Source organism: Pseudomonas sp. ML96, assembly GCF_000761545.1.
In the GTDB taxonomy this organism is placed as follows: domain Bacteria; phylum Pseudomonadota; class Gammaproteobacteria; order Pseudomonadales; family Pseudomonadaceae; genus Aquipseudomonas.
In genome coordinates, this window is the sequence record NZ_JPMY01000006.1 from 220660 (window position 1) to 307434 (window position 86775).

Annotated in this window: 81 protein-coding genes, 1 tRNA gene and 1 pseudogene (1 of these 83 only partly in view); 48 read left to right on the forward strand and 35 right to left on the reverse strand. The window is 65.9% G+C overall.

Annotation, left to right across the window (positions count from 1 at the left end; genetic code table 11):
* Positions 1 to 792, reverse strand: partial view of an ATP-dependent RNA helicase DbpA gene (gene dbpA / locus IP89_RS05060; protein WP_043308094.1) — the 5' portion only. It extends 582 nt beyond the left edge of the window; the window shows 792 of its 1374 coding nt (coding positions 1–792); it begins with the start codon at positions 790 to 792; its stop codon lies beyond the left edge, outside the window.
* A 130-nt stretch (positions 793 to 922) separates the two neighbouring features.
* Here dbpA and IP89_RS23630 point away from each other — a divergent pair.
* Together IP89_RS23630 and IP89_RS23635 are read left to right on the forward strand one after the other, a co-directional pair.
* Positions 923 to 1372: pseudogene (locus IP89_RS23630) on the forward strand (TMAO reductase system protein TorT); the annotation flags it as partial.
* Positions 1373 to 1472: 100 nt separating this feature from the next.
* Positions 1473 to 1949 (forward strand): hypothetical protein, encoded by a 477-nt coding sequence (locus IP89_RS23635; RefSeq protein WP_256203106.1) that lies wholly within the window; start codon positions 1473 to 1475, stop codon positions 1947 to 1949.
* A 6-nt stretch (positions 1950 to 1955) separates the two neighbouring features.
* Here IP89_RS23635 and IP89_RS05070 read toward each other — a convergent pair whose 3' ends face one another.
* Positions 1956 to 2843, reverse strand: coding sequence for an acyltransferase (locus tag IP89_RS05070; protein WP_043308095.1), 888 nt, complete (start codon positions 2841 to 2843; stop codon positions 1956 to 1958).
* A 149-nt stretch (positions 2844 to 2992) separates the two neighbouring features.
* Between IP89_RS05070 and IP89_RS05075 the strand changes: the two genes are divergently transcribed.
* The 5 genes from IP89_RS05075 (at position 2993) to creB (ending at position 7645) form a co-directional block, all read left to right on the forward strand.
* Complete coding sequence (locus IP89_RS05075) at positions 2993 to 4240, forward strand: HD-GYP domain-containing protein (RefSeq protein WP_043308096.1); 1248 nt, start codon at positions 2993 to 2995, stop codon at positions 4238 to 4240.
* A 217-nt stretch (positions 4241 to 4457) separates the two neighbouring features.
* Entirely contained in the window at positions 4458 to 4661 is a 204-nt protein-coding gene (locus tag IP89_RS05080; protein ID WP_043308097.1) for a hypothetical protein, read from the forward strand.
* Positions 4662 to 4672: 11 nt separating this feature from the next.
* Entirely contained in the window at positions 4673 to 5500 is an 828-nt protein-coding gene (locus tag IP89_RS05085; protein WP_156114987.1) for a hypothetical protein, read from the forward strand.
* A 120-nt stretch (positions 5501 to 5620) separates the two neighbouring features.
* A complete protein-coding gene (locus tag IP89_RS05090) occupies positions 5621 to 6727 on the forward strand; it encodes a hypothetical protein (RefSeq protein WP_052080959.1) in 1107 nt (368 codons plus the stop codon).
* Between the two features lie 225 nt (positions 6728 to 6952).
* Complete coding sequence (gene creB / locus IP89_RS05095) at positions 6953 to 7645, forward strand: two-component system response regulator CreB (RefSeq protein ID WP_043308099.1); 693 nt, start codon at positions 6953 to 6955, stop codon at positions 7643 to 7645.
* Here the strand turns inward: creB and IP89_RS05100 are convergent.
* Complete coding sequence (locus IP89_RS05100; protein WP_043308101.1) at positions 7642 to 11457, reverse strand: AAA family ATPase; 3816 nt, start codon at positions 11455 to 11457, stop codon at positions 7642 to 7644. The genes creB and IP89_RS05100 overlap by 4 nt on opposite strands.
* A 240-nt stretch (positions 11458 to 11697) precedes the next feature.
* Between IP89_RS05100 and creC the strand changes: the two genes are divergently transcribed.
* The 8 genes from creC (at position 11698) to IP89_RS05140 (ending at position 17893) form a co-directional block, all read left to right on the forward strand.
* On the forward strand, positions 11698 to 13119 hold the full coding sequence (gene creC / locus IP89_RS05105) for a two-component system sensor histidine kinase CreC (RefSeq protein ID WP_043308102.1): 1422 nt from the start codon (positions 11698 to 11700) through the stop codon (positions 13117 to 13119).
* A gap of 82 nt (positions 13120 to 13201) precedes the next feature.
* On the forward strand, positions 13202 to 13477 hold the full coding sequence (locus IP89_RS05110; RefSeq protein ID WP_043308103.1) for a hypothetical protein: 276 nt from the start codon (positions 13202 to 13204) through the stop codon (positions 13475 to 13477).
* Complete coding sequence (locus tag IP89_RS05115) at positions 13477 to 14472, forward strand: hypothetical protein (protein ID WP_043308105.1); 996 nt, start codon at positions 13477 to 13479, stop codon at positions 14470 to 14472. Before IP89_RS05110 ends, IP89_RS05115 begins: the two co-directional genes overlap by 1 nt.
* 92 nt (positions 14473 to 14564) lie before the next feature.
* Complete coding sequence (locus IP89_RS05120) at positions 14565 to 14999, forward strand: CBS domain-containing protein (RefSeq protein ID WP_043308106.1); 435 nt, start codon at positions 14565 to 14567, stop codon at positions 14997 to 14999.
* Positions 15000 to 15274: 275 nt separating this feature from the next.
* A complete protein-coding gene (gene creD / locus IP89_RS05125) occupies positions 15275 to 16627 on the forward strand; it encodes a cell envelope integrity protein CreD (protein ID WP_043308107.1) in 1353 nt (450 codons plus the stop codon).
* Between the two features lie 48 nt (positions 16628 to 16675).
* Positions 16676 to 16978: a hypothetical protein gene (locus tag IP89_RS05130; RefSeq protein ID WP_043308230.1), complete on the forward strand. Its 303-nt coding sequence runs from the start codon at positions 16676 to 16678 to the stop codon at positions 16976 to 16978.
* A 118-nt stretch (positions 16979 to 17096) separates the two neighbouring features.
* Complete coding sequence (locus IP89_RS05135) at positions 17097 to 17363, forward strand: hypothetical protein (RefSeq protein ID WP_043308108.1); 267 nt, start codon at positions 17097 to 17099, stop codon at positions 17361 to 17363.
* A complete protein-coding gene (locus IP89_RS05140; protein ID WP_043308109.1) occupies positions 17360 to 17893 on the forward strand; it encodes a hypothetical protein in 534 nt (177 codons plus the stop codon). Before IP89_RS05135 ends, IP89_RS05140 begins: the two co-directional genes overlap by 4 nt.
* Here IP89_RS05140 and IP89_RS05145 read toward each other — a convergent pair.
* Both IP89_RS05145 and IP89_RS23850 read right to left on the reverse strand, forming a co-directional pair.
* A complete protein-coding gene (locus IP89_RS05145) occupies positions 17881 to 18498 on the reverse strand; it encodes a glutathione S-transferase (RefSeq protein ID WP_043308111.1) in 618 nt (205 codons plus the stop codon). The genes IP89_RS05140 and IP89_RS05145 overlap by 13 nt on opposite strands.
* 58 nt (positions 18499 to 18556) lie before the next feature.
* Positions 18557 to 19486: an ion channel gene (locus IP89_RS23850; RefSeq protein ID WP_043308112.1), complete on the reverse strand. Its 930-nt coding sequence runs from the start codon at positions 19484 to 19486 to the stop codon at positions 18557 to 18559.
* 156 nt (positions 19487 to 19642) lie between these two features.
* Between IP89_RS23850 and IP89_RS05155 the strand changes: the two genes are divergently transcribed.
* A complete protein-coding gene (locus IP89_RS05155; RefSeq protein ID WP_043308113.1) occupies positions 19643 to 21127 on the forward strand; it encodes a flagellin in 1485 nt (494 codons plus the stop codon).
* Here the strand turns inward: IP89_RS05155 and IP89_RS05160 are convergent.
* Complete coding sequence (locus tag IP89_RS05160; RefSeq protein WP_043308114.1) at positions 21124 to 21684, reverse strand: NADPH-dependent FMN reductase; 561 nt, start codon at positions 21682 to 21684, stop codon at positions 21124 to 21126. The two genes, IP89_RS05155 and IP89_RS05160, sit on opposite strands and share 4 nt — an antisense overlap.
* Positions 21685 to 21740: 56 nt before the next feature.
* Here IP89_RS05160 and IP89_RS23255 point away from each other — a divergent pair, with 56 nt between their 5' ends.
* Together IP89_RS23255 and IP89_RS05165 are read left to right on the forward strand one after the other, a co-directional pair.
* Positions 21741 to 21878 (forward strand): hypothetical protein, encoded by a 138-nt coding sequence (locus IP89_RS23255; RefSeq protein ID WP_156114988.1) that lies wholly within the window; start codon positions 21741 to 21743, stop codon positions 21876 to 21878.
* A gap of 120 nt (positions 21879 to 21998) precedes the next feature.
* Positions 21999 to 22184, forward strand: coding sequence for a hypothetical protein (locus IP89_RS05165; protein ID WP_043308115.1), 186 nt, complete (start codon positions 21999 to 22001; stop codon positions 22182 to 22184).
* A 3-nt stretch (positions 22185 to 22187) separates the two neighbouring features.
* On the opposite strand, the gene IP89_RS05170 is transcribed toward IP89_RS05165, so the two are convergent.
* Positions 22188 to 23084, reverse strand: a complete 897-nt coding sequence (locus IP89_RS05170; RefSeq protein ID WP_043308117.1) for a LysR family transcriptional regulator — start codon at positions 23082 to 23084, stop codon at positions 22188 to 22190.
* A 142-nt stretch (positions 23085 to 23226) separates the two neighbouring features.
* Here IP89_RS05170 and IP89_RS05175 point away from each other — a divergent pair, with 142 nt between their 5' ends.
* Both IP89_RS05175 and speB read left to right on the forward strand, forming a co-directional pair.
* The gene (locus IP89_RS05175; protein ID WP_043308119.1) at positions 23227 to 24300 is read left to right on the forward strand and encodes a polyamine ABC transporter substrate-binding protein; all 1074 of its coding nucleotides are present in this window, start codon (positions 23227 to 23229) and stop codon (positions 24298 to 24300) included.
* A 59-nt stretch (positions 24301 to 24359) separates the two neighbouring features.
* Entirely contained in the window at positions 24360 to 25313 is a 954-nt protein-coding gene (gene speB / locus IP89_RS05180) for an agmatinase (protein WP_043308121.1), read from the forward strand.
* Between the two features lie 12 nt (positions 25314 to 25325).
* Here the strand turns inward: speB and IP89_RS05185 are convergent, their stop codons facing one another.
* Positions 25326 to 26243, reverse strand: coding sequence for a LysR family transcriptional regulator (locus tag IP89_RS05185; RefSeq protein WP_043308122.1), 918 nt, complete (start codon positions 26241 to 26243; stop codon positions 25326 to 25328).
* Positions 26244 to 26344: 101 nt separating this feature from the next.
* On the opposite strand from IP89_RS05185, the gene IP89_RS05190 reads away from it, so the two are divergent.
* The 5 genes from IP89_RS05190 (at position 26345) to IP89_RS22915 (ending at position 31751) form a co-directional block, all read left to right on the forward strand.
* Complete coding sequence (locus IP89_RS05190; RefSeq protein WP_043308124.1) at positions 26345 to 28132, forward strand: alkyl/aryl-sulfatase; 1788 nt, start codon at positions 26345 to 26347, stop codon at positions 28130 to 28132.
* Between the two features lie 11 nt (positions 28133 to 28143).
* Positions 28144 to 29547, forward strand: a complete 1404-nt coding sequence (locus IP89_RS05195; RefSeq protein ID WP_052080960.1) for a DUF1254 domain-containing protein — start codon at positions 28144 to 28146, stop codon at positions 29545 to 29547.
* A 3-nt stretch (positions 29548 to 29550) separates the two neighbouring features.
* Positions 29551 to 31263, forward strand: a complete 1713-nt coding sequence (locus IP89_RS05200) for a sulfatase-like hydrolase/transferase (RefSeq protein ID WP_043308126.1) — start codon at positions 29551 to 29553, stop codon at positions 31261 to 31263.
* An 11-nt stretch (positions 31264 to 31274) separates the two neighbouring features.
* Positions 31275 to 31508 (forward strand): DUF1145 domain-containing protein, encoded by a 234-nt coding sequence (locus tag IP89_RS05205; protein ID WP_043308127.1) that lies wholly within the window; start codon positions 31275 to 31277, stop codon positions 31506 to 31508.
* 84 nt (positions 31509 to 31592) lie between these two features.
* A complete protein-coding gene (locus IP89_RS22915; RefSeq protein ID WP_003084988.1) occupies positions 31593 to 31751 on the forward strand; it encodes a YqaE/Pmp3 family membrane protein in 159 nt (52 codons plus the stop codon).
* 52 nt (positions 31752 to 31803) lie between these two features.
* On the opposite strand, the gene IP89_RS05215 is transcribed toward IP89_RS22915, so the two are convergent.
* From IP89_RS05215 to rpsU, 5 genes are all read right to left on the reverse strand, one after another.
* Positions 31804 to 31880 (reverse strand) — tRNA-Ile (locus tag IP89_RS05215).
* A 17-nt stretch (positions 31881 to 31897) separates the two neighbouring features.
* Positions 31898 to 35632, reverse strand: a complete 3735-nt coding sequence (locus IP89_RS05220; RefSeq protein WP_043308128.1) for a bifunctional diguanylate cyclase/phosphodiesterase — start codon at positions 35630 to 35632, stop codon at positions 31898 to 31900.
* Positions 35633 to 35717: 85 nt separating this feature from the next.
* Complete coding sequence (gene rpoD, locus IP89_RS05225) at positions 35718 to 37562, reverse strand: RNA polymerase sigma factor RpoD (RefSeq protein ID WP_043308129.1); 1845 nt, start codon at positions 37560 to 37562, stop codon at positions 35718 to 35720.
* A gap of 67 nt (positions 37563 to 37629) precedes the next feature.
* Positions 37630 to 39630 (reverse strand): DNA primase, encoded by a 2001-nt coding sequence (dnaG, locus tag IP89_RS05230; RefSeq protein WP_043308130.1) that lies wholly within the window; start codon positions 39628 to 39630, stop codon positions 37630 to 37632.
* A 140-nt stretch (positions 39631 to 39770) separates the two neighbouring features.
* Positions 39771 to 39986: a 30S ribosomal protein S21 gene (rpsU, locus tag IP89_RS05235; protein ID WP_043308131.1), complete on the reverse strand. Its 216-nt coding sequence runs from the start codon at positions 39984 to 39986 to the stop codon at positions 39771 to 39773.
* Between the two features lie 203 nt (positions 39987 to 40189).
* On the opposite strand from rpsU, the gene tsaD reads away from it, so the two are divergent.
* Complete coding sequence (gene tsaD, locus IP89_RS05240) at positions 40190 to 41215, forward strand: tRNA (adenosine(37)-N6)-threonylcarbamoyltransferase complex transferase subunit TsaD (protein WP_043308133.1); 1026 nt, start codon at positions 40190 to 40192, stop codon at positions 41213 to 41215.
* Between the two features lie 19 nt (positions 41216 to 41234).
* Here tsaD and plsY read toward each other — a convergent pair whose 3' ends face one another.
* Positions 41235 to 41804 (reverse strand): glycerol-3-phosphate 1-O-acyltransferase PlsY, encoded by a 570-nt coding sequence (gene plsY, locus IP89_RS05245; protein ID WP_043308134.1) that lies wholly within the window; start codon positions 41802 to 41804, stop codon positions 41235 to 41237.
* A gap of 75 nt (positions 41805 to 41879) precedes the next feature.
* Between plsY and folB the strand changes: the two genes are divergently transcribed.
* Together folB and folK are read left to right on the forward strand one after the other, a co-directional pair.
* Positions 41880 to 42233 carry a dihydroneopterin aldolase gene (gene folB / locus IP89_RS05250; RefSeq protein ID WP_043308135.1) on the forward strand — a complete coding sequence of 118 codons (354 nt, stop codon included), beginning with the start codon at positions 41880 to 41882 and terminating at the stop codon, positions 42231 to 42233.
* Positions 42230 to 42763, forward strand: coding sequence for a 2-amino-4-hydroxy-6-hydroxymethyldihydropteridine diphosphokinase (gene folK / locus IP89_RS05255; protein WP_043308137.1), 534 nt, complete (start codon positions 42230 to 42232; stop codon positions 42761 to 42763). Before folB ends, folK begins: the two co-directional genes overlap by 4 nt.
* Here folK and IP89_RS05260 read toward each other — a convergent pair.
* The 11 genes from IP89_RS05260 to IP89_RS05310 form a co-directional block, all read right to left on the reverse strand.
* The gene (locus tag IP89_RS05260; RefSeq protein ID WP_043308139.1) at positions 42760 to 43989 is read right to left on the reverse strand and encodes a multifunctional CCA addition/repair protein; all 1230 of its coding nucleotides are present in this window, start codon (positions 43987 to 43989) and stop codon (positions 42760 to 42762) included. The two genes, folK and IP89_RS05260, sit on opposite strands and share 4 nt — an antisense overlap.
* Positions 43990 to 44069: 80 nt before the next feature.
* A complete protein-coding gene (locus IP89_RS05265; protein WP_043308140.1) occupies positions 44070 to 45635 on the reverse strand; it encodes a SpoVR family protein in 1566 nt (521 codons plus the stop codon).
* A 10-nt stretch (positions 45636 to 45645) separates the two neighbouring features.
* Positions 45646 to 46917, reverse strand: a complete 1272-nt coding sequence (locus IP89_RS05270; protein WP_043308141.1) for a YeaH/YhbH family protein — start codon at positions 46915 to 46917, stop codon at positions 45646 to 45648.
* 74 nt (positions 46918 to 46991) lie between these two features.
* Entirely contained in the window at positions 46992 to 48914 is a 1923-nt protein-coding gene (locus IP89_RS05275; protein ID WP_043308143.1) for a PrkA family serine protein kinase, read from the reverse strand.
* 278 nt (positions 48915 to 49192) lie between these two features.
* Entirely contained in the window at positions 49193 to 49522 is a 330-nt protein-coding gene (gene glpE / locus IP89_RS05280) for a thiosulfate sulfurtransferase GlpE (RefSeq protein ID WP_043308144.1), read from the reverse strand.
* Positions 49519 to 50343 (reverse strand): symmetrical bis(5'-nucleosyl)-tetraphosphatase, encoded by an 825-nt coding sequence (locus IP89_RS05285; RefSeq protein WP_043308145.1) that lies wholly within the window; start codon positions 50341 to 50343, stop codon positions 49519 to 49521. Before IP89_RS05285 ends, glpE begins: the two co-directional genes overlap by 4 nt.
* Complete coding sequence (gene apaG / locus IP89_RS05290; RefSeq protein WP_043308146.1) at positions 50343 to 50723, reverse strand: Co2+/Mg2+ efflux protein ApaG; 381 nt, start codon at positions 50721 to 50723, stop codon at positions 50343 to 50345. The genes IP89_RS05285 and apaG overlap by 1 nt, the downstream gene beginning before the upstream one ends.
* A gap of 31 nt (positions 50724 to 50754) precedes the next feature.
* Positions 50755 to 51567, reverse strand: a complete 813-nt coding sequence (gene rsmA, locus IP89_RS05295; protein ID WP_043308147.1) for a 16S rRNA (adenine(1518)-N(6)/adenine(1519)-N(6))-dimethyltransferase RsmA — start codon at positions 51565 to 51567, stop codon at positions 50755 to 50757.
* A gap of 79 nt (positions 51568 to 51646) precedes the next feature.
* Positions 51647 to 52642 (reverse strand): 4-hydroxythreonine-4-phosphate dehydrogenase PdxA, encoded by a 996-nt coding sequence (gene pdxA, locus IP89_RS05300; RefSeq protein WP_043308148.1) that lies wholly within the window; start codon positions 52640 to 52642, stop codon positions 51647 to 51649.
* Between the two features lie 86 nt (positions 52643 to 52728).
* Positions 52729 to 54027 carry a peptidylprolyl isomerase gene (locus tag IP89_RS05305; protein ID WP_043308149.1) on the reverse strand — a complete coding sequence of 433 codons (1299 nt, stop codon included), beginning with the start codon at positions 54025 to 54027 and terminating at the stop codon, positions 52729 to 52731.
* A complete protein-coding gene (locus tag IP89_RS05310; protein ID WP_043308152.1) occupies positions 54002 to 56761 on the reverse strand; it encodes an LPS-assembly protein LptD in 2760 nt (919 codons plus the stop codon). The genes IP89_RS05305 and IP89_RS05310 overlap by 26 nt, the downstream gene beginning before the upstream one ends.
* A gap of 127 nt (positions 56762 to 56888) precedes the next feature.
* On the opposite strand from IP89_RS05310, the gene IP89_RS05315 reads away from it, so the two are divergent.
* From IP89_RS05315 to IP89_RS05325, 3 genes are read left to right on the forward strand one after another with little or no spacing between them, the layout of a single operon-like run.
* On the forward strand, positions 56889 to 57914 hold the full coding sequence (locus tag IP89_RS05315) for an aminoglycoside phosphotransferase family protein (protein WP_043308153.1): 1026 nt from the start codon (positions 56889 to 56891) through the stop codon (positions 57912 to 57914).
* Complete coding sequence (murU, locus tag IP89_RS05320) at positions 57911 to 58582, forward strand: N-acetylmuramate alpha-1-phosphate uridylyltransferase MurU (RefSeq protein WP_043308154.1); 672 nt, start codon at positions 57911 to 57913, stop codon at positions 58580 to 58582. The genes IP89_RS05315 and murU overlap by 4 nt, the downstream gene beginning before the upstream one ends.
* A 1-nt stretch (position 58583) precedes the next feature.
* Positions 58584 to 59357 (forward strand): TerB family tellurite resistance protein, encoded by a 774-nt coding sequence (locus IP89_RS05325; protein ID WP_043308156.1) that lies wholly within the window; start codon positions 58584 to 58586, stop codon positions 59355 to 59357.
* Between the two features lie 6 nt (positions 59358 to 59363).
* Here IP89_RS05325 and IP89_RS05330 read toward each other — a convergent pair whose 3' ends face one another.
* Positions 59364 to 60344: an alpha/beta hydrolase family protein gene (locus tag IP89_RS05330; RefSeq protein WP_043308158.1), complete on the reverse strand. Its 981-nt coding sequence runs from the start codon at positions 60342 to 60344 to the stop codon at positions 59364 to 59366.
* Positions 60345 to 60442: 98 nt separating this feature from the next.
* Here IP89_RS05330 and IP89_RS05335 point away from each other — a divergent pair, with 98 nt between their 5' ends.
* From IP89_RS05335 to trpC, 12 genes are all read left to right on the forward strand, one after another.
* Positions 60443 to 62821, forward strand: coding sequence for a PAS domain S-box protein (locus IP89_RS05335; RefSeq protein ID WP_371261933.1), 2379 nt, complete (start codon positions 60443 to 60445; stop codon positions 62819 to 62821).
* Positions 62818 to 63447, forward strand: a complete 630-nt coding sequence (locus tag IP89_RS05340) for a response regulator transcription factor (RefSeq protein ID WP_043308159.1) — start codon at positions 62818 to 62820, stop codon at positions 63445 to 63447. Before IP89_RS05335 ends, IP89_RS05340 begins: the two co-directional genes overlap by 4 nt.
* A gap of 191 nt (positions 63448 to 63638) precedes the next feature.
* The gene (locus IP89_RS05345) at positions 63639 to 64748 is read left to right on the forward strand and encodes an ABC transporter ATP-binding protein (RefSeq protein ID WP_043308236.1); all 1110 of its coding nucleotides are present in this window, start codon (positions 63639 to 63641) and stop codon (positions 64746 to 64748) included.
* Between the two features lie 44 nt (positions 64749 to 64792).
* Positions 64793 to 65833 carry an ABC transporter substrate-binding protein gene (locus IP89_RS05350; protein ID WP_156114989.1) on the forward strand — a complete coding sequence of 347 codons (1041 nt, stop codon included), beginning with the start codon at positions 64793 to 64795 and terminating at the stop codon, positions 65831 to 65833.
* Between the two features lie 123 nt (positions 65834 to 65956).
* Positions 65957 to 67204, forward strand: a complete 1248-nt coding sequence (locus IP89_RS05355; RefSeq protein ID WP_043308160.1) for an ABC transporter permease — start codon at positions 65957 to 65959, stop codon at positions 67202 to 67204.
* 16 nt (positions 67205 to 67220) lie between these two features.
* Positions 67221 to 68048 carry an ABC transporter permease gene (locus tag IP89_RS05360; RefSeq protein ID WP_043308162.1) on the forward strand — a complete coding sequence of 276 codons (828 nt, stop codon included), beginning with the start codon at positions 67221 to 67223 and terminating at the stop codon, positions 68046 to 68048.
* A 101-nt stretch (positions 68049 to 68149) separates the two neighbouring features.
* Positions 68150 to 68824 carry a ribulose-phosphate 3-epimerase gene (gene rpe / locus IP89_RS05365; protein WP_043308163.1) on the forward strand — a complete coding sequence of 225 codons (675 nt, stop codon included), beginning with the start codon at positions 68150 to 68152 and terminating at the stop codon, positions 68822 to 68824.
* Positions 68821 to 69636, forward strand: a complete 816-nt coding sequence (locus IP89_RS05370; protein WP_043308164.1) for a phosphoglycolate phosphatase — start codon at positions 68821 to 68823, stop codon at positions 69634 to 69636. Before rpe ends, IP89_RS05370 begins: the two co-directional genes overlap by 4 nt.
* A gap of 73 nt (positions 69637 to 69709) precedes the next feature.
* Entirely contained in the window at positions 69710 to 71188 is a 1479-nt protein-coding gene (gene trpE, locus IP89_RS05375; RefSeq protein WP_043308165.1) for an anthranilate synthase component I, read from the forward strand.
* Between the two features lie 11 nt (positions 71189 to 71199).
* Positions 71200 to 71793 (forward strand): aminodeoxychorismate/anthranilate synthase component II, encoded by a 594-nt coding sequence (locus tag IP89_RS05380; protein ID WP_043308167.1) that lies wholly within the window; start codon positions 71200 to 71202, stop codon positions 71791 to 71793.
* Positions 71793 to 72839, forward strand: a complete 1047-nt coding sequence (gene trpD, locus IP89_RS05385; RefSeq protein ID WP_043308168.1) for an anthranilate phosphoribosyltransferase — start codon at positions 71793 to 71795, stop codon at positions 72837 to 72839. The genes IP89_RS05380 and trpD overlap by 1 nt, the downstream gene beginning before the upstream one ends.
* Entirely contained in the window at positions 72836 to 73672 is an 837-nt protein-coding gene (trpC, locus tag IP89_RS05390; protein ID WP_043308169.1) for an indole-3-glycerol phosphate synthase TrpC, read from the forward strand. The genes trpD and trpC overlap by 4 nt, the downstream gene beginning before the upstream one ends.
* A gap of 58 nt (positions 73673 to 73730) precedes the next feature.
* On the opposite strand, the gene crp is transcribed toward trpC, so the two are convergent.
* Positions 73731 to 74375 carry a cAMP-activated global transcriptional regulator CRP gene (gene crp, locus IP89_RS05395; RefSeq protein WP_043308170.1) on the reverse strand — a complete coding sequence of 215 codons (645 nt, stop codon included), beginning with the start codon at positions 74373 to 74375 and terminating at the stop codon, positions 73731 to 73733.
* A gap of 237 nt (positions 74376 to 74612) precedes the next feature.
* On the opposite strand from crp, the gene IP89_RS05400 reads away from it, so the two are divergent.
* Entirely contained in the window at positions 74613 to 75035 is a 423-nt protein-coding gene (locus tag IP89_RS05400) for an OsmC family protein (protein ID WP_021702473.1), read from the forward strand.
* A 60-nt stretch (positions 75036 to 75095) separates the two neighbouring features.
* Here IP89_RS05400 and coq7 read toward each other — a convergent pair whose 3' ends face one another.
* Together coq7 and IP89_RS05410 are read right to left on the reverse strand one after the other, a co-directional pair.
* Complete coding sequence (coq7, locus tag IP89_RS05405) at positions 75096 to 75743, reverse strand: 2-polyprenyl-3-methyl-6-methoxy-1,4-benzoquinone monooxygenase (RefSeq protein ID WP_043308172.1); 648 nt, start codon at positions 75741 to 75743, stop codon at positions 75096 to 75098.
* A gap of 83 nt (positions 75744 to 75826) precedes the next feature.
* Positions 75827 to 76165 (reverse strand): histidine triad nucleotide-binding protein, encoded by a 339-nt coding sequence (locus IP89_RS05410; protein WP_043308173.1) that lies wholly within the window; start codon positions 76163 to 76165, stop codon positions 75827 to 75829.
* A 59-nt stretch (positions 76166 to 76224) separates the two neighbouring features.
* Between IP89_RS05410 and IP89_RS05415 the strand changes: the two genes are divergently transcribed.
* Entirely contained in the window at positions 76225 to 77706 is a 1482-nt protein-coding gene (locus IP89_RS05415) for an AAA family ATPase (RefSeq protein WP_043308174.1), read from the forward strand.
* Here the strand turns inward: IP89_RS05415 and IP89_RS05420 are convergent.
* The 4 genes from IP89_RS05420 to hemJ all read right to left on the reverse strand — a co-directional run bounded on the left by IP89_RS05420 (position 77703) and on the right by hemJ (position 80997).
* Positions 77703 to 78509: an SDR family oxidoreductase gene (locus tag IP89_RS05420; RefSeq protein ID WP_043308176.1), complete on the reverse strand. Its 807-nt coding sequence runs from the start codon at positions 78507 to 78509 to the stop codon at positions 77703 to 77705. The genes IP89_RS05415 and IP89_RS05420 overlap by 4 nt on opposite strands.
* Positions 78510 to 78513: 4 nt before the next feature.
* The gene (locus tag IP89_RS05425; protein WP_043308177.1) at positions 78514 to 79500 is read right to left on the reverse strand and encodes a DUF805 domain-containing protein; all 987 of its coding nucleotides are present in this window, start codon (positions 79498 to 79500) and stop codon (positions 78514 to 78516) included.
* An 88-nt stretch (positions 79501 to 79588) separates the two neighbouring features.
* Positions 79589 to 80551 carry a nitronate monooxygenase family protein gene (locus IP89_RS05430; RefSeq protein ID WP_043308178.1) on the reverse strand — a complete coding sequence of 321 codons (963 nt, stop codon included), beginning with the start codon at positions 80549 to 80551 and terminating at the stop codon, positions 79589 to 79591.
* A gap of 20 nt (positions 80552 to 80571) precedes the next feature.
* On the reverse strand, positions 80572 to 80997 hold the full coding sequence (hemJ, locus tag IP89_RS05435; RefSeq protein WP_043308180.1) for a protoporphyrinogen oxidase HemJ: 426 nt from the start codon (positions 80995 to 80997) through the stop codon (positions 80572 to 80574).
* A 136-nt stretch (positions 80998 to 81133) separates the two neighbouring features.
* Here hemJ and argC point away from each other — a divergent pair, with 136 nt between their 5' ends.
* On the forward strand, positions 81134 to 82168 hold the full coding sequence (gene argC, locus IP89_RS05440; RefSeq protein ID WP_043308182.1) for an N-acetyl-gamma-glutamyl-phosphate reductase: 1035 nt from the start codon (positions 81134 to 81136) through the stop codon (positions 82166 to 82168).
* Positions 82169 to 82337: 169 nt separating this feature from the next.
* Positions 82338 to 82688, forward strand: a complete 351-nt coding sequence (gene erpA / locus IP89_RS05445) for an iron-sulfur cluster insertion protein ErpA (RefSeq protein ID WP_043308183.1) — start codon at positions 82338 to 82340, stop codon at positions 82686 to 82688.
* Positions 82689 to 82760: 72 nt separating this feature from the next.
* Here the strand turns inward: erpA and IP89_RS05450 are convergent, their stop codons facing one another.
* Positions 82761 to 83852 carry an anhydro-N-acetylmuramic acid kinase gene (locus tag IP89_RS05450; RefSeq protein ID WP_043308186.1) on the reverse strand — a complete coding sequence of 364 codons (1092 nt, stop codon included), beginning with the start codon at positions 83850 to 83852 and terminating at the stop codon, positions 82761 to 82763.
* Between the two features lies 1 nt (position 83853).
* Entirely contained in the window at positions 83854 to 85272 is a 1419-nt protein-coding gene (locus IP89_RS05455; RefSeq protein WP_043308187.1) for a peptidoglycan DD-metalloendopeptidase family protein, read from the reverse strand.
* Positions 85273 to 85454: 182 nt separating this feature from the next.
* Here IP89_RS05455 and tyrS point away from each other — a divergent pair, with 182 nt between their 5' ends.
* Entirely contained in the window at positions 85455 to 86654 is a 1200-nt protein-coding gene (gene tyrS, locus IP89_RS05460; RefSeq protein WP_043308188.1) for a tyrosine--tRNA ligase, read from the forward strand.
* Positions 86655 to 86775: the final 121 nt, after the last annotated feature.

Genomic DNA, 86775 nt, shown 5'->3' on the forward strand with positions numbered 1-86775 from the left:
CTCCGATTCGAGCAGGGCGGCCAGTTCGTCGCACTGCTGGCGTGTGGCGCAGAAGGCCACCGCCGGCTGCTTGCGGAAGTGTCGCAGTAGACGGATCACCGCCTCCATGCGCTGCTTGGGATCGATCTCGTAGAAGCGCTGCTCGATCTGCCCGTCGTCGTGCAGCGCCTCCACCTGCACTCGCTCGGGGCTGCGCAGGAAGCGTGCGGCCAGCTGCTCGATGCCCGCCGGGTAGGTGGCGGAGAACAGCAGGGTCTGGCGCTTGGCCGGGGTCTGCTCGATGACCTCGGCGATGCTGTCGAAGAAGCCCATGTCGAGCATGCGGTCGGCTTCGTCCAGCACCAGGGTATTGAGCCCGTCCAGCTTCAGGGTGCCTTTGCGCAGGTGTTCCTGGATGCGCCCTGGGGTGCCGACGATGATGTGCGCGCCATGCTCCAGCGAGCCGATCTGCGGGCCCAGCGGCACACCGCCGCAGAGGGTGAGGATCTTGATGTTGTCCGCCGCGCGGGCCAGGCGGCGCAGCTCCTTGGCCACCTGGTCGGCCAGCTCGCGGGTCGGGCACAGCACCAGTGCCTGGCAGCCGAAGAAGCGCGGATTCAGCGGGTGCAGCAGGCCGATGCCGAAGGCCGCGGTCTTGCCGCTACCGGTCTTGGCCTGGGCGATCAGGTCGCGGCCCTTGAGGATCAGCGGCAGGCTGGCGGCCTGGATCGGCGTCATTTCGGCGTAGCCGAGGGCGGCGAGGTTGTCGCGCATGGCGGCGGACAGCGGCAGTGAGGCGAAGGCGGTGGTCACGGGGCGAACCTGGTGGAGGCGTGGCCGCGAATTGTAGCAGGGGTGACCGGCGCGGCCCGCGTGAAAATCGGCCATCAGCGCCTAAGCTGGAAGCAGACTAACTCGCCGCCCAAGGCTAAGGCCGCCATCGATGCGCACGCTCAAGGGGCTGTTGTTGTGCCTGTCACTGGCCAGCCTGCCGGCCGCGGCCGAGTGGTACCCGGTGGCGGTCGAGGCCGATGGCCGGGCCGAAGAGTACCGGCCGCTGCCGCGCGCGGCGCAGCCCTGGCGCATCTGCGCGCTTTTGCCGCACGGCAAGGACCGCTACTGGTGGGGCGTGGCCTGGGGGCTGGACCAGGAGGCCGCGCGCCAGGGCGTGCAGCTGGGCATCTATGAGGCCGGTGGCTACGAGAACCCTGCCGTGCAGCAACGACAACTGCAGGAGTGCCGCGCGGCCGAAGCGGATGCCTATGTCATCGCCGCCATCAATACCGATGGCCTGTGCCCCGAGGTCGCCCGGCTGCTGGCGGCCAAGCGTCCGGTCATCGACCTGTCCAACGGCCTGGAGTGCGCCGGGGTGACCGGCCACGCGCGAGTCGATTTCGCGGCCATGGCGCGCGCGGCCATCGCCTATATCGAGCAGCGCAGGGCGCTCCTACAGCCTCGGCTGGCTGCCAGGGCCGCAGGGCGCCGGCTGGGTGATGAGCTCCGAGCGCGGTTTACACCAGGTGCTACAGGGCAAGCCGGTGACGCTCTACCACGGTGGTTACGCGCCGGTGGACCGCGCCAGCCAGGCGCAGCTGGTGCGCGACCTGCTTGGCTCCCACGAGCATCTCGACTACCTGCTGGGCAATGCCGAGGCGGCGGGTTTCGCCGCCCAGCTTGTGCAGACGGGCAACGGCAGCCGCCGCACCGAGGTGCTGGCGACCTACGCCACCGAGCGCATCATCGAGCAGATCCGCGATGGCTTTATCCTGGCCGCGCCCACCGACTCACCGGTGCTGCAGGCGCGCATCGCCATCGACCTGGCGGTGCGCGCCCTGGAGGGCAAGCCGCACCCCGTGGAGGTCAGCTCGCGGATCGAGATGCTCGACAAGACCAGCCTGCAGCACTTCGACATCAGCCGGCTGATGCCGCCCGAGGGGCACTGGATGATCCGCCGCGAGCTGCCGCAGTAGTGGCGCCTAGAGTTCTTGCTTGAGCTCGGCGATGCGTGCGTCCTTGTCCTGCCACAGCTGGCTGACCCAGTGCTGCACGTACTGGCGGAATTCCGGATCGTTCTCGTAGTCGCCGGCCCACAGCGCCGGGTCCAGCTCGCGGGTGCGGATGTCCATGATCACTTTCGGCACCTGGCCGCTGATCAACGCCCAGAAGCCCGGTGGGCGCTGGCCGGGATAGACCAGGGTGACGTCGAGCAGGGCGTCCAGCTGCGGGCCGAGGGCGGCCAGGGCGAAGGCCACGCCGCCGGCCTTGGGCTTGAGCAGGTACTGGTAGGGCGAGCCTTGCTGGGCCTGCTTGGCCGGAGTGCAGCGGGTGCCTTCCAGGTAGTTGACCAGCGTGACGTTGAGCTCCTTGAAGCGCTCACAGGCGCGCTTGGTGATCTCCAGGTCCTTGCCGGCCATCTCCGGGTGCTTGGCCAGGTAGGCCTTGGAGTAGCGCTTCATGAAGGGGTAGTCGAGGGCCCAGAAGGCCAGGCCGAGGAACGGCACCCAGATCAGCTCCTGCTTGAGGAAGAACTTGAAGTAGGGCGTCTTGCGGTTGAAGGCCTGGACCAGCGCCGGGATATCGACCCAGGATTGGTGGTTGCTCACCACCAGGTAGGAGCGGTCGCCGCGCAGGCCTTCGCCGCCACGGATGTCCCACACGGTGGGGGTGAGGGTGGCGAAGATCAGCTTGTCGATCTCCGCCCAGGTCTCAGCGACCCACATCACCCCGCGTGAGCAGGCGTTGCGCAGCGCCTTGCCCGGCAGCACCAGCTTGAGCAGGGCGATCAGCAGCATCGGGCCGATCAGGACCAGGGTATTGAGCAGCAGTAGCAGAACCACACTGCAGGCAGTGAGCAGTCGTCGCATGGGCACTCCTTGTCGCGAATTGGCGCCATGATAACGGCGCTGCCGGGCAGCTGAAATCTGCAGCTATCTCTCCTTACTGATGGCAGTATGCCTTGTCGCAATCTGGCTTATGCTCCATCTATTCCTACTAGGAACCCTCGGTACTGATCGTGCTCAAGCGCATTCCCGTTTCCGATCTGTTGGTCGGCATGTACATCCACGAGTTCTGCGGTTCATGGATGGACCATCCCTTCTGGAAGGGGCGCTTTCTACTCGACAACGAGCGTGACCTGCAGCGCGTGCGCGAGAGCGACGTGACCGAGGTCTGGGTCGACGTGAGCAAGGGCCTCGATATTCCGGCCGGGCAGGTCAGCCAGAGCGTCGCCGAAGTCGAGGCAGAGGCCGAGCAGCGTCTGCAGGCCGCGGCCGAGAGCGAGCTGCCGCCGGCGCGCGCCAGCCTCGAGGATGAAGTTCAACGCGCGGTCAAGCTGTGCGCCCAGTCCAAAGAAGCCGTGGTGCAGATGTTCAGCGACGCGCGCATGGGCCAGGCCGTTTCGCTGGACGGCGTCGGCGAGCTGGTCAAGGAAATCTCCGACTCGGTGCTGCGCCACCCCAACGCGCTGATCAGCCTGGCGCGGCTGAAGACCAGCGACGAATACACCTACATGCACTCGGTGGCGGTCTGCGCCCTGATGATCGCCATGGCGCGCCAGCTCGGCCTGTCCGAGCTGCAGGTGCGCGAGGCCGGCGAGGCCGGCCTGCTGCACGACATCGGCAAGATGGCGATCCCCGACAGCATCCTCAACAAGCCGGGCAAGCTCACCGACGCCGAGTTCGGCACCATGCGCAGCCACCCCGAGGCTGGCGCGCGCATGCTGCTCGACTGCCGGCAGATCAGCGCGCTGGTGCTCGACGTGTGCCTGCACCACCACGAGAAGTTCGACGGCTCCGGCTACCCGCACCGCCTGGCCGGCGAGCAGATCAGCCTGTTCGCACGGATGGGCGCGATCTGCGACGTGTACGATGCGATCACCTCGGATCGCCCGTACAAGAAGGGCTGGGACCCGGCCGAGTCGATCCGCAAGATGGCCGAATGGAAGGGCCACTTCGATCCACAGCTGTTCCAGGCCTTCGTCAAATCCTTGGGCATTTACCCGATCGGCTCGCTGGTGCGCCTGGAAAGCGGGCGCCTCGGCGTGGTCATGGAGCAGCACGAGAAGTCGCTGCTCACGCCCAAGGTCAAGGTGTTCTTCTCCGCCCGCTCGAAGATGCCGATTCCCCAGGAAGTGCTCGACCTGGCCAAGCTGGTTGGCCGCGACAAGATCATCGGTCGCGAGTCGGCCGAGGAGTGGGGCTTCAAGAACATCGAGGAACTCTGGTCGGGCATCCCGGTCGGCAGGGGCTCGCTGTTCGATTGACCCGCGTGGCGGCGTCCGCCGCCAGGCTCTCTCCTGTTTCCGCATACAGACGCGACCGCCCGTCGGCCTGCGTCTGGCTGCGCCGTGGGCGAACGAATCGTGAACGCTATGCGCGCAGCCTGAGGGCATGTTCCATCACTGCTGCGCGCTGATGGGACATGGCTGGCCACCAGCTGGGAAGTCGGTGGCGTACTCCTTCAGGAAAGAGGAAAGCATTATGTCTCAGCAACTGGTTTCAACCCTTCTGGCCCTGTCCTTCAGCATGACCTGCCTGGCCGGCGAAACGCCCGGTGGCGCGGCGAGCCGCAGCTTCTCGCCAAGTGCCGCCGAGAGCGCCGCTAACTCCAGCCGCGCAGGGGACAGTGGCGAGCGCGAACGCCACCGGCCGACCTCACCCCGCGCGCCCAAGCCGCAGCCGTAGGAGTGCCGATGGTGAGCCGATCTCTGCACTGGCTGGCGCTGTTGCCGTGCCTGGTCTGGGCCATGCAGGCCCAGGCCGGCGGCGCCCGCATGTTCCATGCCGATGAACCCTTCTATGCCCAGTACATCGTCGATTACTGGCGCGCCGGGCCGAGTCCGGCTTCCGGCAACCCGTCGCGCTTGGCGCCCGGCTGGTATCCGGAGAAGCCCTTCGGCGGTGGCGGGCCCACTAGCGGCCCCGGCGTGGCGGAGATCCGCGGCAAGCTGCTGCGCTTGCAGGGTGAGTTGCTGCGCCATCCGCTGCTGCGTGCGCCGCACGGCTTCAGCACCACGGTCGGCGGCGCCATGGGCCCGGTACGCGGCGGTCCGATGCCCGTGCCGGCTACCGGGGGCGTGATCATCGGCGCCTATCCGCTCAACCTCGACGACAAGCATACCCAGCGCCTGGCCGACGGCCGTTACCGCACGCCGGGCGAGGCGACCATGCTCGAGCTGCGCGCCAACGAGCTGGGCGACCTGCGCAACCGCAAACCGGTGGGGCGCTGGAACGACATCGCCCTGGTCGAGCGCCGTGGCGGCTACATGCTGGTGCTGAACAACAGCGGGCGGCCGCTGTACCTGAGTGATCCGAGCTACGGCTACCGGCTCAACCCGCAGCTGCTCGACCCCGGCCGCCCGGCCGGCGAAATCCAGTTCCTCACGGTGCGCGTCTCTGGCGAATGGCGTGGCATGCCGCAACGCCAACTGGACCCGGCAGGCACTCTCGGGCGGATGATCGGCGTGCTGTTTCTGACCGACTGGAAGGCGCTGCTGCGCCAGGTGGAGCCCACGCTGCGTTGAGCGAACGCTGGGCGAACGGTGCTGTGGAAAATGATCGAGGCAGGCGGCGCTTCCGTGTCGGGAGCGCGGGAATGAGGGGAGCGCCGCCTGCGCCTAACAAGCAACCCAATGGTGACAAGGATGAGAGATTTACTGGCCTGGCCGAGCAGCTCCGCGCTGACCGCCCGGCTGCTCGCGGCGGAGCCCGAGTTCATCGGCCTGGAACGTATCGCCGGCGCGGCGGGCGATGGCTATCTGCGCGTAACCGCGGTCAGCGCCGACGGCCAGCATGTGGTCGGCATGTTCGCCGACCCGGCCGATGCCCTGAGCCTGAGCGCATTCGTCTGGACCCGCGCCGGTGGCCTGCAGCGCCTGGCCGGGCTGAACGGTGGGCGCTACTGCGCGGCCGAGGGCATCAGCGCCTATGGCCGGGTGGTGGTCGGTACCGCAGAGGATGGCGCGGCCGAGGGTGCCGACCGCGCTTTCCGCTGGACCCGCCAGGGCGGCCTGCACACCCTGGGCGCCCTCAACTTTGGCCGCTACTCGCATGCCTATGCCTGCAGCGCGGACGGTCTGGTGGTGGTCGGTGATGCCGCCGACGGTGCCATCGGCCACGCCTGCCGCGGCTTCTACTGGACCTTCGCCAGCGGCATGCGCAGCCTCGGCGTGCTCAATGGCGGCCTTACCAGCCATGCCTGTGCGATCAGCGCCAACGGCCGAGTGATTGCTGGCTACGCCGACGACGGCGCCCGTGACAATGCCCGGCGAGCGGTGCGCTGGACCGAGCAGGAAGGGCTGCGCAGCCTGGGCACCCTGAACGGTGGCCACTACTCCAGCGCCACGGCGATCAGCGCCGACGGCAGCACCATTGTCGGTGTGGCCAGCGACGGCCATGCCGGCGAGGCCTTGCGTGCTTTCGTCTGGCGCGAGGAGACCGGTATGCGCAGCCTGGGTGGCCTGAACGGCGGCCTGGTATCGCGGGCCAATGCGGTCAGCGCCGATGGTGCGGTGGTGGTCGGCGTGGCCAGCGACGGCGATGCCGACGAAGGCGAGCGTGGCTTCGTCTGGAGTGCCGCCGACGGTATGCGCTGCGTCGAGTCCTGGCTCTACGAGCATTCCCTGGCTGCGGCCGCAGTGCCGGTGACGCAGGTCAACGGCATCAGCGCCGACGGCCAGCTGCTGGTCGGCCAATTGGAGGGCGAGCGCGCTTTCATCGCCAGCGTGCGCCCGCGCTGGCCATTTTCCTGAGTTCGGGCGCCAGGGACGGTGCCCATCCATTGCAAGCGTTGTCACGGGAGGACAGGGATGTCGCCCACCTATTTCAGCGAGGAGAAAGTGCCATGGAGCAATGGCTGATCGCCCTGGTGTGGCTGCTGGTGTACCTCAGTGGCCTGTACGTTGCGGGGCGCGATTGACGTTACCGGTGGCATGCGGCAAGTTGCCGGCAAGTGAACGCCTGCCCGCACGGACGCCATGCCACACATTCTGATAGTCGAAGACGAAGCCGCGATTGCCGACACCCTGGTGTTCGCCCTGCAGGGCGAGGGCTTCACCACCACCTGGCTGAACCTCGCCGAGGCGGCGCTGGAGTACCAGCAGCGCACGCCGGCCGACCTGCTGATCCTCGATGTCGGCCTGCCCGATATCAGTGGCTTCGAGGCCTGCAAGCGCCTGCGGCGTTTCTCCGAGGTGCCGGTGATCTTCCTCACTGCACGCGATGCCGAGATCGACCGCGTGGTGGGCCTGGAGATCGGCGCCGACGACTACGTGGTCAAGCCCTTCAGCCCGCGCGAGGTGGCTGCGCGGGTGCGCGCCATCCTCAAGCGCATGGCGCCGCGGGCGGCCGAACCGATCCCGGTGGCGGACCCGGGCGGGCCGTTCCGGGTGGATGCCGAGCGGGTGCAGATCCACTATCGCGAACAACTACTGGTGCTGACTCGCCACGAGTTCCGCCTGCTGCAGGCGTTGCTGGCGCAGCCGGAGCGGGTGTTCGCCCGCGAGCAGTTGCTCGACGCCCTCGGCGTGCCGGCCGATGCCGGCTACGAGCGCAATATCGACAGCCACATCAAGAGCCTGCGCGCCAAGCTGCGCCAGGTGGCGGCCGACGCCGAGCCGATCCAGACCCACCGCGGCCTGGGCTACAGCTACAGCCCGAAGAGCGCTTAACGGCCGAGCAGTGCCTCGGCATCGGCCAGGTCCCGCGGGTCGGCACTTGCCGCCAGCTCCGCCACGCGCCGGCTCAACGCCTCACGGTTTTCCTCCGTCGGCTGCCAGCGCTGGCGGGTCATGGCCAGGCGCAGGTGCCAGGCGCCGGCGCCGAGGTAACCGGCCAGCTCTTCGGCGTGTTGCAGTAGCGGCTCCATTTCACCTTCGCGGCCCAGGGCCAGCAGGGCCTCGGCGCGCAGGCGCAGCACTTCCGGCATCAGGTAGCGATCAGCGCGGCGCTCGGCGATCTCGCCCAGACGCTCGGCCTCCTGCACTAGCTCGGCATACCGACCGAGGCGCAGCAAGGCGTCGAGCTGCAGGGTGCCGAGGGTGACCTCGATGCTCGACATGGACTGGCGATTGCCGGCCACGCCGCGCTCGATATCGGCCATGCCGCTGGCATCACCGCCGGCCACGCGGGCCCAGCCAGCCATGACGTCGGCGATGTCGTGCCACACCTGCAGGCCGTGGCGCTGGCACAGCTCGATGGTTTCCGCCGCCATGGCCAGCACCTGCTGCGGCTCGCGCCGCAGGAAGTGCAGCATCGAGGTGAACACCAGCGAGTAGCACACGGCATTGGCGAAGCCGCCGACGCGCACGTCGGACAGCAGCTCATCGCAGACTGCCTGTGCACGCTCGGCCTGGCCGGCGACCCACAGACCGAGCAGCAGGTAGTTGCGCGCGTTGACCAGCGGGTCCTCGCCATAGTCACGCAGGCATTCCAGGCGGGCCTGCGGCTCGCAGCAGGCGATCATCGCCTCGGCCAGGGAGCGCGACTCGCGTAGCGGCGCGCCCCAGAAGGAGCCGACCAGGCAGCAGTTCTGGCCGATCAGCAGGTGCACCGGGCGGCCGGTGTGCTGCGCCGCCTCCAGCACCTGACGGCCCAGCTCGCGCACATGGTCATGGGTCTGCTCGGAGCCGGCGCCGCCCCAGATGCCGAACAGGGTGCGGAAGCGCACTTCCGGGTCGTCGACCTGCGCACCGAGCGCGTGGGCCCGGGCGAAGGCGGCCAGGGTGGTGGCCGCGCCGTAGCCGTCGGCCGAGTTGAGCACCGTGCCGAGGGCCAGCTGCAGCTCCAGTTCCTGGCGGTCGCGGCTGCTGTCGGCCGGCAGTTCGGCCAGGTACTCGAGCGCGCGCTGCAGGCATTCGGCAGCCTCGCGGTTGGCCGAGATGCGCCGGGCATTATTGCTTGCCTGCTGCCAGTGGCTGATGGCCTCGGCATGCAGGCCGGCTTCGCCGAGGTGGTGGGCAACCTGGCCCGGCGCATGCTGGGCGCGGGCCGGGAAGCGCTGGCGCAGGATCTCGGCGATGCGTGCGTGGTTGCGCCGACGCTGGGCGCGGGTCTGCGACAGGTAGGCCGCCTGGTGGATCAGCGCGTGCTTGAACTGGTACAGGGTGGACTGCATGCCCGGATTGACCAGGCCGCTGTGCAGCAGATCCTTGAGGTGTTGGTGCAGCTGCGCCGGCTCGCCCTCGTGCAGCGCTTCGAGTAGCTCGATATGGAACTCGCGGCCGATGCTGGCAGCCAGTTGCGCGGTGGCGCGGGCGCCGCCGAGCAGGTCGATGCGCGCCATCAGCAGGTCGTTGAGGGTCAGCGGGATGTCCTGCCCGGTGCCCTCGCTGGCGGCCCATTGCACCAGCTCCTCGATGAACAGCGGCACGCCGTCGGCCAGCGCCAGGATGCGTTGCAGCTCGTGGCGTTCGAGGCCCTCGGCCAGGCCGCTGACCATGCCGCGGGCCAGCTCGGGGCTGAGGTGCGGCAGCTCCAGCTGGTGCGCGCCGGCGGCGATCCAGGGCTGCGCGGCGAACTCCGGACGGGCGGTGATCAGCAGCAGCAACGGGCGCTGCCAGGGCGCACGCAGCAGGCGCTCGAACAGCTGCAGGGTCGAGGAGTCGGCCCAGTGCGCATCCTCCAGTACCAGGAGCAGCGGCTGCTGGCGGTTGGCGAAGACGATGCTCAGCAGCGTCTCGAGCATGCGCTCGCGCCACAGGTCGCCCGGTAGCGCACGTACCGGCGAATCCGCCGGCAGCGGCAGGCCGAGCAGGTCGGCGACCAGGTCGCGGCTCTCAGCGTCCAGAGCAAATACTTGCAACACCTCGCATAGACGCTGGTAGCGCTGCTCCGGGCTGCTGCCCGGGGCGAAACCGGCCAGGCTGCGGATCAGCTCGGCGCAGGGGTATAGCGGGTCGCTACGGTGTGGCTGCAGGCAGCGCAGTTCCACCTGGTGGCCGGGCAGGGTGCTCGGCAGCTGGCGGCCCAGCTCGTGGACCAGGCGCGACTTGCCGACGCCGGGGTCACCGCACAGCAACAGGGCGCGCCCACGTTGCTGTTCATGTACCTGCTGCCAGTGTTCGAGGAGCTGGCGCAGCTCGTCATCGCGGCCGACCAGCGGGGTCAGTTGCGGCTGTGCGGCCAGGCGATGGCGCGCCGAGCTGGCGGCCTCGGCGCGGTAGATGGTGCCGGCGCTGGCGCCGCTGCCGAGCAGGCACAGCTGCAGCGGCATGCAGCGGAAGTAGCCCTGCACCAGGCGGAAGGTGGCGCTGCTCAGGGTCACTTCCTGGTAGCCAGCGAGCTGGCGCACCTGGATCGCCAGGTCGGAGGTGAAGCCGGTGGCGTCGGGCATCTGCTGGCCCGGGGCGGTGACGATCTGCCCGGTGTGCAGGCCGCAGCGCACCTGCGCCGGCTCGCAGGCAGCGGCCAGCGACAGGGCGGCGAGCACGGCGATGCGTGCGGCGTCCTCACGTGCCTGGGGGTAGCCGAAGTAGGCCAGCAGGCCGCCGCCGTGGGCTTGCACCAGGTAGCCGCCGTGAGCGCGAATGACCTGGGCGCACTGCGCCTGGGGCCCGGCCAGCAGGGCCAGGGCCTCTTCCGGGTCGGCACTGGCGGCGGTGGAAATCTCGCAATACAGCACGGTGACCTGGCGTAGCTCGGCGGGAGGCGGCGGCAGGGCCACTGGGCGGGGCTCCGGCGCCTGTGGCACGGGGCGCAGCTCGCCCTGGCGAATGCGTTGCTGCAGGGCCTGGCATTCCTTGCTCGGGTGCACGCCGAGCTCTTTCCACAGCTGGTTGCGGAAGCTCTCGTACTGCGACAGGGCGGCGGCGCTCTGCCCGTTGAGCGCCAGCAGGCGCATCAGGCGTTGCTGGCCGCCTTCCTGCCAGGGATCGATTTCCACCAGGCGGCGGGCGTGGGGCAGGGCGCGCTGCAGCTCGCCGCGCTGCTCGAAGTGGTTGCTCAAGTGTTCCAGCAGGGCCAGGGCATGGCAGCGTAGAGACTCGCGCTGCAGCAGCAGCCAGTCCTCGAAGTCCGGGCAGTCGGCCAGGTCGAGGCCGGCGAGGAAGTCGCCGCGGTACAGCGCCGCAGCTTCCTCCAGTTCGTCGATGCAGCTCGGACAGAGCTGGCAGGCCGGGCTCTCGGCGCAGTGCTGCGGTGCCTGCAGGAAGCGCAGGGCATCGATGCGCCCTTGGGGCAGGAAGCGCAGGCTGTTCTTGCCGGCGTCGAACAACTCCAGGCCGGTCGGAGTCTCCAGCACGCGGCGCAGGTCGGACAGGGTACGGCGCAGGTTGCCACGCCAGGTGCTGGCCGGGCTGGATTCCCAGAGCAGGGCGGCGAGGGTTTCGCGGCTGTGTTCGCGCTGATGTTCCAGGCTCAGGTAGGCGAGCAGGGCGCGCATCTTGTCGTAGTTGAAACCGTCCAGCGGCTGGTCGCGCCAGGCGACGGAGAAACGCCCGAGCAGGTTCAGGCACAGCGGCGCGGTAGAAGTGACAGCATCCATGTCGAAGCTTCCCGGCCTGGTGGCGCGGGCTCTGGCGAGTGGGGCAGATCCGGTTCGGTTGTGCGGTATGCTGGCCTTGTCGTTCGCGTTCTATCGCCCTGTGGGCGTTCCGGCCATGACCGCGCGGCCATTTTGCCACCGAAGCACGGCGCCCGCGACTCTCCGGTCGTCCGCTCGCTGCCCACCGTACAAGGAAGTCCCGATGCCCCGTCCCCGTTCGTTGCTCGTCGGAGTACCGTCATGCCGTTAGGCGTCCGCATCTTCCTGGTGTATTTCCTCTTCGTCGGCCTGGCTGGCTGGTTCGTACTGAGCACGGTGATGGACGAGATCCGCCCCGGCGTGCGCCAGTCCACCGAGGAGACCCTGGTCGACACCGCCAACCTGCTGGCCGAGATCCTGCGCGATGACGTGAAGCACACGCGCCTGCAGCAGAGCCGCTGGCCCGAGCTGCTCAAGGCCTATGGCCTGCGCCAGCCGCAGGCGCAGATCTGGGGCGTGGAGAAGAGCGCGGTGAGCCACCGCATCTATGTCACCGACGCCCGCGGCGTGGTCCTGCTCGACTCCAGCGGTGTCGCCGTCGGCCAGGACTATTCGCGCTGGAACGATGTACTGCTGACCCTGCGCGGTCAGTACGGCGCGCGTTCCACCCGCGAGGATCCGGCCGACGAAAACAGCTCGGTGATGTACGTGGCGGCGCCGATCAAGGACGACGGCCAGATCATCGGCGTGGTCTCGGTGGCCAAGCCGAACAGCTCGCTGCAGCCCTATATCGAGCGCTCGCAGCGCCGCCTGGGTTGGCTCGGCGCGGGGTTGATCGCCCTCGGCCTGCTGATCGGCGGCGTGCTGTCCTGGTGGCTCAGCGGCTCGCTGCGCAAGCTGACCCGCTATGCCGGCGCGGTCAGCCGAGGCGAGCGCGCGGCGCTGCCGGAGCTGCGTGGCGGCGAACTGAAACAACTGGCCGAAGCGGTGCAGAAGATGCGCACCGAGCTGGAGGGCAAGGCCTACGTCGAGCAGTACGTGCACACCCTGACCCATGAGCTGAAGAGCCCGCTGGCGGCGATCCGTGGCGCTGCCGAACTGCTGGAAAGCGAGATGCCGGCCGAGCAGCGCCAGCGTTTCGTGGCCAACATCGCCAGCGAGGGCGCGCGGCTGCAGCAACTGATCGAGCGCCTGCTCAACCTGGCGCTGGTGGAACAGCGCCAGGGCCTGGAGGAGCGCGTGCCGGTCGATCTGCACGATCTGGTCGAGGAACTGCGCCGGGGCCAGGCGGCGCGCATCGAGGCCGCCGCACTGCAGGTGGAGAACGCCATCCCGGCGGGCCTGATCGTGCAGGGCGAGCGCTTCCTGCTGCGCCAGGCGCTGGCCAACCTGCTCGACAACGCCCTCGACTTCACCCCGGCCGGAGGCCTGCTGCGCTTCAGCGCTGAGTCGCGCGAGGGCATGGTGGCGCTAGCGCTGTTCAATCAGGGCGAGGCGATTCCCGAGTACGCCCTGCCGCGTCTGACCGAGCGCTTCTACTCGCTGCCGCGCCCCGCGAGTGGGCGCAAGAGCACCGGTCTGGGGCTCAACTTCGTGCAGGAGGTGGCGCTGCTGCATGGCGGCGAACTGGCCCTGGGCAATGTTGAGGGTGGCGTGCGCGCCAGCCTGTATATACCGACCTGAACGATCCGCGAACGCTGACCGCAGAGACTGTGGCTCCCGACCAGGCCGGCGCATGCCGGCCGCCACGTTCCAGGAGCCCAGCATGATCCGTTCGCTTTCCCTCGTTGTTCTTTCCTCCCTGCTCGGCGGCTGCTCCGGTTCCGGGCAGAACGCCCTGCTCGGCGACGTGCTCAGCCGCGCCATGCAGGAAACCTCGCTCAGCAGCACCGACCAGGGCCTGGCGGTTCGCGCCGTACAGGGCGTGGCCCAGGGCACCGCGCAGCGTCGCGATACGGGCTACACCGGCGATACGACTGACGCGCCCAGCCAGCCGTCGACCAGTGCCGAGCCGGCTGCCGAAGACGCCGAGGTCTGGTGATGCGTGGCGTAGGAATTTTCGGCCTGCTGCTGGGGCTGAGCCTCGTATTTCCAGCCCAGGCCGCCAGCAGCCTGAACGACGCGCGTGGTGCGGTTGGCCCACTGGGTTTCGATATCCAGGGCACGCCACTGCCCAGGGAGCAGGCGCCGCAACTGCGTGGGCGCCTGGAGCAACTGCTTGGCCAGTTGCGCGGCACGCCTGCGCTGGCGCCGCTGCGCGGCTTCGCCATCGATCAGAGCGCGCGCCTGTTCGAGCAACCGGCGGCATTGCCCAGCGCGCCCGCCGGCGGCTGGGCGCATTTGTTGGTGCGTCGGGTCGATCCGGCGCGCAGCGAGCGCGATTCGAGCGGTGCGCTGCGCGGTATTGGCGAGGGCCCGGCGGTCGAGATGCGGGTCAACGACCAGGCCGCGCTGTTCGGCTACGCGGTGGGCAAGGATGCGCGCGGCGACTACTACCAGCTGACAGTCAAGCCGCGGCGCCTGCAGGGCATGCCGGTGCTGCAGATCGGCAGCAAGGATGTGGTGGTGTTGCACAAGCCCGGGCGCAAACCGTTCGCCCATGTCAGCCGGCAGCGCTACCTGGAGGGTTTGCTGGCCAGCGAGCGCGAGCACATCGTCAGTCTGCAACAGCAGCTGGCCGACGCCACGGACGCCGAGAGCCGCCACCAGCTGCAGCAGTTCATCCAGCAGTGGCAGGGCACGGCGGCGCTCAAGCAGCAGGCGCTCGACGCCATGAGTGAGGCCGAGCGGCGCTCGCCGACCTGCCATAGCAGCTCCGCGCGCGGCCTGTTCGCCGCTTGTAGCGACCCCGATGCGGTCTACTACGTGACTTTCGAACCGGCTTACTTCCAGCCCGACCTACCGCCGAGCAGCGTGCAGTTGCTGACCATCAGCGTGGTCAACAAGGGCTTTCTCAACGACAGCGAACTGGGCCTGAAGCTGCGCCAGGCGGTGGCGCAACTCGACCTTGCGGCCTTGCAGCGGAGTCTCGACTGAGCTGGTCTATTCTTCGTTTCAGGCCGGCCGGATGAGGGCTGGCAGAAATCCTGCTTGGTGCAGAACAACAACACAGCCTGGAGAGGCGTTGCATGAAGACCGTTGCCGAACTGCTCAGAAGCAAGCCAAGTGCCTACGTCCATCACGTCGCCCCGGATGTCTCGGTGCTCGATACGGTCAAGCTGTTGGCGGAGAAGAAGATCGGTGCGCTGCTGGTGATGGCCGGCGGGCGCGTGGTGGGGATCGTCAGCGAGCGTGACTACGTGCGCAAGCTGGCCGAGCTGGAGCGCGCGGCCTTCGATGCCAAGGTCAGCGACATCATGACCGCCGATGTGATCAGCGTCGGTCCGCGTGACAGCGTGCAGCACTGCCTGCAGCTGATGAGCGATCGCCGCCTGCGCCACCTGCCGGTGCTGGCCGACGGCGAGCTGATCGGCATGCTGTCGATCGGTGACCTGGTCAAGCAGACCATCGACGACCAGGCCAGTCTTATCCAGCAGCTGGAGCAATACATCCGCGGCGAGTGACCACGCGCCGCGCGTCGGCCATGCGTCGTTGAAGGCAGCCTCAGGATGCTCATTTACTCACGGTAAACTCCGCTCCTTCGGCTTCCTGACTCGCGGCGCTCGCCCTTCGGGCCAGCCTTCGGCTGTTACTCCCGTTGGTCGTTGCGCCTAGCCTGGCTCTAGCACGCCTGGTGGGCGACTCCACACAAACTCCACACAGGCTCCACAGTCCTCGCACGGCGCCGCCACGGGCGCCGTCGAGACTCTCCCCACGGTCCAACCCAAGGAGAGTCCCAATGAACCGCAATCTATTGATCAAGCTCGGCGCCATCGCCGTACTGATCCTGCTGCTGATGGTCCCGATCATCATGATCGACGGCATGGTCGAGGAGCGTCAGGAGCTGCGCGATGGCGTGCTGGAAGACATCGCCCGCAGCTCCAGCTACAGCCAGAAAATCATCGGCCCGTTGCTGGTCGCGCCCTATCGCAAGACCGTGCGCGAGTGGAAAACCCACGAGAAGACCGGCCAGCGCTACCTCGAAGAGAGCGAGGTGAGCGGCCGCGTGTACTTCCTGCCGGAGCGTCTGGCCATCGGCGGCGAGATCAGCACCGAGCTGCGTGCCCGCGGCATCTACCAGGCGCGCCTGTTCCACAGCAACAGCCGGCTCTCCGGGCATTTCCAGATCCCCGCCAACTTCGGCGTCACCGAGGACATCGGTGACTACACCTTCAGCGAGCCCTTCGTCAGCGTCGGCATCAGCGATATCCGCGGCATCAAGAACAACCTGGTGCTGGAGCAGGGCGGGCGCAAGCTGCCGTTCCAGCCGGGTAGCGCCGACTCGATGCTCGGCGCCGGCGTGCATGCGCCGCTGCCGATGGCGGTGGCCGACATCCACCAGGGCCAGCGTCTGGACTTCGCCTTCGACCTGCTGCTGCAGGGCACCGGCGAGCTGAGCATCGCCCCGGTCGGCCGTGAGACCCAGGTCGACCTGAGCGCCGACTGGCCGCACCCGAGCTTCATCGGCGAGTACCTGCCGAGCGAGCGCGAGATCACCGCCAACGGCTTCAGCGCGCGCTGGCAGACCAGTTTCTTCGCCACCAACATGGAGGAGGCCCTGGGCGATTGCGCCAGCGCCGGCGAGTGCAACGCCTTCCTCGGCCGCCAGTTCGGCGTCAGCTTCGTCGACCCGGTGGACCAGTACCTGAAGAGCGACCGCGCGTTGAAGTACGCGCTGCTGTTCATCGCCCTGACCTTCGCCGGCTTCTTCCTCTTCGAGGTGCTCAAGCGCCTGGCCGTGCACCCGGTGCAGTACGGCCTGGTCGGCCTGTCTCTAGCGATGTTCTACCTGCTGCTGCTGTCGCTGGCCGAGCACATGGCCTTCGCCCAGGCCTATGCCCTGGCAGCTTCCGCCTGCGTGCTGCTGATCGGTTTCTACGTCAGTCACGTGCTGCACAGCTGGCTGCGCGGCGCCGGCTTCACCGCTGCCCTGGCCGGGCTCTACGCGATGCTCTACGCCCTGCTGTCGGCCGAGGACTACGCGTTGCTGATGGGCTCGCTGCTGGTGTTCGGCCTGCTCGCCGCGGTGATGGTGCTGACCCGCAAACTCGACTGGTACGGCCTGGCCAAGCCGACCGCGACCGCCGCCTGATTCCCTACCGGCGCGGCCTTGGTCGCGCCTCGCGAGGTATTCGCCATGATTCGCCTGCTGATGCAGTTTTCTGCCTGTTTCGCCCTCGGCCTGGTGGTTGCCGGGGTGCTGCTGATCGGCTTGATGTTCTTCGGTCAGTTCGACCTGATCCACGGCCTCAACCTCAGCGGCCGGCCGCTGGCCAGTGTCGCCCTGGCGCTGCTGCCGGGCGGCTTCTGGGACGGCCTGACCGGTATCCCCGATGCCGCCGGCAACGCCAGCGTGCGGTCCTTCCTGCAACTGTGCGTGGCCCTGGCGCAGATCGCCCTGCTGCTGGCCGCCGGCTTCTTCCGCCTGTGGTACCGCGCATGAGCGGGCATGTCGGTTTGCGCGAGGAGGCGCGCCTGGGCCACCAGCTGGCGCAGCGCATCGCTCGGCTGTTTCCCCAGCCCGGAAAGCCTGTGCGTGTCCTGCGGCGGGAGAGCCCGCCATGCCGTTGATACCGGGCCCCGCCTGGCTCTGCACGGCGGGGCTGATGGCTGGCAGCACTCTGGTTTACCTGCTTACCGTGATGCTCGGCCAGCTGCTGCCGTCCTGGCCGCTCAACGGCTTCTTCACGCCGCTGGCGGTGGTCAGCCTGGTGCTGCAGGCGCCCTACGTGCGGCGCCCGGCTGGGCCCTACACCTTGGGGGCTGTATTGGGAGGCGCAGCGTTGCTGCTGTACTGGTTGTTCTATTGCTACGGATGGCCGACATGAATCAGATGAAGATGTTGTTCTGGGTGCTCGGCAAGCTGCTGTATCGCGGTGTGATGCTGTGGTTCTGGCTGCTCCTGCTGCTTTACGTGGGCTACAAGATGCTCGAGCGCAACTCCGCGGTCGACGCGCTGCCGGCCCAGCTGGAGGTGGATGGGGTAGTGCTGGTCGGCGGCGAGAGCGGGATTCGCGAGGGCTGCGGAATAGCGGTGCTGAAGATGGCACCGGGCCTGCGCGGCCGCCTGCGCCGCGAGGGCCTGGCAGTGCTGCAGGAGGCCCGGCAGGCGCGCGGCTACCCGGACCGCGACTACTACCACTACCAGCCCTGGCAGGCCACACCGGTCCCGGTAGATGAGGGCGGGGACCTGAGCCCGATCTGGCTCGGCCTGCAATGCGCCGATGCCGACGATGAGCTAAGCGAACGCATCAGCCGTGCCAGCCAGGAAGAGGGCAACTACTACAGCGAGAAAGAGGAGGGCGCGCTGCTGCTGTTGCCGCGGGAGGGGCTGATCGTCTTCGGTTACTTCGGTTGAGTCGCTTGCATCGACGGCCGCTGGCTGACATCCGCATACCAGTTGGCCAGGCCGGGGAAGCGCTCGCGCCAGCCCAGCTGCGGCTGGCGCAGGTCGAGGTAGCCTAGGGCGCAGGCCAGTCCGATGGCGGCGATGTCGAAGCGGCTGTCGATCTCCGCCAGGCAGTCGCGTTCGAAGTAGGCCAGGGCTCGTTCGATCTTGTCCTGCTGCGCCGCCTGCCACTGGTCCCAGCGCTTGTCCTCGGGGCGCAGGAAGATCTCGTAGCGCAGCAGCACGGCGGCATCGAGGATGGCGTCGGCCAACGAGGCCAGGGTCAGGCGCCGCCAGCGCGCGCTGCCGGCAGGTATCAGCGGCTCGCCGACGTGCTGGCTGTCGAGGTAGTCGAGGATCACCCGGCTGTCGTGCAGCACGCTGCCATCGGCCAGGCGCAGCGCCGGAATCTTACCGGCCGGGTTATCAGCTACCACCGCCTCGCTGGGCGTCACCGGCGTCAGTTGCACCTCATGCAGGGCCACGCGCGCGGTCTGCCCGGTTTCGTGAAGCAGCACCATCACCTTGCGCACGAAGGGCGAGGCGGGGGAGTGGAACAGGGTCATGGTGCTCATGGGTTTCTCCGGGTATAGGCAGGACGTCAGACTCGCAGCGGTGCTGCATACAGGCAAGCTAGCGCGTCATCTTCTTCACAAATACCACCACGAACAGGGCCATGGTGAAGCTGCCAGCAAATGCCTCGAAGGCGGCGATGGGGCGTGCCAGGCCGTGGGGTGTGATATCGCCGTAGCCGAGGGTGGTGAAGGTCACCACGCTGTAATAGATGCAGTCGAGCAGGTCCTTGAGGTTGGCCGCCAGGCCGCGCTCCAGGGCCAGGCCCAGCGGCAGGTCGCCGTGGCGCACGCCAACCAGGAAGTAGAGCAGGCCGCAGACCAGGATCAGCCCGATGGAGAACAGTACGACGTTGAGCGGCTTCTCGCCGTAGCCACTGAACAGGTCGACCAGCCAGGACAGCATGCGCGCGCCGGACAGGCGTGGCATCTGCAGGCGGCGCATGACCATCTCGCGGTGGAAGAAGTAGCCGGCCTGCTCGAACAGCCCGGCCTTCTCCAGGCGCAGGCGCAGGTTGCGATAGGTCTCCTCGGCCTCCTCGAAGTGCTGCCGTGCGCCATTCGCGTCACCGCCACGCTGGCACTCGCGGCCACGGCGCTCCTGGATCAGCTGGCGGTCCCACAACACGTTGTCCAGCCGCGCGCCTTCCAGGCGTACGCCGAGCAGGTTGCAGTCGCGCAGGTCTGCGCAGTGCAGGTTGGCACCGCGCAGGTCGGCCTTCATCAGCGAGGTGCCGCGCAGGTCGAGGGCAAACAGGTGGGCATTCTGCAGGTCGGCGCGATACAGGTCGGCCTCGCGCAGGTCGTAACCGGCACGGCTGCCGTGGTGGACCAGGTCGATGCCGGCCAGGTTGGCGTACTTGAGGCGGAAGCCGCGCATCGAGGCGCCACTGCGCGCGCGCTGCTGCAACGCCGGCGCCAGGTCGTCGGCCTGGCGCCGGTCCTGGTCGGGGTCTAGCCAGTGGCTGTCATCGGACTGCGTGGTGTCCATGGAGATCTCCTGCGGATCACACAAGCCTAGTTGCGGCAGAGCCTATGGACGAACGGCCTAAAGGATTTCTGGTGGTAGCCGATGGTCTGGCGACAGGCCGTATTGGGTCTGGTCTTTGGCAACTATGGATCGGCTGTTATCCCAGGGATTGTTGGCATGGCGCTAACGCTTACCAATGTGTCGTCACTCGGCGTTCAGCGGGCGCTGAGCGAGACGGCGCGTGCCCTGGAAACCTCGATGCAGCGCCTGTCCACCGGTTACCGCATCAATAGCGCCAAGGATGATGCGGCCGGCCTGATCATCGCCGACCGGCTGAAGGGTCAGATCAGTGGCCTGAATGTGGCGATCCGCAATGCCAACGATGGCATCTCGCTGGCGCAGACCGCCGAGGGCGCCCTGCAGCAGTCGACCAATATCCTGCAGCGCATGCGTGACCTGGCCCTGCAGTCGGCCAATGGTTCTAACGGCGGCAGCGAGCGCGATGCCATGCAGCAGGAGGTGGAGCAGCTGCAGCAGGAGCTGACGCGCATTGCCGACACCACCAGCTTCGCTGGCCGCAAACTGCTAGATGGTAGCTTTGGCTCCACCGGTATCCAGGTGGGCGTGGGTGCCTTCGAGACCATTCCTCTCAGCCTCGGTAACTTCAGCGCCACGCGCCTGGGCAGCAACGTCCGCGATCTGACCAATGGCACCGCCGGCAACGCGACCGGAGATCAGTTGGGCGGCTTGCTTGCCCAGACCGGAACCACGCCTGACAACGGCGTGACGGGTGAGCTGACCATTGCCGGGCGCAAGAGCCAGACTTTTGCCGTCGCCGGCTCTGCCTGGGAAGTGGCCAAGGCCGTCAACAAGCGCTCCGACCAGACTGGCGTGACGGCTGATGCGCGCACCGTGCTGCGGCTGGAGTTCAGCGAGGATGACCGCTACTCCTTCGAGTTGCAGGACCTCAAGGGCGAGGGGCGCAGTATCAGTGCCAAGGTAGACGGTGGCGATCTGTCGCAATTGGCCGATGCGATCAATGCCGAAACCATACGCACCGGTATCAGTGCCCGGATCGAAGGCAATCAGCTGTGGATGCTTAGCGAACGCGGCGACGACATCGTGCTGGAAAACTTTCTGTCCGAGGGTTCCGGTACGGCCCTGGCGCAGAACTTCGACTATGAAGGCGAGGAGGAACTGACCGCATCTGCGGCCACCCTGAGCGATGACTCTGCATTGCGCGCCATCGGTGTGGTGCGCCTGAGCAGTTCGGAGGCTTTTTCGACCAAGGTGGACGTGGCCACGCTGGATGGCAGCACGGCAACCAGCTACAGCGCTTTCGCGCAGATCAACAAGGTGGACCTGCTCAGCAATACCGGAGCGCAGACGGCGATCGGCGTGATCGACGGCGCGCTGAGCATGATCGACAGCGCGCGAGCCGATCTCGGTGCGGTGCAGAACCGCCTCGAGTACACCATCGCCAACCTGCAGAACATGTTGGAGAACCTCTCGGCCGCGCATAGTCGGATCAGGGATACCGACTATGCGGCGGAGGTTGCCAACCTGGTCAAGAACCAGATATTGCAGCAGGCCGCCACCGCCATCCTGGCTCAGGCCAACCAGCGACCGCAGGCCATCCTCAGCCTGCTACAGGGCATCTAGCCCTTCAGGTTCTTCTCCACCCAGGCCGCATAGGCCTCGATGAACTTCTGCAGGAAGCCCTTGATGCCGTCGTTCGGCTTGCCGCTGTCGTCGAAGAAGCTGCCGGCGCCGCCCAGGTAGGCCTCGGGTTGCTGTAGCACGGGTACGTCGAGGAACACCAGGCACTGGCGCAGGTGGTGGTTGGCGCCGAAGCCGCCGACCGCGCCCGGTGAGGCGCTGAGCACGGCACCGGGTTTGCCGCTGAACACGCTCTGCCCATAAGGGCGCGAGCCGACGTCGATGGCGTTCTTCATCGGCGCGGGGATCGAGCGGTTGTATTCCGGGGTGACGAACAACAGCGCGTCGGCGCTCTTCACCTCATCGCGGAAACGGGTGTAGGCCGCTGGCGCAGGACTGACGTCGATGTCTTCGCTGTACAGCGGCAGTTCGCCGATCTCGACGATCTGCAGTTGCAGCGATGGCGGTGCCAGTTCGGCCAGCGCCAGGGCGAGCTTGCGGTTGATCGAGGCCTTGCGCAGGCTGCCGACGATGACCGCGACCTTGTAAACCTTGCTCATGGTGACTCCTGTAAGTCTGTGGATGAACGGATGGAAGACCTGAGCAGGAAACTATAGTGCGCCTCGCCGATTACGCCGCCGCTCTGGCGCGCGGCTTGGCCGGGCTGCGACATTTCGCCGGCTTGCTCGCGAAGGCATTTGCGCAGAAATTGATCAAAGGCGGCGAAACCGCCGGCACGTCAGCTGGGTCATAGCCTGCAGGCGTGTCATCCACCGGCGGCACGCTGGCCGAACAAGAACAATCCCCCGATGCCCGTCACTGCCTTATTGCGCCCGCGCACACCGCGCCGGCCATGACTCGTGAGGAATTGGTTATGGATAGGTTCAACCTCTTCGACCCGCGTTATCAGCTCGAAGCCGAAGACTTCGCCGCTGCATCCACGGCGGCAGTCGCGCCGCGTTCGCTCCACCAGGGCATTCACCAGGCCCTGCATGCGCTCGACGCCCTCGCCGAGCGACTGCGTCAGCGCGGCCATACGGGACGCCCGCCACGCCACTGAGTCCTAACCTACGAAGCTCGCCAGCAGGTCCGCATTGAGGGCCTGCTGCGCCTCGCTGGGTTGGCGCCCGCGGTGGCGGGTGAGGCGGAACTGCACGCTGAAACCGACCTCGTTCGGCAGCAGCTCGCGCAGCTGTCCGCTGGCGATCCAGGGCGCCGCCACGTGCTGTGGTAGATAGCCGATATGCGCGCCGGAGAGGATGAACGCCAGGCTGCCTTCGACCTGCTCGCAGCGCGCGCTGCTGGTGCCGGCCTGCCATGGTTCGTCGGCGGCGATGAAGCGGTAGGGGTGCAGCACCCGGTCGCAGGCGTCGAGGTCGGCATGGCTGATCCTGGCCTGGCCAAACAGCGGGTGACCCTGGGCGCAATACAGTGACTGCTGTTCCTCGAACAGTGGCTGGTAGTCCAGCGCGCTCTGGTTGCCGGAGAAGTAGCCGATGGCCAGATGCAGCTGGCCCTGCAGCAGGCGCCGCTCCAGCTCGGCCGGGGTGGCGCTGATCAGCTCAATCTGCACCGCCTGGTTGCGCCGGCGAAAGCGCCCGATGGCGCCCGCCACGCGCTGCAGCACATGGCTGTCGAGCGATTCCGAGAGACCGACGCTGAGCTCGCCGAGCAACTTGTCGGCCATGCCCTGGGCCTCGCCCTTGAAGGTCTCGATGGCGCCGAACAGCTTGCGCGTGGCGGCCAGCACCTGCTCGCCCTTGGGCGTCAGGCGAAAGCCGGCCTTGCCGCGCTCACACAGGCGAAAGCCCAGACGCGTCTCGAGCTTGGCCATCTGCGTGCTGATGGTCGACTGGCCGATGCCCAACTCACCCTGGGCGGCGCTGAAGCCGCCGTTCTCCACCACGCTGACGAACAGGCGCAGCAGCTGCAGGTCGAGGTCACGCAGTTGGCTGAGCATCGTGGCTCCATACATTGATAGATGTCGATGCCAGAGTAGATCACTTCGTATTTATCGGAAGCAAACCGCGGCGCAGGATGGCTCCACTCCAGAGCCCCCAGCAGAGGGGCGCGGGCTATCGAATCTGCCGAGGAATCCGCTCATGCGCCTTGTCGCCAGCTTGCTTGTGTTCGCCTTCGCCCTGCCGCTGCAGGCCGAAGAAAAAGTCCTCAACCTCTACAACTGGGCCGACTACGTGCCGGCGCAGGCGCTGCAGCGCTTCCAGGCCGAGACCGGGATCAAGGTCAAATACGACACCTTCGACAGCGCCGAGGTGCTGGAGAGCAAGCTGCTCACCGGCGGCAGCGGCTACGACGTAGTGGTGCCGTCGTCCAGCGTGCTGGCCCGCACCATCGGCGCCAAGGCGCTGCAGCCGGTGGGCGAGCTGGCCGGCAAGGACAATCTCGACCCCGAGTTGCTGGCCAAGCTGGCCGGCGTCGACCCCGGCAACGCCTACGGCGTGCCCTACACCTGGGGCACCATCGGCCTGGGCATCAACAAGGAAGCGGTAGAGAAACGCCTGCCCGGCGTGGCGCTGGACAGCCTCGATTTGCTGTTCAAGCCCGAGTACGCCAGCAAGCTCAAGGACTGCGGCATCAGCGTGCTCGACTCGCCGCAGGAGGTGATCGCCGTGGTCCTCAACTACCTGGGCAAGGACCCCTACAGCACCGCTGAGGCCGATCGCGAGGCAGCCAAGGCGCTGCTCGCGCAGCTGCAGCCGAACCTGCGCTACGTCGGCCAGAGCCGGCAGATCGACGATCTAGCCAAGGGTGAGACCTGCCTGGCACTGACCTACACCGGCGACGCCGGCATGGCCACCGCTCGTGCCCTCGAAGCCAAGCAGCCGTTCTCGGTGGTCTACCGGATTCCCAAGGAAGGCACGCTGATCTGGTTCGACACCCTGGCCATCCCGGTGGATGCACCGCACCCCGAGGCCGCGCGCGCCTTCATCGACTACATGCTCCAGCCCGAGGCCATCGCCGAACTGACCAACTCGCTGTATTTCGCCAACGCCAACCGTGCGGCCACGCCGCTGCTCGACGCGGCGGTGAGCGGCGATCCGGACATCTACCCGGCCGCGGACATGCGCGCCAAGTTGTTCGCCGAGCAGAGCCTGCCGCTGCGCGAAATGCGCCAGCGCACTCGGCTGTGGACGGCGTTCCGCACCCAATACTGATTGCCGTATGGCCACTCCGGCACTGAGTGGCCCGTTCTGCAGATATCGAGCATCCGAACATGGAACAAGCCTTCGACAACGATCAGGCCATCACCCGAGGCAGCCTCTACGGCACCGCGGCCGAGCCGACCTACGCCGGCATCACCAGCTTCATGCGTCGCCGCTATACCCGCGATCTACGCGGGGTCGATCTGGTGGTCAGCGGCGTGCCGTTCGACACCGCCACCACCAACCGCCCGGGCAGCCGTTTCGGTCCGCGTGCCATTCGCGCGGCGTCGATCCAGTCGGCCTGGGCGCGGCACTTCCCCTGGGAGTTCGACCCCTTCGACCTGCTGGCCTGCATCGACTACGGCGACTGCTACTTCGACCACGGCACGCCGCAGGACACCCCAGCGGCCATCGAAGCGCACGCCGACAAGATCCTCGACGCCGGCTGCGCCATGCTCACCCTGGGCGGCGACCACTTCATCAGCTACCCGTTGCTCAAGGCCCATGCGAAGAAGCACGGCCCCCTGTCGCTGATCCACTTCGACGCGCACAGCGACACCTGGCCGGACGAGGAGGGCGCGCGCATCGACCACGGCACCATGTTCTACCATGCCGCCAAGGACGGTCTGGTCGACCCGGCGCGTTCGGTGCAGGTCGGCCTGCGCACCACCAACGATGACGTGATGGGCTTCCAGGTGCTGGATGCGCGGCAGGTCAACCGCAGCACACCGGAGCAGATCGCCGAGCTGATCCGCGCCCGCGTCGGCGACAACCCGGTGTACCTGACTTTCGACATTGACTGTCTCGACCCGGCGTTCGCTCCCGGTACCGGAACCCCGGTATGCGGCGGGCTGTCCAGCCACCAGGCCCTGGAAATCCTGCGTGGCCTGCGCGGCATCAACCTGGTCGGCATGGACGTGGTGGAAGTGGCGCCGCCCTACGACAACTCGGAGATCACTGCACTGGCCGGTGCCACCCTGGCGATGGAGATGGTCTGCCTGTACGCCGCGCGGCATAAGCTCTGACGCAGAGCGGTGCTAGACCAGCGGCGGGATATGGCTGGCGCCGTCCTGCTCAAGGATCACCCGCTGCAGCTCGGCCGCACCGGGCGACAGGCTGTGCCCGGCGCGGCTGACGATGCCGTAGGCGGAGCGCTGCGCCGGCATGCCGGTATGCAGCGGCAGCACGGCCAGGCGCCCGGCCGCCACGTCCTGGGCGATCACGTCCCAGGGCGACATGCTCAGCACATGGCTGGCCGAGACCAGCTCCTTGAGCACCATGAAGTTGTCGCACTCGACGCTCAGCGGGCTGGCCTCCCGGCCGCTCAGGCTCTGTAGGGCGCTGGCCACTTCCTGCGGCAACTGGGTGCCGGCCAGCGGGTAATCCAGCAGGTCTTTCACCGTCAGCCGCGAGCGCGCCAGCAACGGATGCTGCGGGTGGCAGAACAGCACGGCGGGGTGCGGGCGCAGCGCCTCGATCTGCAGACGCGGATCGTCCTGGAACTCGCGGATATCAGCGACGAAAAGCTCGATCTGGTTGTCCAGCAGGCGCGTGCGCAGCTGCTGCCAGCTGTCGATGGTCAGCTGCAGGCGCACCCGTGGGAAGCGTTCGGCGAAGGCACCCATGGCCTGCGGCACCAGGCGCGCTGCTGGGTAAGGGCCGGCGCCCAGGCGCACCTCGCCGCTGCCCAGGTTGCCCAGCTGGCTTACCGCATTGCTCAGTGCCTGGCTGCCGGCCAGCAGGCGACGCGCATGCTCCAGCACCAGCTCGCCATGGGCGGTCAGGCTGATGCCGCGGCTGTGGCGGTCCACCAGGTTGCAGCCGAGGCTGCTTTCCAGCGCTTGAATGCTGCGGCTCAGCGCCGGCTGGCTGAGATGCACGGCCTCGGCGGCGCGGGCGAAATGGCCGTGGTCGGCGAGGGCGACGAAGTGGCGGAGCTGGCGAAGATCGTTCATGCGCTTCCTGCATCAATGCTTGATTTGAAATGCATTGGAATTATTGAGGCCGCCTCGGCAGTCTGCCAAGACTCGATAACCATAAAAATACGAGGTCGCCGATGCGCACCCTGTCCCACTTCAGTGGCCTGCTGCTGGCCGCTGCCCTGCCGTTCACTGCCAGCGCCGAACTGCCCGCCGAGAAGATCGAGCCCTCGATCAACGCCGAGCTGGCCGAGCACACCAAGCACTTCAACGAGAAGGTCTACCAGATCGCCGACAACGTCTGGTCGGCGGTGGGCTGGAACCTGGCCAACAGCGTGATGATCGAGGCGCCGGAAGGGCTGATCATCGTCGACACCGGCGAGTCGGCCGAGCAGTCGCGCAAGGTGCTCGCCGAGTTCCGCAAGATCAGTAGCAAGCCGATCAAGGCCATCGTCTACACCCACTTCCATCCCGACCATATCAACGGGGTGAAGGGCTTCGTCAGCGAGGAGCAGGTGAAGAGTGGCGAGGTGCAGATCTACGCCCAGGAAACCCTGCTGGAAAACGTGGTGACCCAGGGCGCGCTGGTCGGCCCGATCCTCGGCATGCGCTCCGGCTACAGCTTCGGCGCCGCGCTGTCGGATGCCGACAAGAAGGACATGAACGCCGGCCTCGGCCCGCTGGCCCATGAGGGGCAATCGACCTTCATCGCGCCGACCATCACCTTCAAGGACAAGCTCGACACCACTATCGCCGGCCTGCCGGTACAGTTCCTCCACGCGCCCAGCGAGGCGCCGGACGAGATCGTCCTGTTCCTGCCGAACAATCGCGTGCTGATCAGCGCCGAAGTCACCCAGGGCCCGACCCTGCCCAACGTGCACACCCTGCGCGGTACCAAGTTCCGCGACCCGGTGCTGTGGGTGAAGAGCCTCGACGCCCTGCGTGCGTTCCGGGCCGACTACATGGTGCCGCTGCACGGCCAGCCGGTGAGCGGCAAGGACAAGGTCGAGGAAGTGTTGCGCATGACCCGCGACGCCATCGCCTATATCCACGACCAGACCGTGCGCTGGATGAACAAGGGCCTGACCCCCGACGAGCTGGTCGAGAAGGTCAAGCTGCCGCCGCACCTGGCCGGCTACACGCCTTACCTGCGCGAGTACTACGGCACGGTGAAACACAGCGTGCGGCAGATCTACAACGGCTACCTGGGCTGGTTCCAGGGCGACCCGGTGGACCTCGACCCGATCCCTCCGGTGGAAAAAGCCAAGCGCCTGATTGAGCTGATGGGCGGCCGCGACAAGGTGCTGCTGGCCGCTGGCGACGCCTACCTCAAGGGTGACTACCAGTGGGCCGCCGAGCTGGCCAGCTACTCGATCCGCGTCGACCACGGCGACACGCTGGCGCGCGACATCAAGGCGCGCAGCTTCCGCAAACTCGGTTACGCCAGCATGAACATCAACTGGCGCAACTGGTACCTGATGAGCGCCATGGAGCTGGAAGGCAAGTTCGACAACGGTGGTGCCGAGGAAATGGGCAAGCGCATCCGTGGCGCCTTCCTCTCCGCCGACATGCTGAAGAACCTGCCGGCGCGCATCTTCCTGCAGAACTGGGTGACCCGTATCGACCCGGAAAAGAGCGCCGACGTGAACCTGACCCTCGGCTTCGCCTTCCCCGATATCGGCGAAGAGTGGGCCCTGGAAGTACGTCGCGGGGTGGTCGAACTGCACAAGGGCATCCCGGCCGGCACCACGCTCAAGCTGACCTTCGACAAGACCTACCTGGATACCGTGATCAGCGGCGAGAACGGGCTGCTCAAGGGCGCCCTGCTGGGTGACGTGAAGGTCGACGGCAACCTACTCGACATCAAGACCTTCCTCGGCTGCTTCGACTTCGAAGACGCCCCCATCGCCTTGACCGTACGCTGAGGAGCCCGAGCATGAGCAATCTGCAAATCGGCCAGCTGCCGGTCGTGCGTCAACGCCGTTTGTGGCTCCGTGCCTTGGGCGTGGTGCTGGTGCTGCTGGCACTGGGCGCCGCGCTGCTGTTCAGCCAGCGCGAAACCATCCGCCTGGCTGCGCAAAGCTACGCGTTCGGCTACCCGCTGGTGCTTACCGAACTGACCCGCGACAACTTCACCCACGGCATCGCCCCGGCCAATCGCCTGGTACATGTGCCGGCGTTTCCTGAGGCCAGCTTCCGCGACATCGTGCGGCCCAACGTCGACACCCTGTATTCGCTGGCCTGGCTGGACATGGACGCCGGGCCCTGGGTGTTCGAGCTGCCGGCCAGCGAGCGCTATCTGGTGATGCAATTCCTCGATGCCTGGACCAACGTATTCGCCAGCCTCGGCCCGCGTACCACCGGCACCGCCGGCGGGCGCTTCCTGTTGGTCGGACCGACGTGGCAGGGTGAGGTGCCGCAGGGCATGACCCTGCTACGTGCGCCGACGCGCATTGCCTGGCTGCTCGGCCGGGTGCAGACCAATGGCAAGGCCGACTATGCGGCCGTGCACGCGATCCAGGCCCAGGTCGGCCTGCGCAGCCTGGCCGACTGGCAACTGGGCAGGCCGGCCACGGCCGAACCGTTCAAGCTGCCGGAACACAAGGCCGAGCCACCGCTGTACCAGCTGCGCGCGCTGAGCGCCGAGGCCTTCTTCGGCCGCCTGGCCGCGCTGCTGGTGGACAACCCGGCGAGTGACAAGGACGCCGCCGCCCTGGCTGATCTGCAACAACTCGGTGTGCAGCCCGGTGCCGCTCCGCAATGGGGTTGGCTGCAACGCCAGTCGGCGCGCCTGGGCATCTGGCTGGCCGAGCGGCAGATGCACCAGGCCCTGCAGCGCCCCGAGGGGCTGGTCAACGGCTGGCGTCAGCCACCCATGCACATCGGCGCCTATGGCGACGACTACGGCCTGCGCGCCGTGGTGGCGATGGCTGGTTTCGGCGCCAACCTGGCGGCGGATGCCATCTACCCGAATGCCTCGGTCGACGGCCAGGGCCAGGCACTGCAGGGTGGGCAGCGTTATCGCCTGCACTTCGCCGCAGGCGAGTTGCCGCCGGCGCGGGCCTTCTGGTCGGTGACCGCCTACGACGGCGACGGCTATCTGATCGCCAATCCGCTGAGTCGCTATGCCCTCGGCGACCGCGACCCGCTGACCTACAACTCCGACGGTTCGCTGGATATCTACCTGCAGGCCAAGGCGCCGGGTGAGTCGCAGCAGGGCAACTGGCTGCCGATTCCCGCCAGCGGGCCGTTCAGCCTGACCGGGCGCATCTACCTGCCCGAGCAGCGCGTGCTCGACGGGCAATGGCAGATGCCCGCCATCGACCATCTGCAGGAGTGAGCCATGCAGCGCCGTGACCTGTTGAAGAGAGCCGCGGCGCTGACCGCCGCCGGCATCGCCACACCGCTGCTGGGCACTGCCTCGGCGGCCGTGGCACCGCGCCTGGGACGCAAGCCGAACATCCTGCTGATCGTCACCGACCAGCAACGCGCTCACCAGGACCTGCCCGATGCCGTGCCGCTACCCGGCCACGAGCGCCTGTTGCAGCGCGCGGCGAGCCTGGGCAATTTCCACGTCAACACCACGCCCTGTTCGCCGTCGCGCTCGGTGCTGTTCACTGGCCAGCACACGCAGCAGACCCTGATCACCGCCAACCTCGGCCTGCCGCCGTTCCGCGAGCTGTCGCCGCAGATTCCCACCCTCGGCCACATGCTGCGCGAGCAGGGTTATCTGACGGCCTACAAGGGCAAGTGGCACCTGTCGCACATCGAGCAGTCGAGCAACCTCACCTACGGTGTGGTGCAGCCGAGCACCGATGCGCTGCTGCCGTACGGCTTCGCCGACTACAACCTGAATGGCGACCCGCACGGCTCGCTGATGACCGGCTTCATTTATGACAAGGTCACCGCCAGCGACTCGGTGGCCTGGTTGCAGCAGCACCGCAGCGACGAGCAGCCGTGGTTCCTCGCGGTCAACTTCGTCAACCCGCACGACATCATGTTCTACAGCTCGGGGATCAAGCAGGAGCAGAGCCGCCTGCGGCGCAACTTCCTCGGGCCGATCTCGCCGGGGCCGAGTACCGGTCTGTACGAAAAGCACTGGGATCTGCCGCTGCCGAAGAGCTTCTATGCCGAGGACCTGAGCCGCAAACCCTGGGCCCAGCGCGCCGACGTGGAGCTGTGCAACAACGTCTACGGCCGCCTCGACCCCAAGGACGAGCAGGCCTGGCAGGGCCTGCAGAGCTATTACCTGAACTGCGTGCGCGACGTCGACCAGTCCATCGAGCAGGTGCTGCTGGCGCTGGAAAACAGCGGCCTGGCCGACGACACCATCGTCATCCTCACCGCCGACCACGGCGAGATGGCCGGCGCGCACCAGCTGCGGCAGAAGGGCCCGCACATGTACAAGGAGAACACCCGGGTCAACTTCATCGTCCGCCACCCGGATGTCGCGCAGGGCTTCACCAGCCAGGCGCTGGGCTCCACCGTCGACATCGTGCCGACTGTGCTGGAGCTGGCCGGGCTGGATGCCGCCGGGCAGGCCGAGCGCTATCCGCAGCTGGCCGGCGTCAGCCTGACCGAGAGCATCGGAGGGGCGAGCAGGCGCTCCGTGCGCGACGAGCGCGGCCACCTGTACGACTACGGCGTGGTCATGTACCTCGATCCGGAGTTCACCGAGGCGGTGATGCGTGACCATGACCAGGTCACGCCCTGGGCGATCATCCAGGAATCGTTGGCGCAGATGCAGCTCGGTCCGTCGATGAAGAACCGCGCGCTGTTCCGCGGCATCCACGATGGCCGCTACAAGTTCGCCCGCTACTTCGCCGCCGAGGACCACCACATCCCGGCCAGCTTCGACGACCTGCTGGCGCGCAACGATCTGGAGCTATACGACACCGAGAACGATCCGGACGAGCTACACAACCTGGCCGCCGACCCACAGGCACAGCGCACCCTGATCGAGCGCCTGAACGGCCGCCTCACCGAACTGCTGGCCCTGGAAGTCGGCGTCGATGACGGCCGTGAACACCCGGGGCCGACCTTTCTCTACAGCTAAAGGAGTCATCCATGCTGAAAATCGCCAAAGTTGTGCTGCTGGTGTTCTGGCTGCTGGCGCTGGTCAACCTGCTGCAGCCCTTCGCCGGTCCCTGGCTGAGCTGGGCGGCGCTGCTGATCCTGGTCGTTCATGTGCTGGAGATCGCCGTGCTGCACGGCCGCCTGCAACGTCAGGCCGAGCCCGCAAAAGATCGTCTGCTGGTGCTGTTGTTCGGTGTGTTGCACGTGCGCGATCTGAGTGCCTGAGCGAATCAGCTTGAACCGCGCTGCGCTTGTTCGGGTCTGTTCTGGTACGGCGCTTTCGCCAGCATGGACCCCAAGGAGTAGCCCATGGACCTTATCCGCATCCTCATCGCCATCCTGCTGCCACCACTGGGCGTGTTCCTCCAGGTCGGCTTCGGTGGCGCCTTTTGGCTGAACATCCTGCTCACCCTGCTCGGCTACATCCCGGGCATCGTGCACGCGGTGTACATCATCGCCAAGCGCTGAAGGGCAGAAACGAAAAAGCCGCGCGATTGCGCGGCTTTTTCTTTGCATTGCTTGGTGGGCCCACACGGACTCGAACCGTGGACCAAAGGATTATGAGTCCTCTGCTCTAACCGACTGAGCTATAGGCCCTCAGAAGGAGCGGCGGATTATACCGGCGCCTTTTCCGTGCTGCCAATTGGTAGCGGGCCGAGAAAATTGGCGGCGAAGGCCTCGGCGCTCAGTGGGCGACTGACCACGTAACCCTGGATCTGCGCGCAGCCTTCGCTGGTCAGGAATATCTCCTGGGCCTTGGTTTCCACGCCTTCGGCGATCACGGTCATTTGCAGGCTGCGGCCGAGGGCGATGATGGCGCGGGTGATCGCGGCGTCATCCTGGTCGTTGGGCAGGCCGCGGATGAACGACTTGTCGATCTTGAGGATGTCCAGCGGCAGGCGCTTGAGGTAGCTGAGCGAGGAGTAGCCGGTGCCGAAGTCGTCGATGGCCAGCTGCAGGCCGAGGTCCTTGAGCTCCTGCAGGATCAGCAGGGCCTCCTCGGCCTGGGTCATGATGAAGCTCTCGGTGATCTCCAGTTGCAGCATGTCGGCGCTCAGGCTGAAGTCGGCGAGGGTGCCGGCGATGCGCTCGGTCAGTTGTGGCTGGCGCAGCTGGCTGCCGGACAGGTTGACCGACAGCGGGCCGAACGGCGCGTGACTGCTCTGCCATTCACGCATCTGCCGACAGGCTTCCTGCAGCACCCAATCACCGAGCTGCAGGATCATGCCGTTATCTTCGGCCAGGGGAATGAAGCGGTCGGGCGGGATCTCACCGAAGATCGGGTGGTGCCAGCGAATCAACGCCTCGGCGCCGATCAGCTGGCCGCTGTGCAGGCACAGCTTGGGCTGGTAGTGCAGGCTCAGCTCATCGCGTTCGAGGGCGCGGCGCAGTTCCAGTTCCAGGGTCATGCGCTCGTTGGCCTGGAAGGTCAGGTTGCGCGTGTACATCTCGACGCGGTTGCGGCCCTTGGCCTTGGAGCTATACATGGCCGCGTCGGCATTCTTCACCAGGGTGGCGACGTCGTTGCCGTCCTCGGGGAACAGGCTGATGCCGATGCTGGCGGTGATGTAGAACTCGTGGCCATCGGCCTGGAACGGCGCGCTGAAACAGCTCAGCAGCTTGGTCGCGATGCGCTCGGCATCGCGTGGCTGGTGCAGGCCCGGCAGCAGCACGATGAACTCGTCGCCGCCCAGGCGGGCCACCGTGTCGATGTCGCGCAGCTGCTCGCGCAGGCGCAGGGCGATGCCCTTGAGCAAGTGATCGCCGACCGGGTGGCCGAGGCTGTCGTTGATGTGCTTGAAGCGGTCCAGATCGAGGAACAGTACGGCGCCATGCCGATGCTCGGCGCGAGCGTCGTTCAGCGCGGTGTCCAGGCGGCTCTCGAACAGCATGCGGTTGGGCAGGCCGGTGAGCGGGTCGTGGTGGGCCTGGTAGTCGAGCCGAGCCTGGGCGTGCTTGAGCGAGCTGATGTCGGCGAACACGCCAACGAAGTGGGTGATCTGCCCGTCCTGATTGCGCACCGAGCTGATGGTCAGCCATTCCGGGAAGGGCTCGCCGTTCTTGCGCTTGTTCCAGATCTCGCCCTGCCAGTGGCCTTCGGCGGCCAGCTGGTGCCACATGGCGGCGTAGAAGGCGCTGTCGTGGCGGCCCGAGGCGAGTAGACGCGGGCTCTGGCCCAGGGCTTCGGCCTCGCTGTAGCCGGTGATGGCGCTGAAGGCGCGGTTGACCGCGGTGATGCGCTGGTCGAGGTCGGTGATCATCACACCTTCGGCGGTGCTCTCGAAGACGGTGGCGGCCTGGTGTAGGCGTGCCTGCATCTGTTCGCGCTCGGTGATGTCGCGGGCGATGATCAGCATGCACGGCTCGCCTTCGATCATCAGCGGCTGCACCGCGAGTTCGCTGAGGCGCAGCTGGCCGGTTGCGGTGTTGATCCAGGCGCGGAAGTCGTGCACTGCGCCCTGGCTGCGGACTTGTGCAACCATCGCGTCGCGCACCTGGGGTTGGGCCCAGAGGCCGAGGGCCAGGGTGGTGCGGCCGATCACCCGCTGGTTGTCGTGGCCGGTGATGCGGAAGAAGCCGTCGTTGGCCTCGAGGATCGTACCGTCGGCCTGGCGTGTGATTAGCAGGCCGTCCGGCGAGGCGTGGAAGGCCTTGGCGAACTTCTCCTCGGATAGCTGCAGGCGTTGCTGGGTGCGCTGCAGCTCGGTGATGTCGCGCACGGCCACCACCAGCGCGGGCTGGCCATCCATGTCGATGTGCTGGGCGGAGATCAGGCCGCTGAACTGCTCGCCATTGCGCCGGCGGAAGGGCATCTCGATGTTGTTGAGCACTTGCTGTTGCAGGCGGTCGAGCAGCATCGGTCCGACGCTCGGCAGACCCCAGATGTCCAGTTCGCTGGCGGTCTTGCCGACGGCCTCCTGGGCGCTGATGCCGAGCTGTTGCTCGAAGGTGCGGTTGACGGTGAGTAGCACGCCGTCGACCCGGCGGGCGATGACCAGAATGTCCGGGCAGTGGTGGAAGACCAGAGCGAACTTTTCCTCCGAGAGGCGCTGCGCCTCTTCGCTGTGCTTGGCCTCGCTGATGTCGATCATCAGGCCGCGCAGCACGGTGCCTTCGGCGCCGGAGATCAGCGTGACGATGTCGCGTATCCACACGGTGCGACCGTCGGCGGCGAGCATGCGGTAGTCCAGGCTGTGATCGAGGCCGGCGCTGCTCTGCTCGCGGCAGTAGTTCTCGGCCCAGTGCGCGTCGTCCGGGTGCAGGGTGCGCTGCCAGAAGCCCGGCTCCAGCCAGGCGGCCTGGGGATAACCGAGCAGCTTCTCGGCATGCGGGGAGACATAGGTGAAGCGGTAGTCGGCCAGGCTCATCTGCCAGGCGATGGCGTTGAGGCTCTCGACCAGGCCGCGGTAATGCTGCTCGCTGTTGCGCAGCTGCTCCTCCAGGGCATGGCGGCCTTGAATCTCCTGGCGCAGGCGCCGGTTGATGCGCAGCACGGCGGCCAGAATCAGCAGGGCCAGGAGCAGGGCAGGCATGCCATATAGCAGCAGCGTCAGCTGCCAGCTGTCGCGTTCGTCCAGTACGCCGCCGACCCAGGGCTCCTGCAGGGCGGCGACTTCGTCGGCGCTGAGCTCGGCGAACAGGCGGTCGAGAATGCCGATCAGCACCTGGTGGTCATGCGGCGCGGCCATCGCCAGCTGGTAGCGGTAGGGCGTTTCGCCGTTCACCTGCAGGCCTTCGAGCTTGAGCCGGCGCATGCCCCAGACGCTGGAGGCGAGGTCGCCGATCATCGCATCGGCCTGGCCGGTGGCTAGGGCCTGCAGGGCGGCGTTCACGCTGGGCAGCGGCAGCAGGTTGAGGTCGGGGTGCTGGTTGCGCAGCAGTTCGTGTGGTGCGTAATCCCGCACCACTGCGACCTTCAGTCCGTAGAGCTGCCCCAGCTTGCTGGGTTGCGGGCCGTTGCGGTGGGTGAGGATAACGATGGGGAAGTCGAGGTAGGGGCGGGTGAAGGCCAGGTCCTGCTGCCGTTCCGGCGTGGACATGATGCCGGGCAGCAGGTCGAGCTGGCCGCTCTTGGCGCTGGCCATGACTTCGCTCCAGCTGCTCGGCTCGACCGGCACGATATCGACGTTGAGCCTTTTCTCGACCAGCTCCACATAGGCGGCGCTGAGGCCGCTGTAGCGGCCCTGGTCGTCACGGAATTCGAAGGGCGGCCAGGAGGCATCTATACCCAGGCGCAGCTGTGGGTGTTCTGCCAGCCAGGCCTGTTCCTCCTGGCTGAGCTCGAGAGCTGCAGCCGGGAGCGCCCAGCACGCCAGACACGACAGGAGAATGGCTAGCAGACGCGACATGCGGCGGTTCCGGAAAGCGTTGGAGACTCTTGCAGTGTAGCCGGACAGAAAACAAAAACCCCGGCGTTGGCCGGGGTTTCTGTGATCACTCGTCGAGGAACGAGCGCAGATGCTCGCTGCGAGTCGGATGGCGCAGCTTGCGCAGCGCCTTGGCCTCGATCTGACGGATACGCTCACGGGTAACGTCGAACTGCTTGCCCACTTCCTCGAGGGTGTGGTCGGTGTTCATGTCGATACCGAAGCGCATGCGCAGGACCTTGGCCTCGCGGGCGGTGAGCCCGGCCAGGACTTCGCGGGTAGCTTCCTTGAGGCTCTCCACGGTAGCCACCTCGATCGGCGACTGCATGGTGGAGTCCTCGATGAAGTCTCCCAGGTGCGAATCTTCGTCGTCGCCGATCGGCGTTTCCATGGAGATCGGCTCTTTGGCGATCTTCAGTACCTTGCGGATCTTGTCCTCAGGCATCTCCATGCGCTCGCCAAGCTCTTCCGGAGTCGGCTCGCGGCCCATCTCCTGCAGCATCTGACGGGAGATGCGGTTGAGCTTGTTGATGGTCTCGATCATGTGCACCGGAATACGGATGGTGCGCGCCTGGTCGGCGATCGAGCGGGTGATCGCCTGGCGGATCCACCAGGTGGCGTAGGTCGAGAACTTGTAGCCGCGACGGTATTCGAACTTGTCCACTGCCTTCATCAGGCCGATGTTGCCTTCCTGGATCAGGTCGAGGAACTGCAGGCCGCGGTTGGTGTACTTCTTGGCGATGGAGATCACGAGACGCAGGTTGGCCTCGACCATCTCTTTCTTCGCCCGGCGAGCTTTCGCTTCACCGATGGACATGCGGCGGTTGATGTCCTTGATCTCGGCGATCACCAGGCCGGCGTCGGCCTCGATGGCGGACATCTTTTCCTGGCAGCGCTGGATGTCGCCCAGCAGGTTGCCGATAGCTTCGGCGTACTTGGCCTTGCCCTTGGCCAGGCCGGCGGCCCAGTCCTGGGAAACTTCGTTGCCGGGGAACAGCTTGAGGAAGTCGGCACGCGGCATGCGGGCATCACGCACGCACAGCTGCATGATGGCGCGTTCCTGGGAGCGTACCTGATCCAGAGAGCTGCGCACGCGCTCGACCAGAGCGTCGAACTGCTTGGGCACCAGCTTGATCGGCATGAACAGTTCGGCCAGGAGCTCTTGCTCCTTGTCCGCCTGCTTGCTGCCACGGCCATGCTTCTTCAGGGCCTTGCGGGCCTTTTCCAGCTGCTCGGCAACGGCGCCAAAGCGGCGAGCGGCTTCTTCCGGGTCCGGGCCACCATCGCCTTCGTCATCGGAGTCGCTGTCGCCTTCTTCGTCTTCTTCCTCTTCGTCCTTGGCCTCGGCGGCGGCTTCCTTCAGCTCAGGCTCGACTTCTTCGGCCGGCAGGCTGCCGTCATCCGGGTCGATGTAGCCGCTGAGAACGTCGGACAGGCGGCCACCTTCGGTGGTGACGCGCTGGTATTCGGCGAGGATGCTGTCGACGGTGCCCGGGAACAGGGAGATGGCACCCATGACTTCGCGGATGCCTTCCTCAATGCGTTTGGCGATTTCGATCTCGCCTTCGCGGGTCAGCAGTTCCACGGTACCCATTTCGCGCATATACATGCGCACCGGATCGGTAGTGCGGCCGATATCGGTCTCTACCGCAGCCAGAGCCGCAGCGGCTTCTTCGGCAGCGGCTTCGTCGGTGTCGGCCTCGGCCAGCAACAGGGCATCCGCATCCGGAGCACTCTCGAATACGTTGATCCCCATGTCGTTGATCATGCGGATGATGTCTTCCACCTGTTCCGGATCGGAAATATCCTCCGGCAGGTGGTCGTTGACCTCGGCGTAAGTCAGGTAACCCTGCTCACGACCACGGCTGATCAACTCTTTCAAACGAGACTGCTGTTGCGCTTTTCCGGACATAGCACCCTATCCACTGAAGGTCTTGGCGGGCTGAAAATAAGCCGAGGATTATACCTGATTTGACGGGTCAGGCGCCAGTTGGGGTCTTGCTGTCGGGCGATGATGTGTGGCTGAACTGCTCTCGCAGCAGGGCCTTCTCCTCATCGCTCAGTTCGCTGGGGCTCTTGTGCATGACGCTCCGCAGTAGCTGATCGCGTCGTTTCTTCAGCTGGCCATTGGCAAGTGTAGTAATGGTGTCGAAGAACTGCTTTTCAAGATTGTCGCCCTCGATCAGCCATTCCTTTTCTGCCAAAGCGCGCAGTAGACGGCCCTGCTCGGTGCCGTGCCAGCGGGCGATCAGCTGCAGCGAGCGCAATTTCGGGCTCTTCTGCACGGCGCCGACCAGTGCTACCAGCAGCTGGGCATAGGTGTCGCCTTCGTCGGCGAAGTGGCTGACATCTTCGACTTTCTGCGCTAGCTGCGGGTGATGCAGCAGGGTGCGCAGGGCGGTCAGGGTGGGTGATTCGACATGCACCGGCTTGCGTGGTGGCGCGTTATCGCGCGAGCCCTTCTTCCAGTCGCCACCTTTTTTCCACTCGCCATCCTTCTTCCAGGCCTTGCCTTCGCCCTTCTGCCAGGGCTTTTTCTGTTCGTAGGCTTCGGCTGGCGGCTCGATATGGTCGGCATAGTCGGCGATGTCGCCGTAATCTGGCTGGACGTCGTAGTAATGGCCGTAGTCCGCCGCCGGCTCGTGGCTGGCGGGTGTGCTGGGGGTAGCTGGCGCGCTCTGCGCGACCTGCATCAGCATCTCGCCGGAGAGACCGGTGATCTCGGACAGGCGCTGGCGCATCAGCGCGCGCAGGTGATTGCCGGGGATCTTCTCGATCAGTGGGGCGGCCAGGGTCACCAGGTGCGCCTTGCCTTCCAGTGAGCGCGGGTCGGCTTCTTCCGAGAGCTGCTGGAAGAAATAGTCGGCCAGCGGCTGGGCGTGTTGATTGATGCGGGCGCGGAAGGCGTCGGTGCCTTCGCTGCGTACCAGGGTGTCCGGGTCCTCGCCCTCGGGCAGGAACAGGAAGCGCGCGCGCTTGCCGTCCTGCAGGTTGGGCAGAGTGGATTCCAGGGCACGCCAGGCGGCCTTGCGCCCGGCGGCGTCGCCGTCGAAACAGAACAGCACGCTTGGCACCAGGCGGAACAGGCGCTTGAGGTGCTCCTCGCTGGTCGCCGTGCCGAGGGTCGCCACCGCGTTGCGCAGACCTTGCTGGGCCAGGGCGATGACGTCCATGTAGCCCTCGACCACCATGATCTCGTCGAGGTCGCGGTTGTTCTTGCGCGCCTCGTACAGGCCGTAGAGCTCCTGGCCCTTGTGGAATACCGGGGTCTCGGGGGAGTTCAGGTACTTGGGCTTGTCGTCGCCCAGCACGCGGCCGCCGAAGGCGATGATGCGCCCGCGGCTGTCGCGGATGGGGAACATCACGCGGTCGCGGAAGCGGTCGTAGATGCGGCCGTTCTCGGCGTTCTCGATCAGCAGGCCGGCATCGATCATGGCCTTCTGCTGCAGTTTGTCGCCGGCCAGGTGTTTGTGCAGGTTGTCCCAGCCCGGCGGGGCGAAGCCGAGGCCGAAGTCGCGGGCGATCTCGCCGGTCAGGCCACGGCCCTTGAGATAGTCGACCGCCGACTTGCGCGTTGGGTGGCTCTTCAGGGCCTGGCGATAGTAGTCGGCGGCAGCGGTCAGCAGCGGGTAGAGCGGAGAGTCGGTGGGCTGGCGTGGGGTGCGGCCACGGCCGCTTTCCTCGCGCGGGATGTCCATGCCGGCGCGCTTGGCCAGATCCTCGACGGCCTGGGGGAAATCCAGGCTGTCGTGATCCATGATGAAGCCGAGGGCGTTGCCGCCGGCGCCGCAGCCGAAGCAGTAGTAGAACTGCTTGTCCGGGCTGACGCTGAAGGAGGGGGTCTTCTCCTTGTGGAACGGGCAGCACGCCGAGTAGTTCTTGCCGGCCTTCTTCAGCTGGATGCGCGAGCTCACCACCTCGACTATGTCGGTGCGGTTGAGCAGGTCGTCGATGAAGGACTGCGGAATCAGACCGGCCATGGCTCGTCAGCGTGAAGGTGGGAAGGCGGCAGCATAAACGAAAAAACTCCGGCCATCGCCAGCGGGCGACGCGGAGTCAGAAATGCAAAACCCGGCCGAAGCCGGGCTATGCGAAAGCCTTTAGCGGCGCGACTGATAACTCAGTACAGGCGCTCGCGGCGACGCTGCTCGCGCTGCACTTTCTTGGCGTGACGCTTAACAGCGGCAGCAGCCTTGCGCTTACGCTCGGTGGTCGGCTTCTCGTAGAACTCGCGCGAACGAACTTCGGCCAGAATGCCGGCTTTCTCGCAGGAGCGCTTGAAACGACGCAGAGCTACGTCGAAGGGTTCGTTCTCTTTAACTTTGACGGCTGGCATCCAGGTCGTACCTTCACTGTTTTACCGAATGGACGACGCGATCCGGCAAGGGCACGGGAGTACGTCGGTTTTCAAGGGCTGCGGATATTAACGCCTCGCGCCTCGGAATGCAAAGCCTCTGATCGAAAAGCGCTGGCTGGGCCAGAGGGCGGCGATTATCATGCGCGCCTCCTTATATAGCCAATGTTGAAGGTCCTAACCCCATGCTAGTGCTGGGCCTGGAAACCTCCTGCGACGAGACCGGCGTCGCGCTTTACGACAGCGAACGCGGCCTGCTGGCCGATGCGCTGTTCAGCCAGATCGACCTGCACCGCGTCTACGGCGGCGTAGTGCCGGAGCTCGCCTCGCGTGATCACGTCAAGCGCATGCTGCCGTTGATCCGCCAGGTGCTGGACGAAGCCGGCGCCACCCGCGAGCAGATCGAGGCGATCGCCTATACCTCCGGCCCCGGCCTGGTCGGCGCGCTGCTGGTCGGCGCCGCCTGCGCCCAGGCCCTGGCGTTCGCCTGGGGCATCCCGGCGGTCGGCGTGCACCATATGGAAGGCCACCTGCTGGCGCCCATGCTGGAAGAAACGCCGCCGGCCTTCCCGTTCGTCGCCTTGTTGGTCTCCGGTGGCCATACCCAGCTGGTACGGGTCGATGGCATCGGTCGCTATCAGTTGCTCGGCGAGTCGGTGGACGACGCTGCCGGCGAGGCCTTCGACAAGACCGCCAAGCTGATGGGTCTGCGTTATCCGGGCGGGCCGGAGATCGCTCGCCTGGCCGAGCAGGGCACGCCGGGGCGCTTCACCTTCCCGCGGCCGATGACCGACCGACCGGGTCTGGACTTCAGCTTCAGCGGCCTGAAGACCTTCACCCTAAACACCTGGCAGCAATGCCGCGACGCCGATGATGCCAGCGAGCAGACTCGCGCCGACATCGCCCGTGCCTTCCAGGAGGCGGTGGTCGACACCCTGACCATCAAGTGCAAGCGCGCGCTCAAGCAGACCGGCCTCAACAGTCTGGTGATCGCCGGCGGCGTGAGCGCCAACTCGGCTCTGCGTCAGTCGCTGGAGAGCATGCTGGCGGGGCTCAAGGGCAAGGTGTTCTACGCCCGCCCGCGTTTCTGCACCGACAACGGCGCGATGATCGCCTACGCCGGCTGCCAGCGCCTGCTGGCCGGCCAGCACGAAGGGCCGGAGATCAAGGTGCAGGCGCGCTGGCCCATGGAGCAGCTGCCGGCGATATGAGCCAGGCTCAGCTCAGCGATTAGAAATGTCGTTCGCGTCCGGCCAGCAGGTCGCGTAGATTGCCGCGATGGCGCCAGACGATCAGCCCGGTCAGCACGCACATGGGCAGTAGTGCCGCCGGCTGCTGCCAGGCCAGCAATGGCAGGGTCAATGGTGTGGCGATCAGCGAGGCCAGCGAGCTGGTCCGCGTGAGAAAGAAGGTCAGCGCCCAGGCGGCGAGGGCCAACAGGGCGGCTGGCGGATAGAGACCGAGCAGCATGCCGGCGGCAGTGGCCACGCCCTTGCCACCGCGGAAGCGGAAGTAGATGGGGTAAAGGTGGCCGATCACCGCGGCCAGACCGATCCAGGCCTGCTCTTGAATCGAGAGGCCGAGCAGATAGGCGACCATGACCGGCAGCAGGCCCTTGGCCAGATCGCCGAGCAGGGTCAGTACGGCGAGCCTCTTGCCTGCTACCCGCAGCATGTTGGTGGCGCCCGGATTACCCGAGCCGCTGGCGCGAGGGTCAGGGCCGCCAGCCAGACGGCTGAGCAGGATGGCGAAGGACAGCGAGCCGAGCAGATAGGCGAGCAGTACCAGCAGCCAGAACATGGTATCCATTCCGGGGCGAGAGAGTCCCGATTCTAGCGGCGGGACCAGGGTCTTGTCGTGCAGCGGAGACGAGGTTTGGACAAGGTTTTCATCGAGGGTCTGGAAGTCGACACCCTGATCGGTGCCTACGACTGGGAGCGTGGCATTCGTCAGTGCCTGCTGCTCGACCTGACGTTTGCCTGGGACATTCGCCCGGCCGCCGCTGATGACGACCTGAGCAAGGCCCTCGACTACGCCGCGGTGAACCAGAGCGTCCAGGCCTTCGCCAATGCCGCCCGTTTCGAACTGGTGGAAACTTTTGCCGAGCGCCTGGCCGAGCAGCTGCTCAAGGAGTTCGGCATGCCCTGGCTGCGCCTCAAGGTGACCAAACCGGGCGCCAACCCGCAGGCGCGCGCCGTGGGCGTGGAAATCGAGCGCAGCCAGCCATGACTGCGATCCTCCTCGGCCTCGGCAGCAACAGCGAGCGCGAGCTGCACCTGAGTGCGGGGCTCGACGCCCTAGCCGAATTTCTCGTCGATCTGCGTTGCTCGCCGGTGTTCGAGAGCCGTCCGGTGGGGATCAAGAGCGGCAACTTCTACAACCTGGCGGTCAGCGCCCGTACCGATCTGCCGCTGGCAGAGCTGGATCGTCGGCTCAAGTGCATCGAGGCCGATAACGGCCGCTACGCGCCGGAGCGTAAGGGGCTGCCGCTGGATATCGACGTGCTGATGTATGGCGATTTGGTCGGCAGCTTCGATGGCCTGGTGCTGCCGCGCGCGGAGATCCTGAAGAACGCCTTCGTGCTCTGGCCATTGGCACTGCTGGCGCCGGCGGTGCGGCATTCCGGCACCAACAGAGCCTTCGCCGAGCTCTGGCGCGAGGCGCAGATCGAGCAGCAGCTGTGGCCGGTGGCGTTCCAGTGGCGCGGCGCCGAGCTGACCCCGGCCGCGCTGCTTCAGGACAACCCGGCGCCGCTCTAAGCCCCTGCCTGCGCCTTGTAGACCTTCAGCGCTTTCAGGCGCTCGCCCTTGAGCGCCTCACCTAGTTCCGCGCCCTTCAACCCACGCTCGACCAGTGGCTGCACCGCTACCGCGCGGGCGGCCTGCATGGCACCGCGCAGGTAGGTGGCCTGCGGGTAGTCGCGTTGCTCCAGACCGAGGCGGCCGCGGGCGTCCATCTCGCAGGCGGCGAGAAACTCCTCGAAGCGTTGTGGCCGGCGATACACGTCGAAGCTCTGCAGCAGCTCCAACAGGGTATTGGCGCGCAGCTCCAAGGCGCGATGGCTGTGGGTGTGGTACTCGCCGACCAGCAGGGCCAGCTCGGCGCAGTCCTTCGGTACCTTGCAGCGCCGATTCACCGCGTCGATCAGCTTGAGGCCGCGATGCTCGTGGGCGATATGCCGTGGCCATTCGCTTTCCGGAGTGCGGCCCTTGCCTAGGTCATGCAGCAGGCAGGCCCAGCGTACGGTCAGCGGCTGTTCATGCAGGGCGCACTGCTGCAGGACCATCAGGCAATGCGTACCGGTATCCACTTCGGGATGGTGCGCCTCGGGCTGCGGTATGCCGAACAGCGCGTCGAGCTCCGGTAGCAGATGGGCCAGGGCACCGCAGTCGCGTAGCACCTGGATAAATACATCCGGGCGTGGCTCCAGCAGGGCGCGGGAGATTTCCTTCCAGCTGCGTTCGGGCGTCAGGGCTTCCAGCTCGCCGGAGTCGGCCAGCTGGCGCATCAGTGCCAGGGTCTCGTCTGCCACACGAAAGCCCAGCGGTGCATAGCGGGCGGCGAAGCGCGCTACGCGCAATACGCGCAGCGGATCCTCGGCGAAGGCGGGGGAGACATGGCGCAGCAGGCGGTCTTCGAGATCCTGCAGGCCGCCGTAGGGATCGATGACCTGGCCGTCGTCGTCCTCGGCCATGGCATTGATGGTCAGGTCGCGGCGGATCAGGTCTTCTTCGAGGGTCACCTCGGGGCTGGCGTGGAAGGTGAAGCCGCCATAGCCCTTGCCCGACTTGCGCTCGGTGCGGGCCAGGGCGTACTCCTCGCCGCTGCTGGGGTGGAGGAACACCGGGAAGTCGCTGCCGACCGGACGAAAGCCTTGGGCCTGCATGGCCTCGGCGGTGGCGCCCACCACCACCCAGTCGATATCGCTGACCTCGCGGCCGAGCAGGCGGTCGCGCACGGCGCCGCCAACCTTGTAGATCTGCATGTCGATTCCTCCATTGCCGCGGAGGATAAGCGAAAGCGCCGGCCGACGCTGCCTCGTCGCCGGCGCCTGGGTGAAAAGGTTCAGATGGGCGGGATCACCAGATCCAGACGCGGGTATTCGTTGTCGCTGTCCTGCTCGTGCCGTGGCGGAACGTGCTGCACGCCGACCACCTGCTCGCCGCGCATGCTCTCCAGGTGAATGTCGAAGCCCCACAGGCGGTGCAGGTGCTTGAGCACCTCAGCGGTGGAGTCGCCCAGCGGTTTGCGGTCGTGCTGGTAGTGGCGCAGGGTCAGCGAGCGGTCGCCGCGGCGGTCGACGCTGAATATCTGGATGTTGGGCTCGCGGTTGCCCAGGTTGTATTGCGCGGCCAGGGTCTCGCGAATCTGCCGGTAGCCCGGCTCGTCGTGGATGGCGGGAATCAGCAGGTCGTCCTTCTGGTCGTCGTCGAGCACGCTGAACAGCTTGAGGTCGCGGATCACCTTGGGCGAGAGGAACTGCAGGATGAAGCTCTCGTCCTTGAAGTTGGCCATGGCGAACTTGAGGGTGGATAGCCAGTCGCTGCCGGCGATGTCCGGGAACCAGCGCTTGTCCTCCTCGGTGGGGTTCTCGCACAGGCGGCGCAGGTCGCTGTAGATGGCGAAGCCCAGGGTGTAGGGGTTGATGCCGCTGTAGTAGGGGCTGTCGAAGCCGGGCTGGTAGACCACGCCGGTGTGCGACTGGAGGAACTCCATCATGAAGCCTTCGGTGACCAGGCCCTCGTCGTACAGGTCGTTCATCAGGGTGTAGTGCCAGAAGGTGGCCCAGCCCTCGTTCATCACCTGGGTCTGGCGTTGCGGGTAGAAGTACTGGGCGATCTTGCGCACGATGCGCACCACCTCGCGCTGCCAGGGTTCCAGCAGTGGCGCGTGCTTCTCGAGGAAGTACAGGATGTTTTCCTGCGGCTCGGCCGGCCAGCGCTTGTTGTCCTGCTCATGACCCTTGCCGCTACCCTTGGGAATGGTGCGCCAGAGGTCGTTGATCTGCTTCTGCAGGTGTTCCTCGCGGTCCTTCTGCCGGCGCCGTTCTTCCTCGGCGGAGATCGGGTAGGGGCGTTTGTAGCGGTCCACGCCGTAGTTCATCAGGGCGTGGCAGGAGTCCAGCAGCTCCTCAACCGCGTCGATGCCGTGGCGCTCCTCGCACTGCATGATGTACTGCTTGGCGAACACTAGGTAGTCGATGATCGAGCTGGCGTCGGTCCAGGTGCGGAACAGGTAGTTGCCCTTGAAAAAGCTGTTGTGGCCGTAGCAGGCGTGGGCGATCACCAGTGCCTGCATGCACATGGTGTTCTCTTCCATCAGGTAGGCAATGCACGGGTCTGAGTTGATCACGATCTCGTAGGCCAGGCCCATCTGCCCGCGCGAGTAGCCCTTCTCAGTGGCCAGGAAGTGCTTGCCGTAGGACCAGTGGTGATAGCCCAGCGGCATGCCCACCGAGGCATAGGCATCCATCATCTGCTCGGCGGTGATCACTTCGATCTGGTTGGGATAGGTGTCCAGCGCGTAGCGCTCGGCGATGCGCGCGATCTCGCGGTCGTACTGGCGGATCAGCTCGAAGGTCCACTCCGAACCGGTGGACAGCGGCTGGCGTCGTTTCTCGGCTGCGCTCATGGTGCGGCCCTCAGGTGACCATGCGGCGCTGGAACAGCTCGCGGAACACCGGGTAGATGTCTGCGGCGGAGACCAGCTGCTGCTGGGCGAAGGATTGGGCGAAGGTCTCGCTGACCTGTTCGTACTCGTACCACAGCGCCTGGTGCTCGCGCGGGGTGATCTCGACGTAGGTGAAGTACTGCATGAACGGCATGATCTGGTTGATCAGGATGTCGCGGCACACCGGCGAGTCGTCGTTCCAGTTGTCCCCGTCCGACGCCTGGGCGCCGTAGATGTTCCACTCGTTGGTCGGGTAGCGCGCGGCCATGATCTCCTGCATCAGCTTCAGCGCGCTGGAGACGATGGTGCCGCCGGTTTCGCGGGAGTAGAAGAACTCCTCCTCGTCGACTTCTTTCGCGCTGGTGTGGTGGCGGATGAACACCACCTCGATGCGCTCGTAGTTCCGCTTGAGGAACAGGTACAGGAGGATGAAGAAGCGCTTGGCGATGTCCTTGGTCGCCTGGGTCATCGAGCCGGAAACGTCCATCAGGCAGAACATCACCGCCTTGGAACTGGGGTTGGGCTGCTTGACCAGCAGGTTGTACTTGAGGTCGAAGGTGTCGAGGAAGGGGATGCGGTGGATGCGCGCGCTGAGCCGCTCGATCTCCTCCTGCAGCGCCTGGATGTCGCCGAAGTTGTCCGGCTCCTCGCGCTTGAGTCGCTCCAGTTCGGCCTTGGCCTCGCGCAGCTTGCTGCGGCTGGAGCCGGACAGGGCGATGCGCCGCGCGTGGGCCGAGCGCAGGGTGCGGACGATGTTGATGCGGGCTGGGTTGCCCTCGTTGCTGATGCCGGCGCGTACCGTCTTGAAGGTGTCGGTACCGGTCAGGTGGCGCTTGATCAGGTTGGGCAGCTCCAGGTCCTCGAACATGAAGTCGAGGAACTCCTCCTGGGTGATCTGAAACACGAACTCGTCCATGCCCTCGCCGGAGTTGCTCGCCTTGCCCGGGCCGCGTCCGCCGCCACCGCCCTGCGGGCGTGGCACATGGTCGCCGGAGCTGAACTCCTTGTTGCCGGGATGAACGATGGTCTGCCGACCGCCACGACCGTGGTGCAACACCGGCTCGTCGATGTCGCGGCCGGGAATGCTGATCTGCTCGCCGTGCTCCATGTCGGTGATGGAGCGCCGGCTGACCGCCTCCTCGACGGCCTTCTTGATGTGCTCACGGTAACGCCGCAGGAAGCGCTGGCGGTTCACCGTGCTCTTGTTCTTGCCGTTCAGGCGCCGGTCTATCACATAGCTCATAGCGTCTCCTTAGCGCATACGCCCTTGCGGGCGTATGGCAGCCGGCGCGCCTGACACGGCGCGCCGACGGCGGGTTACTGCGACTTGCGAACCCGCAGATACCACTCGGACAGCAGGCGCACCTGCTTCTCGGTGTAGCCACGTTCGACCATGCGTTTGACGAAGTCGTTGTGCTTCTGCTGATCCTCCTTGCTTGCCTTGGCGTTGAAGCTGATGACCGGCAACAGGTCTTCGGTGTTGGAGAACATCTTCTTCTCGATCACCACGCGCAGCTTCTCGTAGCTGAGCCAGGTGGGGTTCTTGCCGTTGTTGTTGGCGCGGGCGCGCAGCACGAAGTTGACGATCTCGTTGCGGAAATCCTTCGGATTGCTGATGCCGGCCGGTTTCTCGATTTTCTCCAGCTCCTCGTTGAGGGCCACGCGGTTGAGGATCTCGCCGGTCTCCGGGTCGCGGTATTCCTGGTCCTGGATCCAGAAGTCGGCGTACAGCACGTAGCGGTCGAAGATGTTCTGGCCGTACTCGCTGTAGGACTCGAGGTAGGCGGTCTGGATCTCCTTGCCGATGAACTCGATGTAGCGCGGCGCCAGGTATTCCTTGATGTAGCGCAGGTAGCGCTCGCGCACCTCGGCGGGGAACTGTTCCTGCTCGATCTGCTGTTCCAGCACGTAGAGCAGGTGTACCGGGTTGGCGGCGATCTCGTGCGGGTCGAAGTTGAATACCTTGGACAGGATCTTGAAGGCGAAGCGGGTCGACAGACCATTCATGCCCTCGTCGACACCGGCGCTGTCGCGGTATTCCTGGATCGACTTGGCCTTGGGATCGGTGTCCTTGAGGTTCTCGCCGTCATAGACGCGCATCTTCGAGTAGATGTTGGAGTTCTCCGGGTCCTTCAGGCGCGACAGGGTGGAGAACTGGGCGAGCATCTTCAGGGTGTCGGGTGCGCAGTGGGCGTTGGCCAGCGAGCTGTGGGTGAGCAGCTTGTCGTAGATCTTGATCTCGTCGGTGACGCGCAGGCAGTAGGGTACCTTGACGATGTAGATACGGTCGATGAACGCCTCGTTGTTCTTGTTGTTGCGGAAGCTGTGCCACTCGGATTCGTTGGAGTGGGCCAGGATGATGCCGCTGTAGGGCAGGCCGCCGAGGCCCTCGGTGCTGTTGTAGTTGCCCTCCTGGGTGGCGGTCAGCAGCGGGTGCAGCACCTTGATCGGTGCCTTGAACATCTCGACGAACTCCATCAGGCCCTGGTTGGCCCGGCACAGTGCGCCCGAGTAGCTGTAGGCGTCGGCGTCGTTCTGCGGGAATTCCTCGAGCTTGCGGATATCCACCTTGCCGACCAGGGCGGAGATGTCCTGGTTGTTTTCGTCGCCCGGCTCGGTCTTGGCGATGGCGATCTGATTGAGGATCGAGGGATGCAGCTTGACCACGCGGAACTTGCTGATGTCGCCGCCGAACTCGTTGAGGCGCTTGGTGGCCCAGGGCGACATGATCGAGCGCAGGTAGCGCTGCGGAATGCCGTATTCCTCTTCGAGAATCTTGCCGTCCTCATCGGCGTTGAACAGGCCGAGCGGCGACTCGAATACCGGCGAGCCCTTGATGGCGTAGAAGGGGATGTGCTCCATCAGTTGCTTGAGCTTCTCGGCCAGCGAGGACTTGCCGCCGCCTACCGGGCCCAGTAGGTAGAGGATCTGCTTCTTCTCTTCCAGGCCCTGAGCAGCGTGGCGGAAGTAGGAGACGATCTGGTCTATGCACTCTTCCATGCCGTGGAAGTCGGCGAAGGCCGGGTAGCGGCGGATCACCTTGTTGGAGAAGATCCGCGACAGCCTGGGGTCGACCGAGGTGTCCAGCAGCTCGGGCGAGCCAATTGCCATCAGCATGCGTTCGGCAGCGGTGGCATAGGCGCTGCGGTCCGTTTTGCACAGTTCCAGATATTCCTGCAGGGAATATTCTTCCTGCCGAGTCGCCTCGAATCGTTGCTGGAAGTGGCTGAAAATACTCATGACTGCACCTCGCTCGCTTGCGTGGAGCCGGCGCGGGTCATTCGGGCGGGTGCGCGGGAATACGGCTGCTCAGCCGTTGGAAATCCCCCAGACACCACAAAAACGCTACCGATGGCCCGGAACCGGTGTGCCGGCTCTCCCTTCTGGATGGCCTCGTCCTAAGAGTAGTTCGGTTTCTCGGTCGTCAAGCGTTGCAGGAGGGTGACAAGGTGTTGCCGCTCGTCGGTAAGTCACCCGCAAGCGGCGCAGGCCGCGGCTTTGCGCCGCGGCAGATTTTTTTACTCGGCGTCGCCTTGTGACACCTGGTCAGGGTACTGGCTGCGCCACAGCTCGAAGCCGCCGTCGAGGCTGTAGACCTCGGCGAAACCCTGGTGCGCCAGGTAGGCGGCAGCGCTCTGGCTGGAGTTGCCGTGGTAGCAGGAGACGATCAGCGGCGCATCGAAATCGGCTTTGGCGATGAAGTCCGCCAGGCTGTGGTTGTCCAGATGGCGCGAGCCGCTGATGTGGCCGTTGGCGAAGCTTCGCGGGTCGCGGATATCCACGACCACGGCGCCTTGCTCACGCAGGGCCTGGGCCTGCTCCGGGGGAATACGTTTGAATTCGCTCATTGGACGATCTCCTTGCAGTCGCAGCGGTATTTCTCGCCGCTGTCGATGTTCATCAGGGTCATGGCGCCGCCCCACACGCAGCCGCTGTCGAGGGCGAACAGGCCGGGTTCGTCGCAGTTGCCTTCCAGCGCCGCCCAGTGGCCGAAGATGATCTTCTGTCCGCGCGCCTTGCGCTCGGGCCAGGCGAACCAAGGCGCATAGCCGGGCGGGGCGGTGCCCACGCCTTCCTTGCTCTTCAGGTCGAGGGTGCCGTCGGCGGTGCAGAAGCGCATGCGGGTGAAGTAGTTGGTGATCACCCGCAGGCGGGTGACGCCCTGCAGGTCGCTATCCCACTTGGCCGGCTCGTTGCCATACATGCCGTCGAGGAACAGCGGCAGGCGGGCATCGTCACGCAACACTTCCTCGACCTCTGCGGCGCGCCTGAGCGCCTTCTTCAGCGTCCACTGCGGCGGGATGCCGGCGTGCACCAGGGCGATGTCGCGTTGCTCGTCGTGATGGACCAGTTTCTGCTGGCGCAGCCACTCGAGCAGCTCCTTGCGGTCGGGGGCGTCGAGGATTTCCTGCAGGGTGTCGTGCTTCTTCAGACGCTCGATATTGTGCGCGGCGGCCAGCAGGTGCAGGTCGTGGTTGCCCAGCACGCAGACCAGGGCGTCGCGGATCGAATAGAGGAAACGCAGGGTCTTCAAGGACTCCGGGCCGCGGTTGACCAGATCGCCGACCAGCCACAGCTTGTCTTGGGCGGGATCGAAGGCGACCCGTTCGAGCAGGCATTTCAGCGGCTGCAGGCAACCCTGCAAGTCGCCGACGGCGTAGGTCGCCATCAGTGCAGGGCCCCGGGCACGGCCAGGCGGAACGGCGCGATGGTTGCGTCGAAGCGTTTGCCGTCGTCGGCGACCATCTGGTAGCTGCCGTGCATGTTGCCGACCTTGGTCGCCATCACGGTGCCGCTGCTGTAGGTGTGGCTCTCGCCCGGCTGCAGATGCGGCTGCTGGCCGACCACGCCGGCACCGCGGACTTCCTGCACGCGGCCGTCGCCGTCGGTGATGATCCAGTGGCGACTGAGCAGCTTGGCTGCCTCGCTGCCTCCATTGTGGATGGTCACCGTGTAGGCGAAGGCGTAGCGGTTCTGCTCCGGAGTGGATTGCTCCGGCAGGTAGCGGGTCTCGACGCTGACGTCGATCTGGTAACGCGGGTCGGCCATCTGGACAAACTCGGCAGGCTGAAAGGGCAGTTTAGTCCGCTTGATCGGCGGGCTGGCGTTCGGCCAGCTGGTCGGCCAGGCGGACGAAGGCGGCCAGGTCCAGCTGTTCCGGGCGCAGTCCGCCATCCACGCCGGCGGCCTCGATGGCTTCGGCCGGCAGCAGTTGCTTGAGGGTGTTGCGCAGGGTCTTGCGCCGCATGTTGAAAGCCTCGCGCACCACGCGCTCGAGCAGGCGATGGTCCTTGGTCGGGTGCGGCAGGGTCTCGTGCGGCACCAGGCGGACGATGGCCGAGTCGACCTTGGGCGGCGGGTTGAAGGCGCCCGGGCCGACGTTGAACAGGTGCTCCACGCGGCAGTGGTACTGGACCATGATCGACAGGCGGCCCCAGTCGCCACCGCCCGGCTCGGCTGCCAGGCGCTCGACCACTTCCTTCTGCAGCATGAAGTGCATGTCGCGGATCAGCGGGGCGTTATCCAGCAGGTGGAAGATCAGCGGCGTGGAGATGTTGTAGGGCAGGTTGCCGACCACGCGCAGGCTATGTGGCGCAGCCTCCAGGCGGTTGAAGTCGAACTTCAGTGCATCGCCTTGGTTGAGCTTGAAGCGCGGGTTGTCGCCGAACTTGGCTTGCAGGATGGGGATCAGGTCGAGGTCCAGCTCGATCACGTCGAGCTGTGCACCGCTGCCCAGCAGACCCTCGGTGAGGGCGCCCTGGCCCGGGCCGATCTCCAGCAGGCGCTCACCCTCCTTGGCGTGGATGGCGCGCAGGATGCGATGGATCACGCCGGCATCGTGCAGGAAGTTCTGGCCGAAGCGCTTACGCGCGCGGTGTTGGTATTCGGACATGGGTACGGCTCCAAGCTTCAAGCCACAAGCTCAAAGCGCAATGCAAAGAGCGGCAGTTTAGCAGCCAAGTGGCCAGGCTCTAAGCCTGGCGTGCGGCGGCCATCTGGTAGGCAGTCTCCAGGGCGACCTGCAGGCTGCCGCTATCGATCTTGCCGCTGCCGGCCAGGTCCAAGGCGGTGCCGTGGTCGACCGAGGTGCGGATGATTGGCAGGCCCAGGGTGACATTCACCGCCGCGCCGAAGCCTTTGTACTTGAGCACCGGCAGGCCCTGGTCGTGGTACATGGCCAGCACCGCGTCACAGTGCTCGAGGTGCTTGGGGGTGAACAGGGTGTCGGCCGGCTGCGGGCCGATCAGATTCAGGCCTTCACCGCGAAGCAGTTCCAGGGTCGGCTCGATCACTTCGATCTCTTCGCGCCCAAGGTGACCGCCTTCGCCCGCGTGCGGGTTGAGGCCGCAGACCAGGATGCGCGGTTTGGCGATACCGAATTTTTTCACCAGGTCCGTGTGCAGGATGCGGGTGACCCGTGCCAGGCGCTCGGCAGTGATGGCGGCAGCGACGTCCTTGAGCGGCAGGTGGGTGGTTACCAGGGCCACGCGCAGGCCGCGAGTGGCGAGCATCATCACCACCTGCTCGGTGCTGGTCAGCTCGGCGAGGAATTCGGTGTGGCCAGAGAAGGGGATGCCGGCTTCGTTGATCACACCCTTGTGCACCGGCGCGGTGATCATCCCGGCGAAGCTGCCATTGATGCAGCCCTGGCCGGCGCGGGTTAGGGTCTCCAGCACATAGGCGGCGTTGCTCTGGTCCAGCTGCCCCGGGCTGACCGTAGCGGCCAGCGGGGTGTCCCAGACATACAGGTTGCCAGCTGCGGCAGGCGCCGTTGGCCAATGGCCCGGGCCTACTTCGTGCAGCTCGATGTTTATACCGAGTTGCGTGGCGCGTGTGGCCAGTAAGTCGCGGCTGGCGATGGCTACCAGCGCTTCGGGCTGGGCTTCGCGGGCCAGCAGCAGGCACAAGTCGGGACCGATGCCGGCTGGCTCGCCGGGCGTCAGGGCAAACAGGCGGGGAGTGGTCATGATCTGCTTCGTCGAGGTGCTGAGGAATCTATTCTACGCCCAAGAAAAAGCCCGGCGGTGCCGGGCTTTCGTGACGCTGCGTGCTGTCAGAGCTTGATCTCGACGTAGGCTTCGTCGCGGATCTGGCGCAGCCAGGCCTGCAGTTCTTCGTCGTACTTGCGATTGCGCAGGACAGTCATGGCCTGCTGCTCACGGTACTGCGCACTGCTGTCGGTGGCGCGGCGGCCCATGACTTCCAGAACATGCCAGCCGTAGGGGCTGCGGAACGGCTCGGACAGCTTGCCGCTCGGGGTCTTGGCCATCACGTCGCGGAACTCGGGCACCAGGCTGTTGGGGTCGATCCAGTTCAGGTCGCCACCGTTGAGGGCCGAGCCTGGGTCTTCGGAGAAGCTCTTGGCCAGGGTCGCGAAGTCTTCGCCGGCGACGATGCGCTCGTACAGACGCTGCACCAGGCGGCGGGTTTCTTCTTCGCTGCGCACTTCGTTCGGCTTGATCAGGATGTGGCGCACATGCACTTCGTCGCGCACCAGGGTATCGCCGCCGCGCTTCTCCAGCAGCTTGACGATCATGAAACCGCCCGGGGTGCGGACAGGCTCGGTGATCTCGCCAACGGACAGCGCGCGAATCATCTCGACGAACGCCGGCGGCAGCTGGGCGGCCTTGCGCCAGCCGATCTCGCCGCCTTCCAGGGCATTCTCGCTGGCGGAACTGGACATCGCGGTTTGCGCGAAGTCGGCACCGCCACGCAGGCTGTCATAGACCTGCGAGGTCTTTTGCGCTGCGGCGCGGATCTCGTCCGGCGAGGCGGCTTCCGGCACCGGGATCAGGATGTTGGCCAGGCGGTATTCTTCCGAGAGCTGCATCTGGCCCATTTCGGAGGCGAGGAAGTTCTGCACTTCCTGGTCGGTGACCTGAATGCGCTCGGCGACACGGCGCTGACGTACGCGACTGATGACCATCTCGCGACGGATTTGCTCGCGAGCTTCTTCATAGGACAGGCCGTCGCGGGCCAGGGCTGCACGGAACTGGTCCAGGCTCAGGTTGTTGCGCTCGGCAATGCTGCCCATGGCCTGGTTCAGTTCTTCGTCGGTGATGCGGATGCCCGAGCGATCACCGATCTGCAGCTGCAGGTTCTCGACGATCAGGCGTTCCAGCACCTGCTGCTGCAGGACGTCCTGCGGCGGCAGCTGACCGCCACGCTTGCCGATGGTCTGTTCGACCTCGTGCAGGCGCTGATCCAGCTGGCTGTACATGATCACGTCGTTGTCGACGATGGCGACCACGCGATCGAGGGATTGAAACTGCGCCTGGGCGCCGGATGCGAGGAGTACTGCACCCAGCAGGAGCGGGCGCAGGCAATCAGAAAGCTTGTTCTTCACGTTCACGGTAACCTTGAATGCCTTGCTCGAGGAAGCCCTCGGTCTTTCCACCCAGCACATTGCCGAGGCCTTTGAGGACGATCTGCAGGAAGATGCCGCGATCCGCCTCTTCGTTGAGGTCCGGGTTGAGGCTGGTCTCGTCGTAGTCGATCCAGTAGCGGTTGATCAGGCGCAGCTTCCAGCAGCAGCTGTCGTATTCGAAGCCACCGAAGGCCTCGAGGGTGCGATTACGTGCGTAGTCGCGCTGCCAGCGGGCGATCACGTTCCACTGCGGCACCATCGGCCAGATGACCGAGAAGTCGTGCTGCTGGATCTTGTAGTAGTCCTTGATGAAGTTGGCTTGGCCTTCGGTGCCGAAGTCGCTGCCATAGGTCCAGGTACCGCTGGCCTGATCGTAACGCATGGTGTCGTTGCGGTAGCGATAGCCGGCATTGATCACCTTGTTCGGATTATCTTCCGGCTGATAGTGGAACATCAGGCTGCCGGAGCGGGTGGTATGGGTTTCACCATCCCAGTTGAAGTCCGAGGTAACACGCCAGTCGCGGTTGAAGCGGTACATGTATTCCAGTGCGTACGGCGACAGGTCGGATTGAGCATCATCGCGGGTGCGATAGTCGATGCCCGGCATCTGCACTTTGCGGTCGGCAAAGTAGATGGCTTGGCCGAGGCTGAAGCGCTGACGTTCAAAGCCGTTGTCCTCGATCCAGCGGTTAGTTACGCCCAGCGACAGCTTGTTTTCGTCGCCAATGCGGTCGCGGCCGCTGAAGCGGTTGTCGCGCCAAAGCGAGGCATAGCTAAAGGTGTTTTCACCTGTATCGAAGACCGGGATATCGTCCTGATCCTCTTCGGGTACATAAAGATAGTAAGCGCGCGGCTCCAGGGTCTGGCGGTAGTTGGTGCCAAACCACTGGGTGTTGCGATCGAAGTAAAGTCCGCTATCGATACTTGCGATAGGGACACTACGGTCTGGGGAGTCCTCAAAGTCACCACCGACTTGAGCCTTGCCGCGGGAGTCGAGGTCGAGATCGTATTGGGTATAAGCGTATTTGAGGCTCGGTTTGATGAAGCCCCAGGTCCAATCCAGAGGCAGGCTCATGCCTGGCTCGAGATGGATGCGATCACCATTGGCACGTGCGATACCGGTTACGAAATTGTCATACCAGGGTTCGACGGTACCGTCCTCTCGGACGAAATTGCCATTACGCAGGTTGCGATCAAAACTTACGTACTCGGTGCCGTAGAAGAAGTTCAGGCCACCCGGCTGGTACGGCAGGATGCCATCCAGAGTCAGCTGCGGCAGGCGCTCGTATGGGGTTACATCAACGACGCTGGTGGCCTCATAGGCGTGGGCGTTTAGACGTGCGGTGAAGCTGTCGCCTCGCCAGGTCAGAGTGCCGCGTTGATTGAGGAAGTCAGGGGTCTGTAGGCCTTCCAGATCGCTGTCGAGATCTTGGAAGTAGTAGGGGTCGCTGATATCGGTGTAGTCGACCTCGGCCAGCAGGCGCTCATCCAGGCCGCCTTTGTGCTGCCAGTTGTACATCCAGCGCTGATCTTCGTAGTTGGACTGCAGTTTGCGCTCGTCTTCCTGGTCGTCCAGCCATGCGCCACCGACTTGGCCTTCGCTGCCCTTGGTCAGGTAGCGGAACTCGCCTTCCATGAGCAGGCCGCGTTTGGCCATGTAGGTCGGGTAGAGGGTGGCGTCGTAGTTGGGCGCGAGGTTGAAGTAGTACGGCGTCGACAGCGAGAAGCCGGTATCGCTGGAGGTGCTGATGCCCGGAGCGAGGAAGCCGGACTGACGGCGATCGTCGATCGGGAAGTAGATGTAGGGGGTGTAGAAGACCGGAATGTCTTTCACCCGCAGGGTCACGTTGGTCGCGGTGCCGAAGCCGGTCGCCGGGTCCAGCTTGACGTTGTTGCCTTTCAGCTGCCAGGCGTTGCTGCCGGGTTCGCAGCGGGTGTAGGTGCCGTCTTTCAGGCGAACGACAGCGCTTTCCTCGCGCTTGGCGTACAGCGCGCTACCACGGGCATGGCCCTTGTGGATCACGTACTCGGCGTTCTCGACCTTGGCCTCGCCGTTGTCCAGCTGGATCTCGGCGCGATCGCCAACGACCAGCATGCCGTTGTCGCGGATGCGCACGTTGCCTTTCAGCTCGCCGACGTTGTCGGCCTGGTGCAGGCTGGCCTCGTCGGCCTCGATCTGCATGCTCGACTGACGCAGGACCACGTCGCCGGCCAGGGTGGCAGTCTCTTTTTCCTGCTCGTAGCGCGAGGCCTTGGCGGAGACGAACATCGGCGCTTCATCCAGCGGCGTGTTGTCGCTCATGCCCGGGCGGATCGGCTCGACGTAGGAGCCCTCGCAATAGGGACCGACCTCGGCCAGCTGCGCGGCAGTCAACTTCTCGCGCGGGACCCAGTCCAAGTGGCTGTAGTCGGCACTGCGGCTGCTCAGGCCACGGCCTTCGCTTTCGGTAACCAGTACGGGTTGGGGCCCGCCGTCGCTCGATTGAGCGGTACTGCCTTCGGCTACGGCGCTGACGGCCGACGCCGTATGCTGTGGGCGCGGTAGCGCGGCAGCAGCATTGGCTTTCGGTGCACAGGACCAGCCGCCAGTGGCGGAGGCGGAGCAGTCGTACTGCTCGGCAGCAACGACGAAGGACGAGGCCAGGGGTTGCAGAGCCAGCAGGCCGCCGGTCACCAGCAACGGGAATTTCTTACGGAACAGCGGGAGGTTTACTGCCATCTTGTTAGTCCGGGCTTCCTGCGCGCCTTCGACCCGCGGGGGCCGCACGCCTCTCGATGGGCTGAAAAAGATGCTGGATAATAAAGCATGACCCGCGCAACGGCTAGCGCCGTCGGAGACCCCTGTAATGCCTGATCAAGATGTACGTCTGCAGCTGCTGCAGAGCTGGTTGCAAGACTGTTTGCCCGCTCTTTTCGAACGTGAAGGCTGGGGCGCCGTGCCGCCCGCGAGCCTGGCCCCGGCCAGTAGCGACGCCAGTTTCCGTCGCTATTTCCGCTGGCAGGCCGAAGGCCGCAGCCTGATTCTGATGGATGCTCCGCCGCCTCAGGAAGACTGCCGCCCCTTCGTCAAGGTCGCTGCCATGCTGGCCGGTGCCGGCGTGCATGTGCCGCGCATTCTGGCCGAGGATCTGGAGCGTGGCTTCCTGGTGCTGGACGATCTGGGCTCGCAAACCTGGCTGGAAGTGCTGAGCGCAGGCAACGCCGATGCGCTGTTCGAGCAGGCGTTGCAGGCTCTGGTGGCCTTCCAGCAGCTGCCGGTCGACAGCCAGCTACCGCCCTATGACGATGCCCTGCTGCGCCGCGAGCTGCAGCTGTTCCCCGACTGGTACCTGCAGCGCCATCTCGGCGTCGAGCTGAATGCGCAGCAGCAAGGGCAATGGCAACAGGTCTGCGATCTGCTGGTGGACAGCGCCCTGGCGCAACCGCGGGTGTTCGTGCATCGCGACTACATGCCGCGCAATCTGATGCTGAGCGAGCCCAACCCCGGCATCCTCGATTTTCAGGATGCGGTACATGGCCCGCTGAGCTACGACGTCACCAGCCTGTTCAAGGATGCCTTCCTCAGCTGGCCGGAGGAGCGTGTGCAGGGCTGGCTGCAGCGCTACTGGCAACTGGCGGGCGCGGCAGGCCTGGTGGTGCCGGCCGAATTCGCCGAGTTCCATCGCGCCAGCGACCTGATGGGAGTACAGCGCCACCTCAAGGTGATCGGCATCTTCGCGCGCATCTGCCACCGCGACGGCAAGCCCAAGTACCTCGCCGACGTACCGCGTTTCTTCGCTTATATAGAAGCAGTGCTGGCGCGCCGGCCGGAGCTGGCGGTGCTCGGCGAGCTGCTGGCCAGCCTGCCGCAGCGTGAGGCGCAGCCGGAATGAAGGCGATGATTCTCGCGGCGGGCAAGGGCGAGCGCCTGCGCCCGCTGACCCTGCACACGCCCAAGCCGCTGGTGCGCGCCGCCGGTACACCGCTGATCGAGTTCCATGTGCGCGCCCTGGCTGCCGCAGGCTTCACCGAACTGGTGATCAACCATGCCTGGCTCGGCCAGCAGATCGAGGACTACCTGGGCGACGGCAGCCGCTTCGGCCTACGTATCGCCTACTCGGCCGAAGGCGAGCCGCTGGAGACCGGTGGCGGCATCTTCAAGGCCCTGCCGTTGCTTGGTGACGAGCCGTTCCTGGTGGTCAATGGCGATATCTGGACCGACTACGATTTCGCCACCCCGCGCGCTCCGCTGCAGGGTCTGGCGCATCTGGTGCTGGTGGACAACCCGGCGCATCACCAGGGCGGTGATTTCCGTCTGCGTGATGGCCAGGTGACGGATGCTGTGGCCGGGGAGCCCTCGTTCACCTACAGCGGTATGGCCGTGCTGCACCCGCAGCTGTTCGCCGGCTGCCAGCCGGGCGCCTTCAAGCTGGCGCCGCTGCTGCGCGCGGCCATGGCCGACGGCCGGGTCAGTGGTGAGCATTTCCGCGGCCGCTGGATCGATGTCGGCACCCATGAGCGCCTGGCCGACGTCGAGCGCCTGCTGCTGGCGGAGGCCTGAGATGCTCTGGCCAGCGACTCTGATCGGCGCCGCTGCGGGGCTGGCGCTGGCCAGCATCCCCGGCGCGCTGCTCGGCGGCCTGCTCGGTCAGGTGCTGGATCGGCGCCTGCGCATACAGTCCCTCGATCACCTGCGTGAGCTGCTCGGGCGCAAGCGTCCGCCTCTGGACGACGAGGACCTGCTGTTCATGCTGGTCGGGCGTCTGGCCAAGAGTGAAGGGCGGGTGCTCGACAGCCATATCCAGGTGGCGCGCAACGAGATGCAGCGCCTGGCCCTGGATGAGCCGTCGCGGCGCCGCGCCATGCAGGCCTTCAATCGCGGCAAGCTGATCGAGGACAAGGAACTACGCGAGCCGTTGCGCGCGCTGCACCATCGTCCGGAGCGCAGCGAGGCGTTGTTGCGCACCTGCTGGCGCATGGCTTGGGCCGATGGCCGGGTCAGCGAGGCGGAGGCGCAGCTGATTCGCCAGTGGGGCATCTGGCTGGGCTGGCGGCGCGAGGCGCTGGACGCCCTGGCCACCGAGTACGAGCCGACGCGGCGGATGCCGGAGGTGAAGTCCAGCGACTACCAGGCGGCTCTACGTCTGCTCGGCGTGCAGGCGGACACCGATCCGGCGGCGATCAAGCGCGCCTATCGCCGTCTGCTCAGTCGCCACCACCCGGACAAGCTGGCCGGCAGCGGCGCCACACCGGCCCAGCTACGCAGCGCGACCGACAAGACCCGCGAGCTGCAGGTCGCCTACGACCTGGTGCGCCAGCGCCGTGGTTTCCGCTAGCGCGTCTTACTGCTTGTCCAGCCAGCCGCGCACGCGGCGGAACAGCTGTTCCTGCTCGGCGTCCAGGTTGCCCGGCAAGGCTTTCAGGGCGATCTGCGTGTAGCCGTCGTGACCCAGGCGCTTGCTGGCCTGTTTGCGCCGCACCGCGTTGCCGCGGTCGGCGGCCAGGTCCTTGTAGAAGAAGTCGCCGGTGGCCAGCTTGAGGCCGGGGATCAGTTCCTCCAGCGGCGGCGTCTGTCCCGGTGGCAGCTGTGGCGCGACGGCCACCAGTTGTTTGATCGCCTCAGGCTTGCGCTCCTTGAGATACAGCGCGGCCCAGTAGGCGCCGTCACCATGACCGAGCAGCACGATGTTCTTGGCGTCTTGCTGTTCGGCGAAGGCGATGCCGGCCTGGATGCGCGCGAAGATGCGCTCGGCTGGATCGACCGGGGGAACTGCTGGCGTCGCTGGCTCGCTGGCCGCTGGCGTCTCGCCCGGGGCGCCGGTGGTCGCGCCTGCGCTGGCTGGATCGGCCGCCGGCTCCTTCGCCGCGTCCACCGTCACCGGCTCGGGGGCGCGTGGCAGCACGGCCTCCGGTAATGGCGCGGCCTTGCTGTCCGGCAGGCTGATGCTCAGGGTGCTCCATTCGACATCGGGCAGCTTGAGGCGCAGCGGCTTGATCGCCTGCGGCCAGTCGGCGCTCTCGTCGGCGCCAGGCACCAGGATCACCAGGCCCTTGGCCTCGGGCACGTTGGCCGGTTTCCACAGGGCGAGGAATTTCTCCTCGCCGGCCTGCAGCATCTGCTGTTCGTCCTTGGGCAGCTGGCGCTCCAGGCCTGCGGCGCTGTCCTGGCTGCGCTCCTCCAGCGCTTGGCGCGGCGCCTGTTCGGCGGGAGCGGCTTCGCCACTGGCGGGTTTGTCTGCGGCGGGGGCTTGCTCCTCGGCCCAGGCGAGCGGGGTGAGGATCAGGCACAGGGTCAGGAGTGTCGGCAGGACTGGACGGCGCATCTCAGCACTTCATATGGGTGGCGGTTTCTGCAGCCTAAGCGCTTCGCCACGGTTTGTCAGGTAAGGTAAGGGCAGTGTTCATGCTGTGGAGCTGGGGTGTGCGCAGGCTCGGACTGTTGCTTTCATTGTGGCTGCTGTGGCCCCTGGCGAGCTGGGCGGCCGGGCTGGATGCGGCTCAGCGCGCCTGGCTGGCCGAGCACCCGCGGCTGCGCGTGGGCGTGGTGCTGCAGGCGCCCTATGCCGAGTTCCAGCATCGCCAGCAGCGCCTTGGTGGGCTCAATGTCGAGCTGACCGAGGCGCTGGCCAAGACCCTCGGCGTCGAGCTGAGCTGGCTCGGTTTCGCCGATCAGGCCGAGCTGGACCAGGCGCTGCGTGGCGGCCGTGTCGACTTCGCCCCCGGCCTGACCCAGACCCCCGCCGGCCTGCGCCTATGGCAGTTCTCCGATCCTTACCTGCGCATCCCGCACCTGCTAGTCGGCGAGCGCCTCGGCGAGGTCGGAGTCGAGCTGGAGAACCTCGGCCCGCGCGAGCCCATCGCCGTGCGCGAGCCCAGTGCGGTGCTCGACTACCTGCGCGGCAACTACTTCAACCTGCACCTGCGCCCCCAGACTACCGACCGCGATGCCCTGCGCGCGGTGCTGGAGCAGCGGGCGCGCTACGCCGCCGTGGACCAGGCGCAACTCAGCCGCCTTAGCCAGGAGCGCGAGTTCGCCGCCCTCGCCGTGGTCGCCGACGTTGGCCTGCCGCAACTGCTGCGTTTCGGCAGCCGGCGCGACTGGCCAGAGTTAGCCGGCATCCTCGACGCCGGTCTGCGCGAGCTGCCGGCCGAGCGCATGGAACAGTTGCAGCAGCGCTGGCTGACGGCGAAGAAACCGAGCCTGGGCGAGTCGCCGCAGTTCTGGCGCAACCTGAGCATCCTGCTCGGCCTGTTGCTGCTGATCAGTCTGCTATTGCTGGTGCTGGTGCGCCGGCAGCGCGGGCGTCTGGAAAAGCGCCTGCTGGCAGTGCGGCATACCCTGAGCCAACGCGAGGTGGCCGAGGAGGCGCTGCGCCTGGCGCAGTTCTCCCTCGACCACAGCACGGTCGGCATCCTCTGGGTCAACTGGGACAGCCGCGTGCGCTACGCCAACCAGGCGGTGGCCGAGATGCTCGGCTACGCCGCGCCGGCGATGGTCGACCAGCCCCTGCAGGTGTTCGAACCCAACCTGGGCATGGATCGCTGGCTCAACTTGTGGAAGCGCGTGCGCCAGCAGGAAGAGGGCGCGCTGAATTTCGAGAGCAACTGCCGGCGCGCCGACGGCAGCTGGATGCCGGCCGACGTGACCCTGGGCTTCCTGCGCTTTCGCGAGGCCGAGTACCTGGTGGTCTACCTCACCGATGTTACCGAGCGGCGTCGTGCCCGCGCCGCGCTGGAAGAGAGCGAGGCGCGCCTCAAGGGCATCGCCGGTAACGTGCCGGGCCTGGTGTTCCGCCTGGAACGCCCGGTGGCCGGCGCGCCGGTGGACTTCGCCTTTATCAGCGAGGGCAGCGAGCAGCTGGTCGGCTATCCGCCAGCGACCATCATGGCGGTGGACTTCGGCATCCGCAGCCTGGTCCATCCGCAGGATCGCGCCGCCTACCACGCGACCCAGGACGCTGCCATCGAGGCCGCCAGCGACTGGCAGTGGCAGGGCCGCATCCTCACTCGCGCCGGCCGCGTGCGCTGGGCCGACATCAAAGCCAGCGCCCGCCAGCTCAGCGCCGAGCACGTGGTGTGGGACGGCGTGGTGTGGGACATCAGCGACAACAAGGCCATCGAGCTGGAACTGGCCGACTCGCGCTCGCAGCTGCGCGAACTGTCGGCGCACCTGGAGAGCGTGCGCGAGGAAGAGAAGGCGCGCATCGCCCGCGAGGTGCACGACGAGCTGGGCCAGGTGCTGACCGTGCTCAAGCTGGAGACCTCAATGTGCGAGCTGGCCTACGCCGGTCTCGACCCCGGCCTGCAGGCGCGACTGGACAGCATGAAGAAGCTGATCGCCAACCTGTTCCAGCTGGTGCGCGACGTGGCCACCGCGCTGCGCCCGCCGATCCTCGACGCCGGCATCGCCTCGGCCATCGAGTGGCAGGCGCGGCGTTTCGAGGCGCGCAGTGGCATCGCCTGTCTGGTGCAGGTGCCCGAGCAGCTGCCGGCGCTGTCCGATGCCAAGGCCATCGGCCTGTTCCGCGTGCTGCAGGAGGCGCTGACCAATGTGCTGCGGCATGCTCAGGCACACACGGTAGAGATCACGTTGGACGTGCAGGGTGGCGAGCTGTGCCTGCGCGTGAGTGACGATGGTCGGGGTTTCGAGCCAGCCGCCCAGCGCGGACAATCCTTCGGTCTGGTCGGCATGCGCGAGCGTGTGCTGATGCTCGGCGGCCATTTGGCGCTGGACAGCACGCCGGGGGAGGGCACCACACTGGTGGTGCGAGTTGCACTGGATAGAGAGGTCGTAGCGTGATTCGAGTTCTGGTGGCCGAAGACCACACCATCGTCCGCGAGGGCATCAAACAACTGATCGGCCTGGCCAAGGATCTCACGGTGGTCGGCGAGGCCTGCAATGGCGAGCAACTGCTGGAGACCCTGCGCAACACGCCCTGCGAGGTGGTGCTGCTGGATATCTCCATGCCCGGTGTCAACGGCCTGGAGGCTATTCCACGCATCCGCGCGCTGGACGAGCCGCCGGCGGTGCTGGTGCTGTCCATGCATGACGAGGCGCAGATGGCTGCCCGCGCGCTGAAGATCGGCGCCGCCGGCTACGCCACCAAGGACAGTGACCCGGCGCTGCTGCTCACCGCCATCCGCAAGGTCGCCGCCGGTGGTCGCTACATCGATCCGGAGCTGGCCGACCGCATGGTCTTCGAGGTCGGCCTGACCGACTCGCGGCCGCCGCATGCGCTGCTCTCCGAGCGCGAGTTCTCGGTGTTCGAACGCCTGGTGCGCGGCGATGGGGTCAACGAGATCGCCCAGCAGCTGTCGGTCAGCAGCAAGACCATCAGCACCCACAAGGCGCGCCTGATGCAGAAGCTCAACCTGCACTCGGTGGCTGACCTGGTGAAGTACGCCGTGGAGCACAAGTTGTTGTAGCTGGCGTAAGGTGGGCAACGCCGCAGGCTTGTCCACCCACAGGTTGTTCCGATTGTGCTTCCTGTCGTTGTAGGGCGATCCCTACAGCGGGTCCTCCGCAAGCCTTATAGCAATCTCTCATACCGCCCGATTTGCGCCGGCCGCGCGACTTTCTAGTCTTAGTGCACGGCAACAAGAACAAGGGTGTGGTGATGGCCGAGAATGCTTCCAGCGACGTGCTCGTCAGTTTCAAGGGCGTGCAGAAGAGCTACGACGGCGAAAGCCTGATCGTCAAAGACCTCAATCTGGACATCCGCAAGGGCGAGTTCCTCACCCTGCTCGGCCCGTCCGGCTCCGGCAAGACCACCAGCCTGATGATGCTGGCCGGTTTCGAGACGCCCACCGCCGGCGAGATCCTCCTGGCCGGGCGCGCCATCAACAACGTGCCGCCGCACAAGCGCGACATCGGCATGGTGTTCCAGAACTACGCGCTGTTCCCGCACATGACGGTGGCCGAGAACCTGGCCTTCCCGCTCACCGTGCGCGGCATGAACAAGACCGATATCACCGAGCGGGTGAAGCGCGCGCTGTCCATGGTGCAGCTCGACAACTTCCGCAACCGCTACCCGGCGCAGCTCTCCGGTGGCCAGCAGCAGCGCGTGGCCCTGGCCCGTGCGCTGGTGTTCGAGCCGCAGCTGGTGCTGATGGACGAGCCGCTCGGCGCGCTGGACAAGCAGCTGCGCGAGCACATGCAGATGGAGATCAAGCACATCCACCAGCGCCTGGGCGTGACCGTGGTCTACGTGACCCACGACCAGGGTGAGGCGCTGACCATGTCCGACCGCGTGGCGGTGTTCCACCAGGGCGAGATCCTGCAGATCGCCCCGCCGCGTGATCTCTACGAGGCGCCGCGCAACACCTTCGTCGCCCACTTCATCGGCGAGAACAATCGCCTGGCTGGCGAGCTGGTCAGCCAGGACGGCGAGCGCTGCACCGTGCGTACCGCGCGCGGCGAGCAGGTGCAGGCGCTGGCGGTGAAGGTCGGTGCGCCGGGCGAGCCGGTGAGCCTGTCGATCCGCCCCGAGCGAGTGCGCATCAATGCCGCCAGCGAGAGCTGCGCCAACCGCTTCAGCGGCCGCGTGGCCGAGTTCATCTACCTGGGCGACCACGTGCGCATCCGCATGGAGGTCTGCGGCAACCCCAACTTCTTCGTCAAACAGCCGATCGCCGAGCTCGACCCCGCCCTGGGCGTGGGCGACGTGGTGCCGCTCGGCTGGCATGTGGAGCACGTACGGGCGCTCGATCCGCTGATCGTGGAATAGGCGCTACCAAGGCAAGACCAACTAGCAGCGTGGAGAGAAAAACAATGAGCAACATCCGCAGCATGTTCCACCTCGGGACTCTGGCCCTAGGCCTGGCCGCCGCCTCTCAGGCGATGGCGGCCGACCTGACCGTGATCTCCTTCGGTGGCGCCAACAAGGATGCCCAGGTCAAGGCCTTCTACCAGCCGTGGGAAGCGGCCGGCAAAGGCAAGATCATCGCCGGCGAGTACAACGGCGAGATGGCCAAGGTCAAAGCCATGGTCGATACCAACAGCGTGTCCTGGCACCTGGTGGAAGTGGAGTCGCCGGAGCTGGCTCGCGGCTGTGACGAAGGTCTGTTCGAGGAGCTCGACCCGGCCCAGTTCGGCAACGAGGCCGACTTCGTCGAGGGCGCCCTGCAGCCTTGCGGTGTGGGCTTCTTCGTCTGGTCCACGGTGCTCGCCTACAACGCCGACAAACTCTCCGCCGCGCCGACCAGCTGGGCCGATTTCTGGGACGTGGCCAAGTTCCCGGGCAAGCGCGGCCTGCGCAAGGGCGCCAAGTACACCCTGGAATTTGCCCTGATGGCCGACGGCGTGGCGCCGAAGGACGTCTACACCGTGCTCGCCACCCAGGAAGGCCAGGATCGCGCGTTCAAGAAACTCGACGAGATCAAGCCGAACATCCAGTGGTGGGAAGCCGGCGCCCAGCCGCCGCAGTTCCTCGCCTCGGGTGACGTGGTCATGAGCTCCGCCTACAACGGCCGCATCGCCGCCGTGCAGAAGGAGAGCAACCTGCAGGTGGTGTGGAACGGCGGCATCTACGACTTCGATTCCTGGGCCATTCCGAAAGGCACCAAGGATGGCGACGCCGCCAAGGCCTTCGCCGCGTTCAGCGTGCAGCCCGAGCAGCAGAAGATCTATTCCTCGAACATCGCCTACGGCCCGGCCAACAAGAAGGCCGTCGAGCTGCTCGACCCGGCTCTGCTCAAGGACATGCCGACCACCCCGGAAAACATCGCCAACCAGGTGGCCATGAACGTGACCTTCTGGGCCGACTACGGCGAGCAGCTGGAGCAACGCTTCAACGCCTGGGCGGCTAAGTAAGTTTCCCGTGCTGTGCCCCTTCCTGGTGAAGGGGAGTTGGTTGGAGGAACGCTCCCCCGTTCCTCCTAACCCTCGCCCGCGTTTGGGCGAGGGCGCTTTGTCCCGGTGTATCTGGAGCCCGCGATGGCCACTACCGTTTCCATTACCGAGTTTGCCGGCCTGACCCTCAAGCAGAAGCTGGCCCGCGCCGAGCGCATCAACCGGCTCAAGGCTCAGGGTCTGATCCTGCCGCTGCTGGTGTTCCTCTTCGTGGTGTTCCTGCTGCCGATCGGCATCCTGCTGTACAAGAGCGTGGAGAACCCCGAGGTGGTCGGCAGCCTGCCGCGCACCGTCGAGGCGATCAGCGCCTGGGATGGCCGCGGCCTGCCCGACGAGCCGGTGTACCAGGCCCTGGCCCAGGACCTGGCCGAAGCACGGAAGAACCAGACCATCGGCGATCTTTCCAAGCGCCTGAACATGGAGCTGGCCGGCTACCGCAGCCTGCTGGCCAAGACCGGTCGCGCCCTGCCGTTCAAGCAGGAACCGGCTTCCTACAAGGATGCGCTGGAGAGCCTCGATGAGCGCTGGGGCGACCCGGCCTACTGGCAGGTGATCCGCCGCAACGACAGTGCCTTCACCTCGTATTTCCTGCTGGCGTCCCTCGACCATCGCATCGACGATCTCGGCGAGCTGGCGTCCGCCACCCCGGACCAGGCCATCTACCTGGACATATTCGCCCGCACCTTCTGGATGGGCCTGGTGATCACCGCTATCTGCCTGGTGCTGGCCTATCCGCTGGCCTACCTGCTGGCCAACCTGCCGACCCGCACCAGCAACCTGCTGATGATCCTGGTGCTGCTGCCGTTCTGGACCTCGATCCTGGTACGCGTGGCGGCCTGGATCGTGCTGCTGCAGTCGGGCGGGTTGATCAACAGCACACTGATCGCCATGGGCATCATCGATCAGCCGCTGCAGCTGGTGTTCAACCGCACCGGCGTGTACGTGGCCATGGTGCACATCATGCTGCCGTTCATGATCCTGCCGATCTTCAGCGTGATGAAGGGCATCTCGCCGAGCTATATGCGCGCCGCCATCTCGCTCGGCTGCCACCCGTTCGCCAGCTTCTGGCGGGTGTACTTCCCGCAGACCCTGGCCGGCGTCGGCGCCGGTTGCCTGCTGGTGTTCATCCTGTCCATCGGCTACTACATCACCCCGGCCCTGCTGGGCAGCCCGGGCGATCAGATGATCAGCTACTTCGTCGCCTTCTACACCAACAGCACCATCAACTGGGGCATGGCCACGGCGCTGGGCGGCCTGCTGCTGCTGGCGACCATGCTGCTCTACGTGGTGTACAGCTGGCTGGTAGGCGCGAGCCGCCTGCGTCTGGGCTGATCAGGAGAACAACGAGATGCTGAGCCCCTACAAGTCCCCCGTCGAACGCGCCTGGTTCTGGACCCATCGCAGCCTGTGCGCGCTGGTGCTGCTGTTTCTGATCCTGCCGGTGCTGGTGATCATCCCGCTGTCGTTCAACTCCGGCAGCTTCCTGGTCTACCCGCTGCAGGGCTTCTCCCTGCGCTGGTACGAGTCGTTCTTCACCTCGGCCGAGTGGATGCGCTCGCTGAAGAACAGCATGATCGTGGCGCCGGCCGCCACCGTGCTGGCCATGGTCTTCGGCACCCTGGCGGCCATCGGCCTGACCCGTGGCGAGTTCCGCGGCAAGGCGCTGGTGATGAGCCTGCTGATCTCGCCGATGGTCGCCCCGGTGGTCATCGTCGGTGTGGCCAGCTACCTGTTCTTCGCTCCGCTGGGCCTGGGCAACAGCTACACCTCGCTGATCCTGGTGCACGCGGTGCTCGGCGTGCCCTTCGTGATCATCACCGTGTCGGCGACGTTGCAGGGCTTCAACTACAACCTGGTGCGCGCCGCCGCCAGCCTGGGCGCCTCGCCGATCACCGCGTTCCGCCGGGTGACCCTGCCGCTGATCGCTCCCGGGGTGATCTCCGGTGCGCTGTTCGCCTTCGCCACCTCGTTCGACGAAGTGGTGGTGACCCTGTTCCTCGCCGGCCCCGAGCAGGCCACCCTGCCACGGCAGATGTTCAGTGGCATCCGCGAGAACCTGTCGCCGACCATCGCCGCCGCCGCCACCCTGCTGATCGCCTTCTCGGTGGTCATGCTGCTGACCCTGGAATGGCTGCGCGGGCGCAGCGAGAAGATGCGTACCGCCGTACCCGAGTAAGGCGTTCGACCATGGTCGAGGCGCCTTACTGACGTACGACAACCGCTGCGTATTGCTCTCAGGCTACAATCGCACCACCGTGATTGAAGCCTGAGGCCGCCATGCAACCCTTCGCCATCGCTCCGTCGATCCTGTCCGCCGATTTCGCCCGCCTGGGCGAAGAAGTCGACAAGGTGCTCGCCGCCGGCGCCGACATCGTCCACTTCGATGTGATGGACAACCACTACGTGCCCAACCTGACCATCGGCCCGATGGTCTGCTCGGCGCTGCGCAAGTACGGCATCACCGCACCGATCGACGCGCACCTGATGGTGTCGCCGGTCGACCGCATCATCGGCGACTTCATCGAAGCCGGCGCCACCTACGTGACCTTCCACCCGGAAGCCACCCAGCACATCGACCGCTCGCTGCAGCTGATCCGTGACGGCGGCGCCAAGTCCGGCCTGGTGTTCAACCCGGCCACCTCGCTGGAATGCCTGAAGTACGTGATGGACAAGGTCGACATGATCCTGCTGATGAGCGTCAACCCCGGCTTCGGCGGGCAGAAGTTCATCCCCGGCACCCTCGACAAGCTGCGCGAAGCCCGCGCGCTGATCGACGCCTCCGGCTACGACATCCGCCTGGAGATCGACGGTGGCGTCAGCGCCAAGAACATCCGCGAGATCGCCGAGGCGGGCGCCGACACCTTCGTCGCCGGTTCGGCCATCTTCAACCAGCCCGACTACAAGGCGGTGATCGACGCCATGCGCGCCGAGCTGGCCCAGGTGCGCGCGTGATCCACGAGCTGTTCGACGGGCGCCTGCCGCGCCTGGTGATGTTCGACCTGGACGGCACCCTGGTGGATTCGGTGCCCGACCTGGCCGCCGCCATCGACCGCATGCTGGTCCAGCTCGGTCGCCCGGCTGCCGGCGTCGAGCGCGTGCGTGACTGGGTCGGCAATGGCGCCCGCGTGCTGGTGCGTCGCGCCCTGGCCGGCGGCATCGAGCACACCGAGGTGAGCGACGCCGATACCGAGCAGGCGCTGGAGCTGTTCAACGAAGCCTATTCCGGCAGCCACTCGCTGAGCACCGTCTACCCGGGCGTCACCGCCACCCTCAAGTGGCTGAAGAAGCAGGGCGTGGAGCTGGCGCTGATCACCAACAAGCCGGAGCGCTTCGTCGCCCCGCTGCTGGACGAGATGAAGCTGGGCCGCTACTTCCGCTGGATCGTCGGTGGCGACACCCTGCCGCAGCAGAAGCCCGATCCGGCCGCGCTGCTGTTCGTCATGCGCCTGGCCAATGTCGAGCCCGAGCGCGCGCTGTTCATCGGCGACTCGCGCAACGACGTGCTGGCCGCCCGCGCCGCCAGCGTGCCCTGCGTGGCCCTGAGCTACGGCTACAACCACGGCCGGCCGATCGCCGAGGAAAACCCGGCACGGGTGCTCGACGACCTGCGCCAGCTGCTGCCCGGTTGCGCCTCGGAAGACGCTGCGCTAATGTCGCCGGACTCTTCTGCTTACCCGCCTCATCGAGACAGCATCGTGGTAGTTGCCAGCAAACAATGGATGAAAGTCATCAAGGCCTTGGCCCGCTGGCGCTGGCGCGCCTGATTTCGTCCTGGCCGGCTGGTTCCGGCGCGTTTGCCCAACATCCGTTTCACCTCCTCATACCACGAGGCAGAGCATGACCCGCGAAGAATTCCTGCGTTTGGCCGCCGACGGCTTCAATCGCATTCCGCTTGCATTCGAAACCCTGGCTGACTTCGACACCCCGCTGTCGATCTACCTCAAGCTGGCCGACACCCCCAATTCCTACCTGCTGGAATCCGTGCAGGGCGGCGAGAAGTGGGGCCGCTACTCGATCATCGGCCTGCCGGCGCGCACCGTGTTGCGTGTGCACGGCCACCACGTCAGCGTGCGTGTCGACGGCGTCGAGGTGGAGAGCCTGGAAAGCGAAGACCCGCTGGCCTTCGTCGAGCAGTTCAAGGCCCGCTACAACGTACCGACCATCGCCGGTCTGCCGCGCTTCAACGGTGGCCTGGTCGGCTACTTCGGCTACGACAGCGTGCGCTACGTCGAGAAGAAGCTGGCGCAGTGCCCGAACCCCGATCCGCTGGGCACCCCGGACATCCTGCTGATGGTCTCCGATGCGGTCGTCGTCTTCGACAACCTGGCCGGCAAGATGCACGCCATCGTCCTCGCCGACCCGGCCCAGGCCGACGCCTACGAACAAGGCCAGGCCCAGCTGCGCGAACTGCTCAACAAGCTGCGCCAGCCGATCACCCCGCGCCTGGGCGTGGACCTGAGCAAGCCGGCCGGCAAGGAACCGGACTTCGTCTCCAGCTTCAAGCGTGACGACTACGAGGCCGCGGTCGGCGCGATCAAGGAATACATCCTGGCCGGCGACTGCATGCAGGTGGTGATTTCCCAGCGCATGTCGATCCCGTTCCAGGCCGCGCCGATCGACCTGTACCGCGCGCTGCGCTGCATCAACCCGACGCCCTACATGTACTTCTTCAACTTCGGTGACTTCCACGTGGTGGGCAGCTCGCCGGAGGTGCTGGTGCGGGTCGAGGACAACCTGGTCACCGTACGGCCGATCGCCGGCACCCGCCCGCGCGGCGCCACCGAGGAAGCCGACATCGAGCTGGAGAAGGACCTGCTGTCCGACGCCAAGGAGATCGCTGAGCACCTGATGCTGATCGACCTGGGGCGCAACGACGTCGGCCGCGTCTCCAGCACCGGCACGGTGAAAGTCACCGAGCAGATGGTCATCGAGCGCTACTCCAACGTCATGCACATCGTCTCCAACGTCACCGGCCATCTGAAGGAAGGCTTGAGCGCGATGGACGCCCTGCGCGCCATCCTGCCGGCCGGCACCCTGTCCGGTGCGCCTAAGGTGCGCGCGATGGAGATCATCGACGAGCTGGAGCCGGTCAAGCGTGGGGTCTACGGCGGCGCCGTGGGTTATCTCGCCTGGAACGGCAACATGGACACCGCCATCGCCATCCGCACCGCGGTGATCAAGGACGGTGAGCTGCACGTGCAGGCCGGCGCCGGCATCGTCGCCGACTCGCAACCGGCCCTGGAGTGGGAAGAAACCCTGAACAAGCGCCGCGCCATGTTCCGCGCGGTCAGCCTCGCCGAACAGTCCGTAGAGTAAGGGGCCCAACCATGCTGCTGATGATCGACAACTACGACTCCTTTACCTACAACGTGGTGCAGTACCTGGGCGAGCTGGGTGCCGATGTCCACGTGATCCGCAATGACGAACTGACGGTCGCCGAGATCGAGGCGCTGAAGCCCGAGCGCATCGTGGTCTCGCCCGGCCCGTGCACGCCGACCGAGGCGGGTGTGTCCATCGAGACCATCCTGCACTTCGCCGGCAAGCTGCCGATCCTCGGCGTGTGCCTCGGCCACCAGAGCATCGGCCAGGCCTTCGGTGGCGACGTGGTGCGCGCGCGCCAGGTGATGCACGGCAAGACCAGCCCGGTGTTCCACGAGGACCTGGGCGTGTTCGCCGGCCTCAACAAACCGCTGACCGTGACCCGCTACCACTCGCTGGTGGTCAAGCGCGAAACTCTGCCGGACTGCCTGGAGATGACCGCCTGGACCCAGCATGCCGACGGCAGCGTCGACGAGATCATGGGCCTGCGCCACAAGACCCTGAACATCGAGGGCGTGCAGTTCCACCCGGAATCCATCCTCACCGAGCAGGGCCACGAACTGTTCGCCAACTTCCTCAAGCAACAGGGCGGGGTGCGCTGATGGATATCAAGGAAGCCCTCAACCGGGTGGTCGCTCAGCTCGACCTGTCCACCGCCGAGATGCAGGACGTGATGCGCCTGATCATGACCGGCCAGTGCACCGACGCGCAGATCGGCGCCTTCCTCACCGGCATGCGCATGAAGAGCGAGACCATCGACGAGATCGTCGGCGCCGCCACCGTCATGCGTGAGCTGGCCGCGCCGGTACAGATCAACGCCGAGCGCCTGGTCGACACCTGCGGCACCGGTGGCGACGGCATGAACGTGTTCAACGTCTCCACTGCCGCCGCCTTCGTGGTCGCCGCAGCAGGCGGTCGTGTCGCCAAACATGGCAACCGCGCGGTCTCCGGCAAGAGCGGCAGTGCCGACCTGCTGGAAACCGCCGGCGTCTACCTGAACCTGACGCCTGCCCAGGTGGCGCGCTGTGTCGAGAGCGTTGGCGTTGGCTTCATGTTCGCCCCGGCTCATCACGGCGCGATGAAGCATGCCATCGGCCCGCGCCGCGAGCTGGGCCTGCGTACCCTGTTCAACATGCTCGGCCCGATGACCAACCCGGCCGGGGTCAAGCACCAGGTGATCGGCGTGTTCAGCCAGGCGCTGTGCCGGCCGATGGCCGAGGTGCTGCAGCGCCTGGGCAGCAAGCATGTGCTGGTGGTGCATGCGCAGGACGGCCTGGACGAGATCAGCCTGGCCGCGCCGACCCATGTCGCCGAACTCAAGGACGGCGTGGTCAGCGAGTACCGCATCCAGCCCGAGGACTTCGGCATCAAGAGCCAGAGCCTGATCGGCCTGACCGTCGAAGATGCCCAGGGCTCGCTGGCGCTGATCCGCGATGCGCTCGGCCGGCGCAAGACCGAGAACGGTCAGAAGGCCGCCGACATGATCGTGCTCAATGCCGGCGCCGCGCTGTATGCCGCCGATATCGCGACTAGCCTCAAGGAAGGCATGCAGCTGGCCCAGGATGCCCTGCACACCGGCCTGGCCTGGGAGAAGCTGGACGAGCTGGTGTCCTTTACCGCCGTATTCCGCGTGGAGAACCAAGAGTGAGCATTCCAACCGTGCTGGAGAAGATCCTCGCCCGCAAGGCCGAGGAAGTGGCCGAGCGCCGTGCTCGCGCAAGTTTCGCCGAGATCGAGGCAGCGGCCCGCCAGGCCGACCCGGTACGCGGCTTCGCTCGCGCCCTGCAGGAGCGCGTGGCGCACAAGCAGCCGGCGGTGATCGCCGAGGTGAAGAAGGCCTCGCCGAGCAAGGGCGTGCTGCGCGAGAACTTCGTGCCGGCCGAGATCGCCAAGAGCTACGAGGCCGGCGGCGCCGCCTGCCTGTCGGTGCTGACCGACATCGACTTCTTCCAGGGCGCCGACGACTACCTCAAGCAGGCCCGTGCGGCCTGTTCGCTGCCGGTGATCCGCAAGGACTTCATGATCGACCCTTACCAGGTCGTGGAGGCGCGGGCCATCGGCGCCGACTGCATCCTGCTGATCGTCTCGGCGCTGGACGATGCGCGCATGGTCGAGCTGGCCAGCGTGGCCAAGGAGCAGGGCCTCGACGTGCTGGTGGAGGTGCATGACGGCGACGAGCTGGAGCGCGCGCTCAAGCATCTCGACACGCCACTGCTGGGCATCAACAACCGCAGCCTGCACACCTTCGAGGTGAGCCTGGAGAACACACTCGACCTGCTGCCGCGCATCCCCCACGATCGCGTGGTGGTCACCGAGAGCGGCATCCTCAGCCGTGCCGACGTGGAGCTGATGGAGATCAACCAGGTCTATGCCTTCCTGGTCGGTGAGGCGTTCATGCGCGCCGAGGAGCCGGGTACCGAGCTCAAGCGCCTGTTCTTCCCCGATGGCAGCCGCATAGTCGCCGGTATCGATCCGGACTGATCGCCAGCCATGAAAAAGCCCGCCGATTGGCGGGCTTTTTTGTGTGTCGCCGGTGGGCTTAGCGGGTACCGAATACCACCATGGTCTTGCCTTTGACGTGTACCAGGCCCTGTTCCTCCAGGGACTTGAGTACGCGGCCGACCATCTCGCGGGAGCAGCCGACGATGCGGCCAATTTCCTGGCGGGTGATCTTGATCTGCATGCCGTCCGGATGCGTCATGGCGTCCGGCTGCTTGCACAGGTCGAGCAGGGTGCGGGCCACGCGGCCGGTGACGTCGAGGAAGGCCAGGTCGCCTACCTTGCGCGTGGTGTTGCGCAGGCGGTCGGCCATCTGGCTGCCCAGGGCGTAGAGAATCTCCGGGTCCTGTTGGGTCAGCTCACGGAACTTGGCGTAGCTCAGCTCCGCCACTTCGCATTCGGTCTTGGCGCGTACCCAGGCGCTGCGTTCTTTCTCGGCGCCGTCCTTCTCGAACAGGCCCATTTCGCCGAAGAAGTCGCCGGCGTTGAGGTAGGCGATGATCATCTCGCGGCCGTCGTCATCCTCGATGAGGATGGTGACCGAACCCTTGATGATGAAGAACAGGGTTTCGCAACGATCCCCTGCATAGATGATGGTGCTCTTGGCCGTGTAGCGACGGCGGTGACAGTGCGCGAGCAGCTTGTCGATGTTCTTGATCTTTGGTGTAAGGGTAATAGCGACCATGCCCGAGTCCCGAAAATTAGAGTAAGCCTTTGTCCAGCAGGCGAATTTCTTATTAGTTATCCGAACAAGTGTGCCAGTTATCCGCCGCCAGATTAACAGACGGGCGGCCTCGGGTAATGCGTTTTTGCGACGCAGTAGTCAGTGTGCAGGCCGCGGGTGCCGACTGGTCGGTCGAAAAGCCCGCGAACAGTGCTGTGGTAAGCTACGCGCCTTTTTTCGGGCAGTGGAGTCCAGGCGATGAAAGCGCGCATTCAGTGGGCCGGCGAGGCCATGTTCCTCGGTGAATCCGGCAGCGGCCACGTGGTGGTGATGGACGGTCCGCCCGAGGCCGGTGGGCGCAACCTCGGCGTGCGGCCGATGGAGATGGTGCTGATCGGCCTGGGCGGCTGCAGCAACTTCGACGTGGTCAGCATCCTCAAGAAGGCGCGCCAGCCGGTAGAGAGCTGCGAGGCGTTCCTCGAGGCCGAGCGTGCCGACGAGGACCCCAAGGTGTTCACCAAGATCCACCTGCACTTCGTGGTCAAGGGCCGTGGCCTCAAGGAGCCGCAGGTCAAGCGTGCGGTGGAGCTGTCGGCGGAGAAGTACTGCTCGGCTTCGATCATGCTCGGTCGCGCCGGCGTCGAGATCACTCACGACTACGAGATCGTCGAACTGGGTTGATCCGCTCGCATGAGCCAATGAAAAAGGGCGCCAGAAGGCGCCCTTTTTCATGTCCGCGATTCAGATGCGGTAGGTGCTTTTGGTCATCACCTTGGACAGCAGGCTCATGCCCAGCTTCACCGGCCTAGGGAACTGCAGGCCGCCAGCTTCGATGGCGCTGGTGGCGTGCTGCTGCTCGTCTTCGCGCATCTGCTCAAGGATGGCGCGGGTCTTGGCATCGTCCGCCGGAATCTGCTCCAGGTGTTCGTCCAGGTGCTTGACCACCTGATCCTCGGTAGCGGCGACGAAGCCCAGGCTGACCTTGTCGCTGATCAGCCCGGCGACCGCGCCGACGCCGAAGGACAGGCCGTAGAACAGCGGATTGAGCACGCTCGGGTGGCTGCCCAGCTCGCGGATGCGCTGTTCGCACCAGGCCAGGTGGTCGACCTCCTCATCGGCGGCGTGCTCCATGGCCTTGCGCACTTCCGGCAGCTTGGCGGTCAGCGCTTGGCCCTGGTACAGCGCCTGGGCGCAGACCTCGCCGGTGTGGTTGATGCGCATCAGCCCGGCCACGTGGCGGGCCTCGTCATCGCTCAGCTCGGTCTCGGTTTCGAGGATTGCCGGCGACGGGCGCGCCGGTGCGCCGCTGAATGGCAGCAGGGTGCGCATGGCGGCGTCGGCCTGGATCAGCAGGCGATCGAGGGGGGAAAACTGGCGTTCGCTGGTCATGGCCATCTCCACGGAAAAGCAGGCGGGCAGTTTACCTCAAGGCTCGGGCAGATTGCCGGCAGGTGACAACGGGTCGCTGCGCATCAGCCCGGCGGCCAGTGCAGCTGGCGCTGCCCCAGCACGTGCATGTGGATGTGATGCACCGTCTGCCCGCCCAGGTCCTTGCAGTTCATCACCACACGGAAGCCTTCCTCGCAACCCAGCTCGATGGCCAGGCGCTGGGCGGTGTAGAGGATATGGCCGGCCAGCGGGCGATCGCTTTCGCTCAGTTCATCAAGGCTGGCGATATGGCGCTTGGGGATCACCAGGAAATGCACCGGCGCCTGCGGGCCGATATCGTGGAAGGCCAGCACCTGGTCATCCTCGTAGAGCTTGCGGGCCGGGATTTCGCCGGCGACGATGCGGCAGAACAGGCAGTCCATGCGCTTTCCTCCAAGGGCTTTGGGTATGCTGCGAGTCTAGTACTGCACAAGGAGAGGCTGTGAAGAACGACGTTCATGATCTGGGGCTGGTGCTGGAGTCCCGCGTCAAGCTGGTGGTCATCGAGTCCTGGGACGAGCCGCGGGTGCTGGAGACCCTCACCTCGCTGGCGATCAAGCGTGGCCTGGGCATCTACACCTGGGCGGTGACCGAGGGCCTGCAGCGCCTGGCCTTCGGCGGCGAGCCGGTAGGCGAGCTGGACAGCCGCGAGCCGGAACAGGCCCTGCGCCTGATCAAGGCCGACCCGACGCCGAATCTCTACGTGATGTGCGACCTGCATCCGTTCATGGCCGATAACCCCAAGCTGGTGCGCCTGCTCAAGGAGATCGCCATGAGCGAGGCGCCGCACAAGCCGACCCTGGTGCTGGTGTCGCACTCGCTCAAGTTGCCGGCCGAGATCCAGCGCTACGCGGCGCGTTTCAGCCTGGCGCTGCCGACCGAAGAAGAGCTGCTGGCCATCGTCCGCGACGAGGCCACGCGCTGGAGCGAGCGCAACAGTGGCGCGCGGGTGCGCACCGACAACCGCACCCTGCAGCAGGTGGTGAAGAACCTGCGCGGCATGAGCCACGCCGAGGCGAAGGCGCTGGCGCGCAACCTGATCTGCGACGACGGCGCGATCACCCAGGAAGACCTGCCGGAGCTGAACAAGGCCAAGTTCCAGCTGCTCGACCTGGAGGGCGTGCTCAGTTTCGAGCACGACACCGCACGCTTCGCCGAAGTCGGCGGCCTGAACAACCTCAAGCGCTGGCTGGGCGAGCGCCAGGAGATCTTCGCCACCGGCAAGGGCGCCGATAGCCCGCGTGGCATGCTGCTGGTCGGCGTGCAGGGCGGCGGCAAGAGCCTGGCGGCCAAGGCGGTCGCCGGCCTCTGGGGCTTGCCGCTGCTGCGTCTGGACTTCGCCAGCCTGTACAACAAGTTCTTCGGCGAGACCGAGCGCAACCTGCGCGAGGCGCTGCGCATGGCCGAGCAGATGGCGCCCTGCGTGCTGTGGATGGACGAGATCGAGAAGGGCCTGGCCACCGGCAGCAACGACGATGGCGTCAGCCAGCGGGTGCTCGGCACCCTGCTGACCTGGATGGCCGAGCGCAAGGCGCCGGTGTTCATGGTCGCCACTGCCAATGCCATCGACCGCCTGCCGCCGGAGTTGGTGCGCAAGGGGCGCTTCGATGAGCTGTTCTTCGTCGATCTGCCGCAGGCAGCGATACGCGCGGAGATCTTCGCCATCCACCTGCGTCGCCGCGAGCTGGCGCCGGAGCAGTTCGACCTGCAGGCGCTGGCGGCGGCCAGTGAAGGGTTCTCCGGTGCGGAGATCGAGCAGGTGGTGGTCAGCGCGCTGTATGCCGCGCAGGCGCGCCAGCAGTCAGTGGATCAGGCGCTGCTGCTGAGCAATATCCAGGGTACGGCGCCGCTGTCGGTGGTCATGGCCGAGCGCCTGGCCGCGCTGCGGGCCTGGGCCGGCGGGCGTACGGTGAGCGCCGACTAGGGCTGTTCGGCGCCCGTGCGCGGCAGCAGCGGGCGCACCATCTTCATCGCCACGTGGCGCACCAGCGCACGTGGCGTCAGGCGCAGCAGCTGCGGCAACAGACGATGGCGCCAGCCGGGGATGATGATGGCCTGGTTGCGCTCCAGGCCGCGCATGGTGATCAGCGCCACTTCCTCGGGGCTGGCCAGTTGCTGTTGACGCTCCAGGCCGCCGCTGTACAGCTCGGCGCGGCGGAAGAAGGCGGTGGCTACCGGCCCGGGGCAGAGCACCGAGACCTTCACGCCGAACGGCGCCAGCTCGTTGCGCAGCGCCTCGGAGAGGTGCAGCACGTAGGCTTTGCTGGCGAAGTAGTTGGCCATCAGCGGCCCCGGCTGGAAGGCGGCCAGGGACGCGACGTTGAGGATCTGCCCGCCGCCGCGGCGCTTCATGTCGGCACCGAGGGCGTGACAGAGGCGCGCCAGCGCCAGCATGTTGAGTTCGATCAGCTCCTGCTCGCGCATCCAGTCCTGCTCGACGAACAGGCCGGCGCTGCCGATACCGGCGTTGTTCACCAGCAGGTCGATCTGCCGCTCGCCCTGTTCCAGTTCCTGGATCAGGCCGGTGAGCTGCAGGGGCTCGCTCAGGTCGCAGACGCGGAACAGCGCTTCGACACCGAAGCGCTGGCTCAGCTCGCAGGCAATGCTCTCCAGGGCATCGCGCTGGCGCGCCACCAGGATCAGGTTACGCCCACGCCGGGCCAGTGCTTCGGCCAGGGCCAGGCCGAGGCCACTGGAGGCGCCGGTGATCAGGGCGTAACTGCTCAAGGTCTTACTCCTCGTCTGCCGGGGCGTACTGCTGTTGCTGGGCTTCCAGGGCGCGCTCGGTGTAGTCGTGGTAGGCCGGGATGGCGATGGCCGCGAGAATGCCGATGATCGGTACCAGCAGGCCAGTCCAGGCCAGCACTACCACGCCGGTGCTGTTCGGTGGCGGCGGCGGACCGTAGCGGTTGGCGCCCTGGTTGCCCGGCACGACCAGCATCAGCAGGGCGAACACGCTGCCGACCACTGGGATAATGTTGATCAGCAGCAGCCAGCCGGACCAGCCGAGGTCATGCAGGCGCTGCACGCCGACCTGTACCGAGACGACCACGGTGGCGATGACCAGCGGAATCATCAGGATGCCGCCGATGATCGGCGCGACGGCCATGATGCCGGCGGCGATGGCGTAGCCCAGCATGGCGAGCAGCATTACACCCATGTACCAGCCCAGATAACGCACTCGGCCGATGCGGCCGTTGATGCTGAATACCTTGAGCTCGCCGTACTCGGGCAGCGTCTCACCGACTTCCGCTTTCGGCGTGCTATAGGGCGAGACCGTAGCGCTGGCGGCCGGGGCGGCTGCCGGCGGGTTCTCGGCCAGCTGGGCCTGACGCGCCAGGTACTTGTCGATGATGATGCCGCAGCTCGCGCATTCGGCTGCCTTGGCCTGTTGCTGGCCGCATTTCGGGCAGATCATGCTCTCGCTGTTGGTTGGCGCCGAGGCATGTTCGTCGTCATGGGCGACCAGGCTCAGTCCGGCGGCCAGGTCTTGCTCCTTGCGGACCTGGGCGCCGGCGTTCTGCAGTACCGCCAGGTACTTGTCCGCCTCGGCTTCGGCCAGGTCGCGCTTGAGTGCGACCGGCGAGCCGGTGAACAGTGCGTCGATCTTGCTCTGGTCGCTCTTGAACAGGCGGGCCAGGTTGTCTTTCACCGTGTCGAGCGCCATCTCCGGCATCAGCTTGCCTTCGAAGACGATCTTGTAGCGAGCTTCGGTCATGCGTGCATCCCTGTTACGTCATTGAAAGTGCCCAGAGCCTAGGGGCTTTACCGGGCGTGGACAAGCGAACGCCTGCGCAAATTCCTGCTCAGCGCGGCCAGCGCTGCGGCAGTTGTGCGGAGCGGCCGAGCGCGGCGCGGTATTCGGCATCCAGGCGCGCCACCAGTTCAGTCACGCTGGGCACGTCGGCGATATCGCCAACGCCTTGGCCGGCGGACCACACGGTCTTCCAGGCCTTGGCCTCGTCGTTGATCGGCTTGAGCTTCTCGCCGTAGTTGACGTCGCCCTTGTTCTGCAGCTGTTTCAGGTCATAGCCGGCCTTCTCCAGGCTCTGGCGCATGAAGCTGGCCGGCACGCCGGATACCGCCGGGGTGTGCACGATGTCGGCGGCGCGGGCGTCGAGGATCATCTGCTTGTAGTCGCCGTCGGCATTGCTCTCCTGGGTGGCGATGAAGCGCGTGCCCATGTAGGCCAGGTCGGCGCCGAGCAGTTGCGCAGCGAGAATCTCGTGGCCGTGGTTGAGGCAGCCGGAGAGCAGCAGGGTCTTGTCGAAGAACTGGCGGATCTCGGCGATCAGGGCGAACGGGCTCCAGGTCCCGGCATGTCCGCCGGCACCGGCGGCTACCGCGATCAGACCATCGACACCGGCCTCGGCGGCCTTCTCCGCATGGCGGCGGGTGGTGACGTCATGGAATACCAGGCCGCCGTAGCTGTGCACCGCGTCGACCACTTCCTTGACCGCGCCCAGGCTGGTGATCACCACTGGCACCTTGTGTTCGACGCAGATGGCCAGGTCGGCCTGCAGGCGTGGGTTGCTGCCGTGCACGATGAGGTTGACTGCATAGGGCGCGGCGTCCGCCGTGAGGCCCGCCTCGATCTCCTCCAGCCAGGCCTTGAAGCCGCTGCTCTCGCGCTGATTCAGGGCTGGGAAGCTGCCGACGATACCGCTGTTGCTGCAGGCCAGTACCAGCGGTGGGGTGGATACCAGAAACATCGGTGCAGCGACCACCGGCAGACGCAGGCGCTGGTCGAGCAGGGCGGGCAGGGACATGGTCTTTCCTCTCGTCGTTATCAGAAGGGTTTCACCACCACCAGGATCACGATGGCCAGCAGGAACAGCACCGGCACCTCGTTGAACCAGCGGTAGAACACATGGCCGCGGGCGTTCTCGCCGCGGGCGAAGCGCTTGAGCTGGGCGCCACAGACATGGTGGTAACCGACCAGCAGCACGACCAGCAGCAGCTTGGCGTGCAGCCAGCCCATCTTCAGCCAGGCCGGGTTGAGGTAGAGCAGCCAGGCGCCGAGGACCAGGGTGGCGATCATCGACGGGTTCATGATGCCGCGGTACAGCTTGCGCTCCATCACGCAGAAGCGTTCGCGGCTGGGCGCATCCTCGGCCATGGCGTGGTAGACGAACAGGCGCGGCAGGTAGAACAGGCCGGCGAACCAGCAGACGATGGCGATGATGTGCAGGGCCTTGACCCACAGATAGAGCATTTATGGCATCCGACAGGCGATTTGCTGTCGATAGTAGAGAAAGCCAGGTCCGCGCGTCATCCATAAGGTTGGCCGGGGCTCGCATGGGCTTTATCATCGGCAGCCTTTCTCAACGGTCACGCAGTGGGGGTACGCAATGGTCAAGGTCGGAATCGTCGGCGGCACGGGTTACACCGGAGTGGAGCTGCTGCGCCTGCTGGCCCAGCATCCGCAGGCCGAAGTGGCGGTGATCACCTCGCGCTCCGAAGCCGGGGTCAAGGTTGCCGACATGTACCCCAACCTGCGCGGCCACTATGACAACCTGGCTTTCAGTGTGCCGGACGTGGCGACCCTGGGCGCCTGCGACGTGGTGTTCTTCGCCACCCCGCACGGCGTGGCCCACGCCCTGGCTGGCGAGCTGCTGGCCGCCGGCACCAAGGTCATCGACCTGTCCGCCGACTTCCGTCTGCAGGACGCCGAGGAGTGGGCCAAGTGGTACGGCCAGCCGCACGGTGCGCCGGAACTGCTGCCCGAGGCGGTCTACGGCCTGCCGGAAGTGAACCGCGAGGCGATCAAGGGAGCGCGTCTGATCGCTGTGCCGGGCTGCTATCCGACCGCTACCCAGCTCGGCCTGATCCCGCTGCTGGAAGCTGGCCTGGCCGACCCGAGCCGCCTGATCGCCAACTGCGCCTCCGGTGTCAGCGGCGCCGGCCGTGGCGCCAAGGTCGGTTCGCTGCTGTGCGAGGCCAGCGAGAGCATGATGGCCTACTCGGTCAAGGGGCACCGCCACCTGCCGGAAATCAGCCAGGGTCTGCGCCGCGCCGCAGGTGGCCAGGTCGGCCTGACCTTCGTGCCGCACCTGGCGCCGATGATCCGCGGCATCCACGCCACCCTGTACGCCACCGTCGCCGACCGTGGCGTGGACCTGCAGGCGCTGTTCGAGAAGCGCTACGCCAACGAGCCCTTCGTCGACGTGATGCCGGCCGGCAGCCACCCGGAGACCCGCAGCGTGCGCGGTGCCAACGTCTGCCGCATTGCCGTGCACCGTCCGCAGGGCGGCGAGCTGGTGGTGGTGCTGTCGGCCATCGACAACCTGGTCAAGGGCGCCTCCGGCCAGGCGGTGCAGAACATGAACATCCTCTTCGGGCTGGACGAGCGCCTGGGCCTGTCCCACGCCGCGCTGCTGCCCTGACCGCAAATACGCCCGGCGGCGGCTTGAATTCGCCGCCGGCGCGCCCATCTAAGCAGTAGGGCGACGGTTGCGTCGTCGCCCAATAATTGACCGATTTGCTCGGGTAAGCGGATAATCGCCGCCCGTGTGTGGTACGTAACATGGCGCCTGGCGCCAGGAGAGCAGCAAGATGAGCGTCGAGACCTTCACTCCAACCCCCCTGATCTTCACCCAGGGCGCGGCGAACAAGGTGAAGAGCCTGGTCGATGAAGAGGGCAACCCGCGCCTGAAGCTGCGTGTGTTCGTCACCGGTGGTGGCTGCTCCGGCTTCCAGTACGGCTTCACCTTCGATGAAGACGTGGCCGACGACGACACCATCGTCGAGCGCGAGGGCGTCAGCCTGGTGGTCGACCCGATGAGCTTCCAGTATCTGGCCGGCGCCGAAGTGGACTACCAGGAAGGCCTGGAAGGTTCGCGCTTCGTGATCAACAACCCCAACGCCAGCACGACTTGCGGTTGCGGTTCGTCCTTCTCGATCTGAGTTTTCAGGCCACAAAAAAGCCGCGCATCTGCGCGGCTTTTTTGTGGATGCTCGATTGAGCTGGCGCGCTCGTCACGCCGGATAGATCGCGCCGAGCACCCGCAGCCCCTTGGCAGCGGTAACGCTGGGGCGATTGGCCGGGATGCGCTCCAGGCAGCAGTGGGCCAGCCAGGCGAAGGCCATGGCCTCGACCCAATCCGGCGGCACGCCACGTGCGGCGGTACTGGCTACCTGGCAGGCCGGCAACAGCTCCTGCAGGCGCTGCATCAACGTGTGGTTATGGGCGCCACCACCGCAGACCAGCAGTTCGGCGGTGCCGCTTTGCGCCTGTTGCAGCGAGTCGACTATGCTGCGCGCGGTCAATTCCAGCAGAGTGCGCTGCACGTCGGCCGTAGGCAGTGTCGGAAGCATGCTCAGATGGCTTTCCAGCCAGGGCAGGTTGAACAGCTCGCGGCCGGTGCTCTTCGGGCCCTGGCCGGCGAAGTAGGGATCGCTCAGCAGGCGGTTCAGCAGCGTCTCGTTCAGCGTGCCGCTGGCTGCCCAGGCGCCATCGCGGTCGAAGGTCATGCCCTGGTGCTGGTCGATCCAGGCATCCAGCAGCACGTTACCCGGGCCGCAGTCGAAACCACGTACCGGTTGTTCCGCCTCGATCAGACTGAGGTTGCTGAAGCCGCCAACGTTGAGCACCGCCTTGGGCTGCGCGCTGCTTTCGAACAAGGCTTCGTGGAAGGCCGGCACCAGGGGCGCGCCTTGGCCGCCTGCGGCGACGTCGCGGCGGCGGAAGTCGGCGACCACATCGATGCCGGTCAGTTCGGCCAGCAGGGCGGGGTTGCCGATCTGGACGGTGAAGCCGCGTGCGGGCTCATGGCGCACGGTCTGGCCGTGGCTGCCGATGGCGCGGATATCCTTTGTGCTCAGCCCTTCGCGTTGCAGCAGCGCATGGATGCCAGTGGCTGCCAGTTCGACCCAGTGCTGCTCGGCGATGGCGGCGCGGGCCAGCTCATCGGGGCCAGAGGCGCACAGCGCCAGCAGCTCGGCGCGCAGGGCGTCGGGCATCGGCAGGTAATGGTGAGCGAGGAGGGTGGGGCGGGTGTCGTGCTGGATCAGGGCGATGTCCAGCCCATCGAGGCTGGTACCGGACATCACCCCCAGGTAGCGCGGCATCTCAGGGCTGCTTGTTGGCGGCCAGCATGGTGGCCTTTTCCTGATCCATGCGAGCCATCAGCGGCTTGCTCAGCTGCAGGAAGCGTTGCTTCTCGGCGCCGGCGATGGGGTCGGCCATCGGCAGTTTCTGGCTGAGTGGGTCGACGTGGCGGCCGTTGACCTGGAACTCGTAGTGCAGGTGCGGGCCGGTCGACAGGCCGGTGGTGCCGATGTAACCGATGATCTGTCCCTGCTTGACGTTGACGCCAGTGCGCACGCCTTTGGCGAAGCCCTGCATGTGGCCGTACAGGGTGCGGTAGCTGTTGCCGTGCTGGATGATCACAGCGTTGCCGTAACCACCGCGACGCCCGGCGAGTAGTACCTTGCCATCGCCTGCGGCCTTGATCGGAGTACCACGCGGTGCGGCGTAGTCGACGCCCTTGTGTGCACGGATCTTGTTCAGGATCGGGTGGCGACGGCCCATGGAGAACTTCGAGCTGATACGGGCGAAGTCCACCGGGGTGCGGATGAACGCCTTGCGCATGCTCATGCCATCGGCGTTGTAGTAGCTGGTGGTGCCTTGCTTGCTGGTGTAGCGCACCGCGCTATAGGTCTTGCCGCGGTTGGTGAAGCGGGCGGAGAGGATGTTGCCATTGCCTACCTGCTTGCCGTTCACCACGTGCTCTTCGTAGATCAGCTCGAATTCGTCGCCTTCGCGGATGTCCTGGGCGAAGTCGATGTCGTAGCCGAATACGTTGGCCAGATCCATGGTCAGGCTGTGCGACAGGCCGGCGCGTTTGGCCGAGAGGAACAGCGAGCTATTGATCACGCCGTGGGCATAGGTGGTACGCACGTCCGGCTTGACCAGTTCGCGCTTGAACGAGAAGCCCTGGTCATTGCGCGTCAGGACGATGCTTTCCAGATCGCTCAGCTTGCTGCTCAGTCGCTCCAGCTTGCCGTCGGGAGTCAGCTTGAAGTCCAGTGCTTGACCAACATGCAGGCGCCCGAAGCGTTTGGCGTCTTTGCTGCTGTTGATCGCCTCGTGCACCGCATTGGCATCCAGGCCGACGCGCGCGAATACGGTCGACAGCGTGTCACCGCTGGCGACGGTGACGCTCTTGCTCAATGGGTCGGTAGGTGTCTGGTCTTCTTTCTTCTTATCCGCGTCTGCTTGGGCGCTGTTCTTGTTGTCGCTGAGGCCGGCATCGGCAAAGGGCGATGCGCCTCGATCCCCGGTCGCTTGATCCGGTCGGAGATCGTCTTTTTCTTGCAGGATCTGCTCGGCGCCGTTGTCCAGCTCGAGATTCAGGTAGGTCTTCTTCGCCTCGACTTCACGCGACGGGAACACCAGCAAGGCCAGGCTCAACAGCGCCGCAACACCGCTGGCAGCCAGCAGGTGGCTTCGCGGATAGGGCGAGGCTTTGGGTATGGATTGCGTCATGGGCTCAGGGTGTTTCTTGGAAGAGTGCATTAACTGTCTAAAATATAATCAAATTTCCCTATAGGCAACCCTAGGGACTGGTTATCGGCTGAGCGGACCGGGCCCGGCGCAAAGCTTGTAATTGGTCAGTGATCTTGTATGGTTGGTTCCCTTTTGGGTTTGCGAGTGGCATGAGTCCTGTCATGAAGTCGGTAGAAGAGCAGCTGGCGCTGATCAAGCGTGGTGCGGAAGAAGTCCTGGTCGAGTCCGAGCTGGTAGAGAAGCTCAAGCGTGGCGAGCCGCTGCGCATCAAGGCCGGGTTCGACCCGACCGCCCCTGATCTGCACCTGGGGCATACCGTGCTTATTAATAAGCTGCGTCAGTTCCAGGAGCTGGGCCATCAGGTGGTCTTCCTGATCGGCGACTTCACCGGGATGATCGGCGACCCCAGTGGCAAAAGCGCTACGCGTCCGCCGCTGACTCGCGAGCAGGTGCTGGATAACGCCGAGACCTACAAGGCTCAGGTATTCAAGATCCTCGACCCGGCCAAGACCGAAGTAGCCTTCAATTCCACCTGGATGGACAAGCTGACGCCGGCCGACTTCATTCGCCTGGCTTCGCAGTACACCGTGGCGCGCATGCTCGAGCGTGACGACTTCCAGAAGCGCTATGAAGGCAATCAGCCGATCGCCATCCACGAATTCCTCTATCCGTTGGTGCAGGGCTACGACTCGGTGGCACTGCGTGCCGATGTGGAGCTGGGCGGTACCGATCAGAAGTTCAATCTGCTGATGGGGCGTGAGCTGCAGCGCGCCTATGGCCAGTCCTCCCAGTGCATCGTCACCATGCCGTTGCTCGAGGGGCTGGACGGCGTGAAGAAGATGTCCAAGTCGCTGGGTAACTATGTAGGTATCCAGGAAGCGCCGGGCGTCATGTACAACAAGCTGGTGTCGATGCCTGACTCGCTGATGTGGCGTTACTTCGAGCTGCTGAGCTTCCGTTCCATGGAAGAGATCGAGCAGTTCAAGACTGATGTCGCGGCAGGTGCCAATCCGCGTGACATCAAGATCAAGCTGGCCGAGGAGATTGTTGCGCGCTTCCATGGTGAAGAGGCTGCGGCCACTGCGCATCGCTCCGCGGGTAACCGCCTAAAGGATGGCGAGCTGCCGGATGATCTGCCTGAGGTGGAGCTGCTCTCTGCTGAAGATATGCCGGTCTCGGCTGTCCTTAATAAGGCTGGCTTGGTTAAGAACGCTGCTGCGGCTCGCGATCTGCTGAGCGCGGGTAGCGTGAAGGTCGATGGCGAAGTGGTTGATCGCGGCTTCGTCTTTAAGTTGGGCTGCAATCATGTCTGCCAGGCCGGCAAGAAGGCCTTTGCGCGCATCACTCTCAAGTCTGAGTAAGGTTTTTTCAGAAAAGAGTTGACTGGCGCGCGTGAATCCCTAGAATGCGCACCTGTTCCGGCGCGGTCTGATCTGAAAACTTCTTGATAAACAAGAAGTTAGACGAAATTAAGGGTTGCGC

Excerpts from the sequence above, each read along its gene's own strand:
- IP89_RS23635 (WP_256203106.1), top strand. The coding sequence starts at position 1,473 with ATGAGCTCCGAGCGCGGTTTACACCAGGTGCTACAGGGCAAGCCGGTG.
- IP89_RS05070 (WP_043308095.1), bottom strand. The coding sequence starts at position 2,843 with ATGCGACGACTGCTCACTGCCTGCAGTGTGGTTCTGCTACTGCTGCTC.
- IP89_RS05080 (WP_043308097.1), top strand. The coding sequence starts at position 4,458 with ATGTCTCAGCAACTGGTTTCAACCCTTCTGGCCCTGTCCTTCAGCATG.
- IP89_RS05090 (WP_052080959.1), top strand. The coding sequence starts at position 5,621 with ATGAGAGATTTACTGGCCTGGCCGAGCAGCTCCGCGCTGACCGCCCGG.
- creB (WP_043308099.1), top strand. The coding sequence starts at position 6,953 with ATGCCACACATTCTGATAGTCGAAGACGAAGCCGCGATTGCCGACACC.
- IP89_RS05100 (WP_043308101.1), bottom strand. The coding sequence starts at position 11,457 with ATGGATGCTGTCACTTCTACCGCGCCGCTGTGCCTGAACCTGCTCGGG.
- creC (WP_043308102.1), top strand. The coding sequence starts at position 11,698 with ATGCCGTTAGGCGTCCGCATCTTCCTGGTGTATTTCCTCTTCGTCGGC.
- IP89_RS05110 (WP_043308103.1), top strand. The coding sequence starts at position 13,202 with ATGATCCGTTCGCTTTCCCTCGTTGTTCTTTCCTCCCTGCTCGGCGGC.
- IP89_RS05115 (WP_043308105.1), top strand. The coding sequence starts at position 13,477 with ATGCGTGGCGTAGGAATTTTCGGCCTGCTGCTGGGGCTGAGCCTCGTA.
- IP89_RS05120 (WP_043308106.1), top strand. The coding sequence starts at position 14,565 with ATGAAGACCGTTGCCGAACTGCTCAGAAGCAAGCCAAGTGCCTACGTC.
- creD (WP_043308107.1), top strand. The coding sequence starts at position 15,275 with ATGAACCGCAATCTATTGATCAAGCTCGGCGCCATCGCCGTACTGATC.
- IP89_RS05135 (WP_043308108.1), top strand. The coding sequence starts at position 17,097 with ATGCCGTTGATACCGGGCCCCGCCTGGCTCTGCACGGCGGGGCTGATG.
- IP89_RS05140 (WP_043308109.1), top strand. The coding sequence starts at position 17,360 with ATGAATCAGATGAAGATGTTGTTCTGGGTGCTCGGCAAGCTGCTGTAT.
- IP89_RS05145 (WP_043308111.1), bottom strand. The coding sequence starts at position 18,498 with ATGAGCACCATGACCCTGTTCCACTCCCCCGCCTCGCCCTTCGTGCGC.
- IP89_RS23850 (WP_043308112.1), bottom strand. The coding sequence starts at position 19,486 with ATGGACACCACGCAGTCCGATGACAGCCACTGGCTAGACCCCGACCAG.
- IP89_RS05155 (WP_043308113.1), top strand. The coding sequence starts at position 19,643 with ATGGCGCTAACGCTTACCAATGTGTCGTCACTCGGCGTTCAGCGGGCG.
- IP89_RS05160 (WP_043308114.1), bottom strand. The coding sequence starts at position 21,684 with ATGAGCAAGGTTTACAAGGTCGCGGTCATCGTCGGCAGCCTGCGCAAG.
- IP89_RS05165 (WP_043308115.1), top strand. The coding sequence starts at position 21,999 with ATGGATAGGTTCAACCTCTTCGACCCGCGTTATCAGCTCGAAGCCGAA.
- IP89_RS05170 (WP_043308117.1), bottom strand. The coding sequence starts at position 23,084 with ATGCTCAGCCAACTGCGTGACCTCGACCTGCAGCTGCTGCGCCTGTTC.
- IP89_RS05175 (WP_043308119.1), top strand. The coding sequence starts at position 23,227 with ATGCGCCTTGTCGCCAGCTTGCTTGTGTTCGCCTTCGCCCTGCCGCTG.
- speB (WP_043308121.1), top strand. The coding sequence starts at position 24,360 with ATGGAACAAGCCTTCGACAACGATCAGGCCATCACCCGAGGCAGCCTC.
- IP89_RS05185 (WP_043308122.1), bottom strand. The coding sequence starts at position 26,243 with ATGAACGATCTTCGCCAGCTCCGCCACTTCGTCGCCCTCGCCGACCAC.
- IP89_RS05190 (WP_043308124.1), top strand. The coding sequence starts at position 26,345 with ATGCGCACCCTGTCCCACTTCAGTGGCCTGCTGCTGGCCGCTGCCCTG.
- IP89_RS05195 (WP_052080960.1), top strand. The coding sequence starts at position 28,144 with ATGAGCAATCTGCAAATCGGCCAGCTGCCGGTCGTGCGTCAACGCCGT.
- IP89_RS05200 (WP_043308126.1), top strand. The coding sequence starts at position 29,551 with ATGCAGCGCCGTGACCTGTTGAAGAGAGCCGCGGCGCTGACCGCCGCC.
- IP89_RS05205 (WP_043308127.1), top strand. The coding sequence starts at position 31,275 with ATGCTGAAAATCGCCAAAGTTGTGCTGCTGGTGTTCTGGCTGCTGGCG.
- IP89_RS22915 (WP_003084988.1), top strand. The coding sequence starts at position 31,593 with ATGGACCTTATCCGCATCCTCATCGCCATCCTGCTGCCACCACTGGGC.
- IP89_RS05220 (WP_043308128.1), bottom strand. The coding sequence starts at position 35,632 with ATGTCGCGTCTGCTAGCCATTCTCCTGTCGTGTCTGGCGTGCTGGGCG.
- rpoD (WP_043308129.1), bottom strand. The coding sequence starts at position 37,562 with ATGTCCGGAAAAGCGCAACAGCAGTCTCGTTTGAAAGAGTTGATCAGC.
- dnaG (WP_043308130.1), bottom strand. The coding sequence starts at position 39,630 with ATGGCCGGTCTGATTCCGCAGTCCTTCATCGACGACCTGCTCAACCGC.
- rpsU (WP_043308131.1), bottom strand. The coding sequence starts at position 39,986 with ATGCCAGCCGTCAAAGTTAAAGAGAACGAACCCTTCGACGTAGCTCTG.
- tsaD (WP_043308133.1), top strand. The coding sequence starts at position 40,190 with ATGCTAGTGCTGGGCCTGGAAACCTCCTGCGACGAGACCGGCGTCGCG.
- plsY (WP_043308134.1), bottom strand. The coding sequence starts at position 41,804 with ATGTTCTGGCTGCTGGTACTGCTCGCCTATCTGCTCGGCTCGCTGTCC.
- folK (WP_043308137.1), top strand. The coding sequence starts at position 42,230 with ATGACTGCGATCCTCCTCGGCCTCGGCAGCAACAGCGAGCGCGAGCTG.
- IP89_RS05260 (WP_043308139.1), bottom strand. The coding sequence starts at position 43,989 with ATGCAGATCTACAAGGTTGGCGGCGCCGTGCGCGACCGCCTGCTCGGC.
- IP89_RS05265 (WP_043308140.1), bottom strand. The coding sequence starts at position 45,635 with ATGAGCGCAGCCGAGAAACGACGCCAGCCGCTGTCCACCGGTTCGGAG.
- IP89_RS05270 (WP_043308141.1), bottom strand. The coding sequence starts at position 46,917 with ATGAGCTATGTGATAGACCGGCGCCTGAACGGCAAGAACAAGAGCACG.
- IP89_RS05275 (WP_043308143.1), bottom strand. The coding sequence starts at position 48,914 with ATGAGTATTTTCAGCCACTTCCAGCAACGATTCGAGGCGACTCGGCAG.
- glpE (WP_043308144.1), bottom strand. The coding sequence starts at position 49,522 with ATGAGCGAATTCAAACGTATTCCCCCGGAGCAGGCCCAGGCCCTGCGT.
- IP89_RS05285 (WP_043308145.1), bottom strand. The coding sequence starts at position 50,343 with ATGGCGACCTACGCCGTCGGCGACTTGCAGGGTTGCCTGCAGCCGCTG.
- apaG (WP_043308146.1), bottom strand. The coding sequence starts at position 50,723 with ATGGCCGACCCGCGTTACCAGATCGACGTCAGCGTCGAGACCCGCTAC.
- rsmA (WP_043308147.1), bottom strand. The coding sequence starts at position 51,567 with ATGTCCGAATACCAACACCGCGCGCGTAAGCGCTTCGGCCAGAACTTC.
- pdxA (WP_043308148.1), bottom strand. The coding sequence starts at position 52,642 with ATGACCACTCCCCGCCTGTTTGCCCTGACGCCCGGCGAGCCAGCCGGC.
- IP89_RS05310 (WP_043308152.1), bottom strand. The coding sequence starts at position 56,761 with ATGGCAGTAAACCTCCCGCTGTTCCGTAAGAAATTCCCGTTGCTGGTG.
- IP89_RS05315 (WP_043308153.1), top strand. The coding sequence starts at position 56,889 with ATGCCTGATCAAGATGTACGTCTGCAGCTGCTGCAGAGCTGGTTGCAA.
- murU (WP_043308154.1), top strand. The coding sequence starts at position 57,911 with ATGAAGGCGATGATTCTCGCGGCGGGCAAGGGCGAGCGCCTGCGCCCG.
- IP89_RS05325 (WP_043308156.1), top strand. The coding sequence starts at position 58,584 with ATGCTCTGGCCAGCGACTCTGATCGGCGCCGCTGCGGGGCTGGCGCTG.
- IP89_RS05330 (WP_043308158.1), bottom strand. The coding sequence starts at position 60,344 with ATGCGCCGTCCAGTCCTGCCGACACTCCTGACCCTGTGCCTGATCCTC.
- IP89_RS05345 (WP_043308236.1), top strand. The coding sequence starts at position 63,639 with ATGGCCGAGAATGCTTCCAGCGACGTGCTCGTCAGTTTCAAGGGCGTG.
- IP89_RS05350 (WP_156114989.1), top strand. The coding sequence starts at position 64,793 with ATGAGCAACATCCGCAGCATGTTCCACCTCGGGACTCTGGCCCTAGGC.
- IP89_RS05355 (WP_043308160.1), top strand. The coding sequence starts at position 65,957 with ATGGCCACTACCGTTTCCATTACCGAGTTTGCCGGCCTGACCCTCAAG.
- IP89_RS05360 (WP_043308162.1), top strand. The coding sequence starts at position 67,221 with ATGCTGAGCCCCTACAAGTCCCCCGTCGAACGCGCCTGGTTCTGGACC.
- rpe (WP_043308163.1), top strand. The coding sequence starts at position 68,150 with ATGCAACCCTTCGCCATCGCTCCGTCGATCCTGTCCGCCGATTTCGCC.
- trpE (WP_043308165.1), top strand. The coding sequence starts at position 69,710 with ATGACCCGCGAAGAATTCCTGCGTTTGGCCGCCGACGGCTTCAATCGC.
- IP89_RS05380 (WP_043308167.1), top strand. The coding sequence starts at position 71,200 with ATGCTGCTGATGATCGACAACTACGACTCCTTTACCTACAACGTGGTG.
- trpD (WP_043308168.1), top strand. The coding sequence starts at position 71,793 with ATGGATATCAAGGAAGCCCTCAACCGGGTGGTCGCTCAGCTCGACCTG.
- crp (WP_043308170.1), bottom strand. The coding sequence starts at position 74,375 with ATGGTCGCTATTACCCTTACACCAAAGATCAAGAACATCGACAAGCTG.
- IP89_RS05400 (WP_021702473.1), top strand. The coding sequence starts at position 74,613 with ATGAAAGCGCGCATTCAGTGGGCCGGCGAGGCCATGTTCCTCGGTGAA.
- coq7 (WP_043308172.1), bottom strand. The coding sequence starts at position 75,743 with ATGACCAGCGAACGCCAGTTTTCCCCCCTCGATCGCCTGCTGATCCAG.
- IP89_RS05410 (WP_043308173.1), bottom strand. The coding sequence starts at position 76,165 with ATGGACTGCCTGTTCTGCCGCATCGTCGCCGGCGAAATCCCGGCCCGC.
- IP89_RS05425 (WP_043308177.1), bottom strand. The coding sequence starts at position 79,500 with ATGACCGAAGCTCGCTACAAGATCGTCTTCGAAGGCAAGCTGATGCCG.
- IP89_RS05430 (WP_043308178.1), bottom strand. The coding sequence starts at position 80,551 with ATGTCCCTGCCCGCCCTGCTCGACCAGCGCCTGCGTCTGCCGGTGGTC.
- hemJ (WP_043308180.1), bottom strand. The coding sequence starts at position 80,997 with ATGCTCTATCTGTGGGTCAAGGCCCTGCACATCATCGCCATCGTCTGC.
- argC (WP_043308182.1), top strand. The coding sequence starts at position 81,134 with ATGGTCAAGGTCGGAATCGTCGGCGGCACGGGTTACACCGGAGTGGAG.
- erpA (WP_043308183.1), top strand. The coding sequence starts at position 82,338 with ATGAGCGTCGAGACCTTCACTCCAACCCCCCTGATCTTCACCCAGGGC.
- IP89_RS05450 (WP_043308186.1), bottom strand. The coding sequence starts at position 83,852 with ATGCCGCGCTACCTGGGGGTGATGTCCGGTACCAGCCTCGATGGGCTG.
- IP89_RS05455 (WP_043308187.1), bottom strand. The coding sequence starts at position 85,272 with ATGACGCAATCCATACCCAAAGCCTCGCCCTATCCGCGAAGCCACCTG.
- tyrS (WP_043308188.1), top strand. The coding sequence starts at position 85,455 with ATGAAGTCGGTAGAAGAGCAGCTGGCGCTGATCAAGCGTGGTGCGGAA.